Here is an 88,051-nt window from a genome sequence, read left to right as displayed (position 1 = left end):
CGAGAGGGAAACGCCCGGTCACATTCCGAACCCGGAAGCTAAGCCTCTCAGCGCCGATGGTACTGCAAGGGGGACCTTGTGGGAGAGTAGGACGCCGCCGGACTTAACGTATGAAAGATGTGGCCATCGGCCCTCCATCGAGAATTCGCAGGGGAAGCCCTCGTTCTCGGTCGGGGCCGGTGGCCATTTCTGTTTCTGCCGCCGTTCGCTCGACGCCGGCTCCGGTTCGTGATGGACTGGAAGCCGACGTCGGGCGACCGACGCGGCACCCAACACAACGACACAGCGGACGAACGCCCGAGGCACTGCACCGGGCACGCGATGAGGAGCAACGGTGGCGAACGACGACGATCAGCGGCGGAACGACGGGGACCGCGGAGATCGACCCCGACGGGACGGCGACCGGTTCCCCCGTCGCGACGGCGCTCCGCGGCGGGGCGGCCAGAGCGATGGTCGTTGGTCGTCGGGACCTCGCGAGTTCGAGCGCCGTGAAGGTGACCGTCGTGATCGTCCGCAGGGTGGAGACCGTCCGTTCCGTGACGGCACACCCCGACGGGACAGCGCGCCGCGTCGCGACGGCGATCGTCCGTTCCGATCCGGCGACCGGAACGACCGTCCGTCGTGGCAGGGCGACCGTGGGCACTCCGGTCGGCCGCCGCGCGGCGATGGTCCGCGCGGTGCCGATCGTCCGCGGCGCGATGGCGATCGTCCTCACCGTGGTGGCTCGGACCGCCCGGCTCGTGACGGTGATCGTCCGTTCCGTGGTGGTGGCTCGGACCGGCCGCGCCGTGACGGCGACCGACCGTTCCAGGGCGGATCCGACCGTCCGCGTCGTGATGGGGACCGTCCGTTCCGTGGCGGCTCCTCGGACCGTCCCGCTCGTGATGGCGACCGCCCGTACCGCGGTGGTTCGGACCGTCCCGCTCGTGATGGCGATCGTCCGTACCGTGGTGGATCGTCCGAACGTCCCGCTCGAGACGGTGATCGTCCCTACCGTGGCGGATCCTCTGACCGGCCGCGCCGTGACGGCGACCGACCCTTCCAAGGCGGCTCCGACCGTCCGCGTCGTGATGGGGACCGTCCGTTCCGTGCTGGCTCGGACCGTCCGGCTCGTGATGGCGACCGCCCGTTCCGTGGTGGCTCTGACCGTCCGGCTCGTGACGGCGACCGTCCGTTCCGTGGTGGTTCGGACCGTCCGGCTCGTGACGGCGACCGCCCGTACCGTGGTGGTTCGGACCGTCCGGCTCGTGACGGGGACCGCCCGTACCGTGGTGGTTCGGACCGTCCCGCCCGAGACGGCGACCGCCCGTACCGTGGTGGTTCCTCCGACCGTCCGTTCCGCGGCGGTTCGTCGGACCGCCCGGGTCGCGACGGCGGTGATGAACGTCGTCGTTTCGGGGACGGCAGCCGTCACTCCGGCGCCCGCTTCGGTGAGGCCGCGCGCGACGACTGGGAAGACCGCGACCCGTACGGCACGAAGTCGATCCGTCCGCGCCACGACGACCCGGAGATCCCCGAGGAGATCCAGGCGCGCGACCTCGACCCGGCGGCCCGGATGGAGCTGAAGACCCTCAGCAAGGACAACGCCGACTGGGTTGCGCGTCACCTCGTGGCAGCTGCGCTCTTCGTCGACGACGACCCCGAGACGGCCAACCAGCACGCCCTGAGCGCTGCTCGTCGTGCCGGTCGTGTCGGTGTCGTCCGCGAGACGGCGGCGATCACCGCGTACCGCCTCGGCGACTTCGCCACCGCGCTCCGGGAACTCCGCACCTACCGTCGGATCTCGGGTCGCAACGACCAGCTGCCGATGATGGTGGACTGCGAGCGTGGCCTGGGTCGTCCGGAGCGGGCACTCGAACTCGGTCGCTCGGTCGAGCGCTCGGCCCTCGAGACCCCGGTGCAGGTCGAGCTCGCGATCGCCATGTCCGGCGCTCGTCTCGACCTCGGGAATCCCACAGCGGCCCTCGGTGAGCTGGAGATTCCACAGCTGGACCCGTCCACCGCCTACACGTGGTCCCCTGCGCTCTACAGTGCTTACGCGGCCACGCTCGAGGAGCTCGGTCGACAGGACGAGGCCGACGAGTGGTGGGCCCGTGTGGACCGCGCGGCAGCGGCTCTCGCCGAAATCGCGGACGACAACGCTTGGGAGACAGTTGATGTGGTCGAGGAAACGCTCGAAGTCGAAGAACACGGAGACGCCGGAGACGACGACGCCGATGACCTCGGAGCCGACGACGTCGCGACCGACGAACTCGACGGCGACGACGAATCCGCCGACGACCTCGATGACGAACCCGCCCTCGACGACCTCGACGACGACACCTCCGCAGCCGACGAGCCCGGCGAGATCGACGACGACAACCCCCGCGACGTCGACGGCTCCGCAGCCGACTGAACACTCGGCGGCCTTGACCGACGGCGTCGACGTGGTCCTCACCGACCTCGACGGCGTCGTCTACCGCGGCCGCAACGCCATCCCGCACGCGGTCGAAGCCCTGACCCGGGCATCGCTCACGGCGCGGGTCGGCTACATCACGAACAACGCGTCGCGCCGCCCGATCGACGTCGCCGAGCACCTCGAGCGCTACGGGCTCGAGGTGTCCGAGGGCGACGTCGTCACCTCGTCGCAGGCCGGCGTCCAGCTGCTCGCGACCCTGGTGCCGGCCGGATCGACCGTCCTGGTCACCGGCGGGCTCGGCCTGTCGAGCATCGTCGAGGCAGCCGGGTTCACGGTCACCTCGAGTGCCGAGGACTCCCCGGCCGCGGTCATCCAGGGCTTCTCGCCGGACCTCGGCTGGAAGGAACTGGCCGAGGCCTCGTTCGCCCTGGCCGACCCTGACGTGCCGTGGGTGGCCACGAACATGGACTGGTCGATCCCGGTCGAGCGGGGCATCGCACCCGGCAACGGCACGCTCGTGTCCGCCGTGCACCAGGCAGTCGGCAGGATGCCCGTCGTCGCCGGCAAGCCCGAGCGGCCGATCTTCGACACGGCGGTCGAGCGCTTCGGCGGCGGTCGGACCCTGTTCATCGGGGACCGGCTGGACACCGACATCAAGGGCGCGAACGACGCCGGGATCCCGAGCGTGCTCGTGCTCACCGGCATCGACAAGGCGAAGCAGGTGCTCGCGGCCGACCAGCGCTCGCGTCCCACGTACGTGCTCGAAGACCTCCGGGGGCTGTCCCAGCCCTACCCGGAGACGGCGCGGCGCGAGGACGAGGACGGCACCCGGTACGTGACCGTCGGGACCTCGACGGTGGCGATGCGCGGGCACGTCGTCCGGGTGCTCGACGCCGGGACGGACATCGATCGGCTCCGTGCCGGCTCGACGCTCATCTGGGAGTCCGGGTTGGCCATCTACGGCCTCGACGTGGACCCGCAGCTGTACGGCGGCGAGTAGCGTGTCGGACGTGCCGAACCCCGAGCAGCCGTCCGCCGAACCCGAGCAGCAGGACGCCTTCGCCGCGCGCACAGCCGAGGCCGAGGCCCTGCCGCTCGCCGACCGTGCCGAAGCCTTCTCCGCCCTGCACGACGAGCTGCGGACGCGGCTCGAGAGCGGCGGCTCCGCGAGTGCCTGAGCCGGACGGAGCCGTGCACGACGCGTCGCCGGTCCGCCTCGACGCCCTGCTGGCCGCACGCGGGCTCGCACGGTCACGGACCGTCGCCAGCAAGCTGATCCAGGACGGCCGGGTGCTCGTGGGCGGCCGTGCCGTCCTGAAGCCGTCGACGCCGATCGCATCCGACGCGAACATCGAGGTCGACGCCGCGGACGAATGGGTCTCGCGCGCCGCCCGGAAGCTCGTCGGCGCACTCGACGCGTTCGACGTCGACCCCGCCGACCGGGTCGTGCTCGACGTGGGCGCGAGCACCGGCGGGTTCACCCAGGTGCTGCTCGCACGCGGCGCGCGCCGTGTCATCGCGCTCGACGTGGGCCACGGACAGCTGCACCCCACCATCGCGCTCGACGAACGCGTCGCCGTGGTCGAGGGGACGAACGCGCGGAACCTCACGCGCGCCGACTACCTGGCGCTCGACGGCGCCGCCGCCGAGACGAGCCTGGTGGTGGGGGACCTGTCCTTCATCTCGCTCCGACTCGTGCTGCCGGCGCTGGCCGAAGCCGTCCCCGCGGACGAGTTCGTGCTCCTGGTGAAGCCCCAGTTCGAAGTGGGCCGTGGCGGTGTGCGCGAGGGCATCGTGCACGACGCCGGGCTGCGGAACGACGCGCTCATGAACGTGCTGTGGGCGGCGTGGGACCTGGGCCTCGGCACCAGTGGGCTCGCCGCGTCCCCGATCGTCGGGACACACGGCAACCACGAGTACCTGGCCCGCTTCCAGCGCGGTGTCGGGGGCAATCCGACAGAATGGAGAGTCCGGGCGACCGAACTCACGGAAGGGTCTTCATGAGTGACGAACGGCACATCCTGCTCGTGTCCCACACGGGTCGCCGTGACTCGATCGACGCTGCGGTCGAGGTCTGTGACCTCCTGCACGCAGCCGGTCTCACGCCCGTCATGCCCTTCGACGAGTACGCCGACATCCGTCGTGCCGAAGCGTCGGTCGGCAAGGTCGACATCCTCGGCGTCGACGTCCAGCCGAACCAGCTCGAGATCGTCATCGTGCTCGGTGGTGACGGCACGATCCTCCGCGCGGCGGAACTCGTGCGGAACACCGGCGCTCCGCTGATCGGGGTGAACCTCGGGCACGTCGGGTTCCTGGCCGAGAGCGAGCGTGACGGTCTGTCCGAGACGGTCGAGCGCGCGCTGTCCGGCGAGTACAACGTCGAGGAACGCGTCACCCTGCAGGTCGACGTGGTCGTGGGCAACCAGATCGTCTACTCGAGCTGGGCGCTGAACGAAGCCACGATCGAGAAGGCCTCGCGGGAGCGGATGCTCGAGGTCGTGACCGAGGTCGACGGCCGCCCGCTGTCGTCCTTCGGCTGCGACGGCGTCGTCGTGTCGACCCCGACCGGCTCCACGGCGTACTCGTTCTCCGGCGGTGGCCCCATCGTGTGGCCGGACGTCGACGCGCTGCTCATGGTGCCGCTGAGCGCCCACGCCCTGTTCGCCCGGCCGATCGTCGTCGGGCCGGACTGCACGCTCGCGATCGAGGTCCTGCGGCGCACGAGCGGCGTCGGTGTCCTCTGGTGCGACGGCCGACGGACCCACGACCTGCCTCCGGGCGCCCGTGTCGAGGTCCGGCGTTCGCCCGATCCGGTGCGTGTCGCCCGACTCAAGGACGCTCCGTTCACCGACCGCCTGGTCGCGAAGTTCCAGCTGCCCGTCGCCGGGTGGCGCGGCCCCCAGAGCGACGAGGACGACCGTTGAGCCCGGAGGACGATCGATGAGCACGGAGGACGACCGATGATCGAGGAGATCGCGATCCGCGACCTCGGTGTCATCGGTGAGACCACGCTCGAACTCGGGCCGGGCTTCACCGTCGTCACCGGGGAGACCGGTGCGGGCAAGACCATGATCGTCACGGCGCTCGGGCTGCTGCTCGGTGCGCGGGCCGATGCCGGTTCGGTGCGCCGCGGTGCGTCGAGCGCCGTCGTCGAAGGCCGCTGGCACGTCCCGGAGCAGGACGCGGTCGCCGAACGCGTCGAGGACGCCGGCGGCACCGTGGAGGACGGCGAACTCATCCTCACCCGCACGGTCTCCGCCGAGGGGCGCAGCCGTGCCACGGTGGGCGGTCGCAGTGCGCCCGTGGCGGTGCTCGGCGAGCTCGCCGACCAGCTCGTCACCGTGCACGGGCAGTCGGACCAGATCCGCCTGACCTCGGCCACGGCACAGCGGGCCGCCCTCGACGGGTTCGGGGGAGCCTCGCTCGAGAAGGCCCTCGCCCGGTACGTCGCCGCGTACGACGCCTGGCAGCAGCACGCCGGTGAACTCGAGGTCCTGGTCCGCGACCGGGACGACCGGGTGGCCGAGGCCGAGCGGATCCGCGCGGCCTCCGACGAGATCGAGGCCGCCGACCCGCAGCCCGGCGAGGACGTCGAGCTGGCCGAGCGCGCCGAACGGCTGGGGAACCTCGAGGAACTCCGGTTGTCCGCGGCCCTGGCGCACGAGGCGTTGTCCAGCGAGTCCCTCGACGGAGTCTCCGACGTGGTCGGCCTGGTCGAGTCCGCACGCCGTGCCGTGGAGCGCGTCGTGTCGTCGGACAGTGCTCTGCAGCCGGTGCTCGAGCAGCTCACGGAGCTCGGGATCCAGGCGGCCGAGGCCTCGGCGAGCATCTCGAGCTACCTCGGTTCCCTGGAACCCGAGGCCGGGCACGACCTCGAGCTCATCAACGAACGCCGTGCCCTGCTGGCCGGCCTCACCCGCAAGTACGGCGAGACGGTGGACGACGTCATCGCCTACGGACAGCGCGCGAGCGACCGGCTGCTCGAGCTCGACGGCGACGACGACCGGATCGCGGCGTTGCAGCAGTCGGTCGAGCAGGACGAGCAGGCGCTCGAGACCGCCGCCGCCGCGCTCACCACGGCGCGCACCAAGGCCGCGGCCGACCTGGCGAAGCGCGTGACCGCTGAGCTGAAGACCCTCGCGATGGGTGGTGCGACCCTGGTGGTCGAGGTCACCGACGCCGGCGAGTACCGCCGCCACGGCCGTGACCAGGTCACGATCCTGCTCCAGCCGCACTCCGGCACCGACCCCCGGCCGATCGGCAAGGGTGCGTCCGGCGGTGAGCTGTCCCGCGTGATGCTCGCGATCGAGGTCGTCATGGCCGGCAGCACCACGGTGCCGACGTTCGTCTTCGACGAGGTCGACGCCGGTGTCGGTGGGGCGGCGGCGATCGAGATCGGCCGACGGCTGGCGAAGCTCGCCGAGCGCACGCAGGTCATCGTCGTCACGCACCTGGCCCAGGTCGCGGCCTTCGCGAACAACCACCTCAACGTCGTGAAGGACGCCAGCGGGGCCGTCACGTCGTCGAGCGTGCGCCGGCTCGAGGGCGAGGACCGGTTGCAGGAGATGGCACGGCTGCTCTCCGGACTCGGCGACAGCGCCAGTGGCATCGAGCACGCACGCGAGCTGCTCGACGTGGCCGGCCAGCGGGCCTGACGACCAGGCACGCGGGTACTGTCCCCGGGACCGGACCCGGACCCGGCCACGGCCCGAGGACCCGGCCGCCCACCCGCGCAACGCCCACGGCGAACCGAGGTCGCGCCTCCCGGCAGTTCTGACGTACGATGGAATCCCGTGGCGGACACTCTCAGCGGCGGTACCAATTCTTCGATCTCGACCCCGAAGGTGACGAAGCAGATCTTCGTGACCGGCGGGGTCGTCTCGTCTCTCGGCAAGGGCCTGACGGCGGCCAGCCTCGGCAACCTGCTCACGGCTCGCGGCCTCAAGGTCGTCATGCAGAAGCTCGACCCGTACCTCAACGTGGACCCGGGCACCATGAACCCGTTCCAGCACGGCGAGGTCTTCGTGACCGACGACGGTGCGGAGACGGACCTCGACATCGGGCACTACGAGCGCTTCCTCGACATCAACCTGTCGCAGGCCGCGAACGTCACGACCGGTCAGGTGTACTCGACCGTGATCGCCAAGGAGCGTCGCGGCGAGTACCTCGGCGACACGGTGCAGGTCATCCCGCACATCACCGACGAGATCAAGCGGCGGATGCGCGAGCAGGCGCAGAACGACCCGCAGCCCGACGTCATCATCACCGAGGTCGGTGGCACCGTCGGCGACATCGAGTCGCAGCCGTTCATCGAGTCCGCCCGACAGGTGCGGCACGAGCTCGGCCGCAACAACGTGTTCTTCGTGCACGTCTCGCTGGTGCCGTTCATGAACGCCTCGGGTGAGCAGAAGACCAAGCCGACGCAGCACTCCGTCGCCGCGCTCCGCTCGATCGGCATCCAGCCCGACGCGCTCGTGCTGCGCAGCGACCGTCCGGTGTCGGAGTCGAACAAGCGCAAGATCGCGCTGATGTGCGACGTGGACGAGGACGCCGTGGTGAACGCCGTCGACGTCCCCTCGATCTACGACCTGCCGACGCTGCTGAACAACCAGGGCCTCGACCAGGTCATCGTCGACGCGCTCAAGCTCGATGCCGGTCCAGTCGACTGGACCGCGTGGACCCCGGTGCTGAAGGCCGTGCACGAGCCGAAGAAGGCCGTCACGATCGCCCTGGTCGGCAAGTACATCGACCTGCCGGACGCCTACCTGTCGGTCACCGAGGCGCTCCGTGCGGGCGGCTTCGCGCACGACGCCAAGGTGACGCTGAAGTGGGTCGTGTCCGACGACTGCACCACGCCCGAGGGCGCGGCGAAGCAGCTCGGCGACGTCGACGGCATCTGCATCCCCGGCGGGTTCGGCGTGCGCGGCATCGAGGGCAAGCTCGGCGCGCTGAAGTTCGCGCGTGAGCAGGGCATCCCGACGCTCGGCCTGTGCCTCGGCCTGCAGTGCATGGTCATCGAGTACGCCCGCCACGAGGTCGGTCTGACCGACGCGTCGAGCACCGAGTTCGACCCGGAGACCTCGACCCCGGTCATCGCGACGATGGCGGAGCAGGTGGACATCATCGCCGGTGGCGACCTGGGCGGCACGATGCGCCTGGGCCTGTACCCGGCGTCGTTCACCGAGGGCTCGCTGGCGGCGGAGCTGTACGGTGCGCCGGAGGCCTCCGAGCGGCACCGTCACCGCTACGAGGTGAACAACAAGTACCGCGAGCAGATCGCGGACGCCGGCCTCGTCTTCTCGGGCACGTCGCCCGACGGCACGCTGGTGGAGTACGTCGAGCTCCCTCGCGACGTGCACCCGTTCTACATCGCCACGCAGGCGCACCCGGAGCTCCGCTCGCGTCCGACCGATGCGCACCCGCTGTTCGCGGGGCTCGTCGCGGCTGCGATCGAGCGCCACGAGGCGTCCAGCCTGTTCGACCCGCAGACCGAGGAGCAGGTCGCGTAAGCGCCGGTCTCATGATCGGACGGGAGGCGCGGTGCCAGCTGGCACCGCGCCTCCCGTCCGTCCCTGGGTCGCGGCCACGGAACCTGGTTCCGGACGCGGAACCACGGAACGACGCGGTGCTGTGTCCGGAACCTGGTTCCGATGGGGGCGTCAGGTGCGCGCGTGCTTGGATGGAGACGTGACAGACGCACCGATCGCTGACGAGTCCGCCTCCTTCGAGGTCACCGAATCCACCGTCGTGTACGAGGGAGCCGTCTGGGACGTGCGCCGCGACACCGTCGCCTACAACGGCGGCTCGATGGTCCGCGAGTACATCGACCACACGGGTGCCGTCGCCGTGTACGCCGAGGACGACGAGGGCCGCGTCCTGGTCATCCAGCAGTACCGGCACCCGGTGCGGCTGCGCGACTGGGAGCTGCCCGCGGGTCTGCTCGACATGGAGGGCGAGGACCACCTGACGGCCGCCAAGCGCGAGCTGGGCGAGGAGGCCGACCTCGAGGCCGACACGTGGGAGCCCCTGGTCCGCTACAACACGTCGTCGGGTGGCAGCGACGAGTTCATCCAGATCTACCGGGCGCGCGGTGTCCGGTCGACCGAGTCCGCGTTCGAGCGCGAGGCGGAAGAGGCCGACATCGTGACGCGCTGGGTCCCGCGGGCGGAGCTGCTCGAGGGGATCCTGGGCGGTCGGCTCAACAACTCGGCCCTCGTCGTCGCGACGCTCGCCGTCGAGGCCATCGAACAGCGCGGCAAGTGAGCGGGTCCGCGGCCGACGGTCTGCGCGACCTGGTCGCCACGGGTACGTGGACGCACGAGCCGGAGGCCGCCGAGTTCGACGGCGACGTGTTCCGCGTCACCGCGGTCGAGGGCAGTGACGCCTGGCGGAGCACCTCGTACGGGTTCGTGCACGACTCCGAGCACGCGCTGCTGCAGCCGACGGACGGGCCGTTCTCGGTCGAGGCGTCGTTCGTGCTCGGCTTCACCGAGCAGTTCGACCAGGCCGGGGTGTTCCTGCGCGTCGACGAACAGACCTGGATCAAGGCCGGCGTGGAGTTCTCGGACGGAGCGCCGCAGCTCGGCGCCGTGGTGACGCATGGGTTCTCGGACTGGTCGGTGTCGCCCGTGCCGGAGTGGACGGGCCGGGTGGTGACCGTCCGCGCGAGCCGCGATGGTGACGCCGTGACGATCCGGGCGTGGGCCGAGGGTGACGAGTCCCGCCTCGTCCGGGTCGCGTACCTCGACCCGGACGCCGACGTGTCCGCGGGGCTGCTGTGCGCCGGGCCGACGCGGGCCGGGCTGACCGTGACGTTCACCGGGTTCCGCGTGGGCGCACCGGACGAGGCGTTGCACTGACGGGTGGGTTGCCCCGCGCCGGTTAGCCTGCTGAGGTGATGCCCCTCGACCGTGCCGTGGAGACCTACCTGCGGCACGTCGCGATCGAGCGGGGGCTCTCGCAGCACACGTTGTCCGCGTACCGGCGGGACCTTGCCGTGTTCACCGATTGGCTCGAGTCCGCACCGGTGGTCGAATCGGACGGCGCGGACCGGGCCGGGGGCTCCTCGGTGCTGCAGGACGTCGCTCGCCTGGCACGGGCAGATGTCTCGGGGTTCGTCGAGCACCTGGCGACTCGGCCGTCGGGTCCGCTCGCACCGCGGTCGATCGCGCGGATGCTCAGTTCGGTGCGCTCGTTCACGGCCTTCGCCGCGGGGGAGGGCTGGCTTCCGCTCGACCCCGGCACCGCCGTCCGGCCGCCGAAGGCCCCGATGCGGCTGCCGAAGGCGATCCCCGTCGAGGACATGGAACGGCTGCTCGGGGCAGTGTCCGTCGACGCCGACGACCCCGTCCAGCTGCGGGACAAGGCCCTGCTCGAGCTGCTCTACGCCACCGGCGCGCGGATCTCCGAGGCGGTGGGGCTGTCGGTCGACGACGTGACGACGCTGTCGGACGCTGACGGCGAGCTCTCCGTCGTGAAGGTCACCGGCAAGGGCAACAAGCAGCGGATCGTGCCGCTCGGCAGCTTCGCCCGGGCCGCGATCGACGCCTACCTGGTGCGCGCACGGCCGGTGTTCGCTGCGCGCGGGCCCTCCACACCGGCGCTGTTCCTCGGTGCCCGTGGAGCGCGGTTGTCACGGCAGAGCGCCTGGCTCGTGATCCAGGCCGCCGCTGCTGCCGCCGACCTGGAGGCGCACGTGTCACCGCACACGTTCCGGCACTCGTTCGCGACGCACCTGCTCGAGGGTGGTGCTGATGTGCGCGTGGTGCAGGAGTTGCTCGGGCACGCGAGTGTCGCGACGACGCAGATCTACACGATGGTCACGGCGGACATGCTGCGGGACGTGTACCAGACGGCGCACCCTCGGGCGCGGCGGTAGGCGCGCTCTGCGCGCTCAGAACAGCTGGAACTGGGCCGACGCGGCGATGACCGTCGTCGTCACCGCGACGACGAGCGCGCTCGCCGAAGCGCTCCGCGCCAGGACCGCCCAGGCGCCGACGGCCCCGGGACGGACGATGCCGATGACGCCGCAGGCCACCGCGAGCAGTCCCGCCAGGCCCCAGGGGTTCGCGACGACCGAGACCACGGCGAGCAGCACCGCGAGCACCGTGAACACACCGAGCCGACGGTCGCCGGTGGTGCCCGATGCCCACGCGTCCGTCCGGATCGCCGCGGTCTGCACCGAGAACGACGGCCCCACCGGAGCGACGACGATCGGCGTGACCGGTTCCGTGGCGGCCGCAGGGACTCGCGTGGCTGCGCCCCAGGTGCGACCGTCCCACCAGCGCAGACGACGGGCGTCCTGCGGGTCCGGGAACCAGCCTGCGGCCGGCAGCGTCACGGTTGCTCCTCGAGGTGCGGGGTGGATCGACGCTCCCGAGCCTAGGAGCGCGGTCGGCCTCGCCCCAGTCCCCAGCCGGGTGTCAGCACAAGGGGGGACCGGGCCGGTGCACTACGGTCGGGGCGTGCCCTCGACGCTCGACGACTTCTGGACCGCGCGACGCCGTGAGCGTCCGAGTCTCCCGACGGCCGTGCCGGAGGCGTGGTCCTTCGGCGCGACCCCGGAGCAGGCGGACGCGCTCCTGCAGCTCGTGGTCGACGGGGTCAAGGTCGGCACGGCGTCGTCGCTCTGGGACTACGAGGCGACCGGTGACCCGCTGCCGGCAGCCGACGAGTTGGGCATCGTGACCGACGGCTCCGGTGCGCCCCGTGCCGTCATCGAGACGACGGTGGTCCGGGTGGTGCCGTTCGACCAGGTCGGCGCGGACCACGCCTGGGCCGAGGGGGAAGGGGACCGGACGCTCGAGCACTGGCGGACCGTGCACGAGGCGTTCTGGCGCGCACACTCGGAGAACCCGCGCGGGTTCGCGCCGGACATGCCGGTCGTGTGCGAGCGGTTCCGGCTGCTCTGGCCGAACGGCTGAGCCCGAGCCCGATCCCGAGCCCGATCCCGATCCGGGGTCAGGCGGGGACTGGCTCCGCGTCGACCTCGGTGAACACGTCCTGCACGGCGGCGAGCAGCCGGGCGTTGAAGTCCACGCCGAGCTGGTTCGGCACGGTGACGAGCACGGTGTCGGCAGCCCGGACGGCCTGGTCGGCCGCGAGTTCCGCGACGAGATGCTCGGGCTCACCGATGTAGGACCGGCCGAACCGGGCCAGCCCGCCGTCGAGGTGCCCGACCTGGTCCTGCCCCTCGACCTGCGCGCGCACGCCGAAGTAGTGGCGCGACTCGTCGTCGATGATCGGGATGATGCTGCGCGAGACCGAGACGCGCGGTTCGCGGTCCCAGCCCGACTCGGACCACACCCGGCGGAAGCGCTCGATCTGCTCGGCCTGCAGCTGGTCGAACGGCACACCGGTGTCCTCGGTCAGCAGGGTCGAGGACATCAGGTTCATGCCGTGCTCGGCGGTCCACTCCGCGGTGGCGCGGGTGCCGGCGCCCCACCAGATGCGGTCGCCGAGCGAGTCGGACAGCGGGGAGATCGGCAGGGACCCGACCGAGCCGGTCATCTGCGGATTGGCATGGGCCATCGGCTCGCCGGCGATCGCGCGGCGGAACACGTCGGTGTGCGCACGGGCCATGTCACCGCCGTTCTCGTCAGCGGCGTCGGGCACGTAGCCGAACTGCTGGTAGCCGGCGAGGGCGGTCTCGGGTGATCCCCGCGAGACACCGAGCTGCAGTCGCCCTCCCGAGATGAGGTCGGTGGCCGCGGCTTCTTCCGCCATGTAGAGCGGGTTCTCGTAGCGCATGTCGATGACGCCGGTGCCGATCTCGATCCGGCTGGTCTTCGCGGCGATGGCGGAGAGCAGCGGGAACGGTGCGGCCTGCTGCGGTGCGAAGTGGTGGACGCGGAAGTAGGCGCCGTCGACGCCGGCTTCCTCGGCTGCGACGGCGAGGTCGATCGCCTGTACCAGGGCCTCCCGCCCGCTGCGTACCTTCGACCCCGGCACGTCACGCCAGTGTCCGAACGACAGGAACCCGATCTTCGTCATGTCCATGCGAACGCATCCGGAGGCAGGGCCATTCCGCCGCGACTACCGTGGCCGGCATGGAGGACCCCCGCCCCGCGCTCGAGGCCGAACGCGTCCGCAACGCACGGCTGCTCGCTGCGGTCGAGCGGAGCATGCGCGACGTCAGCGACGCCCGGCAGGACGCGAACTCCGACGACGAGCACGACCCGGAGGGCGCGACCCTGGCCTGGGAACGCGGCTCGCTCGGTGCGGTCCGCGACGGCGCCCGGCTGCGGATCCGCCAGGTGGACGCAGCGCTCGCACGACTCGACGACGGCACCTACGGCCGCTGCGCGGTCGGCGGTGAGTCGATCCCGGAGGCCCGGCTTGCCGCCGTCCCGTGGGCGGCGACGTGCGTCGCGCACGCGTGAGGGGTACGCGATCGGTGCCGCCTGACGGCCGGGAGGCGCGGCCTGCCCCGGCCCCGTGCCTCCCGGCATGCGCACCCCGCGTCCACCGCCTGCGCCGCTGATTCCCAGCCGCGCGCCCTACGTTTTCGGCATGGACGGCGACCCGAACGACCGACCCGGCGACGCCCGGGCCGACGGCGCGCCGCGCCAGCGCTTTCAGTGGTTCCACCGCCTGCGCACGTGGATCCACGCGCGGCCGCACGTGCACCTGCTCTACAAGGTGCTGGTCGGCATCGTCGGCGGGATCGTCGTCATCGTCGGGTTGATCCTGGTGCCGCTGCCGGGCCCGGGGTGGCTCGTCGTGTTCATCGGTCTCACCGTGCTGGCGAGCGAGTTCCACTTCTTCCACAGGATCATCACGTGGCTCCGGGCGCAGCTGCACCGCTTCTGGGACTGGGCCAAGCGGCACGGGCCGAAGCGCCTGCGCGAGGCCGCGGACCGAGGCAAGGCCGACGTCGATGCTGCGCACACCGGTGCGGCGCGGACGGTCGGGGTGCGTGCGCGCACCAGGCGGACAGCCCGCTAGTCGGCGGATGCCACCCGGACCGAGCCCGTCGCGGTGCACTCGATGACCTCGGCGGCGTGCTCCTCGACCTCGGCGGCGTCCGTCGACGACAGCTGCAGCACGAGGGCGACGACCGCGGCGAGCACGATGAAGCCGCCGTACCCGGCGATCACCGGGACCAGACCGACCGAGGGCTCGAGCAGCCCGCCGATGACCGAGGGCACCCCGAACGCCAGGTAGCTGACGACGTAGATCGTGGAGAGCAGTCCGGCGCGGTGGGTCGGGGCGGCGGTGGCGAGCAGCATCCGCAGCGGCGCCTGGAACCCGGCGCCGAAGCCGACACCGGCGATCGCGCTGCCGACGACCATGCCCGGCAGGGAGTGTGCGAACACGAACGACACGGTGACGATCGGGCCGAGGACGAGCGCGACGAGCCCGAGCAGGACCGCGCGACGGGTGTCCATCCGCTGGATCGCCAGGCCGGTCAGGGCGCCGACGCCGGTGACCACGGCGATGAGCGCACCGGCGGCGAAGTGGTTCGTGATGCCGAACACCGTGCCGAGCGCCGAGGGGACGAGCGACAGGAACATGCCGCCGAGGGCCCAGCTGGCGACGAGCGAGCCGGCGACGCCGCGGAACAGCCGGCGTGAGGACCGCGGCACGCTGATCGTCGGGCGCAGGGACCGGAGTGCACCGGGGCGGCGCTGCACCTGCTCGGGGACGACGAACAGCGCGAGCACCAGCAGCACGAGGAGCGCGCCGAACAGCAGGTAGACGAGCTGCTCGGGCGCCGGACCCCACTGCACCAGTGCGCCGCTCGACATCGCGCCGGTGGCCAGGGCGATCGGCGGGATGACGCCGTTCAGCACGCCGGCCATGGTGGGGTGGCGTTCGAGGGAGTTGTCGATGAGGGCCGCGCCGAGAGCCCCGATGAGCAGCCCGACCGAGACGCCCTGCACGATCCGGTCGACGATGAGTGCGACGACCCCGTCCGCCATCGCGAACAGGCCGAGCGACAGCGCCACGCCCAGGCCACCGACGACCAGCACGGGCTTGCGGCCGACGTGGTCGGACAGGCGACCCGCGACGAGCAGACTCGCCAGCAGGCCGGCGACGTAGATGGCGAAGACCCCGGTGAGCATGAGCGGGGTGAGGTGCCATTCGGCTGCGTAGACCGGGTAGATGGGCGACGGAACGGCCGACGACGCGACCGAGACCAGGAGCATCGCCGCCAGGATCCAGAACCCGGCGACCGAACGAGCTGACTGGTGCATGCGCACCCCTTTCCATCTCCGTGCAGTACGACTGAATTCGTACCGCACTCGACCAGTTCGACGCAAGTCGTACAGCAAGCCGAACGGTGGTAGCGTCCCGTCCATGCCCGCGCACGTCGATGCTCCTGAACGGCTGCCGCAGCCGTCCGTGGCCGAGATGGACCTCCCGGTCGTGATGGACGCCCTGAGCGATCCGATCCGGCTCGCGATCCTGCACCGCTACCTGGTCGACGCGGCCGGGGGTGAGCGCAGCTGCGGCTGGGTCGGCATCGACCGGCCGAAGTCCACGCTGACCCACCACTTCCGGGTCCTGCGCGAGGCCGGTCTGCTCGAGCAGCACCTGGAGGGCCTGACCCGTGTCAGCCGCGTCCGCGTCGAGGACGTGCAGCAGCGGTTCCCCGGGCTCCTCGACCTGGTGCTCGACTGGCAGGTCCCCGCGGCGCTGCTGCGCGAGGGGATCGCGTCGTGAGCGCCGGCGCGGGCACCGGCGTGGACGCCGTGCACACGCTGCCGTCGATCGTCGCGGACCCTGCTGTCACCACGGCGCTCGCCGCGGACCTGACGGCGGCCGGCTTCACCGTCGAGCGGCTCGACTCGCTGTGGGGCGCCGAGGCCGCCGCATCGCTGCACCGCGGTTCGCGGGTCGCCGCGCTCCGTGCGCTCGCCGCCCGCGAGACCACGCCGCTCGGCACCCTGGCGACGCTGTTCGTGCTCGGCCTGCCGGTGGCGCGTGCCGAGGCCGCCGCGGCGTTCCCGACCGCCGGGCTCGACGCCGTCGTCGCCGCGGGTCTGCTGCGCAGCGACGGCCAAGGCGAAGGCGGCGGTGCCGACGTGCTCGTGCACCCCACCGTCGACCTACGCCCCTACGCCTTCGTCGACGACCTCGGCGCCGGCAGCTGGTGGATCGTCTCCGACCTCGGCGAGCTCGCCCTCGGGCACGCGATCAGCGAGGAGCACGTCCTCGGCATCGGCGGCGCCACCACGACGCTGAGCGGCCTGCAGGTGCCCGTCCCGGTCGAGCGGGTGCTCGACCTCGGCACCGGGTGCGGCATCCAGGCCATGCACGCGCGGCGCTTCGCCGACCAGGTGGTCGCCACCGACATCTCGCGCCGTGCCCTCGACATCGCCCGGTTCAACGCCCGACTCAACGGCATCGACGGCATCGACTTCCGGTTCGGCTCGCTGTTCGAGCCGGTCGCGGGGGAGCGCTTCGACCGGATCGTCTCGAACCCGCCCTTCGTCATCACGCCCCGTCGCGAGGGCGTCCCGTCGTACGAGTACCGCGACGGCGGCATGGTCGGCGACGCCCTGGTCGAGACGGTGCTCCGCGGCCTCGAGGCCCACCTGGAGCCCGGCGGCACCGCTCAGCTCCTGGGTAACTGGGAGTACCACTGGGGCATCGACGGCCTGGACCGTGTGCGTGGCTGGTTCGCCGACACCGACCTCGACGTGTGGGTGATCGAGCGCGAGCGGCAGGACCCGACGTCCTACGCCGAGACCTGGATCCGCGACGGCGGGACGAAGCCCGGCACGGCCGAGTTCGACACCCTGATGAGCGCCTGGCTCGACGACTTCGCGGACCGTCGCGTCACCGGCGTCGGTTTCGGCTACGTCGTGGTGCGTCGACCCCTGCCGGGAGGCCCGTCCGGCCTCCGCCGGTTCGAGCGCGTCCCCGAGACGCTCGGCTCCAACCCCGCGGGTCTCGGCGCGACGGTCGCCCGCGTCCTCGACGCGGCCGCCTGGCTCGCCGCGAACGACGATGCCGCGCTCGCTGCCGCCCACCTGTCGGTGGCCGGTGACGTCACCGAGGAGCGGTACTACTGGCCGGGCAACGACGACCCCACCGTGATGACCCTGGTGCAGGGCGGCGGGCTCGGGCGCCGGGTTGACGCGGACACCGCACTCGCGGCGTTCGTGGGTGCGTGCGACGGCGACCTGTCCGTCGCCGCGATCACCGGCGCGCTCGCGCAGATCACCGGCGTGGACGAGCAGGCGCTCGCCGCCGACCTGCTGCCGGCGGCGCGCGACCTGGTGCTCGACGGGTTGCTCGTCCCCGCCGCCTGACGATCAGGCGCGATGGTCGCGCCAGCTGTGCTCGGGCGTGTAGCCGAGGAGTTCGCGGGCCTTCTCCGACGACAGCAGCGAGCTGACGCCGTCGATGTCCGCACGGCGCTCGATGTCCGGCACGAAGCGTTCGACGAGCTCGATCGTCGGGGTGTCCATCACCGTGTCGGGGCTCGCGATGACGAACGCTTCGAACCCGGTGAGGTCGGCCTCGAGTGCCCGGCGGACGGCCTGGGCCCCGTCGCGGGAGTCGATGTACGACCACAGGTTGAACGTCTTCGCCTCGGGGGTGGCGTCCCACGGGAACGCCGGGTAGTCGGTCTCGTCCATCACGTTCGAGAAGCGCAGGCCGATCATCTTCAGTTCCGGGTCCCAGCGGGTGAAGTGGCGGGCCATCTCCTCTTCCACCGCCTTGCCGAGGGAGTACGACGACTGCGGGCGGACCGCGAACTCCTCGTCGACCGGCAGGTAGGGCGGGTGGTGCTCGCCCATCGGGATGCCGAGCAGGGTCTCGCTCGACGCCCACACGACGTTCTTGATCTTCGCGGCACGGGCGGCGTGGAAGACGTTGATCGACGAGGTCACGTTGTTCGTGATGAGGGCCACGTCGGGGACCTGCCCCGGGGCCGGCACCGCCGCGAGGTGCACGACGGCGTCGACGTGGTCGTACCGGTCGTCGATGCCGAGCAGGGCGTTCAGGACCTGGCCGTGGTCGGTCAGGTCGATCCGCACGAACGGGACACGCTCGGGCTTGTCGGGCGAGGGGACACGGTCGAGCAGGACCACGTCGTACCCGTGCGCATCGAGGTCGCGCACCACCGCTCGTCCGAGCTTGCCGCTGCCACCGGTCACCACTACACGCGTCATCGCGTCACTCCACATCGTCGTCGGAACACACCCTGGCGGGCACCGACCATCCTGCCCCGCCGCACCTGACGCGACCAGGCCCTGTCCGTACCCCGGACCTGACACAATCTGTCATTGCAAATTTCAACGCTCATATGCCAGTGTGGGCTTCGTGATTCGGCGAGGAACGATCGTTGCGGCGGTCGTGCTGTCATCGAGCCTTGCCGGCTGTTCGTCCGACCCGATGTGGGCACCGGCGGGTGAAGCCAGCGAGCGGACCATCGCGATCGTGGACGGCGGGATGACGCCATCCCTCGGGCGAACGGGTGCAGCACAAACTTGGATCGCGCCGAACCTTCCGGACGAGTCGCCTGATGGCCATGCTGACCTGCTCGCGGCGGCAGTTCTCGCCGAGTTCGGTGAGGGAACCCCATCACTTCTCGACGTACGAGTGGCGACGCCGAATCACCCCGCCACTCCGGACTCAATCGCCCAAGGCGTGGAATGGGCCGTCGGCAGTGGAGCCGACATCGTGTTGATCGCTCTGAGCAGTCGCTTCGACTCGGCCGCGCTTCGGGCTGCCTTGCGGAACGCGGATCGCAACGACGTCCTCGTGGTGAGCAGCATGCGAAACGAATTGATCGGTGCGAGGTCCTTCCCCGCTGATCACGAATCCGTGCTCTCGGTGTCCAGTGTGGATCACTCCGGGGCACGGGCGTCGACGTCGCCACGTGACGGCGACGTCAGCGCACTCGGTGTTGACGTCGACCTCGGCTCTGGCGGTGAGGTCTCCGGGACGAGCATCGCAGCCGCATCGGCCGTCGCCGCGGTGATCCGTTGTGCCGGGTGGCCTGTGTCCCGCGATGACTTGCTCCGCGATGCGCAGCGTCGTGGCGTCAAAGACGACCGCGGCGTTCCAGTGCTGCGGTGTACCGAAAGGAAGAACCAATGAAGCTCTCCAAGTGGACACCGCCCGTCGGCGTGTTGGTGACGGCGGTGATGGTGTTCAGCCTTGTCGCGCCCGCGTCTGCCGAACCCGTGGACCGTGATCCTGATGCGGCGGCCGTCGACATCTCCGTGGTGACGGAAGGGAATCCTGCTGGTGAGGCGTCCGTCTCCACCCAGATCGAGTCGGAACTCGGGATGGACGGTGAGGCTGTCGTCGCGATCGACGGCAACGTGATCGACACGGTGAGCGTTGAGACTGCCCAAGAGGGGGATGCGCTCGAGGACACGTACTCGATCAGCGACCTCGCGATCGTCGACGACGAGAACTTCTCCGCGCTCCTCACCTCGGACTCGACAGGTGAGACGCACTTCATCGACACGACAGCCACCGAAGCGCAGGTTCTGCCGCTGATCCTGGTGGTGCTTGCTCGTGTGGGTATCCAGATGGCCATCCGCCAGTTCTCGAAGGCCGCGATCCAGAGCGCCGCGAAGAAGTACGCGCTGTCCCTCACAACGTCGAAGTGGACTCATATCATGGCGCGGAAGCACAACTGGCGGTACGTGGGTGGTACGACACGTGCAAAGGTCGCAGACCTCATGAGCAGGGCTGTCGCGAACGGACGTTCAGCGAAGGCGCGTGACCACATCGACTACACGTGGCGATACAGCGGGCGGACGATCACCGTTCGGACGTCGACCGGCGGTCACATCAGCAATGGATGGGTGAAATGAGCGAGATAGCGAGCCTCGTCGACGGGGGAAGGATCGGTGATGCCGTCCGAGCCGCCCGCGGGCTCACCCCTCAGCGGGTCCGTGAACTCCTCTTTGCTTCTGGTGGGTTCATGCAGGACTCTGGCCCGTACGACGAGTTCTTCCGCCGCTGGTACGCCACGCTCGAGAGCCCGTACCTGCGGGCCGAAGCAGCGGATTGGTTCTGCCAGGCGTACCTGACCGAACTGGCCGACGTTCCTGGTGCGGAGCACTACGGAGCGGCCTTGTCGACGGATTCGAAGCGAGCGGTGCGTGACCACCTCGCGCGGGAGATGCGGGGCCGGAACATCTCAGATTGGTCGATGTCTCCGGAGGAACCCCTCTCGAAGACGCAGGTCCGCGCGTGGAGCACCGCGGCGGACGAACTCGCTGCCGTGCGCTTGCCCTGACCACTTGGCCGGCGGGAGGCTCGGTGCGGACGTGCGCTGCGCCTCCCGTCAGGCGGTGGGGGTGACCTGGGCGATCGCGAGGCGGGCGACGAGTTCGACGTGCTCGGCCATGTCGCGGGTGGGGTCGAAGAGCCACTGGATCTGCATGCCGTCGGACACCGCGAGCAGGACGCTGGTGAGCTCGTCGGGGTCGATGTCGGACCGCAGCCGTCCGTCCTGCTGCATGGTGCGGAAGTCGGCGGACAGGTCGCGGCGGCTGCGTTCGTAGCGCTCGCGGAAGTACTCGTGCGCCGGGTGCTCGGCGTCGGTGGCGGCCGCGGCGGACAGGTTGACGAACATCTGCACCAGCCCCGGGACCTCGGCGTTGTGCCGCACGATCGCGGCGAGCAGGGCTGCCGGGTCCGCGGCCTGCCAGTCGTGCGCGAGGTCGAGCTCGTCACGGCGGCGGAGGATCTCGACCCAGAGCTCGTCCTTCGAGTCGAAGTAGTGCAGCAGGCCGGCCTGGGTCAGCTCGACGGCGTCGGCGATGTCCTTGATGCTCGTCCGCCGGAAGCCCTGCGACGCCACGAGGTCCAGCGCGACCGTGAGGATCTCCTCGCGCTTCGCGATGCCCTTTGCGTACGAACCCCGTCGTGCCATGGCCAGACTGTACCGCCCACAGGAGACCCAGAAAACCAAGCAACGGTTGGTTTTGGGTGGTACGGTGCAGGAGCTGCCAGCGCGGGCGGCGAACCCGGTGGATGGTGGGTGTGGGCGACGAGGCCCCGGCTGTCCAGGCGGCGCCCCGCGGCCCTGAACGAGAGGACCGACCACCGTGACCACCGTGAACGACGCGAGCACTGCCTCCAGTCCGGCGACGCCGATGACCGAGCGCATCGATGCGCTCCTCGGCCAGCTGACCACCGACGAGAAGGTGCAGCTGCTCACCGGACGTGACTTCTGGACCACCTGGCCCATCGAGAAGATCGGGCTGCGCCGCATCCTGATGTCGGACGGTCCGTCGGGTGTGCGCGGCGAGGTGTGGGACGAGCGGGACCCGTCGCTGAACCTGCCGTCGGCGACCGCGCTGAGTGCGTCGTGGGACCGTGCGATCGCGAAGCGCTACGGCGCCGCCGCCGCGGTGGAGGCCCGCCGCAAGGGCGTCGACGTCGTGCTCGGCCCGACCATCAACCTGCACCGGTCCCCGCTCGGTGGCCGGCACTTCGAGGCGTTCAGCGAGGACCCGGTGCTCACCGGCGACCTGGCCGCGTCGTACGTCGACGGCGTGCAGGAGAACGGTGTCGCCGCGACCCCGAAGCACTACATCGCGAACGACTACGAGACCGACCGCTTCACCGCGTCGACCGAGGTGTCGGACCGTGCCCTGCGCGAGCTGTACCTGCTCGCGTTCGAGAAGGCCGTGACCGAGGCGCACGCCTGGGCGATCATGTCGTCGTACAACGCGATCAACGGCGTGACGGCGTCGGAGAGCGACCTGCTCGAGACCCCGCTCAACTCGGAGTGGGGCTTCGACGGGATCGTCGTGTCCGACTGGACCGGTGTGCGTTCGGTGGACTCGGCGAAGGCGTCGCAGGACGTCGCGATGCCCGGGCCGAACCCGTGGTGGAGCGAGGGCCCGCTGCTCGCAGCCGTGCAGTCCGGCGAGGTGCCGATGGCGGCGATCGACCGCAAGGTCCGCCGGATCCTGACCCTGGCCGCCCGCGTCGGCGCGCTCGAGGGCTTCGAGCCCGTCGCCGCGTCGCCCGTACACGTCGAGGACGGCATCGCGTTCGTGCGCGAGGCCGAGGCCGAGGGCACGGTCCTGGTCCGCAACACCGGTGTCCTGCCGCTCGACGCCCCTGCCGTGTCACGCATCGCGGTGATCGGGCACAACGCCGACCAGGCCCGCACGCAGGGCGGTGGCTCGGCCACGGTCGTGCCGTCGCAGGTCGTGTCACCGCTGGACGGCATTCGTTCAGCGTTCCCCGGCGCGAGCGTGGACTACGCGATCGGCGCCGTCGTGCAGGAGGGCATCGCAGAGTTCCCGCTGTCCACCATCACGAACCCCGGCACCGGGGAGCCCGGAGCCCGGATCGCCTTCGTCAAGGACGGCGAGGAGCTGTTCGTCGAGGACCGCCGCGCGACGGCGTTGTTCTGGTTCGGCGGCGACGCCCCGACGCGCGAAGCCGACCGGCTCGACATCACCACCACCTACACGGCGGAGTCGACCGGGACCGTGCGGTTCGGCATCGGTGCGGCCGGACGGTCACGCATGTGGATCGACGGCGAGCTGCTGCTCGACGAGGACGTGCCGTTCGAGGGTGACCAGCTCGGTGCCGCGTTCCTCAACCCGCCGGCGCGGTCGGTGCCGGTCGAGGTGACGGCGGGGCAGCAGGTCGCGATCCGCATCGAGTACGACGTCGTGCAGGACGAGACGCTCGGTGGGGTGCTGGCGTACCAGTTCGGCACCGAGCCGTCGGACGACGACCCCGCCGTGCTCATCGAGGCCGCGGTGGACGCAGCCCGTGGTGCGGACGTCGCGGTCGTCGTGGTCGGCACGAACTCGAAGGTCGAGTCCGAGGGCTACGACCGGTCCTCGCTGGCACTGCCCGGCCACCAGGACGACCTGGTGTGCGCCGTCGCCGCGGCGAACCCGAACACGGTCGTCGTCGTCAACGCCGGGTCACCGGTCGAGATGCCGTGGCGGAACGACGTCGCCGCGGTGCTGCTGACCTGGTTCGGCGGGCAGGAGTACGGCAACGCCCTGGCCGACGTGCTGACGGGGGCGCAGGAGCCCGGCGGTCGCCTGCCCACCACGTGGCCCGTCGCGATGGCCGACGTCCCGGTGCTCGACGTCACCCCCGTGGACGGCAAGGTCTCCTACGACGAGGGTGTCCACGTCGGCTACCGAGCCTGGCTGCGGGCCGGCACGGAGCCCGCGTACCCGTTCGGGCACGGCCTCGGCTACACCACGTGGTCGATCGAGGGCGTGTCCACGACCCCGACCGTGCGCGAGGGTGACGCCGTCATCGTCACGGCGACCGTCGCGAACACGGGAGACCGCGCCGGCAAGCACGTCGTGCAGGTCTACGCGTCCCGTGCGGAGTCGGGGGTCGACCGCCCGGTGCGCTGGCTGGTCGGGTTCGCCCCGGTCCGGCTCGCCGTGGGCGCCTCGACGGAGGTCTCGATCGAGGTCCCGGCGCGTGCCTTCGCCCACTGGGACGGCTCGTGGCAGTACGAGTCGGGGACCTTCACGCTGCACGTCGGCGCCTCGGTCGTCGACGACGCCGGAACCGCGTCCCTCGAACTGGAGTGACGAAGTCGTCCGGTTTCCGCGCAGCTCCCAACTCCATTCAGTAACATCGTTCTGCGCGAGTCGGCTGGTTACCGTCCGCGCACGCACCGACTACGGGGTCGCTGGGTGAGCGACTCGGTCTCCTGATCCGGCCGTTGTTGCCCTGGCCTCCCCGGTGCGTCCCAGAATGCGTCCCCGCGTCCGCGCGGGGACGCATTCGTCGTTCCGGCGCGGAACCGCCTCGGTGAACCGGTTGACGCACTTCGTCCCGCATCGGGAAAACGAGTGACACTTGGTCAACTTTCTACGTCCCGGGTGCGCGGATCGGTGTGACAAACCGCTCGGTAGGTGGAACGATGGGTGCACCATCTCGTACGGATCAGGGACGAGATGGTCATCCGGTCGGGCTCTGTGAGACTCACCAACTCGTCCAGAGCCCACCGGATGCCCTTGACTCTCGGTGGCAGGCTCGCAGTGATCAGGCCCGCGGTGCCGGTGCTCAGGCCCGCAGGGCGGGTGCGATCTCCTCGGCCACGATGCGCAGGATCCGCTCGTGCGCCGCACGGTCGCCGTTCGCCGGCAGGGTGATGACGAGTTCGTCGGTGGCGGTGACAGCCGGGTCGGTGAGCAGTGCGTCGACGATGGCGGCCGGCTCGCCGGACAGGACCTTGCTGAACCGGAACGGTGGCGTGCCCGAGAGCGGCCGGCCCTCGTCGTCCATGCCCGATGCGTAGCCGGTCAGGAACTCCTGGTGCACGGCGCGGTCGTGGTCGTCGAGGAGCGGCACGACGATCCGGCCCACGGCGACCTTGGACTCGCGCTGCGGGTGGAGCTCGGCGAAGCGGTCGCGGTAGGCGGCGATCTGGTCGGCCTGCGCCTGGGCGAACGGCGCACCGGTGTCCTCGGTGTTCAGGGTCGAGCAGTGCAGCAGGAGCCCCTTCTCGGCTGTGCGGACCGCCGTGCCCATGCTGCCGCCGCCCCACCACACGCGGTCGCGCAGGCCCGGACTGAGCGGCTGCAGGGTCAGGTCGGCCCCGGCGGGGATGCTCTCGTAGCCCTTGCCGGCACTGCCGAGGGGCTCACCCTGCAGGACCTCGAGCAGGCGTGCGGCGCGCGCCTCGGCCTCGTCGCGGAAGCTGCGGTCGACCGTGCCGAACACCGGGTCGAGGATCGGGCCGTACCCGGCGATGCCCGTGCTGATGCCGAGCTGCACCCGGCCGCCGCTCAGCAGGTCGACCGTGCTGGCGTCCTCGGCCAGGCGCACCGGGTCCTCGTAGCGCATGCCGAGCACGGCGGTGCCGAACGCGATGCTGCTGGTGCGCTGCGCTGCGGCCGCGAAGAAGGTCATCGGGCTCGTCAGGTACGGCTCGAAGTGCCGTCCGCGCACCCAGCCCGTCCCGTAGCCGAGCGACTCGGCGGTCTCGAACAGGCGCAGCCCGTCCTCGAGGGCGCCGGCGGCGCCCCCGGTGCCACCGTGGTTCGGGACGAAGGAGAGGAAGCCGAGTTCGCGCATGACGCGAGTCTATGCGCACGTATCGAAATGAGCCCGAGTCGGTGACCGGGCGGACGGGAGGCCCGTGGCGGCGCCGCACCGGGCCTCCCGTCCGGCACATGCGCACCTGGGAGGATGGGCACATGACCGACGTCACCACCGTGCCCCCGCTCGTCGCCGCGATCCCGGCGGCGGTGGACGGCGTCGTCGACCCCGACGAGGTCTACGAGGCCTTCGCGGACTGGGCCGCCGAGGGCGGCCGGCCGCTGTACCCGGCGCAGGACGAAGCGGTCATCGAGCTCGTCTCCGGCGCGAACGTCGTGCTGAGCACGCCGACCGGCACCGGGAAGTCGCTCGTCGCGGCCGGCGCGCACTTCGCGGCGCTCGCCGAGGGCAAGCGGAGCTACTACACGGCGCCGATCAAGGCGCTGGTGTCCGAGAAGTTCTTCCAGCTCGTCGAGCTGTTCGGTGCGCAGAACGTCGGCATGGTCACCGGTGACTCGAGCGTCAACGCCGACGCGCCGATCGTCTGCTGCACCGCCGAGATCCTGGCGAACCTGGCCCTGCGGCAGGGGCCGGACGCCGACGTGGACGTCGTCGTCATGGACGAGTTCCACTTCTACGGCGACCCCGACCGCGGCTGGGCGTGGCAGGTGCCGCTGCTCGTGCTCGAGCGTGCGCAGTTCCTGCTCATGTCGGCGACCCTCGGCGACGTCACCACCATCGCTGACGACCTGTCCCGACGCACCGGACGGCCCACCGCCCGCGTGACCGGTGTCTCGCGACCCGTGCCGCTCGGGTACCAGTACGTGATGACGCCCGTGCAGGAGACGGTGGAACGGCTGCTCGAGGAGGGCAAGGCGCCGATCTACATCGTGCACTTCGCCCAGGCCGCAGCCCTCGAACGGGCGCAGTCGCTGATGTCGGCGAAGGTCGCCACGCGCGAACGCCGTGACCAGATCGCGGACGCCATCGCCGGCTTCCGGTTCAGCGCCGGGTTCGGACAGACCCTGTCGCGCCTGATCCGGGCGGGCATCGGCGTGCACCACGCCGGCATGCTGCCGAAGTACCGACGGCTCGTCGAGCAGCTCGCCCAGCGCGGCCTGCTGCCCGTCATCTGCGGCACCGACACCCTGGGCGTCGGGATCAACGTGCCGATCCGATCCGTGCTGTTCACCGGGCTGACGAAGTTCGACGGCACGAAGATGCGCCAGCTGTCCGCGCGGGAGTTCCACCAGATCGCCGGTCGTGCCGGACGCGCCGGGTACGACACCGAGGGTGACGTCGTCGCCGAGGCACCCGAGCACGACATCGAGAACGCCCGCGCCGTCGCCAAGGCCGGCGACGACCCGAAGAAGAAGAACAAGATCAAGCGGAAGAAGGCGCCCGAGGGCTTCGTGTCCTGGGGGCAGGCGTCGTTCGAACGGCTGATCGCAGCCGAGCCCGAGCCGATGGTCTCGCGCATGCGGATCACGCACGCGATGGTGCTGTCCGTCGTCGCCCGTGGCGGGGACGCCTTCGCGGACGTCCGGTCGCTGGTCTACGACAACCACGAACCGCGCTCCCGGCAGCTCGCGATGGCCCGGCGGGCACTCATCATCGCCCGGACCCTCATCAACGCCCGGGTGATCGAGAAGGTCGACGGTGGCTATCGTCTGACCGTCGACATCGCGCCGAACTTCGCGCTCAACCAGCCGCTGTCACCGTTCGCGCTCGCCGCGTTCGAGTTGCTCGACCCTTCTTCTCCCACCTATGCGCTGGACATGGTGTCCGTCGTGGAGGCCACGCTCGACGACCCGCGAGCGATCCTGTCGCAGCAGCAGTTCAAGGAGCGCGGCGAGGCCGTCGCCCGGATGAAGCAGGAGGGGATCGAGTACGAGGAGCGGATGGAGCTGCTCGAGGAGGTCACCTGGCCTCGCCCGCTGTCCGAGCTGTTGGAGGCCGCGTACGAGGCCTACGCCGCAGAACAGCCCTGGGTGCTCGACTTCCAGCTGTCCCCGAAGGCCGTCGTCCGCGACATGTACGAACGCGCGATGACCTTCGGCGACTTCGTGCGCTTCTACCAGCTCACCCGCTCCGAGGGGCTCGTGCTCCGCTACCTGTCCGACGCGTACCGGACCATGCGGCAGACCATTGCCGAGGAACAGCGGACCCAGGAACTCGACGACCTGATCGAGTGGCTGGGCGAGGTCGTGCGGCAGACCGACTCCTCGCTCGTCGACGAGTGGGAGGCGCTGCTCAACGGCGACGTCCTGCTGGCCTCCGAGGAGCACGAGGAGATCGCGCCGCCGCAGCCCGCACGGCTCACCGGCAACCCGCGGGCGTTCCGGGTGCTCGTGCGCAACGCCCTGTTCCAGCGGGTGCTGCTCGCCGCCGCCGACGACATCGACGGGCTCGGGGAACTCGACGCGACCGTCGGCTTCGACCGGTCGGCCTGGGACAACGTGCTCGAGGAGTACTACGAGGAACACGACACCATCGGCACCGATGCCGACGCGCGCTCGATGCAGTACCTGGTGCTGGACGAGAGTGGTGCCACGGCGTCACCCCGGGTCTGGAAGGCACGGCAGATCTTCGCCGACCCCGAGGGCGAGAAGGACTTCGGGTTCTCGGCGACGATCGACCTGGACGCCTCGGACGAGGTCGGCGAGGCCGTCGTGCGGGTCACCGAGATCGGGCGGTTCGACGGGTGGGCCGAGGTCGACGTCGACTGAGCGGGGCGGGGCGTGTCGGCTCGGGGCTCGGGGCCGCTCCGGCGTGGGGGTCGCCGCACCACGACCACCACGCGCTCGGGCGTCGACCCGGCGTCTGGGGACCAGATCACGCAGCAGGAACGGCGCGACGGGACCTACTGACCGCCCGGAAGGGTCAGAAGAGGGTCGCGGGCGGGGTCGCGTCGGGCAGCGCGGACGGCTCCGCGACTTCGGCTCCCGGCCAGCCCGGACCGTGCGGCACGTCGGTGCCGTTCTGGAACGCGGTGGCAGCGCCGCGGGCACGGACGTCGGCAGCTTCGTTCATCTCGTGACCGACGTGGCCGCGGACCCACTCGAACGTGACCTTGCGGCCCTGCAGTTCGGCGTCGAGTTCCTTGATGATCTCGACGTTGAGGACCGGCTTGCCGTCGGCCTTCCGCCAGCCCTTGCGCTTCCAGCCGGCGAGCCACTCGGTGCAGGCCTTGATGGCGTACTGGCTGTCGCACAGGATGTGCAGCGGCTCACCGGTGTCCTTCGTGGCGCGGAGCAGCTGCAGGACGGCGGTGAGCTCGCCGATGTTGTTCGTCGCACGGGGCCAGCCGCCGGCCGCCCACCGGTCGTCGTCGACGTACCAGGCCCAGCCGGCGGGGCCGGGGTTGCCGAGGGCTGAGCCGTCTGCGGCGGCGACGATCGTCACGATGGGACCTCCTGGTGGTGCCGAGTGCTGGTCAACCGTAACGGACCGGCCCGGCCCCTCGGCTCAACGCCGAGCGGGGTCGATGTTGAGCGTGCTGCCCTCGAGCAGCCAGTCGTCGGCGCGTTGCTCCATGTAGGGGTTCATCCACTGCACCTGCGCCGGCGTGACGCCGAACCGCTCCGCGACCGTCGAGAGCTCGTCGCCGTGGGCGACCAGGTAGTTCGCCGGTCGGCCGTCGACGTCGGTGACGATGCCGTAGGCGCCCGGTCGGTCCTTGCCGACGGCGACCCGGAGGTCGGGGTAGGGGCTCGGGATCTTCCACGTGAGGTCGGCGGCGGCGAGCACGGACCCCGCCCACGGGCGCTCGGAGGAGTCCTCGTCGGCCACCGTCGCCGGCACGAGGACGACACTGCGCAGGTAGTCGGGCCGCGGGCCGGACTGCCCCATCGTGAACGAGGCCGGCGGGTGAACGGCGTCCCACTCGACGAAGTCCCGTACCAAGCCGTCCTCGCCGTCGAGCGGCTTCGCGGGCCGGTGTCGGAACTCCAGACGCATCGGCTGCGGATTGGTCGTCCGGTAGTGGGACAGCTGCGCGTCGAAGGTCCCGTTGTCGTTCGCCACGACGCGGACGTGGATGCTCGTGTCACCGCTCGGCGAGACGACGTCGGTCTCCGCCGCCACGGTGCCGGCGGGCAGGGCCTGCTCGGGCTCGTGCTCGGGCTCGGTCTTGGTCTCGACCCGATCGGTGTCGCGCGTCGGATCCGGCGCGGGCTCCGCCGTGCGTTCGGCCGCCTGTCGCGTCGGCGTCGGGATCGCGTCGTCGCCGCCGAACGCCGTGCACCCTGTGAGCAGCAGCCCCACCAGGGCGGAGCCGATCACCGCGGTCGTCGCGGTCCGTGTTCGTCCCATCGTTCCCCCTCGTCGGCAGCGTAGCGGGCGCGAGGGGCGTCATCGAGTGCGGGGAGCGGACCGAGCCGGACTCGTTACACGGGCCGAGGACTAGCGTCCGCTGCAGGAGGAAACACCATGAGCGACAGCATCCCGAACGCCCCCGGCCCCGAGCCGTCCGACGACCGAGCACGCAACGACGCGCTCCGCGACGCCGCTCACAGCGACGACGTCGACGGGGTCAGCGACCGCGAGCAGCGGGCAGCCGACACGTCGTACAGCCCGTCGAGCGAGCGTGAGATGGACGCATCCCAGACGAAGCAACGCGACGACGCCGACCTGCGTGAGGACGGCATCGACCCGTCCAGGGTCATCGCGGCCCCCGGGACCGGCGGTGCGGACGACGCCGGCGACGTGGAGCCGGAACCCGGTGACCTGCACCTGCCGTGGCAGTCCGAGGAGGACCGCCGGGGCTAGCTCGGCTACGACACCGAGTCCGGGTGGGAGCCCGTCCGCTGCCCGGACTCGAGCGTCGCGATCGCCGCGAGCTCGTCGTCGGTGAGCTCGAAGCCGTCGACGTCGAGGTTCGACCGGATCCGTGACGGCGTGACCGACTTCGGCAGCACCACGACGCCTTGCTGCACGTTCCACCGCACGAGCACCTGCGCCACGCTCACGCCGTGCGCGTCGGCGATGCCCGTCAGCACCGGCTCGTCGATCAGGCGCCCACGACCGAGCGGCGACCACGCCCCGGTGACGATGTCGTGCTGCTCGTGGAACGCGATGAGCTCGCGCTGCGGCAGCCACGGGTGGCGTTCGACCTGGTTCAGCGCCGGCACCTCGCCGGTCTCGTCGATGAGCCGCTGCAGGTGCGGCACCTGGAAGTTCGAGACACCGATGCTCCGTGCCCGCCCCGACTCACGCAGTTCCACCAGCGCACGCCAGGTCTCGACGAAGCGGTCGTTCGCGGCGGCCGGCCAGTGGATCAGGTAGAGGTCGACGGCGTCGAGCCCCAGCCGCTCGAGGCTGCCGTCGAACGCCCGCAGGGTCGTGTCGCGCCCCTGGTGGTCGTTCCACACCTTGGTCGTCACGAAGACGTCGTCACGGTCCACCCTGGAGGCGCGGATCGCGTTGCCGACGCCGGTCTCGTTGCCGTACATCTCGGCGGTGTCGACGTGCCGGTAGCCGGCGTCGAGGGCGAGACCGACCGCCGTCTCTGCTTCGGCATCGTCGACCTTGTAGACGCCGAAGCCGATCCCGGGGATCGAGCGGCCGTCGCGCAGGGGGACTGAGGTGACCATGCACCCATCCTGCCGGTGCCTGGCGGGCGCGCGCCGGGCCTCCAGGCCATCTGTGGAGAACGCGACCCGTGCGCCGGGCGCACGTTCCTTCCCATACCGACCGCGATGGCAAGTGGAAACGGGCGTACCTGGTCAGAACTTTCGACCAGGTACGCCCGTTTCGACCAGGTACGCCCGAAACAGCCCGCCGCTCAGGTCGGCAGGTGCACCGGCTCGGTGTCGGGGAGCGGGCTGGCGTCACGGCCGCGCAGGTCGGGCAGCCAGCTCCGCATCGCCAGGGGGAGCAGCACGCCCAGCCCGGCCATCACTGCGCCGACGGTGAAGCCTCCGACGGGGCCGCTGCCGTCGATCAGGAACCCGGCGATCGCCGAACCGCCTGCGGCACCGATCAGTTGGCCGGTGCCCATCCAGCCGTAGGCCTCCGCCGTGTCGGAGAACTTGACGGTGGCGGAGACCGAACCGAACATCACCGCGAGGGCCGGTGCGATGCCCACACCCGCGATGACCAGGGCGAGGCAGAGCCACCAGAAGCCCGTGCCGCCGAGCGCCAGGGTGAGGCCGACGAAGACGACCGCCATGCGCGTCCACAGGGTGTTGCGCGAGATCGGGCGGTGGCCGAACGCCAGGCCGCCGGCGAGCGAACCGACCGCGAACACCGCGAGGACGATGCCGGCGTTCGGGCTGCCCTCGCCGAAGACGCTGGTGACGCTCGCCTCGACCGCGGCGCACGCTCCGATCAGCAGCAGGCCGGTCAGGGTGGCGACGACGACCGAGGGGCGCTTCAGCACGACACCGAAGGCGCGCTTCGATCGGGGGATGCGGACGCGGCCGAGCTCGGGGGAGGCGATGAACCACGCGCCGCCGACGACCAGGAACACCATCGCGACGACGATCGCCTCGACCGTTCCGACCTGGGTGGCGACGAAGGTGGTGATGACCGGGCCGGCGACCCAGATGAGCTCCTGCGCGCTGGCGTCGAGGGAGAAGAGGGGCGTGAGCTGCGCCGACGTCACCATCTTCGGGTAGATGGTGCGCACCGCGGGCTGCACGGGCGGGACCGCCAGGCCGCCGAGGAACCCGACCACCACGTACCCCCAGAGCGGCATGTACACGAACGCGATGACCACCATGCTCACGAGCGCGACGATGCTCGTCAGGATGAGGACGGGGCGCATGCCCCAGCTGCCCATCCACCGGCTGGTCAGCGGCCCGGCGATCGCCTGCCCGATGCTCGTCGTCGCGAGCACCAGCCCGGCGGCGCCGTAGGAATCGAACACGTGCTCGACGTGCAGCAGGTACGCCAGCGACAGCATGCCGAACGGGAACCGTGCGGTGAGCTGTGCGGCGATGACACGACCCACGCCAGGGGTCTTCAGGAGGGGCCCGTACGTACTCACGAGACGAGTGTACGGACCGGCCGGAAGGGGCTGTCCCCCGTCCTGGGGAGGGGCGGTTCGCGACACGCCGATGCGCTGATTCCACACATGTGGATCGGGACTGTCCACCGGTGTGGGGAAGTGTCGGTGGTCGGCCGGAGACTGGCGGAATCTCGGGCCTCCCGGGAATCCACAGACTGTGGAGGACGTTGTGGAGAACTACATGGCTGTAACACTTCCTCTTGTGGTCGGTGCTGTGGCTAGCCACTAGATGTAGTGTGGAGGCATCGCAGCGGCCCCTCCCGGACACGACTGCGGACAGACATCAGCACCACCTCCACAGCACAGCAGAAACCAGTAGGAACCAGGGGAGAACATGGCCGTCACCGTCTACACCAAGCCGTCCTGCGTCCAGTGCACCGCGACGTACCGGGCCCTCGACAACAAGGGCATCGAGTACGAAGTGCACGACGTCTCCACGGACGAAGCAGCGCTCGAGCACGTCAAGAGCCTGGGCTACATGCAGGCCCCCGTCGTCGTCACGGACGACGACCACTGGTCGGGCTTCCGCCCCGACAAGATCGCGACCCTCAGCGCCGAACTGGCGTAGTCGTCTCCCGTCCTGCGGACGGTCACCCCGGTCCCGTTCAGGAGGCCCGGCGATCGCCCGCAGGACACCCGCCGGTCCGCCTGTTCCGCACCTTCTCGAGAGGAGCGCACCATGAGCCGATTGGTCTACTTCTCGAGCGTGTCCGGGTACACCGCGCGCTTCGTCGAGAAGCTCGGCCGCGACGCGGACCGGATCCCGCTCTACCCGAGCGAACCGTTCCTGCACGTCGACGAGCCCTACGTCCTGGTCCTGCCCACCTACGGTGGCGGCAACGGCGAGGGTGCAGTCCCCAAGCAGGTCATCAAGTTCCTCAACGACGCCCACAACCGCTCGCTCATCCGCGGCGTGGTGGTGGGTGGCAACACGAACTTCGGCGAGGCGTACGGCCTCGCAGGGGACGTCATCGCGCAGAAGTGCAACGTCCCCCTTCTGTACAGGTTTGAACTCTTCGGGACCCCTGACGACGTGTCGGCGGTCAACTCAGGATTGGATGCATTTTGGACGCAGCAGTTGCAGACGTCGATCTGACGTCGCCGCAGACGGGGATGGACTACCACTCCCTCAACGCGATGCTCAACCTCTACGACGCGGACGGGAACATCCAGTTCGACAAGGATCGTGAGGCCGCCAAGCAGTTCTTCCTGCAGCACGTCAACCAGAACACCGTCTTCTTCCACAACCTGAAGGAGCGGCTCGACTACCTGGTCGAGAACGAGTACTACGAAAAAGCCACGATCGACATGTACTCGCTGGACTTCATCCAGCGACTCAACGACCTGGCGTACTCGAAGAAGTTCCGGTTCCAGACGTTCCTCGGCGCGTTCAAGTACTACACGAGCTACACGCTCAAGACGTTCGACGGCAAGCGCTACCTCGAGCGCTTCGAGGACCGCGTCGTCATGACCGCCCTCGGCCTGGCCCAGGGCAACGAGCAGCTCGCCATCGACCTGGTCGAAGAGATCGTCGCCGGCCGCTTCCAGCCCGCGACCCCCACGTTCCTCAACACGGCGAAGGCACAGCGCGGCGAGCTCGTCTCCTGCTTCCTGCTCCGCATCGAGGACAACATGGAGTCGATCTCGCGCGGCATCAACTCCTCGCTGCAGCTCTCGAAGCGCGGCGGCGGCGTGGCCCTGCTCCTCTCCAACATCCGCGAGGCCGGCGCCCCGATCAAGCAGATCGAGAACCAGTCCTCGGGCATCATCCCCGTGATGAAGCTGCTGGAAGACTCCTTCTCCTACGCGAACCAGCTCGGTGCGCGTCAGGGTGCCGGCGCGGTCTACCTCAGCGCACACCACCCGGACATCATGAAGTTCCTCGACACCAAGCGCGAGAACGCCGACGAGAAGATCCGCATCAAGACGCTGTCCCTCGGCGTCGTCGTGCCGGACATCACGTTCGAGCTCGCGAAGAACAACGAGGACATGTACCTGTTCTCGCCGTACGACGTCGAGAAGGTCTACGGCGTCCCCTTCGGCGACGTCCCGATCTCCGAGAACTACCGCGCGATGGTCGACGACTCGCGCATCAAGAAGACGAAGATCAAGGCGCGTGACTTCTTCACGACCATCGCCGAGATCCAGTTCGAGTCGGGCTACCCCTACATCGTGTTCGAGGACACGGTGAACAAGGCCAACCCGATCAAGGGTCGGATCAACATGTCCAACCTGTGCTCGGAGATCCTGCAGGTCAACACCCCGACGACCTTCAACGAGGACCTGTCCTACAAGGAGATCGGCAAGGACATCTCCTGCAACCTCGGCTCGCTGAACATCGCGCTGACGATGGACTCGCCCGACTTCGGCAAGACCATCGAGACCGCCATCCGCGGCCTGACCTCGGTCTCGCAGATGTCGCACATCACCTCGGTGCGTTCCGTCGAGGACGGCAACGACAAGTCGCACGCCATCGGCCTCGGCCAGATGAACCTGCACGGCTACCTCGCTCGTGAGCGCGTCTACTACGGCTCCGAAGAGGGCATCGACTTCACGAACATCTACTTCTACACGGTGCTGTTCCACGCCCTTCGTGCGTCGAACAAGATCGCGATCGAGACGGGCGAGACCTTCGACGGCTTCCGCGACTCGAAGTACGCGTCGGGTGAGTTCTTCGACAAGTACACCGACCAGACGTGGACCCCCGCGACCGCTCGTGTTGCCTCGCTCTTCGACAACGCGAACATCACGATCCCCACGCAGGACGACTGGAAGGCGCTGAAGGCGTCCGTCCAGGAGCACGGCATCTACAACCAGAACCTGCAGGCCGTCCCGCCGACCGGTTCGATCTCGTACATCAACCACTCGACGTCGTCGATCCACCCGATCGCGTCGAAGATCGAGATCCGCAAGGAAGGCAAGCTCGGCCGCGTCTACTACCCGGCGCCGTTCATGACGAACGACAACCTGGACTACTACCAGGACGCGTACGAGATCGGCCCGGAGAAGATCATCGACACGTACGCCGCGGCGACGCAGCACGTGGACCAGGGCCTGTCCCTGACGCTGTTCTTCAAGGACACCGCCACCACGCGTGACATCAACAAGGCGCAGATCTACGCATGGCGCAAGGGCATCAAGACGATCTACTACATCCGTCTCCGCCAGCTCGCGCTGGAGGGCACGGAGGTCGAGGGCTGCGTCAGCTGCATGCTGTAGAGCTGCCGCTCTGCTCCCTGGAGGCGCGGTGCCAACCCGCACCGCGCCTCCAGTCCGTCACTTAGTCACCATCTCTGTAAGGAACACACGTTGGTCGAGAAGCTGAAGCTCATTGATCGGGTCCAGGCCATCAACTGGAACCGCATCCAGGACGACAAGGACGTCGAGGTCTGGAACCGTCTCGTCAACAACTTCTGGCTGCCTGAGAAGGTGCCGCTGTCGAACGACGTGCAGTCGTGGAACACGCTGACGCCGGCCGAGCAGACCCTGACCATGCGTGTGTTCACCGGTCTGACCCTGCTCGACACCATCCAGGGCACCGTCGGTGCCGTGTCGCTCATCCCCGACGCGATCACCCCGCACGAGGAAGCCGTCTACACGAACATCGCGTTCATGGAGTCGGTGCACGCCAAGTCCTACTCGTCGATCTTCTCGACCCTCGCGTCGACGCGTGAGATCGACGAGGCCTTCCGCTGGTCCGAGGAGAACCCGAACCTGCAGAAGAAGGCGTCCATCGTGATGGACTACTACCAGGGTGACAACCCCCTGAAGCGCAAGGTTGCTTCGACGCTGCTCGAGTCGTTCCTGTTCTACTCGGGCTTCTACCTCCCGATGCACTGGTCGTCGCGCGCCAAGCTCACGAACACCGCCGACCTGATCCGCCTGATCATCCGCGACGAAGCCGTCCACGGGTACTACATCGGGTACAAGTACCAGAAGGGCCTCGAGACCCTCACGCAGGCCGAGCGCGACGAGCTCAAGGACTACACGTTCTCGCTGCTGTTCGAGATGTACGAGAACGAGGTGCAGTACACGCAGGACCTCTACGACGAGGTCGGTCTGACCGAGGACGTCAAGAAGTTCCTGCACTACAACGCCAACAAGGCGCTGATGAACCTGGGCTACGAGCCGATGTTCCCGAAGAACATCACGGACGTGAACCCGGCCATCCTCTCCGCCCTGTCGCCGAACGCGGACGAGAACCACGACTTCTTCTCGGGGTCCGGCTCGTCGTACGTCATCGGCAAGGCCGTCAACACTGAGGACGAGGACTGGGACTTCTGACCCTGGTCTGACTCGTGGGGACGCCCCGCTGGCTTCGGCCTGGCGGGGCGTTTCCGTGTGCTTCGAAGCTATTAGATCGCAGCCATAGTTGGGTTTCGTCAACTTAGGTTGCATCTCGGCCCGATTTTGGCATCCAACGTTGCGTGGAGCGTGCAACGTTGGGTGCCGACTTGCTCTCTCGCCCTCGTCGATGTGTGGACGCGCGAGTAGGTGCGCGGGACGTCGCTGAGATGTACCAAACCGCCCGTGCGTGGGAACCCGTCGACGAGGACCTGGCGCAGACCGCGCAGCACATGCGCGACGAGGTGCGCGACCGATACGGCGTCGACGTCGACGGCGACACCGTGCGCGGCGGCAACGAACTCATGCGCGACGCCCTGGTCACCGCGACCGCTCGATCGGACGAGGACCGCCCCACCGCTGAGGACCCCATGTGTCGCATGCTCAGCGACCTCGAGGAAGGCCGCGCCGACGCCCGCGCCGCCGTCGACCCGGTGTACCGGTCCGAGTGGTGGGACGAAGCGAGCGTCGCTGACATCGCGGCCGCGTACGAGGCGGCGCACGCCTAGGAGGACGTCGACACCGACATTGCCGCCCACGCACAGCAGATGCGGTACGAGATCCAGAACCGCTACGGCCTCGACGTCGAAGCGATGCACGATCGCCCCGACGCACTCGCCACGGCGGTCGCGGAGGTACGACGCGAGCAGGAGCCGTCCTCGGTGCGTGACGCGATGCGCGAGTTCGACGCGCAGCGCGACGCCGTGCGCGCCGGCGTCGGCGCGACCGCCGACGCCCGCTGGTGGGACAGCGCCACCCCGGAGCAGGTCGCCGCGACCTATGAGAAGGCCTCCGCGTGGGAGACGCTGGACCCCGAGGTCGCCCGGTCGGCCGAGCGGATGCGGACCGAGCTCCGCGACCGGTACGGCGATGTTTCTACGGCGGCTGGTTGCCGTCGAGCAGCTTTCCGAGAGGGCGGTACTCAGGGGCTTGCCGCCCGCGTCGCATCCCATCGGAACAACGACTCTTCGGAGGCGGTCGAGGCGCCCCTGCGATCACTACGCGAACCATGCGAAGGACAGGCGAACCCGGCTGGGTCCAAACTTCCGGGGCTGGGCGATCGCGCTCCGGCCCGAGCGTAGGGGGCGCTCCAGGGTCGGAGCGTCGATGCTCATGCGGGCCTGCGCGCGGAAGCGCGATCGGGTGTGGCTCGCTGACACTGAGCCTACGTGTCCCCCTTAAGGCGGACAAGCGGCACCGTCACCCCCATTCGAGTTGCGACTCCCAACGCGCTGGTGCGGGGTGAGCGGCTGGGTTAGTCCGCGTCGGTGAGGTCTGAGCGGGTGTCGGCGTGGATCGGTTCGTTGTGGCCGAAGGTTTTGGCGGCAGCACGTAGTCGTGCGACGAACTTTCGGTCTTCGACTTCGAGTTCGTCCTCGTCGGCGTCCTCGATGACGATCTCGCTGGACGGGCCGATCAGGATCTTCGTGGTCGTCATCATTCCGTCTTCTGCGACCGCGGGCACGTCGACGGTGTCGGCACGGTCACCGCCGGCGAGAGCGGCGGCGTACTCGATGACAGCATCGGCGACGTCGTCGCTGGTGAGGATCATGCTGCTGTCGTAGTGGATGTGCTTCATCAGATGCTCCTTCCACTGACATGAAACCGATCCCAGCTGTATGCGGGTGCAGTGCTCCGCCGCGCAGCCAGCCTGTGGCGGGGCGGCTAAGCGGGGTGGGTGCGGGAGCGCAGCCAGCGGGCGTGGGCCTCGATCTGGCTCCGCGCAGGTTCCAAGGAGCTGTGCGTTCCCGTGACCGCGTTGTCAGCACTGTGGGCGGAGTATTGGTCCGATCGCGTGACGTCGCCGAGGAGGGTGCCGTCCGAGCGGGACGCCGACCAGAGGTCAGCCGTCACTGGGGTCCAGACAATGTCACTCGGCATGGAAAGTGGCAACAGCATGCAGGGCTCCCTGTCGGGGCGAGAACGGTGACCCCGAGATCAGGCATCGGCGTGATGCTCCGCCCGGCGGCTTGACGCGCTACAGTCCGGCCACGACCAGCTGAGTAGCGCTGCACGCCGGACGAATCCGGGTCACCAGCCGCGGGCGACCTGTTTGGTGCGGCGGGGGAGCTCGCCGAACTCGTCCCGGTACGAGCCCGCGAATCGTCCGAGGTGCGCGAACCCCGCTCCACGCGCAATCTCCGCGATGGGCAGGTCGGATTCGGATTGCAGCTGCTCCCGCGCCAGGAGGAGTCGAATGCGTCGAAGGTAGGCCGACGGTGTGATGCCGTGATGCCGGCTGAAGGCAGCTTGGAGGCCACGGACGCTCAAGCCGGCAGCATCGGCGATATCGGCAACGGTGATCTGCTCAGTCGCGTGCTCGAGCAGGAACGTCTCAGCGCGTGCGAACCGGGCACTGGCAGCGGTCTGTGGGCTGGATCGTCCGACGGGCCAGTGCGGAATCGCCGTCAGCAGGCCGCCGGCAGCGAACCGGGTCAGCTCACGTTCCCGCTCCTCTGACACCTCCTCCGGTCCGGCGAGCACTTCGGCGGCGACCGCGCGGACCATCAGCCAAAAGGCTGCCAGTGTCGGCCCCTCGGGAACGTGCCGGGGCTGGAACTCCAACGGTCCTGGCGCCCAATCTCCACGCTCGGCAGCGACCTGCTCGACGGTCGCCCGGTCGATGCGGATGACATCTTTCTGGAACGACTCGAACCGGACCGGTTGCGGCGCGTTCCGGAACAGCATGGGCCGGCCGATCGGGACGCGGTGCCCGTCAACGGTGCCCCGTCCGGACTTCAACCAGACCAGCACCATCGCACTGTCCGGCTCGATCGTGCCCCTGACCACGCCACTGCAGGCCGTCGACTCCAGCGACAACAACCGCGTTCCACGCACCCGCTCCTCGAACGCGAACGTCGCACCACCCGGGTCCACCTCAACGCCGTGCGTCACATGCGTGCGCGCGATCGCATCCGCAGCGACAGCAGGGTCAGCGGTCTGGGCCACCCGTTGGGTGCGGCGCATCGGTTCGGTCACCTTCTGATGATGCGGCCAACTCGTCTTATCCACAATACGTAGGGCTAACTTCCGAAAACGGATATTACCCTGGGTGGCGCTTCGTGGGCGGCCCTTAGTGGTTAGGGGGATCGATAACCGCGTTCCTGCCGTGCCGCTACCCTCAAACAGGGGGGGCACGGGAACCACGGGCAGTCATAGGGAGATCGGCCATGAGCACCTACACCAGCGACGACAACGTCGAAGCGGCACGCATCACCACCTTCAAGCGCGCGCGGAAGCAGTGGCGCCGCGAGGGCGTGGTCAATCTCTCCGGCAATGGCAGTGACTCCTTCCGCGATGATGCTCCGGAGCGCGTAAGCCGCTAGAAAAGCGAACGCTTCGACAGGCCCGCCGCAGCGGTCCGCGATACCGGGCCGCCCGGGGCATCAGATGAAGTGCTGATGTCGGTGCTCCGCGCCGGAGGGAGTGGTGACGGCGTAGTGCACCGTCAGGGGCTGCTGCCAGTCACCGTAGTAGTCGCCCCACTCGTATAGGACGCTGTCTGGGATCACATCGGGTTCGGCGGCGAGTGCTCGTTCCGCGAGGGCAATGAGACGCTGCCGGTCGGTGTCCATGTTGTTCCCTCGTTCGCGATGCCTTGAGCGAAGCGTGAGCAGCTGCCCCTGAGTCCCACTCATGGCAAGCGTTTCAGCACGGGACCCCCAGCCGCCTCCTGAAGTGTGACGGCGTCGTTCATCGGGGCGGCCCTGAACGCTCGGTGGGTGCCGCGCGCTCTACGGTGGCCCTAGCGAGTCGGTGACACCCGCGAGTGGTCAGTTGCTGTCGGGGTGATGAGGTCTCCATCGGCCGTGATCAAGAGTTAACGGTTAAGGATCAGTTCGGCGATGTCCGCGACCGTCTCATTCCGGGCTGCTGCGTGCCCTCGGATCAGGAGATATGCGTCTGCTGGTGCAAGGCCAACCTGAGCGAGTACAACGCCGGCGGCTTGGTGTACAGCCCGCTCACGCAGTCGCAGCGGTGCACCATCGTCGTGGCGGGTCAGGACGCGGCGCAGTACCCGCCGGCTCACAGCAGCGGCGAGCGTCATCGCAGCTGTCGCATCAGCCGCTGGTACCTGCATTGGGGTTCGCGCGTACACATCGGCTGCGCCGAGGAGGAACGGGCCGAACCGAAGTGGCACAGCGAACAACGCTCCGACGCCGTCGTCAGCGGCCGCAGCAAGAAACGCGGGCCATCGATTCGTCGGATGGTGTTGAACGTCGGGTTCGAGGACCGGTGTGTTGTGCTGCAAGGCGTCCCAGCAGGGCCCCTCCTCGAGGTCGAACTGCAGCCGGTCGATTCCGCCGGCACGGCTATCGGTGATCGAGATCGACTCGTTTCCAGCGAAGCCACCGAACGACGCCACGGAAGCGCCATCACCATGAAGGACGTCAAGGAACGTGGCGGCGAGATCTGCTTCGGGGAGGGACGCGGGGAGCGGGGTGAGGCTGCTTCGCAGCTCGTTCATGGTGTGCTTCCTGCCGGCAGCTCGCCCGGGGGCCGGGCTCTTGCCCAGCAGCACCCCACGCAGCACCAGTGACGGCCTGAACCTACGTCCGACGCACTCGTCCGCGCGCCATTGATCCCGAACCCGCACAAGCACCACGGGTGGCGCGGCCCGAGCTCTCGGCTCAGCAACCCGTCAGACCACCGCGCCCCCTGTTCCGTGAGCTGATCATCCACCGGGCCAACGAGCATGCCGGGCCCCAGACGTTGCTCCGAGACGAGTAGCAGGGACGTCAGGCGGCGTCAGCCCATAGAGAGATAGAGCCTGCCAGAGGGCTACGGCATGTCCGAACGGCAGTGAACACACCGACACCAGCCTGCAGCTCGTCCAACGGCAACGGCAACGGCAACGGCAACGGCAACGGACGGCTGGTCCGCCAGTTTCCCGGTGGACCAGCCTGAGCTCCCGGAAGAGGTGCCCGGGGCGAGGCTATCGGCTTTCGCTACAGCACATCGGTCTGCGTTGCCGGAGTCGGTGATGCGTCTCCGGCTCGACGGCAGAGCGGTGTACTCAGCCAGGCCGAAAGGACAGCTTGTTCGCACATCCTGGGCGCGTACGTTGAGAGACGTTGTCAGCTCGCGGGTCTTCTGCGAAGGCGCCTACAGGAAGCCGCATTCATGGTCCGACCGCAGCGCATCGTGTGGCAGGAGGGGCCCGGTACCGACTGGACAGCGCACGCCGACGGCGTCATCGTCGGCAGCGTCCAGCACCACGACCAGTACGAGCTCCACACGACCGACAACCAGGTCCACGGTTCGCACAGCACCCTCGGCAATGCGCAAGCACAACTCAGTGCCTGGTACTCCTGGGTCGCCGCGCAGCAGGCCTGACCAGCACGCAAGGCTCTGACGCGAGGCGAGCGTTGCCGATCACATGACCCGAACACGGACCGGCAACGCCCGTCCCGCAGCCTGATCCGCCACGGGTTCCCGTACCGTACCCAGGGTCGCGCTGGGCGGGCAGTCAGCAGAGTAGGTCCTGCGCAGACCGGACCAGCCCACCGCACGCTCACATCGCACTCACGCCGCCAGGCCGTCGATGGCGGGAGAACTTCCGGCAACGGAATACGACACCTGTCGACGATGGTTCACAATGAGGCGGGGCGGCTGGTTACCGCCCAAGCGAAAGCGTCCTGAGTCCCTGATCCTCGGACGCACGCGGCTGCCCGCTCTCACCCCAACGAGAGCGGGCAGCTCCCATCTCGTAGTTGCTGGCGCCCTCGATCATCGGGTGCTCAGACTGACGTGTGCTGTTCACGACGGCTTACGTCCCCAGCGACGACGACGATGCCGAAGTCGCTGGTGTTGCAGCGCCTGATGCTGGCGAAGGAGTTGCCCGATTCCGCGGTCGCTCCGGGGTCGCGTCCGCTGCGCCCCTGGCCCGTTATCCGCGTGACGTGGGACCGGTTGAACCGGGTCGTGGCACATCGTAAATTCCCGGCATGATCGCTGCCGAGCCGCGCGATCCGCAGGACCGGATCGCCCAGGAGCCGTACTGGCTCGACGACTTCTACGACGAATTCATCAGGTCGTTGGACCCGTCCAGATCGACTTCGACGGCCCCGGGAGACACTGGCCGGCAGTAGGCGCCCCTCAGGCTGTTTCCCTGAGGTCGGCGCCGTGGTGGACGACGTCCTCGGCTCTGGCGCGCATGCCGCCGCCGGCTGTGTGCGCTGCTCGACGTAGGACTTGGAAGGCTTCGTCGATCCGGATGCCGCGTCGGTAGGCCAAGGCCCCCTTCGCTTGCTCGACGAGTACTCGTGCTTGGATTGCGTCGTCGATCTGCTCCTCGAAGGTGCGCAACCGGCCGGCATCGCGTTGCCGCACGAGCGCGGCGGATGCCGCGTCGGCGAGCAGCTGGATCAGAACCACGTCGCGGTCGTCGTGCCCGTCGGTGTGGTCGGCGAACAGACACAGCGAACCGATGGTCCCATCGCGTAGGCGGATCGGCTCGGCGAAGGTCCCGCGAAGCCCTCTCTCGTGCATCGTCTCAGCGAACGTCGGCCACACGATCTCGTGGGTGGTGACGTCGGGCACGTCGATCGTCTTCCCGGTCCGGAAGCAGTCCAAGCACGATCCCTCGTTCGTGCCGAGCTGCGCCTCTTCCGCATCGCTCGTGCGTTCGCTCGTCGAAGCGATGACGTGCAAGGTCCCGGACGCATCGCCCAGGACGATCCCCGCTTCCGTTGCTGAGGTGAGCTCCACGCACGCCGCGATCACGCGGTCCATGGCGTCGAGGACCTCGAGGTCGGGGTTCAGAACACTGCTCAGGCCCGCGGAGAGGCGCTCGAAGCGGTTCTCACCTCGATGTGCCTCTGACCTGGTCATGGTCGGACTGTACAGCGGGACAGTTCGCGAACCTACCAGCCGTAACGCGTATGCGGGTCGGGGATGAACGGCACGAGCGTCCGCGACGTAGCGTCAGGGCATCGCTCGCGTTGCGTGGGGTGCTGCTGCGTTCCCGTCCGTTCCCCGGTGAGTTGTCGTCAGAGCGCACGTCATGAATGCACCACGATCCAAGCGCTATACGCCTTGCTTGCCCGGAAGGGGGTGGGCTACCAAACGCCGTCTCGGTCGCTCGTGGTCGTTCCGGTAGGGGATCGGCTACCGGACAGTCGTAGAACGTCCGGTAGCCGGTCGAGGGAGTCAGTCGTCGTGAGCGAGTGAAGAGGACAGTTCCTCGTGTGCGGCGACCTGCTGCAGGAGCAGGTTGGCTTTGTCGACACCGGTCTGCACGGCATCGGCGCCCGCGACCCATCGCAGCGGCGGCTCGTCGGAATCGATCAACGACACCAGGCCAGCAGCGAGCTTGGTGGGATCGCCGCCCTGCTTGCCGTTCATGCTCTTCCATGCCTCGATGGTCGTCGCGGTGCGCTCGGCGTAGTCGTCGATGGACAGCTCCGGCCAGATGGTCGATGCCCCTTCGACGAGCAGCTCGGTCCGGAAGAAGCCAGGCTCGACGATCATGGTCGAGACACCGTACGGCGCGAGGTCGTACCGGATGGACTCCATCCACCCTTCGAGGGCGAACTTCGACGCGCAGTACGCCGCGACGAACTCCTGACCGACGAGGCCGGCAGTTGAGCTGATCGTGACGATCTGCCCGCTGCGCTGACGACGCATGACGGGTAGGACCGCCCGGGTGACGTTGAGCGGGCCGAAGAAGTTCGTCTCCATCTGCTGCCGCATCTGCTCAGGACTGATCTCCTCGAAGAACCCTGCGTAGAAGAGGCCAGCGTTGTTCACGAGCACGTCGATCCGTCCGAAGCGGGAGACCGCGACGTCCGCGGCGGCCCGCGCGGCGTCCTCGTCGGTGATGTCGAGCGACACTGCCAGCAGGTCCTCCCGCTCACCGAACACCTCGGTGACCTTCGCAGCGTCACGCGCGGTAGCAACGACGCGGTGGCCGGCGGCGAGGGCGGCCCGGGTCAGGTCGATGCCCATCCCGCGTGCTGCGCCGGTGATGAACCAAACGGTGGAGTCAGTCATGGGTGTGCCTTTCGATCGGGAACACCGCAAGTGAACGACGCCGTCACGTCCGGAAACAGACTCCGTCTACACGGTCACTGACAGGGACCCCCTGCAGGCAATCCGGTGACGTACCGTCGGGGCGTGGACACTCAGGCGGAGATTCGCGATTTCCTTACATCGCGGCGGGCCAGGCTCCTGCCGGAGCAGATTGGCCTGCCGGACTTCGGCGGACGCCGCCGAGTTGCTGGTCTGCGCCGTGAGGAAGTGGCCCTGGTCGCCGGGATCAGCACCGAGTACTACACACGCCTCGAACGGGGCAACGCGACCGGCGTCTCTGACAGCGTCCTCGACGGTGTCGCTCGTGCTTTGCTCCTCGACGACGTCGAAGCGGCTCACCTGGCCGATCTCGTTCGAGCCGCCAACGCGCCCACCCACCTTCGGCCGCGGCGCTCTGCGCAACGGTCACAACCGGGCAGCGTGAGTGCGGGCGTGCAGCAGATCGTGGACAGCATGACGCATATTCCGGTGATCGTGCAGAACACCACGCTCGACGTGGTCGCGTCGAACCCGCTGGGGCGTGCGTTCTACATTGACCTGTTCGGTACTCCTGGACGGTCGGTCAACTTCGGCCGGTACATCTTCCTCGACCCTCGCTCGCGCGACTTCTACCGCGACTGGGACAGCGTCGCTGAGCAGAGCGTCGCGGTGCTCCGCACTGAGGCGGCCCGTGCCCCGGCGGACCGTGCACTCGCTGCCCTCGTCGGGGAGCTGTCACTGGCAAGCGAGGCGTTCCGCACGCTCTGGGCCAGTCACACGGTGCGGGAGCACCGTGCGGGGGAGAAGCTCGTGCACCACCCGATCGTCGGAGACCTCGACCTGACGTTCGAGTCGCTGGACGTCAGCTCTCGAAGCGGGCTCGCCCTGATCACCTACATCGCAGTTCCGGGATCACCTTCCGACGACAGCCTGCAACTCCTTGCGCACTGGGCTGCGACGAAGGACGCCGCGAGCGTGAAGGAACCCCGAACGACCGAACCATGAGTCGCCTCGTCGTGCCCATCGAAAGGACCCACCCGTGAAGTACACCCGCCTCGGCACCTCCGGACTGAAGGTCAGCAGCATCGCGCTCGGCTGCATGAGCTTCGGCGACCCCGCCAGCGGCCACCTGCAGTGGTCCCTCCCCGAGGACGACGCCTTGCCCTACTTCCGGCAGGCCCTCGACCTCGGCATCACGTTCTGGGACACCGCCAACGTCTACTCCTACGGCGACTCCGAACGCATCGTCGGCGAAGCGCTCCGCCAGTTCACCAACCGCGACGAAATCGTCCTCGCGACCAAGGCGCACTTCTCCGACAAGCCCGGCGCCGGCCCTGGCCTGCACGTCGCCGGCCTGTCCCGGAAGGCGATCATGCAGCAGATCGACGCATCCCTCACCCGGCTCGGCACCGACTACGTCGACCTGTACCAGATCCACCGCTTCGACCCCGAAACGCCAATCGAAGAGACGATGGAAGCGCTCCACGACGTCGTCAAGGCCGGCAAGGCCCGCTACATCGGCGCCTCCGCGATGTGGACGTGGCAGTTCGCCAACATGCAGCACGCCGCGGACCTGCATGGCTGGACCCGGTTCGTGTCCATGCAGGACCAGTACTCGCTGCTCTACCGGGAAGAAGAGCGCGAGATGTTCGGTCTCCTCGCCGACCAGGGCGTCGGCAGCATCCCCTACAGCCCCCTCGCCAAGGGCCGCGTCGCCCGCCCCGCCGGTGAGCAGACCAAGCGCTCCTCCGACGACCCGGTCGGTAACAGCTTCTTCGCCGACACCGAGCGTGACCGGCCCGTCATCGACGCCGTGCAGCAGATCGCCGAGGCGCGGAACGTGCCGATGGCGCAGATCGCGATGGCTTGGGTCCTCAACAACCCGGTCGTGAGCGCTCCGATCATCGGCGCGACGAAGCCGCACCATCTCGACGACGCTGCCGCCGCGGTCGACATCGACCTCACTGGGGACGAGGTCACCGCACTCGAGGAGCACTACCTGGTGCGCCCCGCCGGCGGCTTCTGAGCGCCTGCTGCCGCCACCACAACGAAGCGGCCCTACTGCGCGAGCGGCGCGGTAGGGCCGCTTCGCGTGTTCCCACGCGTCTCGATAGCCGATCGGCTACCGGTGCACCCATTGCCGTGCTGTGACACAAGGTCAGGCGCTTCGTGATGTGCTGTCCGGATGCGCGTCAGATCAGCGGCCGTCGTCGTCCAGGACGAGAGCCTGCTCGTCATCGATCGATTGAAAGACGGTCGGAGATACTGTGTCCTCCCTGGTGGCGGGGTGGAGGAAGGCGAGAGCCTCCGCGAAGCGTGTCAGCGCGAATTGCGTGAGGAGACGGGCCTCGAAGCAACCATCGGTGACCTACTCGACGTTCCAGTAGACAGTGCCGTTCCAGCGGCCTACTTCGCTGCCCAAGTGCGCCCTGGTCCGTTGGTGCTGGGTGGCCCAGAGATCGAACGAGCATCAGAACTGAACCAGTACGAGCCGAGGTGGGTGGAACTGAGTTCGCTCGCGCAGATACCGCTGGTGCCGGAAGCGGCCAGGCAAGCGGTGCAGCTGGTCCTCGACGCGCACCGGTAGAGGATCGGCTACCGGGCGCTGGCACGAGTTAGGTTGACCCAATGGACGTCTTGAGCGCGAAGGTTCTGGGTACAATCGCGCTCGCCTTCGGCCTGGTGTTCACCGCGACTTCGATCATTCGCCTCACCCGGCCCGACCTCGACGTGCTCCTGGTGATCTTGAACATCGCGCTCGGCCTCTTCTGGCTCGGCGCTGGCGCCGGGCTGTGGCGCTTCGCACTTCGGAAGGCGAAGCGCGGCCGGTAGAGGATCGGCTACCGAGATGCCGTTCGCGGCTCCTACGCTTACGGCATGTCAAGGTGCATCCGCTTCGCTCAGGAGAGGGACTCGCACGCGATCGAGCGGATTGAGAACGACGCGGACCAGCTGCTGATTGATTACCTTCACCCCAAGGTATGGTCCGCAGCTCCCACCGGGACTACGCGACTTTCTGAGCCTGGCTTCCTGCTGATCATCGACGTTGACGGGGATGTCGCCGGCTTCGTTCACGTCCTAGAGACGGGGGACATCTCTCATCTGGAACAGCTGTCGGTAGACCCGCTGCAGTCGCGGCAGGGTCTGGGTCGAGCGCTTGTCGAAGCTGCGAAGGACCTTGCTCGGGAACGTGGGTACAGGCGCATCTCTCTTCGCACGTACGCGGATGTGCCGTGGAATGCCCCGTTCTACGTAACGGCCGGCTTCGTGGAGGAAGAACCAGCCACACCGTTTCATCAGTCACTGCTCGTGGTCGAGGCCGAGCACGGCCTCGACCGATACGGGCGACGGGTGCAGATGAGTGCGCGGCTTCCGCAGCCGCGTCCGTAGGACGATCGGCTACCGGTGGGCGCGTTCATCGACGCTGGCAGCATCTTCGCGCGCCGCGATTTACCCTGTCGGCATGGCATCTCGGGACGAGTCGGCAATGAGTTGTCCGCGTCGAGCTGCGCTTCCTGCTGTAGTCGTCCTCGCTGGAGCGGTCTTCGCGGTCGGGATGTTCAGCCTCGGGAAGATCAGGTACAGCTACGTGAGCTGGGAATCGGTGGCTGTCGCCTCGGAGGTCGCGATTCCGTTGGGAGTCGTGGTGGCCGCTGCCGTCGCGCGTGTCGGAGTGGTCGTGAGGAACCGCGCGGAAGACGATCTCGTGGAGCATCCGGTCCGCCGTGCATCGACCGTTGTGGGAGTGCTGGCGTTCGTCGCTGCCGTTGTTGGCGGTCTGCTGTTGACGGTGGGCGGTTGGCAACTTGTCCTGCCGGCGGCTGCCGTCTGCGGTTGCCTTGCCGCGGGATGCGCAGGTCTTGTTCTCCGACGGCCGAGAGCAGACGCGCGAGACGACGAGTCAGACCACCACGGGGCAGCGCACGCCCGGTAGGGGGATGCTCCACCGGATAACTCTGGGATCTACAGCCCCTTGCGCTTGTTGGTCTCCCAGTAGCCGAGCACAACGTCGTCTCCATCCGGCAGCTCTCGTTCGACGAGAACCAACAGACGACGTCCTTGGCGTTCGTGGGAGCGGGCAGCCGCATCAGTCGGCCAGCCGCTTTCAACGCCGTAGTTCTCGGTGAAGTCGCGGGCCCACTCAAGGATCTCGCGCTCAAGCCGTGACGAGAACGACGGCGTGCCCGCAGCGCAGAGGCCGTCGTCGTCCCACAGCGGCCAGTCGACGCTGTACTCATTCATCAGCCGATAGCGCACACCCGAAGGATCGCACAAGGGTCGAGGCTGTGTCCGATAGCCGGTGGGCTACCGAACGCCGTCTCGGTCGCTCGTGGTCGTTCCGGTAGGGGATCGTCATACGAGACTCGATCGCGGCACGACACGGACCCCTGCTGCTTACTCAGTCGTCGCATCGGATCTCGTCTCGCAACCAACCTCTGGTACGCGACGGTCGCCTGACACTTGCAAGGCATGATTGCGAGACTGCCCGAGCCCCGGAGTCGCACCGCGAAGGTCGCATCGACGAGACGTCTCGCAACCGTAGGGATATGAGAAGCACCCCGCCGGTCCCGGCGGGGTGCTTCTCATATCATGCGATGTAGGGGTTGTACCAGCGTTACGCGAACTTCACTTAGCCGGTGGCGGTGTCATCGATCCCGGCCCGCGAGGGTGAATGGATTGAATGGGAGTCCATTTCCGTCGCCGCCGTAGGTGACGAGGTCGGGACCCTCGATCACACTCGTTGGTCGCTGCCCCCGACTGACGTTGCCCTCTTTCGGAGCGCGAGAATCACACATACGGCGCTGAAGATCACCGCTATCCCCCCTATGAGCACTGACCACCAATGGTGTTCCGAAGAAAACGAGAACACCATGGCAATCGCGACCAATAGGCCAACGACGGCCGCTGCCCAGTAGAGCAATTTAGACATGTGATTCTTCACTTTCTTAATAGCAGGTATCGACGGTGCTAGCTGTTGCTAGTGCGTACCCCCCGAGCGCAACAGCCACTCCGACTGGACCGGCTGTGACTGCACCGATGAGCACACCTGTGGCCAGGAGTTGCGCAGGAAGGGCAATGAAATCGCAGGACTGGGTTTTCGTAAGGTTCCCGGTCGGATCAAATCCGTTAATCGGGTCGCTCGCAGCGTAGGCGTATCGGTTGCCGTTGGCGGGGTCGAGGGGGCTGTCGAGGGTGTCTTGCTGGGTCCAGGCTCCGATGTAGGGGTCGTACCAGCGTTGCCCGAACTTCACGAGCCCGGTGGCGTCGTCGCCGATGCCGGCCTTGAACGTAAACGGGTTGGACGGGAGTCCGTCACCGCCGCCGTCGTAGCTGACGGTCTCGGTGCCGTACGGGTCGTAGGTGCGCACGAAGGCGGCGGGGTCGTTGACCAGGAGGGCGAACGGGTTCCCGGTGCCGTCGTAGGCGTACATGCCGATTGCTGAGGACGGTGTGGCCAGGGCGATGGGCTGCCCGGTCTTGGCGTCGTTGACGATGTTCGCCCGGTTGCCGTTGCGGGTCACGTTGACCAGGGTCGGGTTGCCGTTCTGGTCCGCCCGTCCGTACGTATACGTCCGTGTGTCCCCGCCTGCGGTAGAGAGGGAGAGCAGCGACTTCTGGTCGGCACCGGCGTACGTGTACGTCGTTGTCTGGGATCCGTTGTGCACGGCGGACGTCATCTGCTCGGCGGCGTTGTAGGTGAATGCGTACTCGGGTGCTGCGGTGACGTTCCCGGCCCCGTCGTACGTGTACCCGGTGGTGGTGATCTGGTTCGCCGCGTTGTACGTCAACGTCTGATTGGTGGTGACGGTGCCGCCGGTGGTGGTGAACTTCGCTGAGGTGCGATTCCCGCGCACGTCGTATCCGAACTCCCACGTCCCCGCGGTCGCGGAGCCGCCGCCGGTGGTGACGGTCTTCGTGACCCGGCCGCGGCTGTCGTACGTGTACGCGGTGCTCTGCCCGGTGACGTTGTCGATCGCCCACTGCACCTTGGACCGGTCGTTCGTGGCGGTGGTGGTGCAGGTGGGGGCGGTGCTGCCAGCGTTGTAGCAGTAGTACAGGTCGTAGATTCGCTGGTTATCGCTCGAGGACGGACCGACCCACCCCTGGGCCTCCTGGACCCGGCCGTTGGTGTCGTAGTCGGTGTGAGTGTGGCTGGCGAACGTGCTGTTGTCGCTGTTGGCGTCGAGGTATGTGTCGGTGCGGCGGCCGTTGTCGTCGGTGATGAAGTGGATGTCTTCCGTGCCGCTGCTCGACGTCGACGGGGTCGTCATCTTGGTCAGCACACCCGAGTCGTCATACCCGGAGGTGACGGTGCCATCGACGTCGGTGTACGAGGTTTCGTTGCCGACCTTGTCGTAGGTGTAGCTGACAGAGCCGTTCGCGGTGTTGCCGGTGGTGAGCAGGTGTCCGAGCTGGTCGTACGTGTTCGTGATCGTCCCGCCGGCGGAGGCCTGGGTGAGCAGGTGCCCGGCATTGTCGTACGTGTTCGTCACCGTCGGGGTGCCGTCCGAGAAGCTCTTCGTGAGGACCCGGTCATCGCCGTCGTAGCTGTAGTTCGTCGTCCGACCAGCGCCGTCGGAGGCCGACGCGATCCGGCCGAAGGCGTCGTACGTGTACGCACGTGCGGCGAGGCTGGTACCGGTGACGGGCGTGACGGTCTTGGGCTGCTTGTTCTCGTACGTGTAGTTGGTCTTGTTGGTGCCGTTACCCGGCGCCGTCGCGGTCGCAACCTGCCCGGCCGTGTAGGTCAGCGTCGCCGTCGCGGCGGTGGCACCGGATCCGGTGCTGCTGGTCAGCTGGTTACCGACACCGTCATAGGTGAGGTTTGACGTGTTGCCGGCGTCGTCGGTGGTCGATGCGGGCGAGTATGCCGTGGCCGCCGGGGATGCGTTGTAACCGATCGACTGCGAGGCGCCGCCGGTGGAGGCGACCTTGGTCAGGGACTGGCTGCTGTTCGCCCCGTACGTGGCGGTCGTCGTCGACGCGGTCGAACCGGACCCGATGGTCGACGTTGACGGCTGCAGGTTCGCCCCGTTGTAGGTCTTCGACCGGACCCGGCCGGCCGCGTCCGTGACGGTGTTCACGAGCTTCTGCGACGAGTTGATCGCGTACGTGGTGTGTGGCACCGCCGCCACCGCGGTCGCGGTGTCCGTGTTCGGGCTCGCGACCAGCGTCGACGTTGCCGAGGCGTAGTTGAGCCGTGTCGTCGACGCTCCGGCTGCGCCGGCGGTGCTGTTGGACTGCACGACCTGGGACACCTTGTGGGCGGTCCCGGAGTAGCTGATCGTCGTCGTCGCGCCCGTCGGGCTCGTGATGCTGGTGAGGTCGTTGCCGGAGTAGGCGAACGTCGTCGTCTTCCCGGCGCCGTCGACGTAGGAGGTGAGGTTGCCGTTGGTGTCCTTCACCCACTTCACCGACCGCGCAGCAGACCCGGAGCCCTGCGTCACCGTGTACGCGCGCGTGGTCGCGTCGTAGGCGCCGATGGCGGTCTTTGCTGCGTCAGTGCCTGCGGTGCTGATGATCTTCACCGGCACGCTCGCCGTGTTCGTCTCCATCGTCGTGTTGCCGTTGCGGTCAGCAACCGACACCGGGAACCCATTGACGTTCGAGGTGATGACCTGCCCCGTCGCCGGGTCCGTCATCGTGTACGTCGGGTTCGTCGTCCCAGAGGCGACAAGCTTGCGGAGGAACCCGGCCGGCGCGGTGAACGTCGTGGACGTCGCGGACGGGAAGTTCCACGTCGCGCCGTCGGGCGCCGTGTACACGACCGAACCGGACGCGCCAGCCGAAAACGAGCCCGCACCGGCGATCCCAGTCGTCCAGCGGACCGCCTGGTGTGTGTTCGCGTTCGCGGCCTGCCACCCCAACGAGTTGTACGTCTGAGTGATCGCGTTCGTTCCGCTCGCACCGGGCAGCGACAGTCCGGCGGTCGTGACCTCGAGGTTGCCTGTCGCAACGTCGACGGCGACGCCGACCTGGTCCGACACTGCGAACGGCAACGTCGTCGCCGACGGCCGAGACCCGGTCAACCCGGTTGTGGTCGGCCCTGTCGGGATCGCCGCGTGGGCGACTTGGGAGACACCACCCACGAGGGCGACGCTGACCGCGCCGACGAGCGCGACCTTCCAACCGAACGATGAATGGACAGCCTTGCGGCGTGGAGCAAGAAGCACGGGTTCCCCTAGCGGAAGAGCACGATGACACGGGTGATGGTGCGTGGCCAAAACACCCCAGGCCACTCGAACGGCGTAAAACGCCCGCACCACCCGTCGACAGCGATGTCAGCTCAGATGAGGGTTGTTCGAAACCTAGCGGCATCCAAGAACCCACCGCGCCCCCCGAACAGGGGCATACGGCAAACCGCATACCTTCCAGCACGCCACTCCGATCCCGACCGGCGCAACGACTCACGGCCTGCCTTGTCATTCCAGCGGCAACCCAGGGAAGAGCAGCGACAGTCCTAGATCTCGAGGTACCGGAAGCCGCCCTGATTGACACGCACGTCGAAGTACATGCTGACGTTCCCTCCAGCCTCCTGCGTCACGATGAGGCCTTCAAACACGGATTGCGGCACGTCGAAGTAGAGGCGCACGGTACCGCCAATGAGCTCTACCTCGAGCGCGCTCTCCGTCTCGTCGAAGCCCACCGAGACAAGCTCGCCGCCCTGCACTGGTACACGCCTCATCGCTTCACCACCGGCACACTCGCGATACAGCCACAACCAGTGACCGCTTGCCCCGCTGGGACGTCATTGACCATCACATCGCGAGCCTAACGACCTGCGACTCCCCAACAGGGGTCGAAGCCCGGCGTTAAGCCTGAGCACGAACCACCCATCGGCGCGTTGAATGCGCTGGCCTCACCGTAGAACGCGGCGACCCGAGGTCGACGCCGCCCAGGTCGTTGATCTGCACCCCGCGCGCCCCATTGACCAACCCCGGCCACAGCACGACGGTGAGCGCCGCGAAAACGACGACACCAAGCGAAGCTGCTCACATACGGGACTCAAGAGACCAGTAACTCACTGGTGCTGCTCGCCACGGCAAGGACCGCTCACGGTGTCCCGGTAGCCGGTGGTTCACCGCTACACGACAGTGGTCGCCCTCGACGGGCTCCGTCGCCTACTGCCGCCTGACCGGGGGTATTGCCGTATGCCTGTCCCGCAAGAATGCCCGGTGAAGGGGCGCCGAACGCTACACAGCGGCGACGTCGCTGGCAGCCCCATCTGTGGTGGCGGGGGAGAGGGGTGTCGCGAGCATCCGGTAGAGGGTGGTGCGGTCGATACCGAGCCCGCGGGCGACGGTGGTCTTGGGGACGCCGGTGCTGATGAGTCGGCGTGCTTCGGCGATCTGTTCGTCGGTGAGCTTCCGGTTGCGGCCCTTGTACTTACCGGCGGCTTTGGCAATGCGGATGCCCTCACGTTGACGTTCGCGGATGAGGGTGCGTTCGAACTCGGCGAAGGCGCCGAGGAGGTTGAGCATGAGCCGACCGATGGCGTCGTCGGTGTCGCGACTGTAGGTCTGCTGTTCCTTCACGAACTCGACCGAGGCGCCCTTGGCGGTGATCTCGTCGACGATGTCGCGCAAGTCGCCAAGGGAGCGGGCGAGCCGGTCCATGGATGCGACCCGGACGACGTCGCCGTCGCGGACGTATCCGATGCAGTCGGCCAGGGCCAAGCGGTCGGTGCGTGCCCCGCCGGAAATCTTCTCCTCGAACACCCGGTCGACGTCGCCGATGGCCTCGAGCTGCCGGTCGAGGTTCTGATCGACCGAGCTCACCCGAACGTAGGCGACGATCTGCGTTTTGTGTTGCACCACTCCAAGACCCTCGCACACTCCTGTCGCAGAAGTGCGAAAAGGCACCCTAGAACCACGCGATTCGACTACTCTCGGCGATGTTGCGCTGGGGTATACCCCTGCGCAACGCTGACGGAGCTCGACGGCAAGAGGCGAACCACATGGCATCCCACGAAGGTTAGGCTTGCTCACATGTCTTCGAAGCCCACCACTGTTGCTGAGCTGCTCAACGCGATTGAATTAGGTTCCCCTGTCGCAGAATTCGACGCAGCTCTAAGTCGCTACTTTGTCGAAACCTCTACGTTTCAGAAATTGGTCGACGATGGTGGTGACATCGTCTCGGGCGACAAGGGTGCAGGCAAAACCGCTCTGTTTCGAATTCTGAAGGACAACTTCGGCACGTACGACGCTCTGGGGGACGTCGAAGTTATCTCTGCGTTTAACCCCCAGGGCACGCCAGCCTTTCAGCAGCTGACTGAACAGGAGGTTCTATCCGAGGGCTCATACATATCTGTATGGAAGTCCTACCTGTTTATGCTGGCTGGAAACTGGCTACTCGATCTTTACGGGTCCGCTCGTCCAGGCTCACTTGTTCGACTCGATGATCTCTTGCAGAACTCAGGCCTCCGTGCTGGAAGCGCGAAGCCAGCCAGCGCATTTCAGCGCGTGATCTCATTTATTCGACCCAAGCAGGCTGAAGTTACTGGTACTGTCACGCCAGACGGTATTCCGATCTTCACGACAAAAATTTCTCTTGCGGACAACGCACCCCCAAAGGAGGTGCCAGTTGACGTCGTTCGGTACGACGAAGCACTGTCTCTTCTCGACGACTGCTTAGATGAAACTGGGGTTACCCTTTGGTTGGTTTTCGATCGGTTAGACGAGGCTTTTCAGGCCTCGCCTGAGGTAGAGAAGCCAGCTCTACGAGCACTTCTTCGATCGTACCTGGACATTCAATCGCTTGCGCACCTTCAAATAAAGTTGTTTCTGCGGAACGATCTGTTCGCTCGTATCAGCGAGGGCGGCTTCGTTAACCTGACCCACATAAACGCGCGAAAGATACCCATCACGTGGGAAGACGACGATCTGTACACACTGCTGTACCGCCGTCTGCGTGAATCGAAGCAGCTGCTCGAGGGGCTGGGGCTCCCGCAGGACGCGGGTGCGCAGGAGCTGTTCGACGCCGTCTTCCCGTCGAAGGTAGATGAAGGGTCAAAGCGCCCCACCACCTGGAATTGGATTCTGACGCGAATCCGGGACGGGAATGATGTTAAGTCGCCTCGAAATCTCGTTGATCTGGTAATAAAAGCTATCGATGCCCAAAAACGCAGGGAGGCTCAGGATCCCCGATCATGGGTCGAAGGTGACCCGCTTCTCACTGGCGATTCTTTGAAAAGAGCGCTGACTGAACTGAGTCGAGAGCGAGTTACGGATACGCTTCTTGCGGAGGCAGGCGACGCTGCTGCCCACGTGAAACGTTTCGAAGGCGGAAAGGCCGAGCAGAACGCCGCTTCACTCCAGAGCCTTTTCGGTAAAGAATCGACCGAAGTGACCAAGCGACTCGTAACGTTGGGTTTCCTGGAAAAGACCGGTCAATCCTACAAGGTGCCTATGCTGTATCGTCAAGGTTTGGATATAACGCAAGGTAAAGCCTGGGCGATTGGCGAAGCTGCTGCTGATGACGACGAGTCTTAGGAGTATGTGATGACCAAAATTGAAGCTCCGTCTGTCTTCATTGGGTCGTCTTCAGAGGGATTGGAGATTGCCCGACATCTTCAAGCGGACCTTGAGCAGTCGGGGGTCTGTTCGGTAGTGCGTTGGGATCAAGGCATTTTTCAGGCATCTTCATATGCAATTCCGCAACTTGAGAGTGCGGCGCGCAGCGTCGATTTCGCGGTCTTGATCGCGACCGCTGACGATGTCGTGCAGTCGCGTGGCTTAGAACGAGCGGCAGCAAGGGACAATATCTACTTTGAGCTCGGTTTGTTCATCGGAGCGCTAGGACTAGAGCGGACCTACGTAGTGTCCGCGTCGCGTAGCTTGCAGCTTCCAACCGACTTGAGTGGCTTAACATGGTTGCCATATAGGGAACGTGCGGATGGAAACATCCGCGCGGGTTTGAATGATGCAACTCTTGGAATTACTAATAGGGCGCGCGAGCTTGGACGTCGCGCAGGCCGCAAGGTTCGAGCAGATAGCCACGCTAGCGGTGGGCATAGGCAGGCCCTTGCAGAGGAGATCGCTCAAATCTGCGCTGACGCTGAGGCTCAAGGCTGGGTTGTTCGCACGAATAGCAGCACCGTGCTACGAGTCCGCAGTCCAAAAGGGCGTTCGTTCGCGTTCACGTTTGGCGAACCCGCGTCTTCGCGCCAGGAGATTCGTGGCTTCGCGTCGCAGCTGAGGGCGAACGGATTACGTGTCAGTCGGAGCGTGCGACGCCCGGTCGACGAATCACCGATCCCGCTTTGAGCCGGTCCGCCCCGCTTCGCCGTATCGGCTCGCGGGGCGGACAGCGCTCCAACTCGGTCGCACCGAGAACCCCTTGCGGGTCGCCGCGCATTGGCCAGCTGCCCACCACCTCTTACCTCGGCGAGTACGTCGCTGCATCACGCTAACGATGTCAACGGGGCCTGCCCGCTGTTGAAACGCTGAGGTTTGATGTGACAAGTCGCCGACACAGGCAGCCTATCGGATCCTGGCGTGCTGCTCGAGGACGCCTAGCTCAACGCCGTGCAAGTTTCAGAGGGTGATGAGATGGACAATCAATCTGGATCGTCCATCTCCCTCGTCGCCGAGGAAAGACGTCGCAGTGATGTCGACGCGGCATCGATCAGTCTGTCGCTCTCGTGTCGCTGACATAAGAGCGCCGTATCGGCGTACACGTGAACAGTCGGCCACCCGAGGGGTGGCCGGCTGTTTGTGTCGGGGGGGGTGTCAGTGCGCGGCGTCGTACGCGTCGCGGACGGCCTGGCTGATGCGGCCGCGGGAGGAGACCTCGTGGCCGTTCGCGTTGGCCCACTCGCGGATCTTTGCGAGCTCTTCCGAGTTCCCACGCTTCGGCGCGCTGCCGGAACTGGCGCGGCCGGAGCGGCCGGTGACCTTGCGGGCGGCAGCGACGTAGTCGGAGAACGCTTCGTGAAGCGCGTCTGCGTTGTCGTCGGTGAGGTCGATTTCGTAGTGGCCGCCGTCGAAGGAGAAGGACACAGTGCGGCCCTTGCCGTCTTCGATGGTGTCGCCGGTGAGGTCGTCGACGAGGTGCGTGGTGACTTTCTGCGCCATGTAGGTACTCCAATCAGGGGACGGACTCTTAGCCTGACAGAGAGGGTCGCGGTTTCCTGCATCGAAACGGGAGCGTGCTACACCTCGTTATCGCGAACGAACGCTGCGAAGCCAGGGATGGTGAACTCGAGCATTCCGCGGTCGGCCGGCTGGATGAGGCCCTTATCGATCAGGCGCGCCCGCGGTGTCGAGAGCTGATTGCTGCCGGTATTCAGCGCTTCCGCGATCGCGGAGCGCGAAGCGGGGCCGTCGCCGAGATTCGCGATTGCAGCGAGCATGCGTCGTTCGGCTGGCGAGCAGGCGGACCAGCGGGCTCGGAACAGGGCGTCGAGATCGGCCTGCATCGCCATGTGGCCTTGGTCCACGGCGCCGACGTCGATGACGCCGCCTGGGTCCGGTCGTCCTGCGGCAGCCCACGCGGCGTCCGCGATGAGCTGCACGGAGTACGGGTATCCCTGGGCAATCTGCAGAGCCCGGTCGACCGCGGGCGGAGTCCAGTGCACCCCGAGCGCCCGCGCAGGTCCGATGAGCGCGATCTCTTCCGCGTCGCGGTGGAGTGGTCCGAGTGGCCGGTAGGCGAGGCGTTCACTGAACGTGACGATCCCCGCGATGGTCTCTGGAGCGTTCGGAAGGCCGGCCGCGAACACCGCTGCAGGAACATCGGTGCCTTCGGCTTGCAGGTGTTGCCAGGCGTAGACCAGCGTCCGAAGCCCCTCCGGATCGGCGGATTGGATCTCGTCGATGAGGATGACCAGGGGGGAGTCGTTGGCCGCTGCTTCGATCACGGCCTCGAGGGCGCGTGCCCCCGACAGCTCGAGGTCTTGGTTGTTGTTCGCCGGCTGGAAGGTGCCGGTAGCGGTTGCGATGCCGGGCACCCCGACGGAGAGCTGCAGCGTCTCGATCCTGCTCCGAAGCGCTGCCCGAGTCTTCTCGCCGAACCCGTCGGTGGCGCGCCGGAGCTCCGCGGCGATCTGCGCCACGAGCCCCTGCTCTTCGCCTGCGGTCACCCACACCGTCACCGCACCGCGTGCCGCAGCACGACGCTGGTACTCGCGGAGGAGCGAGGTCTTCCCGAAGCCGCGAGCTGCATGATCGACCCGGATGCGGCCCACCAGTCGGCCGAGGTCAATCAGTGTGGACAGGCGCTCGTCGACCTCCGCGATCTGCTGAGCGCGCCCGGGCACGGTTCGAGCGATCTCGCCAGGGGTATAGGGACTTGGCTGCATCGAATCACCGATCATCTGTTATGAAGCAGAGGTTTCATAACAGAGTATCGAGGGTGAGCGTCTGGCGCACATCGCCGGGATAGGAGCTGTCCAACGGCCTGTTGGACGAGGGCAGCCAGGCCCGGAGCATCTCGTTCAGCGCCCCGTCCCCGGGCACTTGCCCGGGCGGGGCGATGCGACACCAAGGTCCGCGTCGGCGAGCGGATAGTGCGGTCACCGGCACTCTGCCGCGATGTGCACGGTGGGCGATCGGCTACTGAGACACGTTCGTGGACAGTCTGACGTTCGAACTGGAAGTAAGCAGACTCTATGATCTGAGAATGGCTCGACCCGATCCGCTACAAGCTGCCGCTGGGTACTACACCGTAGAGCGGTGGGAAGACTCGCACTGGCGACAGTTTGGCCGTGAGACCGGTACGTCAGACATCCTCTCGTCGCACCCGCGTCTGTACCGGTCGCTTTCGTTCGGCGATGACGACTATCCGGACGCTGCTCTCGAGGCCCTTGGTCGTGTCCTTGATGAGGGGGTTGAGGACCGTGGCAATGAGGCCGAGCGCATGGACCTACTTGCAGATGCCATGCCCGATCTTCCCTCCTGGGTGAACGAGCATGCCCCCAGCCGAACCAAGCGCCTCTTCCAGGACTACCTGGACGCACGCGATCCCTCAGAGATTCCAAGCCAGTGGTCTGGCGGTGGGGTAGCGGAGCCGGCGGCGGACCCGCCGATACCCAAGCCATTTGATGCCTGGTCGACGCCTCCGAACGACCCGTGGGACGTCCCGAGCCCGCCGTCGATATTTGACGAGGCGACGGACGCAGTACCCGCCGATGCCTCACCGACGATCGAGCCCGAGCCCGCCGGGGCGCTTGCCGTACCAGTCGAGCGCAGCATCTTCATCGTTCATGGACACGATGAGTCGGCGCTGAATTCGATCCGCGTGTACGTAACGCGGGAAACAAAGATCCTGCCAATCTCGCTTGCTGAGGAAGCGAGTGAGGGGCAAACCATCATCGAGAAGTTCGAGGCGTACGGCGCACGAAGCTCGTACGTCATCGTGCTGCTCACCCCCGACGACGTTGGGCAGACGATTGCTGAGCATGATGCCGGTGACCAGCCGAGGCCACGGGCTCGTCAGAACGTCGTGCTCGAGCTGGGTTACTTTATCGGCAAGATCGGTCGAAAGAACATCGTCGTGGTGAACGCAGACGTTGAGCGTCCGTCTGACTTGGGTGGTCTGGGGTATGTGCAGTACCCAGGATCGAACTGGAAGGACGATCTCCGGACGGAGCTGAAAGCCGCTGGACTCACTGTGTAGTGACCAAAGGAAGTCACTCTGTCGGTGGCTTTCAGGGGCCCCGACCGCGATCGGCTATTGAGGATCGGTGACGTCGGCTCGGCGCAGCCGTCGTTTGACGATCTTCCTGCCGGTGCTGCGGACGAGTGTTGTGTCGCCGAGCTGCCTCCATGCTGCGTGCAGACGCTCTCCGTGTCGTGTGCCTTCGCACGAGCACGTGCAGTCGTCCCCCTGGGCATTCTGGCACCGATAGTCGCAGCGCTCGGTGCCGCTGTAGTGCATCTCGATGTCGACGAAGCGGTCACGAAGTGCGATCACCTCGGCGACCATGGTCGGCGCCGGGACCCAGTCCGGTCTGATGGGTCCGCCAGCCGCATCCTTGCGACGGCGCGGGCTCTCGCGGTGCTCTGGTCGTCTGCGTGTCCGTCAGCGGTGATGGTGTTCGTGGAGCGGATCGTGTCGCGGACGGTGGTCATGGATCCATCCTCGCAGCGGGATCGACACCTGCGGTGTCGGCGGCCGCGGTCATCATCGGTGGCATGCCCGAGCACCGGTGGGCGCCGCCCATCCGCCCCGATCCGCCCGAGGACCAGCCGCTCGGATCGAGGCCCCGCCGGCGCCGGACAGGGTGTCCGGTTACCCGGCGGTGTGCGGGTCGAGTTCACCCGCTCTGGGCTGCAGACGTGCCCTGGGTTCGTTGAGCAGGCGGATGGCGATGTCGTCTACGTGCAGCTGGTGCACATGGGCTTAGTACACCACGTGTGGCTGCCCATGGACCGGATCAAGAAGCGCTCCCTGAAGCCGCAGGGGCGCCGCTGATGGGCGTGCGCCGGCATGGGCGGTGGGTGCCCGAGGAAGCCGTTTCGTTGCCTGCAGGCGCCCATGGCGGCCCCGCGGCCGACGTTGTGCCGGCGGCGCCCGTGCACGCGTGGATCCCCACCTACCGCGGTGTCGATCGCCGCGTGGAAGCGAAGGCGATCGCTGCGACCGGTGACGCGGTGCTGATCGAGTGGGGGAGCGGGCAGGCCGCAACGGCTGCGTGGGTGTGGCGGGCCGCGGTGAAGCACCGCGTGGAGCTTTCAGCGAGGTCATAGCTGGCTGGGATGTCGGCATCGGGGGTCGTGCGTACCGTGAGGGTCTGCGTCCGGACCATTCCCCTCAGTGGCTTCGGGCGCCCGCGGCTCGAGCAGCCCCCCCAAGGGGTTGAAGCGAAAACGGCGGATATCGAACCTGCAGCCGCCAAACTGACATAAGATATGTTATCGGTTTGCTGGAGATCTTTGGTCGCCGACTGCGTCCGCGAGCATCGTCTCTCTGGGCCGGTATCTCACGACTAGGGCGTCGTCGCCGGTGAGATTTAGGGTCACTGGCGGCCTCCTGGCCCTCGCGGGCGTGCCGCCCAAGCAGCCCTTCGTCGAAGATCGAGCAGCGGCCATGTGTCCGGCCGCACCTAGGTACCGCCCTCGACCCGCGCGATACTGTTGTCCGAATGACGCGGTTTCTCTTTGGCAAGTGAGCGCTAACTTGCTCGTTTTTCAGGCGAGAACGCGATTTTCGCGCCGTTGCGCCGACGCCGCTGATCAGCGATGATCGCGATCGCTCGGCAAGGCCTCGCAGGCCACGACGTTCGCGCCCCCATTCTGAACCGGTCTCTCTGATCGGAGGCGTCATGCCTCTCCCCAAGGGCGAACTTGCCCTGTCCTCCCGTCGCACGTCGACGGTAGTTACCTGGGTCGACGAGTTCGGCCGGATCCAGCGGCGGCGAGCAACGCCGTCACTGCTCACAGAACGCATCTACCTTGCCCGGAAGAGTCGCGAGAAGACCTGGAAGCGTCAGAACGAGCCCACGCACCAGGGGTACTACTGGTTCGCCCAGCTCGAGCGTCACGTCTGGTACGAGACGATGACCGAGTACCTCGGGCTGATGTTTCTAGATCAGAGCAGGACAGTCCGCGCGATCAGCGCTCAACCGATGCTCATCAGCTTCGGGAACGGACACTCGCACTACCCGGACTACCTCGTCCTCGGCGACCGAGCGGACCAGACGATGTTCGACGTGCACCGAGCGGACAAGGTCGAGGAGGACCCGTCGCAGTTCGAGGCAGCGTTTGAGCTGTGTCGACGTGTCGGCTGGAGCTTCGAGCTCTTCACCGGACTCGGCGACGTACAGCGGGCGAACCTGGAGTGGTTATCGGCTTACCGGCACCCCGACTATCGGCCATCCGAAGAGCAGGCTGTAACGCTCCGGCACCTGGCGGAGGTGGGTCCGACGTTCGGAGAACTCCTCGATCGGTTCCCCATTCGGGAATCGCGAACGGTGCTGCACGTCTACAACATGATTTGGTGCCGAGAACTGGCGTTCGATTTTGATCGTCCTCTAGCGGAGCATTCGACTGTCCGGCCAGTCCGATGACCAGCGTGCATGTCGGCGACGTCATTCAGACCGCGAACGGTGAGCGACGGATCGTCGGCTACTCGGGGAGCGCGATCAAGCTGTTCGATGAGACGAATCATGAGTACGCGGTCATCGACGTCGCGTCGCTGCCGACGGTCATGACCGAGCCGCCCGCAGTGCTCGAAGTCTCGCCTCGACTCATCGACACCGAGCCGAAGCTCATCCGCGACGAGGCCCTCCTGAAGGCGGCGCACGTCTTGGAAGTTCTTGATGGGGTTCCGCTTCCTGGACGCGACCCTCATCCGCGATACGACCCCGCCACGACCAACCTCAGCGATCGCAAGCTGCGCAAGGCGCGAGAGTTGAACGTGAGTGTGTCGACGATCGAGAACTGGATCACGCGGTACCGCCGCGGCGGCGCGTCGGCTCTGATCGACTTCCGGCACCTGCGTGACAGCGGCGGCATTCACGGAAGCCCCGAGTACGTCGAAGCCCTTCAACACGTTATCAAAGAGCAGACGAACGAGCCCACTCGTACGTTCGGCGCGTTCTACGACCAACTGCACGCGGAGTGTGTGCGCAGGGGCATGTCTGAAGAGTTCAAATCGGAAAGCACCGTCGCTCGTCAGGTCGCGGTCCTCACGAACGGCACCTTCACGTTCGGGTCGGCGCGAGCCCGCCGAAACCAGGCGAACGTGCCGAAGCGAGCCTTCCAGCCGCGACCGGCCTACTCACCCGGAGCGGAGGTACAGATCGACTCGTCCCCCGGCGACTTCGAGACGCTGGACTATATGGGGCACCGAACACGCCTGCGCCTTACCGCGATGATGTGCAAGGCAACCCGTTCGGTCCCTGCCGTCGGAGCGTCGATGATCAGCGCGAAAGGTGTCGATCACGCCATGCTCCTCGCCCGGTCGCTCGTGCCACAGCAGAACCGCCCGCATCCCGAGCTGGCCGCCGTCGCCCTCGACCGGATCGACGCGCCCTGGCTCGAGCACCTCACTGCCGAAGAAGTCGAGCGCTGCTACCGCATGCGCCCGTACATTCGGGTGCAGCGCATCATCTTCGACAACGGCAAGGACTACCGCAGCGACGTCTTCCGCGCTGCATGCGAGAAGTTCGGCGTCAGCTGCACCGAATCTGCTCCGTACAGCCCAGACGACAAGCCGCTCATCGAGCGATTCTGGTCGACCGTCCGCACCGGCTTCAGCCAGTATATCCCGGGTTACATCGGGAACTCCGTCGAGAACCGCGGCAAGCCGGAACCCGACAGTGATCTCCTACGGATCGATGAACTGATTCAGTTGTTCGATCTGTGGATCACCGTCGTGTACCAAAACCGCGTCCATGCTGGCCTGAAGGACCCCCTCGACCCGGCAGCCCCGCAAACCCCGAATTCAATATTCATGGCCTACCAGCAGGTTGGCGACGCGATACCGATGGCACTCACGCGCGACGACTTCATCGACATTCTGCCGGTCGAGTATCGAACTATTCAGACCGACGGCATTGAGCTCGGCTACGGCAAGTATGACTCGCCGCAGCTTACCGACCTGCGTCGGATGCCCTCACTCGACGGTAGGCATCGCAATCAGTGGGCGGTGTCCTGGGACCCCTACGACGAGCGTTTCGTCTGGCTCCGTGATCCCGAGTCACATGAGTGGATCGAATGCGCCCTCCGCAACGGCGCCCGAGCCGAACAAGCGTTTTCGGTCCGGATACGTCGCGAGTCGAAACGCATCGCCAAGGAGCAAGGGTTCTTCACGGACCGTGAGGCACGGCGCCTCACGCAGAACATCGTCGCGGAAACAAACCAATCTCGACGCGTTCGACGTGATGACGAACAGCGCCGCGCATTCGCACTCCAAGAACGTGCTGCCTCTGGCATCCCACCACTCGCCGAACCAGAGCTGCCGCCTTCACCGGCTGCGAAGCGTGCGCGCAAGGTTCGAGCACTTCAACCTGGGGAGCACCTCCTTTTCGATCCGGACTCCGACTGATGTTCGACCTCTTTGATACCCGCGACGACAGCTGGATGAACGACGCCAGCAAGCTCTGCCGCAATCTCGCTCGTCCCGTCATCGTCCCGTCGATGACAGCGCAGGACTACGACAAGAGCGACGGAAAGTCCCGTAACAACTACGACCAGCAGCGGTTCGAATACATGAGCCAGACAGTCGTCGCCACCGATTCCATTCACGACCTACGGAACCGGCTGCTTCGAACGATGCTGATCAACCGGAACGCGGTGGCCGGACGCGCGGGTTTGCTGATCTCCGGACCGGCAGGTCTTGGCAAGACGACGGCGGTGCGTGCTCTCGCCAGTTGGACGGTGCGGCGCTACCAGCGGCAGCTTCCCGATGCAACGAGAAACGGCGACGTGCCCGCGGTCTACGTCTCTGTTCCACCGCCCGCAACACCGAAGTCCATGATCGCCAGACTCGCCACCAGCATCCACATACCCGTGCGCGCTCGAGACAGCGCCGAATCGCTCCGCCGAGAAGTCGCTCCCCAGCTGCGGGCGCTGCACACCCAGCTGCTCATCGTCGACGAGATCCACCGACTCGCTCGTGACTCCAACGAGAACGCCGAGACAACCAACGTTCTGAAGGACCTGTCCGACCTTGTCCCCTGCACCTTCGTGTTCGCCGGCGTCGCGGTCGAGCAAAGCGGCCTGCTCGCAGGGGAGCGCGGAGCGCAAATCGCTGGCCGGTTCTCCCTCGCCCGAATGGTTCCCTACAGCGCGAACCGCCTCGACGATTGGACCGACGTCGTCGCCGGCTTCGTTCAACGAAGTTGCCTCTTCGGCCCCATCGAGGTGGACCCCGAATATCTACTCGAGCGAACGCAGGGGTCAATCGGGATGCTGCACGCAATGTTCGTCCAAGTCATCGGACTCAAGCTCAGCGAGCCACATGAGTCGAACGACGAACGGGTGACGCAAGAGGACTTCGAGCAGGCGATGCTGCCAATGCAAGCGGAGGAAGAACCTGCCACAGCGCTCGTCGCCGGGCAGCTAGCGAGGAAACGCCCGAAATGAGTGGTGACTGTCCGAAAGCACCACTAGGGCTGCAACCGCTTCTCGTGCCCGTTCGCCCGCTCCGCCACGAAAGCGACCGAAGTTGGTTGCAGCGACTCCTGATCGCGAACAACATCAGCGACTACACCGCGCGATCGATGTTGGAAGAAGCGAGGGAAGTGGCCGGCGCGGCCGAAGGGACGGCCTTGCTACTTCACGAGCTTGCTCAACCGCGGCCGGTGCGTTCGCCTCGAATCGCACGCAGCGGGGCAGCGACACATTCGACCTGCGGGAGGTGCCTCGTGGGCATGTCCGGGCAGTTCCTCTGCAGGTTGTGCGCGGCTGGCGAGGACATCGAGCAGGAGCCACACGGAGACGGCTACGTATGCGAACGGCACCACCTGTGGGTGGGGCCGGACACGCCCCCGAGCGTGCAATGGACTGTGTCCGACACGGTGGTCGCGGTCCATCGGCGATGGAGGCGCATGCGGCGGCGAGGCCGCATATCGGTCTCCACGACGAACGAAGTGATGGCACTCGTACTTCGGGCGCGATCGCAGATTAGCGAAACTTCCACTCCAGACCGCTGTTTCCGCGACGCCGCCCGCATCTGGGGAGCCCTTGTCGCGGACGGGACCCTCGAACGGATCTCCCGACCGAACGTAGCCTTTCCCGCGGCTTACGGCGTCATGACTCAGGTCGTGACGAACGTCGTCGGGTTCGGCGCTCCCTCCCTCGTGGACGGGCTGTGGTGCCTGCTTCGCCCCATGTTCTTCTTCCGGCGAGAGCAGGCCTGGGGGAGTCCCAACGACGACGACTGGGACGTTCACCTCGGCCCGATGCCCAACACCATTCTTCGTATCGAAGGCCCCGTGCAGCCATTCGACCGCTTCAACCAGCAGCTGCGTACGTGCTGCGCCAACCGGTGGACGCAGTTCGTCTGGACCACGTGGTCACCACACGACGAACCCTGGCTCAGAAGCGAGGTGCGCAGCGGGCGGAACTCCGCCCTGTCCTTCATCTGTCAGGCAGGCCACCGGTTCCGCACCCCCGCAAATGCCCTCAACCTCTCACACCGGAATCGGTTTCAGGGTTGCGGGTTCTGCGCTCGACATCGAGTGGCCCCAGGGCTGACCTCTCTCGACGTTACGCATCCCCTCGTTGCAGCTCGATGGCACCCCTCCCTGAACGACGCCATCCTTCCGGCGCAGATCTTGGCAGGAAGCCCCGAGAAGCATTGGTGGCTCTGTGGCAAGGGGCACGAGTACGTGGCTACCGTCGGCAGCCAAACCGGGCTGCATCCGCGAGGCTGTCCCTACTGCGCTGGCACCCGCGTCGATCCGGGAGTGACAGGCATCGACCCCGCTCGTCCCGACATGCTCGCGATTTGGGACCACAAGAGAAACCCCGAATTGCCGAAAAACGTGAGCCCTGGCGTAGCCAAACAATTCTGGTGGACCTGTCCGAGAGGCCACAGCTACCAGGCGACAGCGATCAACGTCTCACACGGGCGGCGGTGCGGAATTTGCGCTGGCAAACAAGTCGTGGCGGGCGTAAACGACTTCGCGTCACGGCGACCCGACCTGCTTGCAGAGTGGAACGCTGTGCGCAACAGCGTGCAGCCGAACGAGGTTCCGGAGTTCTCCAATCAGCGTGTCTGGTGGCGATGCGAGCGCGGCCACGAATGGCAAGCGCCGATCGTGGCGCGAAGCTCCGACCGCCGCGGCTGCCCGGTGTGCTCCGGTCGTCGCCTCCGAGCAGGTACCAATACCTTCGCCGACCTCTACCCGCACCTTGCTTCGCAATGGGATCCACTCCTCAATGGAGGCGTGCTGCCCACAGATGTCGGACGCAGCAGCAGATTATCCGTGTGGTGGCGCTGCGACGCCGGTCATGCCTTCCGTCGAACCGTAGCCGAGCGCATTCTTAAACCGAACTGCGGATATTGCACCTGTAAGTGGGTGCTTCCGGGTGTGAACGATGTACTCACCCGCTACCCAGTGATCGCGGCGGACTGGGAAGTGGAACGAAATAGACCCGCGATCGCTTGCTTGCCTGGAACTGCTCGCCGGTACTGGCTGTGCGTGAACGGTCACCGCCAACACGAAACAGTCCCGAACCGGGTGAAGACGGACGGCTGTCCGCGCTGTCCGAAGGAGGAACGGGCCGCTTACTACCAGACTCATTCCGCTTCGGGCAGTGCACCGTTCTTGCGGATCATAGAAGCGTTACAGAGCATCGAAGATCGGCAGCGCGGAGGCACAGAGCGAGGGGGCACCCGCACCGGCTACCCTGAACCCATGAGTCGACTTCCGCGAGCAACTCCCGCGGAACTTGCGCCAGAACCTTGGCCCGAAGCGCCATCGGACGACCCGGTCGCCGAAGCAGTACGTCGCTTCGTTGTCCGCCTTCAACGCGAGATCGGAGACCGAAGCGTCCGATCGGTCGCATCGATAGCAAACGTCGACCACGGTGCGCTTCTTCGCGTCCTTGCGGGCAAGACCTGGCCCGACCTTGCCACGCTCGCCCGCCTAGAAATCGCCCTTCGCGCCGACCTCTGGGGGCGGGCGAACGACTGACCGAGAGTCACTTCGGCTCGAGGGGTGGAAGCCAGCGAGCTCCTGTACTGCGCGCGAGGAGCCGCAACGGGGAAGGATCACCTTCGAGGTGAAGCCGCCCGGTCCATGGCACCCGCAGACGTTGCTCCATCAGGAGCAGAGCGAGGTCGACAAGAGGCGACTCTTCGGGTCCAAGGAGAACACGCTCGCTCGTGCGGAGGTCGCCGATGACTGTCACTTCTTGGTGTCGGCTCGTGAGCACGATGTCCGTTCGCCAACCGAGGTCGACGCACTCCACCGTGACGCCAGAGGGGATGACGACCGACGTCACCCACGCGAGGTCGACCGCCTCGCCGTTGCGCGCGACTACCCGGAAGCTCGCTGCGCCAACCTCGGTCATGGGGTTTAGAATACCCAGTACGTCTGACAACGGGGTCGGGGCGCGTCAGGGCTCCGTCCGTTTGCTGCTGCAACCGCTCGGGAGCGGTAGATGCTGCCAAAGAGTGGCTGCCCACCTGCAGGCGCATATGCGAACGGCCGATGCCGCTGACAGGTCCTCCCGATACTTGTTCCTCTTGGAGGGCTGCAGTCTGAAGGAGGCCGCATGGTCACTCGGCTCCAGGTTGCTCGAGCCCGAGCATGTGTCGCGCTGTGCGCTCTTGTCGGTAGGACGACTACTCGGGAGGTCGCTGAGGTGGCGGCACTCAGACTTCGGACGGCAACCGGTTCGAGTTCCAACTCGTCGCAGGAACGTTTGTGTGCGACGGGTGTGGATCAGGGGCTTAGCGAGGAGGTGCGCATGTTCGGCATCCTCGCCGGCGTTCACGCGCACGGTCGCAACTTCGATCCTGCCCACCAATCACGGCAAGCCGGCGCTCAACGGCAACTCTCGCGTGACGAAGAAGACGCCCTGATCGACGGGCGGACGATCACCCGCGCATCGTTGGAGCGAGCGAAAGCTGCGGTCCGCCGCGGAGACCTCGACGCGCTGCAGCGTCGCTCCAGGCAAGCGGGACTCGTGGCGACGATGTCGAGCCTCGAAGTTGAGGACTGGCTCGGCATCGGGAGCGCCAAGCGCGTCTGGATGTTGAGCGTGGGGGAGTTGTTCGCATTCGTCGCCGACGACGAACTCCGGTACCCCACCTGGCAGTTCATCGACGATCAAGGGCAGCCGATCCTGCCGCACCTGTCCCGCCTAGTACCCGCATTCGACGGTGGTATGCACCCGGCGAGCATCCTCAGGTTCATGACCACGCCCCGCGCCCGGCTGAGCCTCGAGGGTGAGCCCGCGTCCCCCGTCGACTGGTTGCTGCGCGGCGGCGACGTGCAGACGCTCATCGAGATCCTCGAAACCCAGCTCATGTCCTAGGTGTCGAACAGAGGAAAGCCATGGCAGACGATTCGCGATCCATGCTCCAAGCCCTAGTTGCCGACCTGGGCGATGAGGATCTTCCGATACTTGAGCTGTTGTCTCGTGGCGAGACCGAGGACGGCATAGCCGCCGCATTGCGCGCGACTGGTGAGGACGCTGAGCGTCGCGTACACCGCGTGAACTTCGCCGTCCTTGCTCTCGTGTCGGCGACGACCTCGCAGCCAGACATGTGCGGCGCGAAAGGCGCGCCAGAGCGGACGGTCCGAGCGTTGCTCCAAGTAGTTCGGAGCGACTACGAAACCCTGATGGCGGTTTACGGCGAGGCGCCCGGCTGCTCGGGGGCCGCGGGGCCGTTGGAGGAGCCATGACCGCGGAATAGGCGAGGTTCTTGGTTGAGTCTGGATCGATGACGGCCGAGGAGCTTGCTGAGAACGAGGCGGGGGTTGCTCGCGGCGAGCTCGAGATTTCCGAGTACCGAACCGCGCTCGAGCCAATCGTCGCTTCCTTCGGCCCTCGAGCAGTTGCTGAGCTGCTGAAGATTGACGGTGCAGATGTGGTGCAACTCGCGGTCAAGGGGCAGCTCTACGGCTTCAGTTCGGGTTCCTCGCTGCAGTTCCCGACATGGCAGTTCGTCAAAGGGGACCGTGCGGATCAGCGGACAGTGCCCGGGTTGGCCGATCTGGTGGCGGCGATCCCGCGATCGATGCACCCTGCCAGCGTGCTCGGCTTCATGCACACGCCGCAGGGCAGCCTACGTGTCCATGGCGACCGAATCACGCCACTGCGATGGTTGAAGGACGGCGGCGACGTACAGGACGTCCTCGACATCCTCACCGAGCGCGATCGCTCGTAGGCGAGCGATCCCATGCTGGCAGCTCCAGGATCGACGCGACGAGCCTCGTGCACCCGCGTTGAGCTGCGCACACAAATCCGCCTCCGCCTTGCTCGGCCCGTTCCACCTGAAACGGACGTCCGGCTGACGTGGCCTTGCAGGAGGTAATCCGGATGGACGCGAAGGACGACCGGCCGGCATTGCCGTGGGACGTATTCGTCGCTGCACCCGACGTCTGGTGCGAGCGCGTGTCCCAAGGCGCCTCCTTCACACTGACGCTGCTGGGTCGCCCGATCGCCCTGCTGCTTCCGCCGTTTGCACACGATTCCGCAACGCCCGAAGAGAGGGGCAGCTCCTCCTTGAACGGAGGAGGCTGACGCCAGACGGCTTTGCAGAGGGCAGCGACGGCGCGAAGCTCGTCCTGGTCGATCAGTACAACTGAGGCGCGTTTCCAGGGCGCCCGTCAGACGATCCGTCAGCGGGACCGGAGAACGGTGGCGCTGTGACAAACCAGCTGTTGGTCCGGTTTGGCCGCTCAAGCCTCTTTCGGTGCATGAAAAGCTGGCACCGGCCGCTGTCCCGGTATGGAACGTGCGCAGGCGGAAGCGCACGCGCCGACAGATGTGCGAGTGCTGCAGAGATGATCGTCGCGGTTCGGATCTGAGGTGCGCTCTCGCGAATATCCCGTTGCCGATCGGCCTCGGCGGGGCCCTTCCGCTCCGAGGGCTAGCTCGGGTAGATTCTTCGAGTGCCTTATCTTGCAACGATCGCCCTTGACTATACGGGGGAGGACCGCAATGCTTACGCCAAATTGATCACCGCTCTACTGCAGTCCGGGTGGGAGTAAGCAGAGACTTCCACGGTCTACATCGAGGCGGAGGATCTCGATGGCATTCGGCGCGGTCTCGCTGTCCTAGCGCACGGACTGAACAGCCCAGGTGAACTATCGAACCTAAGCCTGACAGTGCAGTTTGTTGGGCCGGGTGGTGCGCCGTCCTACGCGAGAAATCATCCCTATGCACTCGAGCAGATTCTCGGGTATGACCTACCGCTGGAATAGCGTAACAGAGCCCCGCGCGACGGGCTCACGAGTTCGCACAAGTAGCCGACCATAACCTATTTGCGAAACGGTAGTAGGCCACTGACGAAGTTGCTGAGGTGGACAGCTCGTCCAACTCGTGGTTCGGCGAACCAGCCTCCTGGCTCCCGCCACGCTTTTGAGCGCGCAGCCACCAGAGCCGAGGTTGGGCACAGGAGCCAAATCCGTCTCTGCGCGCCCCGCAGCTGAACCTGGTCGACCAATCTCACCGAGGGTTGGGCTGCGAGACTGATGCCGTCGTCGCGGTTCGCGAGCCACAGTAGACGGGCGATGCGGGACTCGGAAACACCGGATTCCTTCGCGACCCGCCGCATCGACGACTGACCCTTCCGGGCGACCGCGATCAAATCACGGCGGAGTTCTTCCGGATCCTTCCCCGAGGTGTATATCGTTTCAGCAGTAGCCGACGCCCCTACCTGCCACGAGTCAACCGAACCGGCAGCAGTGCCGCCCATGCCCAGACGAGACGTGGGAGTGGTTTCCCGACGAGTCGTTCGAGGAGGCTGCGCTGCATTGTCTCCGTCTGTGGGTGACACTAGACGGGACCCCGAGTGGTGGTATCCGGTAGCGGATCGGCCGTTCGGACTCACGGCTGCGGTCCAGACCTGAAGCGAGCTTGCCGCGATGGAGAGGGCAAGGAGAGCGACAGGCAAGGTCGCGATCAGCGCGGCAGCCTGTACGGTCGCGACTTCGGCGCCGGCCGCCGTCGTCAAAGCCGATGATTTGCTCTTGACTCAGCTCACCAGCGCTTCAATTCCGCGGTCGCAGCCCCCTGTCGAATCATGCGGCGAAGCACCCCATCGATGGTACGGGCAGCATCTGCGGGCACGCGGAAGCAATCCGTGCCACGGCGTGCCAACACGCCGGGACAGAAGAGACGTGCGGCTCCGCGTCAAGCGTCATCGGACTCGCCGCGCTTGGACGGACGAAGCCAGGTCGGAGGTGCAGCCATCGGCGGCGCCGGCGTCATCGGCATTCCGAAGAACGCCGCAGCGAGTTCGTTCAGCACGAGTGCAACGTCGTCGTCTGACCGAGCGTCGACGAACATGGCTTGTCCGAGCATGGGAGGCACGGCCTCGTTCGCCGTGCCGCCGCGAAGCACGGGAACAACGCGTTGGGCGGGGCGCAGATTGGGTAGGAGCTGCCTGATCAACACCGCCTCCTCGCCGACGCCCCCCGTCCCCGCCTCAGCGCGTCGGGCGTAGTTGGGGGTGCAGATGACCGCAATGTGATCAGCTCTTTGGATGGAAGATCGCATGAATCGGGTGACATTGGCCCCGGGGAGAAGTTCGTGCGCGTCCATCACTGCGTCAACTCCGCGGCGTCGAAGCCCAGCCACAAACACCTCTCGAACCCACAACTGGTGTTCCGGTGAGTCCCACGAGTACGACACAAATACTCTTGGCGCACCAGGGGTGTCGCTGCGTACCTCGGAGGTGCTGAGTGCGGCTTCGAGATCGCTGCGTGCGAGCCGAGTCTGCTGCCTCCAGTCAAATGTAATCGGCGTTCCCGCAGGTCCGAAAATCGCCCCCAACTGGCCATCAACCAGGTACTTAGATGGGTACAGAATGCCATCAAACCCTTCGGTGTACGCCCAGTCGGCGACCAATACCGATTCGCTAACATCTCTGCGACTTGCGACTCCGGGACGCGTGCCGCTGCGCGCTTCGATCTCTGGCGTCAGAGTGACGAGCTTGAGCGCAGGCAGTCGGTACTCGAAGAGCACCCTTCCGTCTATGACTCCAAGCGGTATTGGTGCTCGCGCTCCAGGCGCCATCGACTCTAAAACCGAGAACGGGGAGAAGGTTTCAGCGAGCGCGGTTCTCGCTGAGTCGGTGAACATGGCCACCCCAACGTTTTCGTCGCTCGGTACGAACAAGCCGACGTTTCTCGAGAATCGGTCCGTTCGTCCCGTTGGTCGCCCAATGCGCCAGACCTGCCTGAAGGCCTCGTCAACTGAGTTCGGCTCGGGTGACACGTTATTCAATCCGTTCAATCGCAGACTTCCGACGTGAGCAAATGCAGTCCTGGCGATTCTCGTATGGGGGTAATTTACGAACGACTAGGAACTGCCCACGATATAGGTCACGAGAGCTCCACCGGCCAGAAGGAAAGGCGAGTAGAACGGGGCAATCGCCCAGGACTTCCAGTCCTGTAGGTCGGGCCAGTAGTTGACTCTCGAGTTGTCGGTAGGTCCGGCGACAGTCGGATTCATCGAGAACGGTGGTATCGGCCCGCCGCCGGCGACATGGTCGTACAGGGCGCGGAAGGAACGTTCCTGTTTGAGGTAATTTGCGTCGAGCAAAGCAAACACCGCGACGGCGGCGATCCCTAGCGCCGCGATCGGCCAGCTGTGCTCTACGAAGGCAAATCCGTAAGCTGCGGTCACTATGGGGAGTAGCCACGTTTTTGCCGATGCGGACGCAGATGCCATCCTCGAAATAACGCCCTGAATGAAGCCCAGATGTTGACGCCGGTCCTCTGGAGAGTTGACCGGGAGTGATGCCGCGGAGCTTCGACCCTCCAGCTTGACCCGGATGGCGGCGGCGGTGATGCGCTGCTGTTCCGGTGATTCTGCGGCTTTCTTCGGCCAGCGCAGCACCATCCGGTCTCGCCTCCACCGAGGCACCAGATGCACGTGCACGTGCTCGATTGTCTGCGTAGCTGCCGCCCCATTGGACTGAATCACGTTGAGCCCCTCCGGTTGGAGCGCTCGTTGGAGCGAGTCCGCGACCGCGAGGACCGTTCTCATCACCGTGGCCGCATCCTCGCCCCCCAAATCCCACAAGCGGGAGGCATGCGTCTTCGGTATGACCAGCGTGTGGCCTCGCGTCGCTGGTTGGAGGGGAACGAACGCGACCGTCTCTTCGTCCTCGTAGACGATGATGGCATCCGGGTCCTCACCCAGCGCGATCATGCAGAATGTGCACTGACGCATACCAGTCAGGCCGTCGTGCCTTGACCGGACCAAGCCTCGATGTTCTCGGCGAGGTAGTTGTAGGTAGCCTTCGAGTCGATGTTCCCTACCCAGTCGCGCCGGGTGGGGTCGACGACGGGGATCGAGGCGCTCGGTACGTCGGCGATGTCGAACGGACTAGCTCCCGGCGAATCGACGGCACCCATTGAGGAGATGCCGTGGATGCGGATACCCAGCAGCGGGCGCTTCTCGGCCCAGGCCTTTTCGATCTCGTACCGCACCCAGGGTCGCTGGGAGGTGTAGCGGCCGATCAGTACAACCACGGCCCGCTTGTACTTCATCTGACCGTCGATCCACTCTTGAATAGCGGTCTCACCTCGCGCCTGGATGCTCTCCCAAGCCTGCGAGTTCAGGATCGGCTGCCCTTCGAGAGCACCCATCTTCTCCACCAGCTGCACCCTATGCACATCTTGCTTGTAGTGAAAGCTGTAGAACACCGTCCGGGCCATAATTTCTCCTTGACTCAATGTGTGGTTCCGATTCTACGGTCAGCATCCGACCACGGGAGGTCTGTCGGTGCTGAACATGACCGGATATCGCGAAGCACCGATCGTGAACTGACAGCCCGCGCACCAATGCCCGCTTGAGCTGCGCTCTGCAGTCCTCGCAGCGTTCGGTAGCCGGTCGGCTACCGAACGCCGCCTCGGTCACTCGTAGATGTTCCGATACCCGATCCACTAGCGGACCCGTGATCGTTTCGCGTTCGCTCCTCGTTAGACGGCGGTGGACATGCTGGGCTGTGTCGCGTGAAGGTCCTTCGAGCTCATCAACGGCTGGACCGGCAGGGCTGGTCTGCAGCGCCGCTTTGTCACATGTTCCGACGAAACTCATCCATGGCGCCGACCCATCCGCCGCGCCGAGGTTCACCTCGCCAGCGGCCCTCTGAACGCGGTCACCTCTCCGACCAGCTCGACTATCACCGACGCGCGCAGCGGACCGATGTTTCCGCTGTGCTGCAGCCGTCGCGACCAGTCGTACGCTGCAGCATGACCCCCCGCGACACACCGGAGCGCAGCGCCCTAACGATTGGGGCACTCGTCCTCGAGGCGCTCCAAACCGACCACGGATCCTTTGCCCCTGCATCATCGCCGCGCTGGCGCGTTTCAGCCTCACGTCAGTTCGACCGCCGATCTCGCCGAGGACACCCCCGAAGCATGGGGAGATCTTGCGTTGATCACGAGGACGTGCCGGTCGAACGATCGCGAGGATACGAACCTGCGCGCTGGTCCGAGCGCGGTCACACCGGCCTTACAACAATGGTCGCTCGGCCTGCAGGAGTCACCGCGAATACCGCCCACGTTATTGCAGATCTGAGTGCCGCTGGTACCCCGCGGATGCAGGACCTCCTTGAGCGGTGCAACCTGAGTTTCGGTGCCCCGGGTAATGCGCCATCGTACGTTTCGTTGGAATATACGACGGACAGCAACTGGTGGCGATGGTTGGGTCACGGCAGCGAGCGAAGGCCGGTTGGCCGCTGCTCTGCCGTTCTACCTGCGTGCTCGAGTGCTGATCGGCACCGACGAGTTCACTCAGAGTGCCCGAGCCGGGGCCGACGCAACGACTGCCCGCCCCATGGTGCAGGTGGCGTAGTTGAATGCGCACACGACGAGGGCCGCCGACGGCGTCGTCGGCCCTCGTGCACGCGGCTCAAATCACTTCCGGGGAGCTAGTCGACGTAGAACTCCTTCGTCAGTTCTTCGCCGCCTTGCTGCCATTTGATGCGGAGGATGCTTTCACCACCACCCATGGTGTAGAAAGTGTTCACTCGCCGTGTCTGGCCAGCGTGGATGACGGTGGGGCCGTCTGGAGCTACGACGTGCATCGAGGTGGGATTACCGGCAGATTCGAAAGTCACCCCATGGGCGTCAACGCCACCGGTATTGGTGACCTCGACCCAGTGACGGGTCGTGTACTTCGTCTTCCCCTTGTTGTCGACGTTCATCTCGCGTTCTTGCTGCGGCTGGACCTGGAAGTTCACCCCCTTGTGAAGCTGCGGGGGTGCTCCCTCGAGGGAGAGTTCGGCCAAGTCGTGCTCAATGGCTTTCCACACCTCGTACTCGAGTTGCGTGACGTTTTTGTACTCACCGAGGAGCCCTTTTTTCTCCATGTCGGCTCGGAAGGCGCGCACTGCGGCGAGCTGCTCGGTGTCAATATCGGACGGGAGGTCGGCCGTGGAGAAGTACAGATGAACGGGCTTCCCCAGTTCGAGCGCGCGATCGATCTCCTCGGCCGTTCCCGAGATCGCGTCTGGGGTGGCGGAGCCGAGTCGACCCGCGAACATGGCGAAGACCACGTCGGACTCGTCGACGCCCTGTGCGTTAATGAGTCGTTGCGGGTGGTCGCCGAGCTTGGGGACAGCGGAAGTTTCCCAACGCCATGGTTGCAGGATCACCCCCTTGTTTTGTGCGTTGGCGTGGTTCCAACTGTGGATTGCTTTCTCGACGGCATCTCGGGCGTCTTGCACGTCTGAAGGGGACGCGATCATCACCCGAAGAACGTTGGCTGCATAGCTCATGGCGGGACCATACTCAGGACCACCGACACGAAGCCGTGAAAGTTGCTCGCGATACCACCAAGTGCCGCGAACTGTTACGTGCCGGGCAAGCCGTCGACCGGCGTCGCTCGTGCAGGCGGTTTCGGTAGAGCAAGTAGTGCCTTCGTTCACTCTCGAACCGCACCCGCTCCAGTGCAAGGTCCGCTTCGACGCCGCGCGGCACCTGCCAACCTACTGATACTTTGCAACCTTCGGTGAGCCGACCGCGAGTGCGGCGCTGCTGCCAACCGCGTTGGGACGGGGGCAAAGTACCCTGGAGTCCACACGGTGCGCTGCTATCCGACAGAAGCCGAGGCCCCTGGACGACGCCTGCAACGCAACAAGAGGATGTTGCTTGGGTTGCTGATCGTGCCGGCAGCGTTTACCAAACAGCCTCAACCGAGCGGCCGGCATCGCCGAGAGCTGTGCGTCGGGCTCAGGCGGATCTGGGGGTCTCGCCAACCGAGTTTGGGATCCCTATGGGACTCCCGGACGAGTGACAGCTCGGCGGAGACCTGGCGCCGCGAAGTGGCGTATGCATACAGCGCCACCCGCCTTCCGCGCGGCGTGATAGGTCTGAAGTGGGGCCTAGTCCCTGCTTCCCTGACGTCATCCTCGGTCTTCCGGTCTTGCCACTGGTTGAACTCGGTCCGTTTGTCGAGCCGGTCAGATGCTCGGTGTCCAGGAAAGACTGCGCGAGCCAGCGAAGTCGCCGCTAGCGTTCGAGCGCACGGCGCACAACACACGACCACGCTTGGCGACCGCAGCGAAGACCGTCGTGAAGTCCGCTGACTGTTGCCGATCACTCCGCTCGGCGAAGAGCACCTCGCGACCGCGGACGGTCCCTGGAACTGAGCGTCGTCAAGCACCGGGGTGACGCCGCCGCGACGTGACCGGTGGGGCGGGCCGCGGCCCTGCCTCCAGTCCGGGTCTGGAGGCACGCCTCCAGCGGGCGCGACGGCGCGGGCCGACAACCGCTCACGCTGGCGGCGTCGTTCCCGCGCCCTCGGTGTCGTCTGCGCCCGCCGGGCCGGTGTCGGCCTGGTCGAGGTTTTCGCGCGGGTCGCCCATGTCACCGGTCGCCTTGCCCGCGGGGGACAACCCGAAGTGCTTGCGGACGGCGTTCGCCTCGGTGACGGACAAGGTGTTCCCGGCTCCGGCGGACGGCGCACCCTTGACCGCGCTCTTCGTGTACCCGACGTGCAGGTCCGTGCCGTCGAAGGTGGCGTCCTCGACCGGGACGAGCGTGGTGTGACCCCCGCGGAGTCCGGTCGTGACGCTGACGAACGCGGCGCTGCCGTGCTCGTCGGAGGGGAACACCTGCGCGACCTTGCCTACCGACGCGCCGTCGCGGTCTCGGACGGTCGCGTGCTCCACTTCGTGGATCTGGTCCTTCGTGATCATGTGTGCAGTCAACGCCCTCGGCCTGACGCCGGTGAGTCAGTCTGCGCGTCCTCGTGACCGGTCTGATCCTCGAGCGCCGCTCGGCGTACCGCGAGGTGGGCAGCAGGAACGGAGAGGGCTGCGCCGCCCACGAAGATGACCGACGCGACGATCACCGGGGCGGGGGTGCGGAGCGCGGGCACGAGGATGCACACCGCGCACCAGAGGACGGTGATCACGCCCGAGATCAGCGTCGGAGGCAGCGCCGCTCGGTGCCCGGTCCGCCAGGCGTCGTCGCTGGACATCGTGGCGCGTCCGGACGCCGGCGAGGTCGTTCCGGCCGAGCTGCCCGGTCGCAGCTCGCCACGTCAACCACATCACGAGGACCGATCCGCCGATCTCGAGGGCGAGTGCGGACACCATGGCTCCGGGCATGGTGACGACGCTAACGCCCTGGAGCATGAACGGCAACATTCCGGACGCTCGGTGGCGAGCGAGCGTCCCGACGCTGATGGCTGGGGACCGGCCGCGAGCCGACTCGACTGAACGTCGAGAGATGGCTGCCCGAGAGGGGAAGCATCACGAAGGGGCTCACCGGACGACGGCTGCGCTCTCGCTGGAACTGGATCGGCCGGTCGTACGCTCCCTCCCGGGCGGGTCCGATCCTCAGACGACCGTCGCTGAACTGGCCCATCGCACCTCCGGATTGCCGCGAGGTCCGACGAGGATCCGCGATGCCCGTCGACCGCCTGGTTGCGCAGGGTCATCGGCCGTCCAGTAGTGTCGTAGAACAGATTGCGGTCCACACGGGGGTGTGCGTGACGATTGTGTTCGATGACGGGGCAGCCGATGCCCTCATCGCTGCTGCGGAGGGGGCTTCCGGGGACCTGCGGTCGCAGGCTATGGCGGATCGGGTGCGAGTCGAGGCGGCGGTTCGGGACTTCCGCGGCAGCTACGCGACGCTCTTCACGACCGACAGCACGATCCGGTCGGAGGACACGCAGCGTCTCGCCGGTGTCTTCGCTGACCTCAAGACATCGATCGATCGGGCGAAACGCGAGGCTGAATCCGAGCGGCGCTCTCGCTGAGTCCGGAGACGACACGCCCGGGTCACTTCTGAAGTTGCATATCTGATGTATTGGTGAGTTGACTGTCGGCAACGCCGCCGACGACGAGACCCGGCGTTGGGGCCGGAGAGTGAGGGGAAGTTTCATGAAGCAGTCGACCTACGGGCGGATCGTCTCGATCGGCGCAGTGTGCGCCGTCGTCGCCACCTCCATCATTGGTGCCGCGCCAGCCAACGCCGCGGCCGCACCGCCCGCCGCCGGTGACGTTGCCGCTCCGCGAACGCCGTCTGCAGTGTTGTCGGCTATCCGCGCCGACCTCGTTGCTTCCGGAGCCTCGTCTGACGTCGCGGCCTTCGACCACCTCAACGCTGAACAGCGACACGAGCTCGCCTCGTACTTCTTGGATCCGGCTGTTGCGTCTGCCGCAACTGCCGCCTCCGACGAGAGAGTGCTTGGCCCGGCGACCGTTCGCACGAGCGGGGACTTTGAGTGGGGTGAGGTGGAATCGTCGGGGGCCGAGCGAAGCGAGGATGGCGTCGGGGTGGGGACCAGGGCGGCATCGCGGTCGTCCTGGGGCACACAGTGGTTCGCCTTCGCTGGAATCAGGCTCACCGAGACGAAGGTTTCGATGTCGTACGAGTACAGCGGTACTACGGCGAGGAAGATGCTCGGATACTCGTGCACGGTCGTCAGGAACGTGCAGCCGTTCACTCAGGTGACGACCTCCAAGAGCAGCGGCTACATCAGTGGCGGACAGGCCACCGCGAAGTGCAAGGTCGTCGTGAAGCGTGGCGTGCCGACCCCATGGGGAACGATTGCGTGGAGCACGTACTCCGCGGTCCAGCGGCTCAGCGCCAAGGGCAACGGCGCGATCACCTACAACCGCTGGGAGTGAACGAATTGACGTCTTGGACGGAGGAATAGACCATGAACCCGCTCGTTCCGACAGCGCTCGACGGAGTGCTGATGACCGTGTCACTCGTCGCTCTGTTCCTCGCACTCGCAGCGTTCATCTCGCTGATGCGATCCGGGTCGACCTCCGGCCGTCGCTTGATCGCATGGACCCTCGTCGTCCTCTTCATCCCGATCATCGGGCCGGCAACGTGGTTCGTAGCACGGCGCCGCGAGCGGTCGACCGAAGTCAACGGTGATGGGTTCGGCTCGTAGTGGTCGGAGCCGTCGCGCGAGATTCACGGACGCCATCTGGACACTGGCGCGCGAGTCGTCGCGCGGCTGACGGCTGGCGAACGGTCCGTGAGTCCCGAGGGCCGTACGACACCGCCTCGATGCTCGAGTGGGGGAGCATCACGAAGGGACTCGTGGGCACGACGGCCTGGGTCACACTCGAGGTCGAGCGGCCGGTCGTGCACTACCTCCCCGGTGTGCCCGATGCCGAGATGACCGTTGCTGACCTCGTCCACCACACCTCCGGTCTGCCCCGGCTTCCGGCCATGATGCGCGACCGCCTCTTCGGCGACCCGTACCGAGTGTCTGTCGGGGTTCCTCTGGATTTGACGGCTGCGATACCGGCCACGCCCCGAGGCCAGTTCGTGTACTCGAACCTGGGGTACGCCCTCCTCGGTGCGGTACTCGACGAGGTACACGGCGACTGGTTCGCCGCTGTACGCCAGCACGTCCTCGAGCCGGCGGGGATCAGCTCGGCGGTCCTCGTGCCAGCTCCAGCAGACCGGGTGGTGCCGAAGCTCTTCGGTCGCGCGATCAAGCCGTGGGCGCTCGGAGAATCGTCGTTCGCGGCGGCAGGCGGCGTCTGGTCGACGTTCGACGATCTCTGTCGCTACGCCGATTGGGCGCTCGAACCCGGAGCAGGGCACTCCCGCGCGGTGAGCTGGCAGCGGGAAGGAGCATCGATCTGGATCAACGGAGAAGTGCGAGTGGGAGGAGCGGTCATCGCCAACGCGGCAGGGATCACCGCGGTGGTGCACACGCTCGCGAAGGCCCCACGCGCGGCCGACGCGATCGCCACGGCGCTCATCGAGCGGGAAGCGCGGGAGACATGCAACGGCTGATGAACGAACCGATGGCCAACGCCCGCGGCCGACGCAGGCGAGCGGGGATCTTCGCTGCCGTCGCTGCCGCGTTCCCCGTCGTCGTCGAGGTTGCGCTCACCAGCGCCTGGTGGGATCGACTACCCGAACGGATCGCCACGACGTTCGGCCCCGACGGCAGCCCGAGCGGGTACGGAACACCGTTGGGAACCGCGATCCTGCTCGCGGCGATACAGGCGCTGTGCCTCGTGGCGGCGGTCGGCTCCGCTTTTGCTCGAGATCGGCGCAGAGGTCGCATCTCGTGCGCGGTCACCGCAGGGTTCGTCGCGGCTCTCGCGATGAGCTGGCTGATCATCGTGGGATTGGCGTCTTCGACGTTGAGTCCTACTGCTTGGTGGCTTCTCGCGGCGGCGCCCGCATGGGCCGTTGTTCCGTACTGGCTGCTTCCCCGACGAGGGACTGAAAGCGGATCGCTGAGGCAGTCACCGGGGTCGAGGGGCGGTAAAGGGCGAGGGCGTTACAAACGCAACCTCGCAGCCGGACGGCAGCCGTGCCTCCAGGCCGGGTCGAGAGCCGCGCACGCGGCGGACGCAACACGAACGGCGGCTCTCTTCCGATCGGAAGAGAGCCGCCGTGGTGTTTCGCGGCGATCAGCGGGCCGACGGCACCGCCACGCGAGCGAGCTCGGCCCGCACGATGTCCGCACCAGCGGACAGCGCGCCGAGCTTGTTCAGCGCCGCACCCCGCGCCAGGGGCGCCATCCCGCAGTTGGAGCTCGGGATGAGCTTGTCGGCATCGACGAACTCGAGCGCCCGACGCAGCACCTCCGCGACCTCCTCCGGCGTCTCCACGGTCTCGGTCGCGACGTCGATCGCCCCGAGCATGACCTTCTTGCCGCGGATCAGCTCGACGAGTTCGAGGGGGACGTGGGAGTGGATGCACTCGAGCGAGACGATGTCGATGGACGACTGCTGCAGGAGCGGGAAGGACTGCTCGTACTGCCGCCACTCCGCCCCGAGCGTCTCCTTCCACTTGTTGTTCGCCTCGATGCCGTAGCCGTAACAGATGTGCACGGCGGTCTCGGCGCGCAGGCCCTCGGCTGCGCGTTCGAGCGCGGCCACGCCCCAGTCCTGCACCTCGTCGTGGAAGACCGTGAAGGCGGGCTCGTCGAACTGGATGATGTCGACGCCGGCGTCTTCGAGCTCCCGCGCCTCTTGGTTGAGGATCGTGGCGAACTCCCACGCCAGCTTCTCGCGGCTCTTGTAGTGCTGGTCCGAGAGGGTGTCGATCATGGTCATCGGGCCGGGGAGTGCCCACTTGATCGGCCGGTCGGTCTGGGCTCGCAGGAACGCAGCGTCCTCGACGAAGACGGGCGCCCGGCGGCTGACGGCACCGACGACGGTCGGGACGGCCGCGTCGTACCGGTCGCGGATGCGGACGGTCTCCTTGCGGTCGAGGTCGACGCCGTCCAGGTGCTCGATGAACGTCGTGACGAAGTGCTGGCGGGTCTGCTCGCCGTCGCTGACGATGTCGATGCCGCGGTGCTCCTGCTCGTGGACCGCGGACCGGAGTGCGTCCTGCTTGCCCTCGGTCAGGGCGGCACCCTCGAGCAGCCAGGGGGACCAGAGCCGCTCGGGCTCGGCGAGCCAGGACGGCTTCGGCAGGCTGCCGACGATCGAGGTGGGGAGGAGAGAGCGCATGGGAGTGACGATCCAGTCAGTCGAAGGGCAGAGGAATTCAGCGCGCGAGGGCGGGGTCAGCCCACCGGGCGAGGAGTGCGTGGTGCGGCCGCACCAGGTGCTCCTCGGTCCACCGGCCCTGCGTGATCCCGAGGCGGCTGCGCTCCTCGCGGTCGTAGGTCACCGGGGTGGGCGTGAAGTCGGTGTGGTCGAGGGTGGGGCGGTAGGTGCTGCCGGCCGGGGTGTTCGAGGCGTAGACCTCCGGGCGGTAGATCTTCTGGAAGGTCTCCATGGTGGCGATCGTGCCGATGAGCTGGAGGTCCGTGTAGTCGCCGGTCAGGTCGCCGCGCGTGTAGAACGCGAGCGGGGCAGCCGCTCCGGCGGGCTGGAAGTACCGGACCCGCATGCCCATCCGGCCGAAGTAGTCGTCGGTGAGCGAGGAGTGCTCGTGCTCGTACTCGGCGCCGAGCACCGGGTGGACGTAGCCGTTCCGGCGGTAGGTCTGGCTCGTCGAGACGCTGATGCACACGACGGGCTCGGCATCGAACTGCGAACGGAAGGCGTCGGACTCCAGGAAGCGCTGGAAGAGCGCCCCGTGCAGCTGTCCGAAGTCGGACGGGATGCCGGACGACGCCGAGGGCAGCAGGACGGAGAAGTCGTAGTCGCGCAGGTACGACGAGAAATTGTTGCCGAGGATCCCCTGGTGGCGCTCGCCGGTGTGCTGGTCGAGGATCGTGACGTCGAGCATCTCGAGCAGCGGGAACTCCGCGTCCGACCCGCTGTCTGAGAACTCCAGCGCCACCGAGACGATGTCGAGCTGCAGACGGTAGCGGTCGTGCGCCGCGGCCAGCTCGTTCGCGCGCCCGTCGATCATCGTCAGCGCAGCACGGAGGTTCTCCTGACGGTGCTCGCCGCGTGCCAGGTTGGCGAAGTTCGTGGTCAGCCGGGAGCTGTCGGCGGGGGAGTAGTCCTCGTCGAAGCGGGTCCGGGTGATGCTGAAGGTGAGGTCGTTCGCCATGGTCGGCAATCTGTTCGTCGAGCGCCCGTGGGTGCTGGGGAAGGGGTGCCTCGATCATGGCGGGATACCCGGGCCATCAGGTAATACCGAGACGCTATGCACCGGTATAGCCTCGGCCTATGGCCCGGGTCTCGAACGACATCACCCTGCAGCAGCTCCGGTACTTCATCGAGGTCGCGACGGAGGGCTCGATCAGCGCTGCGGCCGACCTGCTCTACGTGTCGCAGCCGACGATGTCCGCGGCGATGAAGGACCTGGAGACGCGGATCGGGCGCCCGCTGTTCACTCGCTCGGCCCGAGGCGTCGTACTCACCGTCGATGGCGTCGAGTTCCTCGGGTACGCCCGACAGGTCGTCGAGCAGGTCTCCCTGCTCGAGCAGCGGTACGTCGGCGGCCAGCGGTCGCGTCGGCTGCTCGGGGTGTCCGCCCAGCACTACTCGTTCGCGGTGGAGGCCTTCGTCCGGATGGTCAAGGCCGCGGCTGCGGACGAGTACGAGTTCTCGCTGCGCGAGACGCGCACCTGGGACATCATCGAGGACGTCCGCACCCTGCGCAGTGAGGTGGGCATCCTCTACCGCAACGACTTCAACAAGCAGGTGCTCGGCAAGTTGCTGCGCGACGCCGGTGTCGTGTTCACACCGCTGTTCGTCGCACAGCCGCACATCTTCGTGGCCAAGCGGAACCCGCTCGCGTCGCGGGAGCGTGCGACCCTCGAGGACCTCGCCGACCTGCCTCGGCTCACCTTCGACCAGGGTGCGAACAACTCCTTCTACCTGGCGGAGGAGATCCTGTCGACGATGTCGAGCAAGCGGGAGATCCGTGTCTCGGACCGGGCGACGATCTTCAACCTCATGATCGGCCTGGGTGGCTACACGATCTCGACCGGGCTGATCAGCGACGACCTCGACCCCGAGATCGTCGCCATCCCCCTCGACGTCGACGAGCGCATCGAGATCGGCTGGATCGCGCACGCTTCGGTTCCCCTCACCGTGCAGGCACAGACCTACCTGGACGAGTTGCGTGCGGTGGTCACCAGCTACGGCGTCGAGCCGCTCGGGTAGGCAGGCTCCGGTTTCCGGCGGTGGCCAGCCTGGAGGCCCGACACGCGTCCGTCAGGAGGCTGCGGTCTCGATCATCGCCGTCACGTGCGGCGCGCTCCACCGCAGGAGCGCGTCAGCAGGTGGATCCTCTAGGTCCTCACCCCAGATCGCGACGGCGGCGCCCGACATCGGAGCCGCGAGAAGCGAACCGGAGTCGCTGTCCCACGTCCCGAGCGACCAGTTCTCGCGGAGATCGGCGACGGTGTACTCGCTGTCGGCCGGGTCGAGGTCCCTCGGCACCTCGTAGAGGTAGTACGAGTCGTAGTTGAGCAGGTCGATCCCGGCCTGCTGCAGGTCGACCGCACTCGCCCGCCGCGCTCGGCGTTCGCGCCGCTCCGCTGCGTCCTCGGTGTCGCCGTCGAAGCTCCAGTACGTGACGTGGATGCGCGGATCGAGTCGCCCGACCGCAACCCGATCGATCCCGTCGTTCCAGGCCCGGACTTCGCGGTTGCCGAGCGTGACCGCCATCGCGTTCATCCAGGCGACGCGTTGGGCGGCGGTGACGTCGTCGCCCCATTCATCACCGCCGATGTGCACGGTGCGGCTGGAGGGGAAGGTCCGCTGCACCTCTGATCCCGTTCTGGGTCAGTTCTCCAACCGCAGCTTGTCCGGCATGCCGTCGGAGCACTTCGAAGTGGCAGAGATCTGATAATTGCCGGGATAGGCGTTGAAGCTCGCGGAAGTCACCGGACCGCCTCGACCACGAACTCCGGGCACCGGATCGGCGCCTCCGCTCTGGTACTCCTCGACATTGATGCCAAGGTCCTGCCAGTGCTTGCTCACCAGCTGTATGTCGCTGTCCGCATCGGCCCCCGCGGTGTCCGCGCGCTTGATGACGTACACGAAGGCCGTCCCTGTCGCGCCACCCTGCTGCTCACACTCTCGAACGCCTGGACCGCTCACGTGCTCCCAAGTCCCGCCTGCTGCCGTGGAGGAATCTTCGACGAAGTCGACCACGGATTGCTTCGCTTCTGATGGTTGCATGCCGGGTTCTCCAGGATCATTGCTGCAGCTGGACAGGAAAAGCACGGAGCACCCAAGGGTCATCGCGATAGCGATCGACCTGTTGCGCTGGGAGCGCCTCGTCGTCACGGTTGCCCCTGCATCTGCTCGAGCACGCTCTTCTCGTACCACGTCATTCCTTTGGGCTCGTGACGGGTCATTGCCTCGGGATGCCCCGTGGTGGCCTGACCAATGTTGTACAGCGATTCCGTGTCGGTATCGAGGTAGCCGCGGTGATCGTCCGTGAGGACATTGTGATCATCCACGGAGTGCTTCTTGCCATCTCCCGGAACGCCGTCGGTGCCGAACGCGGTCGCGCCGAATGCAGGAGCGTTGGGATCTTGACCGTGCGTCGGACTCAGTCTGCCGGTCTGTGCCCAGCGGTCGCCGCGGCCGGGCTCGATGGCCCAGATGTTCTGGGCTTGACCCGTGGCCCGCGAGTCGGCCTGTGCCCCGGATCTGACGGCTCGGGGCGTGCGGACGACAGTGGTGGAGTCACTTGGGTGTACGTGAAGCAGCGCGAGGGCGCGGCCGACCCGAGGGACGATCTCCGGAAAGTCGAGGCGCTGTGGAAGAGCCTCGGCATGACGACCGAGCGGTATCGGAGCGGCGGCGACGATCCTGATCTCAGGGGTCCGGGGCCGCGGTGGTCCGATCGAGACGATCGACTTCCTCGCTTCCACAGTGGGTGGCTACAGCATCGACGCTGAATCGCAATGTGCCGACGGCCATTACGGAGAGATGACCGGGAGCGGCTCGACCAGCTGATCAGGGGCTCATCAACGGACCTCCGCTCGACCACAGCTCGTGCGTAATCCTCCGGCTGCTGCATGTCCGAGATGACCGTGTCCTGCGCGAAGGGCACGCTATCCGTGTGGTCAGTCGGAAGAAGCGGGCGGCAGGTCGATGGCAGGCTCCCTCGGCCGCAACCCGAGCTCGGCAGCAGCCGTGAGGTACGCGCAGTACACCTCGCCGTACCGAGCGGTCGCGCGATCCGCACGAGCGACGTCCGTCGGGCGCTCGACGTTCGTCTCGTACCCGATCGTCCGGCGCTCCGCTGCCTCGTCACCGACCGCTACGGACCACCGCCAGATGTCGGAACTCGACGCAGTCGGCGGCGCATGCTGCAGCACCTCGTCCGGTACTGGGATCACTCGACGGTCGGGGGCGGCGCTGCGGAAGAAGGCGAAGAGCATCGCGGGAACGGCGACGACGCCTCCACCGAGGACCACGCCGGTGAGTCGGGCAATGATTGGCTCGTCTCCGGGCAGCAGCGGCGGCGCGACCACGAAGCCGAACGCGCCGCCTGCCATGTACCCAATCGCGAAGGCCGCCAAGGCGGACGCTGTTGCGAGCCGGGCCTGACGGCGCACGCCAGCGGGGTCGTGGAGTCGGCGCCACCGAGACGCGGTGTCGGCAGCGGGGCCGTCGCGGTTGACGTGCACGCGGCCGTCGGGGGCCCGGAAGAAGGGTGAGTCTGCACACTCCGGATCGATCACGGGATTCCGTCAGCCCTGGTCATCGCCCCTGTGGTCAGCATCCGAAGTCCGGGCCCTGGTGAGTCTGCCCCTTGGCCAAGGAGCATCCGGCCAACGACCCGCGCAAGCGTGGCTCCGAACACGCAGACGAGCGCCGGCGTCCACCTCGTGATGCGTCGAGCGCGATGCTTCTGCGAGTTC

The 88,051-nt window shown here is 67.0% G+C and carries 89 protein-coding genes and 1 rRNA gene; 54 read left to right on the top strand and 36 right to left on the bottom strand.

Annotated features, from left to right (window positions below):
- From rrf to DEJ35_RS05695, 12 genes are all read left to right on the top strand, one after another.
- Nucleotides 1-103 (top strand): 5S ribosomal RNA (gene rrf / locus DEJ35_RS05745); the annotation flags it as partial.
- Nucleotides 104-119: 16 nt separating this feature from the next.
- Complete coding sequence (locus tag DEJ35_RS17245) at nucleotides 120-1,565, top strand: hypothetical protein (protein ID WP_181435524.1); 1,446 nt, start codon at nucleotides 120-122, stop codon at nucleotides 1,563-1,565.
- A complete protein-coding gene (locus tag DEJ35_RS17240) occupies nucleotides 1,556-2,395 on the top strand; it encodes a hypothetical protein (protein ID WP_111091014.1) in 840 nt (279 codons plus the stop codon). The genes DEJ35_RS17245 and DEJ35_RS17240 overlap by 10 nt, the downstream gene beginning before the upstream one ends.
- 13 nt (nucleotides 2,396-2,408) lie before the next feature.
- Nucleotides 2,409-3,398, top strand: a complete 990-nt coding sequence (locus tag DEJ35_RS05730; RefSeq protein ID WP_111091013.1) for an HAD-IIA family hydrolase — start codon at nucleotides 2,409-2,411, stop codon at nucleotides 3,396-3,398.
- Nucleotides 3,399-3,408: 10 nt separating this feature from the next.
- Nucleotides 3,409-3,576 carry a hypothetical protein gene (locus tag DEJ35_RS17235; protein WP_181420091.1) on the top strand — a complete coding sequence of 56 codons (168 nt, stop codon included), beginning with the start codon at nucleotides 3,409-3,411 and terminating at the stop codon, nucleotides 3,574-3,576.
- Entirely contained in the window at nucleotides 3,569-4,402 is an 834-nt protein-coding gene (locus tag DEJ35_RS05725; protein ID WP_111192245.1) for a TlyA family RNA methyltransferase, read from the top strand. Before DEJ35_RS17235 ends, DEJ35_RS05725 begins: the two co-directional genes overlap by 8 nt.
- Complete coding sequence (locus tag DEJ35_RS05720) at nucleotides 4,399-5,322, top strand: NAD kinase (protein WP_071245131.1); 924 nt, start codon at nucleotides 4,399-4,401, stop codon at nucleotides 5,320-5,322. Before DEJ35_RS05725 ends, DEJ35_RS05720 begins: the two co-directional genes overlap by 4 nt.
- Nucleotides 5,323-5,358: 36 nt before the next feature.
- Nucleotides 5,359-7,053, top strand: coding sequence for a DNA repair protein RecN (gene recN, locus DEJ35_RS05715; protein ID WP_111122823.1), 1,695 nt, complete (start codon nucleotides 5,359-5,361; stop codon nucleotides 7,051-7,053).
- 138 nt (nucleotides 7,054-7,191) lie between these two features.
- Nucleotides 7,192-8,907, top strand: a complete 1,716-nt coding sequence (locus DEJ35_RS05710; RefSeq protein ID WP_258369896.1) for a CTP synthase — start codon at nucleotides 7,192-7,194, stop codon at nucleotides 8,905-8,907.
- A 178-nt stretch (nucleotides 8,908-9,085) separates the two neighbouring features.
- The gene (locus DEJ35_RS05705) at nucleotides 9,086-9,661 is read left to right on the top strand and encodes an NUDIX hydrolase (RefSeq protein WP_111091011.1); all 576 of its coding nucleotides are present in this window, start codon (nucleotides 9,086-9,088) and stop codon (nucleotides 9,659-9,661) included.
- Nucleotides 9,658-10,257: a DUF1349 domain-containing protein gene (locus DEJ35_RS05700; protein WP_111192244.1), complete on the top strand. Its 600-nt coding sequence runs from the start codon at nucleotides 9,658-9,660 to the stop codon at nucleotides 10,255-10,257. The genes DEJ35_RS05705 and DEJ35_RS05700 overlap by 4 nt, the downstream gene beginning before the upstream one ends.
- A gap of 38 nt (nucleotides 10,258-10,295) precedes the next feature.
- Complete coding sequence (locus tag DEJ35_RS05695) at nucleotides 10,296-11,276, top strand: site-specific tyrosine recombinase XerD (protein ID WP_111091009.1); 981 nt, start codon at nucleotides 10,296-10,298, stop codon at nucleotides 11,274-11,276.
- Nucleotides 11,277-11,291: 15 nt separating this feature from the next.
- On the opposite strand, the gene DEJ35_RS05690 is transcribed toward DEJ35_RS05695, so the two are convergent.
- Nucleotides 11,292-11,738, bottom strand: a complete 447-nt coding sequence (locus DEJ35_RS05690; RefSeq protein ID WP_181435523.1) for a DUF2510 domain-containing protein — start codon at nucleotides 11,736-11,738, stop codon at nucleotides 11,292-11,294.
- A gap of 124 nt (nucleotides 11,739-11,862) precedes the next feature.
- Between DEJ35_RS05690 and DEJ35_RS05685 the strand changes: the two genes are divergently transcribed.
- Nucleotides 11,863-12,321, top strand: a complete 459-nt coding sequence (locus tag DEJ35_RS05685; RefSeq protein ID WP_220032950.1) for an ASCH domain-containing protein — start codon at nucleotides 11,863-11,865, stop codon at nucleotides 12,319-12,321.
- A gap of 37 nt (nucleotides 12,322-12,358) precedes the next feature.
- On the opposite strand, the gene DEJ35_RS05680 is transcribed toward DEJ35_RS05685, so the two are convergent.
- A complete protein-coding gene (locus DEJ35_RS05680; RefSeq protein WP_111192242.1) occupies nucleotides 12,359-13,396 on the bottom strand; it encodes an LLM class flavin-dependent oxidoreductase in 1,038 nt (345 codons plus the stop codon).
- Between the two features lie 50 nt (nucleotides 13,397-13,446).
- Between DEJ35_RS05680 and DEJ35_RS05675 the strand changes: the two genes are divergently transcribed.
- Both DEJ35_RS05675 and DEJ35_RS05670 read left to right on the top strand, forming a co-directional pair.
- Nucleotides 13,447-13,779 carry a TraR/DksA C4-type zinc finger protein gene (locus DEJ35_RS05675; RefSeq protein WP_110861078.1) on the top strand — a complete coding sequence of 111 codons (333 nt, stop codon included), beginning with the start codon at nucleotides 13,447-13,449 and terminating at the stop codon, nucleotides 13,777-13,779.
- A 130-nt stretch (nucleotides 13,780-13,909) separates the two neighbouring features.
- Entirely contained in the window at nucleotides 13,910-14,344 is a 435-nt protein-coding gene (locus DEJ35_RS05670; protein ID WP_111192241.1) for a TIGR02611 family protein, read from the top strand.
- Here DEJ35_RS05670 and DEJ35_RS05665 read toward each other — a convergent pair.
- A complete protein-coding gene (locus DEJ35_RS05665) occupies nucleotides 14,341-15,597 on the bottom strand; it encodes an MFS transporter (protein ID WP_111192240.1) in 1,257 nt (418 codons plus the stop codon). The two genes, DEJ35_RS05670 and DEJ35_RS05665, sit on opposite strands and share 4 nt — an antisense overlap.
- Nucleotides 15,598-15,700: 103 nt before the next feature.
- Here DEJ35_RS05665 and DEJ35_RS05660 point away from each other — a divergent pair, with 103 nt between their 5' ends.
- Nucleotides 15,701-16,066, top strand: a complete 366-nt coding sequence (locus tag DEJ35_RS05660) for a helix-turn-helix transcriptional regulator (RefSeq protein ID WP_071245119.1) — start codon at nucleotides 15,701-15,703, stop codon at nucleotides 16,064-16,066.
- Nucleotides 16,063-17,661 carry a methyltransferase gene (locus tag DEJ35_RS05655; protein WP_258378438.1) on the top strand — a complete coding sequence of 533 codons (1,599 nt, stop codon included), beginning with the start codon at nucleotides 16,063-16,065 and terminating at the stop codon, nucleotides 17,659-17,661. Before DEJ35_RS05660 ends, DEJ35_RS05655 begins: the two co-directional genes overlap by 4 nt.
- A gap of 3 nt (nucleotides 17,662-17,664) precedes the next feature.
- Here the strand turns inward: DEJ35_RS05655 and DEJ35_RS05650 are convergent, their stop codons facing one another.
- A complete protein-coding gene (locus DEJ35_RS05650) occupies nucleotides 17,665-18,528 on the bottom strand; it encodes an NAD(P)-dependent oxidoreductase (protein WP_071245140.1) in 864 nt (287 codons plus the stop codon).
- 142 nt (nucleotides 18,529-18,670) lie between these two features.
- Here DEJ35_RS05650 and DEJ35_RS16980 point away from each other — a divergent pair, with 142 nt between their 5' ends.
- From DEJ35_RS16980 to DEJ35_RS05640, 3 genes are read left to right on the top strand one after another with little or no spacing between them, the layout of a single operon-like run.
- Nucleotides 18,671-19,459 (top strand): S8 family serine peptidase, encoded by a 789-nt coding sequence (locus DEJ35_RS16980; protein ID WP_146244758.1) that lies wholly within the window; start codon nucleotides 18,671-18,673, stop codon nucleotides 19,457-19,459.
- Nucleotides 19,456-20,187, top strand: coding sequence for an SAR2788 family putative toxin (locus tag DEJ35_RS05645; RefSeq protein WP_111192239.1), 732 nt, complete (start codon nucleotides 19,456-19,458; stop codon nucleotides 20,185-20,187). The genes DEJ35_RS16980 and DEJ35_RS05645 overlap by 4 nt, the downstream gene beginning before the upstream one ends.
- Nucleotides 20,184-20,615 (top strand): hypothetical protein, encoded by a 432-nt coding sequence (locus tag DEJ35_RS05640; protein ID WP_110861070.1) that lies wholly within the window; start codon nucleotides 20,184-20,186, stop codon nucleotides 20,613-20,615. Before DEJ35_RS05645 ends, DEJ35_RS05640 begins: the two co-directional genes overlap by 4 nt.
- 48 nt (nucleotides 20,616-20,663) lie before the next feature.
- Here the strand turns inward: DEJ35_RS05640 and DEJ35_RS05635 are convergent, their stop codons facing one another.
- Nucleotides 20,664-21,254 carry a TetR/AcrR family transcriptional regulator gene (locus DEJ35_RS05635; protein ID WP_110861068.1) on the bottom strand — a complete coding sequence of 197 codons (591 nt, stop codon included), beginning with the start codon at nucleotides 21,252-21,254 and terminating at the stop codon, nucleotides 20,664-20,666.
- Nucleotides 21,255-21,477: 223 nt separating this feature from the next.
- Between DEJ35_RS05635 and DEJ35_RS05630 the strand changes: the two genes are divergently transcribed.
- The gene (locus tag DEJ35_RS05630; protein WP_181435526.1) at nucleotides 21,478-23,910 is read left to right on the top strand and encodes a glycoside hydrolase family 3 C-terminal domain-containing protein; all 2,433 of its coding nucleotides are present in this window, start codon (nucleotides 21,478-21,480) and stop codon (nucleotides 23,908-23,910) included.
- A 478-nt stretch (nucleotides 23,911-24,388) separates the two neighbouring features.
- Here DEJ35_RS05630 and DEJ35_RS05625 read toward each other — a convergent pair whose 3' ends face one another.
- The gene (locus DEJ35_RS05625; protein WP_110861064.1) at nucleotides 24,389-25,402 is read right to left on the bottom strand and encodes an LLM class flavin-dependent oxidoreductase; all 1,014 of its coding nucleotides are present in this window, start codon (nucleotides 25,400-25,402) and stop codon (nucleotides 24,389-24,391) included.
- Nucleotides 25,403-25,524: 122 nt separating this feature from the next.
- Here DEJ35_RS05625 and DEJ35_RS05620 point away from each other — a divergent pair, with 122 nt between their 5' ends.
- Nucleotides 25,525-28,095, top strand: a complete 2,571-nt coding sequence (locus tag DEJ35_RS05620; RefSeq protein ID WP_111192237.1) for an RNA helicase — start codon at nucleotides 25,525-25,527, stop codon at nucleotides 28,093-28,095.
- 154 nt (nucleotides 28,096-28,249) lie between these two features.
- On the opposite strand, the gene DEJ35_RS05615 is transcribed toward DEJ35_RS05620, so the two are convergent.
- Together DEJ35_RS05615 and DEJ35_RS05610 are read right to left on the bottom strand one after the other, a co-directional pair.
- Nucleotides 28,250-28,771 carry a ribonuclease H gene (locus DEJ35_RS05615; protein WP_110861060.1) on the bottom strand — a complete coding sequence of 174 codons (522 nt, stop codon included), beginning with the start codon at nucleotides 28,769-28,771 and terminating at the stop codon, nucleotides 28,250-28,252.
- 63 nt (nucleotides 28,772-28,834) lie between these two features.
- Nucleotides 28,835-29,680 (bottom strand): LysM peptidoglycan-binding domain-containing protein, encoded by an 846-nt coding sequence (locus tag DEJ35_RS05610; protein WP_146244757.1) that lies wholly within the window; start codon nucleotides 29,678-29,680, stop codon nucleotides 28,835-28,837.
- A 117-nt stretch (nucleotides 29,681-29,797) separates the two neighbouring features.
- On the opposite strand from DEJ35_RS05610, the gene DEJ35_RS05605 reads away from it, so the two are divergent.
- Nucleotides 29,798-30,136, top strand: coding sequence for a hypothetical protein (locus tag DEJ35_RS05605; RefSeq protein ID WP_110861056.1), 339 nt, complete (start codon nucleotides 29,798-29,800; stop codon nucleotides 30,134-30,136).
- Nucleotides 30,137-30,141: 5 nt separating this feature from the next.
- On the opposite strand, the gene DEJ35_RS05600 is transcribed toward DEJ35_RS05605, so the two are convergent.
- The gene (locus tag DEJ35_RS05600; RefSeq protein ID WP_110861054.1) at nucleotides 30,142-30,960 is read right to left on the bottom strand and encodes an aldo/keto reductase; all 819 of its coding nucleotides are present in this window, start codon (nucleotides 30,958-30,960) and stop codon (nucleotides 30,142-30,144) included.
- A 191-nt stretch (nucleotides 30,961-31,151) separates the two neighbouring features.
- Nucleotides 31,152-32,357, bottom strand: a complete 1,206-nt coding sequence (locus DEJ35_RS05595) for an MFS transporter (protein ID WP_110861052.1) — start codon at nucleotides 32,355-32,357, stop codon at nucleotides 31,152-31,154.
- 355 nt (nucleotides 32,358-32,712) lie between these two features.
- Between DEJ35_RS05595 and nrdH the strand changes: the two genes are divergently transcribed.
- From nrdH to DEJ35_RS05565, 6 genes are all read left to right on the top strand, one after another.
- Complete coding sequence (gene nrdH, locus DEJ35_RS05590) at nucleotides 32,713-32,946, top strand: glutaredoxin-like protein NrdH (RefSeq protein ID WP_017886897.1); 234 nt, start codon at nucleotides 32,713-32,715, stop codon at nucleotides 32,944-32,946.
- Between the two features lie 111 nt (nucleotides 32,947-33,057).
- Nucleotides 33,058-33,474: a class Ib ribonucleoside-diphosphate reductase assembly flavoprotein NrdI gene (gene nrdI, locus DEJ35_RS05585; RefSeq protein WP_027465945.1), complete on the top strand. Its 417-nt coding sequence runs from the start codon at nucleotides 33,058-33,060 to the stop codon at nucleotides 33,472-33,474.
- 17 nt (nucleotides 33,475-33,491) lie between these two features.
- On the top strand, nucleotides 33,492-35,597 hold the full coding sequence (gene nrdE, locus DEJ35_RS05580) for a class 1b ribonucleoside-diphosphate reductase subunit alpha (RefSeq protein WP_110861050.1): 2,106 nt from the start codon (nucleotides 33,492-33,494) through the stop codon (nucleotides 35,595-35,597).
- Nucleotides 35,598-35,687: 90 nt separating this feature from the next.
- Nucleotides 35,688-36,662 (top strand): class 1b ribonucleoside-diphosphate reductase subunit beta, encoded by a 975-nt coding sequence (gene nrdF / locus DEJ35_RS05575; protein WP_017886894.1) that lies wholly within the window; start codon nucleotides 35,688-35,690, stop codon nucleotides 36,660-36,662.
- 230 nt (nucleotides 36,663-36,892) lie between these two features.
- Entirely contained in the window at nucleotides 36,893-37,231 is a 339-nt protein-coding gene (locus tag DEJ35_RS05570; RefSeq protein WP_111192235.1) for a hypothetical protein, read from the top strand.
- Between the two features lie 39 nt (nucleotides 37,232-37,270).
- Complete coding sequence (locus tag DEJ35_RS05565) at nucleotides 37,271-37,804, top strand: hypothetical protein (protein ID WP_111192234.1); 534 nt, start codon at nucleotides 37,271-37,273, stop codon at nucleotides 37,802-37,804.
- A gap of 173 nt (nucleotides 37,805-37,977) precedes the next feature.
- On the opposite strand, the gene DEJ35_RS05560 is transcribed toward DEJ35_RS05565, so the two are convergent.
- Both DEJ35_RS05560 and DEJ35_RS05550 read right to left on the bottom strand, forming a co-directional pair.
- A complete protein-coding gene (locus tag DEJ35_RS05560; protein WP_111192233.1) occupies nucleotides 37,978-38,301 on the bottom strand; it encodes a hypothetical protein in 324 nt (107 codons plus the stop codon).
- A 452-nt stretch (nucleotides 38,302-38,753) separates the two neighbouring features.
- A complete protein-coding gene (locus tag DEJ35_RS05550; RefSeq protein WP_146244756.1) occupies nucleotides 38,754-39,701 on the bottom strand; it encodes an AraC family transcriptional regulator in 948 nt (315 codons plus the stop codon).
- A 191-nt stretch (nucleotides 39,702-39,892) separates the two neighbouring features.
- Here DEJ35_RS05550 and DEJ35_RS17230 point away from each other — a divergent pair, with 191 nt between their 5' ends.
- Nucleotides 39,893-40,048, top strand: coding sequence for a hypothetical protein (locus tag DEJ35_RS17230; RefSeq protein WP_181435522.1), 156 nt, complete (start codon nucleotides 39,893-39,895; stop codon nucleotides 40,046-40,048).
- 60 nt (nucleotides 40,049-40,108) lie between these two features.
- Here DEJ35_RS17230 and DEJ35_RS05545 read toward each other — a convergent pair whose 3' ends face one another.
- Nucleotides 40,109-40,297 (bottom strand): hypothetical protein, encoded by a 189-nt coding sequence (locus tag DEJ35_RS05545; protein WP_110860361.1) that lies wholly within the window; start codon nucleotides 40,295-40,297, stop codon nucleotides 40,109-40,111.
- A gap of 245 nt (nucleotides 40,298-40,542) precedes the next feature.
- The gene (locus DEJ35_RS16975) at nucleotides 40,543-41,190 is read right to left on the bottom strand and encodes an ANTAR domain-containing protein (protein ID WP_146244755.1); all 648 of its coding nucleotides are present in this window, start codon (nucleotides 41,188-41,190) and stop codon (nucleotides 40,543-40,545) included.
- Between the two features lie 656 nt (nucleotides 41,191-41,846).
- Between DEJ35_RS16975 and DEJ35_RS05535 the strand changes: the two genes are divergently transcribed.
- A complete protein-coding gene (locus DEJ35_RS05535) occupies nucleotides 41,847-42,059 on the top strand; it encodes a hypothetical protein (protein ID WP_110860368.1) in 213 nt (70 codons plus the stop codon).
- A 611-nt stretch (nucleotides 42,060-42,670) separates the two neighbouring features.
- Entirely contained in the window at nucleotides 42,671-42,814 is a 144-nt protein-coding gene (locus DEJ35_RS17225; protein ID WP_181435521.1) for a hypothetical protein, read from the top strand.
- Between the two features lie 7 nt (nucleotides 42,815-42,821).
- On the opposite strand, the gene DEJ35_RS05530 is transcribed toward DEJ35_RS17225, so the two are convergent.
- Nucleotides 42,822-43,556 (bottom strand): GAF and ANTAR domain-containing protein, encoded by a 735-nt coding sequence (locus DEJ35_RS05530; RefSeq protein ID WP_111192229.1) that lies wholly within the window; start codon nucleotides 43,554-43,556, stop codon nucleotides 42,822-42,824.
- Nucleotides 43,557-43,874: 318 nt separating this feature from the next.
- Nucleotides 43,875-44,717, bottom strand: coding sequence for an SDR family oxidoreductase (locus DEJ35_RS05525; RefSeq protein WP_111096079.1), 843 nt, complete (start codon nucleotides 44,715-44,717; stop codon nucleotides 43,875-43,877).
- Nucleotides 44,718-44,840: 123 nt separating this feature from the next.
- Here DEJ35_RS05525 and DEJ35_RS05520 point away from each other — a divergent pair, with 123 nt between their 5' ends.
- The 6 genes from DEJ35_RS05520 (at nucleotide 44,841) to DEJ35_RS16970 (ending at nucleotide 48,669) form a co-directional block, all read left to right on the top strand.
- Nucleotides 44,841-45,740, top strand: a complete 900-nt coding sequence (locus tag DEJ35_RS05520) for a helix-turn-helix domain-containing protein (protein WP_111192228.1) — start codon at nucleotides 44,841-44,843, stop codon at nucleotides 45,738-45,740.
- 34 nt (nucleotides 45,741-45,774) lie between these two features.
- Entirely contained in the window at nucleotides 45,775-46,761 is a 987-nt protein-coding gene (locus tag DEJ35_RS05515) for an aldo/keto reductase (protein WP_111192227.1), read from the top strand.
- A gap of 159 nt (nucleotides 46,762-46,920) precedes the next feature.
- Nucleotides 46,921-47,322, top strand: coding sequence for an NUDIX domain-containing protein (locus tag DEJ35_RS05510; protein ID WP_111192226.1), 402 nt, complete (start codon nucleotides 46,921-46,923; stop codon nucleotides 47,320-47,322).
- A gap of 41 nt (nucleotides 47,323-47,363) precedes the next feature.
- A complete protein-coding gene (locus tag DEJ35_RS05505; protein WP_111192225.1) occupies nucleotides 47,364-47,567 on the top strand; it encodes a hypothetical protein in 204 nt (67 codons plus the stop codon).
- Nucleotides 47,568-47,612: 45 nt separating this feature from the next.
- Nucleotides 47,613-48,125, top strand: a complete 513-nt coding sequence (locus DEJ35_RS05500; protein ID WP_111192224.1) for a GNAT family N-acetyltransferase — start codon at nucleotides 47,613-47,615, stop codon at nucleotides 48,123-48,125.
- 73 nt (nucleotides 48,126-48,198) lie between these two features.
- Nucleotides 48,199-48,669, top strand: a complete 471-nt coding sequence (locus tag DEJ35_RS16970) for a hypothetical protein (RefSeq protein WP_146244754.1) — start codon at nucleotides 48,199-48,201, stop codon at nucleotides 48,667-48,669.
- Between the two features lie 29 nt (nucleotides 48,670-48,698).
- Here DEJ35_RS16970 and DEJ35_RS05495 read toward each other — a convergent pair whose 3' ends face one another.
- Together DEJ35_RS05495 and DEJ35_RS05490 are read right to left on the bottom strand one after the other, a co-directional pair.
- Nucleotides 48,699-48,992, bottom strand: a complete 294-nt coding sequence (locus tag DEJ35_RS05495) for a hypothetical protein (protein WP_111192223.1) — start codon at nucleotides 48,990-48,992, stop codon at nucleotides 48,699-48,701.
- A gap of 689 nt (nucleotides 48,993-49,681) precedes the next feature.
- Nucleotides 49,682-52,264, bottom strand: a complete 2,583-nt coding sequence (locus tag DEJ35_RS05490; protein ID WP_181435520.1) for an RHS repeat domain-containing protein — start codon at nucleotides 52,262-52,264, stop codon at nucleotides 49,682-49,684.
- Here DEJ35_RS05490 and DEJ35_RS17220 point away from each other — a divergent pair.
- Nucleotides 52,248-52,619, top strand: coding sequence for a hypothetical protein (locus DEJ35_RS17220; RefSeq protein WP_181435519.1), 372 nt, complete (start codon nucleotides 52,248-52,250; stop codon nucleotides 52,617-52,619). The genes DEJ35_RS05490 and DEJ35_RS17220 overlap by 17 nt on opposite strands.
- 577 nt (nucleotides 52,620-53,196) lie before the next feature.
- Here DEJ35_RS17220 and DEJ35_RS05485 read toward each other — a convergent pair.
- Nucleotides 53,197-53,406 (bottom strand): KTSC domain-containing protein, encoded by a 210-nt coding sequence (locus DEJ35_RS05485; RefSeq protein ID WP_181435518.1) that lies wholly within the window; start codon nucleotides 53,404-53,406, stop codon nucleotides 53,197-53,199.
- 523 nt (nucleotides 53,407-53,929) lie between these two features.
- Nucleotides 53,930-54,553 carry a recombinase family protein gene (locus DEJ35_RS05480; RefSeq protein ID WP_258378437.1) on the bottom strand — a complete coding sequence of 208 codons (624 nt, stop codon included), beginning with the start codon at nucleotides 54,551-54,553 and terminating at the stop codon, nucleotides 53,930-53,932.
- Nucleotides 54,554-54,724: 171 nt separating this feature from the next.
- Between DEJ35_RS05480 and DEJ35_RS16965 the strand changes: the two genes are divergently transcribed.
- Together DEJ35_RS16965 and DEJ35_RS17700 are read left to right on the top strand one after the other, a co-directional pair.
- Nucleotides 54,725-56,227, top strand: a complete 1,503-nt coding sequence (locus DEJ35_RS16965; RefSeq protein WP_146244752.1) for a P-loop ATPase, Sll1717 family — start codon at nucleotides 54,725-54,727, stop codon at nucleotides 56,225-56,227.
- Nucleotides 56,228-56,236: 9 nt separating this feature from the next.
- The gene (locus tag DEJ35_RS17700) at nucleotides 56,237-57,001 is read left to right on the top strand and encodes a nucleotide-binding protein (RefSeq protein ID WP_111192219.1); all 765 of its coding nucleotides are present in this window, start codon (nucleotides 56,237-56,239) and stop codon (nucleotides 56,999-57,001) included.
- 465 nt (nucleotides 57,002-57,466) lie between these two features.
- On the opposite strand, the gene DEJ35_RS05470 is transcribed toward DEJ35_RS17700, so the two are convergent.
- Both DEJ35_RS05470 and DEJ35_RS05465 read right to left on the bottom strand, forming a co-directional pair.
- Nucleotides 57,467-57,811 (bottom strand): Lsr2 family protein, encoded by a 345-nt coding sequence (locus DEJ35_RS05470; protein WP_111192218.1) that lies wholly within the window; start codon nucleotides 57,809-57,811, stop codon nucleotides 57,467-57,469.
- A gap of 77 nt (nucleotides 57,812-57,888) precedes the next feature.
- On the bottom strand, nucleotides 57,889-59,052 hold the full coding sequence (locus DEJ35_RS05465; protein ID WP_220036876.1) for an ATP-binding protein: 1,164 nt from the start codon (nucleotides 59,050-59,052) through the stop codon (nucleotides 57,889-57,891).
- Between the two features lie 254 nt (nucleotides 59,053-59,306).
- Between DEJ35_RS05465 and DEJ35_RS05460 the strand changes: the two genes are divergently transcribed.
- Nucleotides 59,307-60,353 carry a TIR domain-containing protein gene (locus DEJ35_RS05460; protein WP_111192217.1) on the top strand — a complete coding sequence of 349 codons (1,047 nt, stop codon included), beginning with the start codon at nucleotides 59,307-59,309 and terminating at the stop codon, nucleotides 60,351-60,353.
- A gap of 54 nt (nucleotides 60,354-60,407) precedes the next feature.
- Here the strand turns inward: DEJ35_RS05460 and DEJ35_RS16960 are convergent, their stop codons facing one another.
- Nucleotides 60,408-60,662 carry a hypothetical protein gene (locus DEJ35_RS16960; RefSeq protein WP_146244751.1) on the bottom strand — a complete coding sequence of 85 codons (255 nt, stop codon included), beginning with the start codon at nucleotides 60,660-60,662 and terminating at the stop codon, nucleotides 60,408-60,410.
- Nucleotides 60,663-62,001: 1,339 nt separating this feature from the next.
- Between DEJ35_RS16960 and DEJ35_RS05455 the strand changes: the two genes are divergently transcribed.
- From DEJ35_RS05455 to DEJ35_RS05440, 4 genes are all read left to right on the top strand, one after another.
- Nucleotides 62,002-62,745, top strand: a complete 744-nt coding sequence (locus tag DEJ35_RS05455) for a TnsA-like heteromeric transposase endonuclease subunit (RefSeq protein ID WP_111192216.1) — start codon at nucleotides 62,002-62,004, stop codon at nucleotides 62,743-62,745.
- On the top strand, nucleotides 62,742-64,727 hold the full coding sequence (locus DEJ35_RS05450) for a DDE-type integrase/transposase/recombinase (protein ID WP_111192215.1): 1,986 nt from the start codon (nucleotides 62,742-62,744) through the stop codon (nucleotides 64,725-64,727). Before DEJ35_RS05455 ends, DEJ35_RS05450 begins: the two co-directional genes overlap by 4 nt.
- Nucleotides 64,727-65,767 (top strand): TniB family NTP-binding protein, encoded by a 1,041-nt coding sequence (locus DEJ35_RS05445; protein ID WP_111192214.1) that lies wholly within the window; start codon nucleotides 64,727-64,729, stop codon nucleotides 65,765-65,767. Before DEJ35_RS05450 ends, DEJ35_RS05445 begins: the two co-directional genes overlap by 1 nt.
- A gap of 680 nt (nucleotides 65,768-66,447) precedes the next feature.
- Complete coding sequence (locus DEJ35_RS05440; protein ID WP_181435517.1) at nucleotides 66,448-68,325, top strand: zinc-ribbon domain-containing protein; 1,878 nt, start codon at nucleotides 66,448-66,450, stop codon at nucleotides 68,323-68,325.
- A 7-nt stretch (nucleotides 68,326-68,332) separates the two neighbouring features.
- Here the strand turns inward: DEJ35_RS05440 and DEJ35_RS05435 are convergent, their stop codons facing one another.
- On the bottom strand, nucleotides 68,333-68,704 hold the full coding sequence (locus DEJ35_RS05435; RefSeq protein ID WP_111192212.1) for a hypothetical protein: 372 nt from the start codon (nucleotides 68,702-68,704) through the stop codon (nucleotides 68,333-68,335).
- 399 nt (nucleotides 68,705-69,103) lie between these two features.
- Between DEJ35_RS05435 and DEJ35_RS05430 the strand changes: the two genes are divergently transcribed.
- From DEJ35_RS05430 to DEJ35_RS05420, 3 genes are read left to right on the top strand one after another with little or no spacing between them, the layout of a single operon-like run.
- Nucleotides 69,104-69,673 carry a hypothetical protein gene (locus DEJ35_RS05430; protein WP_146244750.1) on the top strand — a complete coding sequence of 190 codons (570 nt, stop codon included), beginning with the start codon at nucleotides 69,104-69,106 and terminating at the stop codon, nucleotides 69,671-69,673.
- A gap of 20 nt (nucleotides 69,674-69,693) precedes the next feature.
- A complete protein-coding gene (locus DEJ35_RS05425; protein WP_146244749.1) occupies nucleotides 69,694-70,044 on the top strand; it encodes a hypothetical protein in 351 nt (116 codons plus the stop codon).
- A 38-nt stretch (nucleotides 70,045-70,082) separates the two neighbouring features.
- The gene (locus DEJ35_RS05420) at nucleotides 70,083-70,529 is read left to right on the top strand and encodes a hypothetical protein (protein WP_111192209.1); all 447 of its coding nucleotides are present in this window, start codon (nucleotides 70,083-70,085) and stop codon (nucleotides 70,527-70,529) included.
- A gap of 1,970 nt (nucleotides 70,530-72,499) precedes the next feature.
- Here the strand turns inward: DEJ35_RS05420 and DEJ35_RS05410 are convergent.
- The 6 genes from DEJ35_RS05410 to DEJ35_RS05385 all read right to left on the bottom strand — a co-directional run bounded on the left by DEJ35_RS05410 (nucleotide 72,500) and on the right by DEJ35_RS05385 (nucleotide 78,739).
- Nucleotides 72,500-73,456 carry a toll/interleukin-1 receptor domain-containing protein gene (locus DEJ35_RS05410; protein WP_111192207.1) on the bottom strand — a complete coding sequence of 319 codons (957 nt, stop codon included), beginning with the start codon at nucleotides 73,454-73,456 and terminating at the stop codon, nucleotides 72,500-72,502.
- Between the two features lie 213 nt (nucleotides 73,457-73,669).
- The gene (locus DEJ35_RS05405; protein WP_181435525.1) at nucleotides 73,670-74,545 is read right to left on the bottom strand and encodes an HIT family protein; all 876 of its coding nucleotides are present in this window, start codon (nucleotides 74,543-74,545) and stop codon (nucleotides 73,670-73,672) included.
- A 5-nt stretch (nucleotides 74,546-74,550) separates the two neighbouring features.
- Entirely contained in the window at nucleotides 74,551-75,033 is a 483-nt protein-coding gene (locus DEJ35_RS05400; protein WP_181435516.1) for a TIR domain-containing protein, read from the bottom strand.
- Between the two features lie 1,217 nt (nucleotides 75,034-76,250).
- Entirely contained in the window at nucleotides 76,251-77,099 is an 849-nt protein-coding gene (locus tag DEJ35_RS05395; RefSeq protein WP_111192206.1) for a DUF4062 domain-containing protein, read from the bottom strand.
- 996 nt (nucleotides 77,100-78,095) lie between these two features.
- A complete protein-coding gene (locus DEJ35_RS05390; protein WP_110861048.1) occupies nucleotides 78,096-78,521 on the bottom strand; it encodes a hypothetical protein in 426 nt (141 codons plus the stop codon).
- 8 nt (nucleotides 78,522-78,529) lie between these two features.
- Nucleotides 78,530-78,739 carry a hypothetical protein gene (locus tag DEJ35_RS05385; RefSeq protein ID WP_146238553.1) on the bottom strand — a complete coding sequence of 70 codons (210 nt, stop codon included), beginning with the start codon at nucleotides 78,737-78,739 and terminating at the stop codon, nucleotides 78,530-78,532.
- Nucleotides 78,740-79,234: 495 nt separating this feature from the next.
- On the opposite strand from DEJ35_RS05385, the gene DEJ35_RS05380 reads away from it, so the two are divergent.
- The 4 genes from DEJ35_RS05380 (at nucleotide 79,235) to DEJ35_RS05365 (ending at nucleotide 81,594) form a co-directional block, all read left to right on the top strand.
- Nucleotides 79,235-79,588, top strand: a complete 354-nt coding sequence (locus DEJ35_RS05380) for a hypothetical protein (protein ID WP_111192205.1) — start codon at nucleotides 79,235-79,237, stop codon at nucleotides 79,586-79,588.
- A gap of 124 nt (nucleotides 79,589-79,712) precedes the next feature.
- Complete coding sequence (locus DEJ35_RS05375) at nucleotides 79,713-80,462, top strand: hypothetical protein (protein WP_111090978.1); 750 nt, start codon at nucleotides 79,713-79,715, stop codon at nucleotides 80,460-80,462.
- 32 nt (nucleotides 80,463-80,494) lie between these two features.
- A complete protein-coding gene (locus DEJ35_RS05370) occupies nucleotides 80,495-80,734 on the top strand; it encodes a PLD nuclease N-terminal domain-containing protein (RefSeq protein ID WP_110861024.1) in 240 nt (79 codons plus the stop codon).
- Nucleotides 80,734-81,594, top strand: coding sequence for a serine hydrolase (locus DEJ35_RS05365; RefSeq protein WP_258378436.1), 861 nt, complete (start codon nucleotides 80,734-80,736; stop codon nucleotides 81,592-81,594). The genes DEJ35_RS05370 and DEJ35_RS05365 overlap by 1 nt, the downstream gene beginning before the upstream one ends.
- A 629-nt stretch (nucleotides 81,595-82,223) precedes the next feature.
- Here the strand turns inward: DEJ35_RS05365 and DEJ35_RS05360 are convergent.
- Both DEJ35_RS05360 and DEJ35_RS05355 read right to left on the bottom strand, forming a co-directional pair.
- Nucleotides 82,224-83,273: a methionine synthase gene (locus DEJ35_RS05360; protein ID WP_111192203.1), complete on the bottom strand. Its 1,050-nt coding sequence runs from the start codon at nucleotides 83,271-83,273 to the stop codon at nucleotides 82,224-82,226.
- Nucleotides 83,274-83,310: 37 nt separating this feature from the next.
- On the bottom strand, nucleotides 83,311-84,270 hold the full coding sequence (locus DEJ35_RS05355; protein ID WP_111192202.1) for a putative oxygenase MesX: 960 nt from the start codon (nucleotides 84,268-84,270) through the stop codon (nucleotides 83,311-83,313).
- Between the two features lie 119 nt (nucleotides 84,271-84,389).
- Here DEJ35_RS05355 and DEJ35_RS05350 point away from each other — a divergent pair, with 119 nt between their 5' ends.
- Entirely contained in the window at nucleotides 84,390-85,331 is a 942-nt protein-coding gene (locus tag DEJ35_RS05350; RefSeq protein WP_111192201.1) for a LysR family transcriptional regulator, read from the top strand.
- A 51-nt stretch (nucleotides 85,332-85,382) separates the two neighbouring features.
- Here DEJ35_RS05350 and DEJ35_RS05345 read toward each other — a convergent pair whose 3' ends face one another.
- From DEJ35_RS05345 to DEJ35_RS05330, 4 genes are all read right to left on the bottom strand, one after another.
- Nucleotides 85,383-85,937 (bottom strand): hypothetical protein, encoded by a 555-nt coding sequence (locus tag DEJ35_RS05345; protein WP_111192200.1) that lies wholly within the window; start codon nucleotides 85,935-85,937, stop codon nucleotides 85,383-85,385.
- A gap of 18 nt (nucleotides 85,938-85,955) precedes the next feature.
- Nucleotides 85,956-86,327, bottom strand: coding sequence for a hypothetical protein (locus DEJ35_RS05340; protein WP_111090976.1), 372 nt, complete (start codon nucleotides 86,325-86,327; stop codon nucleotides 85,956-85,958).
- A 131-nt stretch (nucleotides 86,328-86,458) separates the two neighbouring features.
- On the bottom strand, nucleotides 86,459-87,055 hold the full coding sequence (locus DEJ35_RS16955) for a hypothetical protein (protein ID WP_146238551.1): 597 nt from the start codon (nucleotides 87,053-87,055) through the stop codon (nucleotides 86,459-86,461).
- Nucleotides 87,056-87,250: 195 nt separating this feature from the next.
- Nucleotides 87,251-87,685 (bottom strand): hypothetical protein, encoded by a 435-nt coding sequence (locus DEJ35_RS05330; protein ID WP_146244748.1) that lies wholly within the window; start codon nucleotides 87,683-87,685, stop codon nucleotides 87,251-87,253.
- Nucleotides 87,686-88,051 lie beyond the last annotated feature (366 nt).

It is taken from the genome of Curtobacterium sp. MCPF17_051, assembly GCF_003234595.1.
Classification (GTDB): domain Bacteria; phylum Actinomycetota; class Actinomycetes; order Actinomycetales; family Microbacteriaceae; genus Curtobacterium; species Curtobacterium flaccumfaciens.
Note: the sequence above shows the minus strand (reverse complement) of the source record. Positions and strands in the feature narration are given on the sequence as shown.

What these genes read in the sequence shown, in the direction of transcription:
- DEJ35_RS05545 (WP_110860361.1), bottom strand. Translation starts at nt 40,297, where the DNA reads ATGGACACCGACCGGCAGCGTCTCATTGCCCTCGCGGAACGAGCACTC.
- DEJ35_RS05525 (WP_111096079.1), bottom strand. Translation starts at nt 44,717, where the DNA reads ATGACTGACTCCACCGTTTGGTTCATCACCGGCGCAGCACGCGGGATG.
- DEJ35_RS05375 (WP_111090978.1), top strand. Translation starts at nt 79,713, where the DNA reads ATGAAGCAGTCGACCTACGGGCGGATCGTCTCGATCGGCGCAGTGTGC.
- DEJ35_RS05600 (WP_110861054.1), bottom strand. Translation starts at nt 30,960, where the DNA reads ATGGTCACCTCAGTCCCCCTGCGCGACGGCCGCTCGATCCCCGGGATC.
- DEJ35_RS05650 (WP_071245140.1), bottom strand. Translation starts at nt 18,528, where the DNA reads ATGACGCGTGTAGTGGTGACCGGTGGCAGCGGCAAGCTCGGACGAGCG.
- DEJ35_RS17240 (WP_111091014.1), top strand. Translation starts at nt 1,556, where the DNA reads ATGGAGCTGAAGACCCTCAGCAAGGACAACGCCGACTGGGTTGCGCGT.
- DEJ35_RS05455 (WP_111192216.1), top strand. Translation starts at nt 62,002, where the DNA reads ATGCCTCTCCCCAAGGGCGAACTTGCCCTGTCCTCCCGTCGCACGTCG.
- DEJ35_RS17225 (WP_181435521.1), top strand. Translation starts at nt 42,671, where the DNA reads ATGATCGCTGCCGAGCCGCGCGATCCGCAGGACCGGATCGCCCAGGAG.
- DEJ35_RS05465 (WP_220036876.1), bottom strand. Translation starts at nt 59,052, where the DNA reads ATGATCGGTGATTCGATGCAGCCAAGTCCCTATACCCCTGGCGAGATC.
- DEJ35_RS16960 (WP_146244751.1), bottom strand. Translation starts at nt 60,662, where the DNA reads ATGGTCGCCGAGGTGATCGCACTTCGTGACCGCTTCGTCGACATCGAG.
- DEJ35_RS05535 (WP_110860368.1), top strand. Translation starts at nt 41,847, where the DNA reads ATGGTCCGACCGCAGCGCATCGTGTGGCAGGAGGGGCCCGGTACCGAC.
- DEJ35_RS16970 (WP_146244754.1), top strand. Translation starts at nt 48,199, where the DNA reads ATGGCATCTCGGGACGAGTCGGCAATGAGTTGTCCGCGTCGAGCTGCG.
- DEJ35_RS05445 (WP_111192214.1), top strand. Translation starts at nt 64,727, where the DNA reads ATGTTCGACCTCTTTGATACCCGCGACGACAGCTGGATGAACGACGCC.
- DEJ35_RS05510 (WP_111192226.1), top strand. Translation starts at nt 46,921, where the DNA reads ATGCGCGTCAGATCAGCGGCCGTCGTCGTCCAGGACGAGAGCCTGCTC.
- DEJ35_RS05390 (WP_110861048.1), bottom strand. Translation starts at nt 78,521, where the DNA reads ATGATCACGAAGGACCAGATCCACGAAGTGGAGCACGCGACCGTCCGA.
- DEJ35_RS05670 (WP_111192241.1), top strand. Translation starts at nt 13,910, where the DNA reads ATGGACGGCGACCCGAACGACCGACCCGGCGACGCCCGGGCCGACGGC.
- DEJ35_RS05675 (WP_110861078.1), top strand. Translation starts at nt 13,447, where the DNA reads ATGGAGGACCCCCGCCCCGCGCTCGAGGCCGAACGCGTCCGCAACGCA.
- DEJ35_RS05420 (WP_111192209.1), top strand. Translation starts at nt 70,083, where the DNA reads ATGACGGCCGAGGAGCTTGCTGAGAACGAGGCGGGGGTTGCTCGCGGC.
- DEJ35_RS05425 (WP_146244749.1), top strand. Translation starts at nt 69,694, where the DNA reads ATGGCAGACGATTCGCGATCCATGCTCCAAGCCCTAGTTGCCGACCTG.
- nrdH (WP_017886897.1), top strand. Translation starts at nt 32,713, where the DNA reads ATGGCCGTCACCGTCTACACCAAGCCGTCCTGCGTCCAGTGCACCGCG.
- DEJ35_RS05660 (WP_071245119.1), top strand. Translation starts at nt 15,701, where the DNA reads ATGCCCGCGCACGTCGATGCTCCTGAACGGCTGCCGCAGCCGTCCGTG.
- DEJ35_RS05530 (WP_111192229.1), bottom strand. Translation starts at nt 43,556, where the DNA reads ATGACCAGGTCAGAGGCACATCGAGGTGAGAACCGCTTCGAGCGCCTC.
- DEJ35_RS05605 (WP_110861056.1), top strand. Translation starts at nt 29,798, where the DNA reads ATGAGCGACAGCATCCCGAACGCCCCCGGCCCCGAGCCGTCCGACGAC.
- DEJ35_RS05430 (WP_146244750.1), top strand. Translation starts at nt 69,104, where the DNA reads ATGTTCGGCATCCTCGCCGGCGTTCACGCGCACGGTCGCAACTTCGAT.
- nrdI (WP_027465945.1), top strand. Translation starts at nt 33,058, where the DNA reads ATGAGCCGATTGGTCTACTTCTCGAGCGTGTCCGGGTACACCGCGCGC.
- DEJ35_RS05635 (WP_110861068.1), bottom strand. Translation starts at nt 21,254, where the DNA reads ATGGCACGACGGGGTTCGTACGCAAAGGGCATCGCGAAGCGCGAGGAG.
- nrdE (WP_110861050.1), top strand. Translation starts at nt 33,492, where the DNA reads ATGGACTACCACTCCCTCAACGCGATGCTCAACCTCTACGACGCGGAC.
- DEJ35_RS05450 (WP_111192215.1), top strand. Translation starts at nt 62,742, where the DNA reads ATGACCAGCGTGCATGTCGGCGACGTCATTCAGACCGCGAACGGTGAG.
- DEJ35_RS17230 (WP_181435522.1), top strand. Translation starts at nt 39,893, where the DNA reads ATGAGCACCTACACCAGCGACGACAACGTCGAAGCGGCACGCATCACC.
- DEJ35_RS05630 (WP_181435526.1), top strand. Translation starts at nt 21,478, where the DNA reads ATGACCGAGCGCATCGATGCGCTCCTCGGCCAGCTGACCACCGACGAG.
- recN (WP_111122823.1), top strand. Translation starts at nt 5,359, where the DNA reads ATGATCGAGGAGATCGCGATCCGCGACCTCGGTGTCATCGGTGAGACC.
- DEJ35_RS05330 (WP_146244748.1), bottom strand. Translation starts at nt 87,685, where the DNA reads ATGGCAGGCGGCGCGTTCGGCTTCGTGGTCGCGCCGCCGCTGCTGCCC.
- DEJ35_RS05470 (WP_111192218.1), bottom strand. Translation starts at nt 57,811, where the DNA reads ATGGCGCAGAAAGTCACCACGCACCTCGTCGACGACCTCACCGGCGAC.
- DEJ35_RS05665 (WP_111192240.1), bottom strand. Translation starts at nt 15,597, where the DNA reads ATGCACCAGTCAGCTCGTTCGGTCGCCGGGTTCTGGATCCTGGCGGCG.
- DEJ35_RS05500 (WP_111192224.1), top strand. Translation starts at nt 47,613, where the DNA reads ATGTCAAGGTGCATCCGCTTCGCTCAGGAGAGGGACTCGCACGCGATC.
- DEJ35_RS05360 (WP_111192203.1), bottom strand. Translation starts at nt 83,273, where the DNA reads ATGCGCTCTCTCCTCCCCACCTCGATCGTCGGCAGCCTGCCGAAGCCG.
- DEJ35_RS05610 (WP_146244757.1), bottom strand. Translation starts at nt 29,680, where the DNA reads ATGGGACGAACACGGACCGCGACGACCGCGGTGATCGGCTCCGCCCTG.
- DEJ35_RS05380 (WP_111192205.1), top strand. Translation starts at nt 79,235, where the DNA reads ATGCCCGTCGACCGCCTGGTTGCGCAGGGTCATCGGCCGTCCAGTAGT.
- DEJ35_RS05350 (WP_111192201.1), top strand. Translation starts at nt 84,390, where the DNA reads ATGGCCCGGGTCTCGAACGACATCACCCTGCAGCAGCTCCGGTACTTC.
- DEJ35_RS05400 (WP_181435516.1), bottom strand. Translation starts at nt 75,033, where the DNA reads ATGGCCCGGACGGTGTTCTACAGCTTTCACTACAAGCAAGATGTGCAT.
- DEJ35_RS05570 (WP_111192235.1), top strand. Translation starts at nt 36,893, where the DNA reads ATGTACCAAACCGCCCGTGCGTGGGAACCCGTCGACGAGGACCTGGCG.
- DEJ35_RS16965 (WP_146244752.1), top strand. Translation starts at nt 54,725, where the DNA reads ATGTCTTCGAAGCCCACCACTGTTGCTGAGCTGCTCAACGCGATTGAA.
- DEJ35_RS05505 (WP_111192225.1), top strand. Translation starts at nt 47,364, where the DNA reads ATGGACGTCTTGAGCGCGAAGGTTCTGGGTACAATCGCGCTCGCCTTC.
- DEJ35_RS05625 (WP_110861064.1), bottom strand. Translation starts at nt 25,402, where the DNA reads ATGCGCGAACTCGGCTTCCTCTCCTTCGTCCCGAACCACGGTGGCACC.
- DEJ35_RS05645 (WP_111192239.1), top strand. Translation starts at nt 19,456, where the DNA reads ATGAAGCTCTCCAAGTGGACACCGCCCGTCGGCGTGTTGGTGACGGCG.
- DEJ35_RS05395 (WP_111192206.1), bottom strand. Translation starts at nt 77,099, where the DNA reads ATGAGCTATGCAGCCAACGTTCTTCGGGTGATGATCGCGTCCCCTTCA.
- DEJ35_RS05680 (WP_111192242.1), bottom strand. Translation starts at nt 13,396, where the DNA reads ATGGACATGACGAAGATCGGGTTCCTGTCGTTCGGACACTGGCGTGAC.
- DEJ35_RS17700 (WP_111192219.1), top strand. Translation starts at nt 56,237, where the DNA reads ATGACCAAAATTGAAGCTCCGTCTGTCTTCATTGGGTCGTCTTCAGAG.
- DEJ35_RS05720 (WP_071245131.1), top strand. Translation starts at nt 4,399, where the DNA reads ATGAGTGACGAACGGCACATCCTGCTCGTGTCCCACACGGGTCGCCGT.
- DEJ35_RS05405 (WP_181435525.1), bottom strand. Translation starts at nt 74,545, where the DNA reads ATGCGTCAGTGCACATTCTGCATGATCGCGCTGGGTGAGGACCCGGAT.
- DEJ35_RS05370 (WP_110861024.1), top strand. Translation starts at nt 80,495, where the DNA reads ATGAACCCGCTCGTTCCGACAGCGCTCGACGGAGTGCTGATGACCGTG.
- DEJ35_RS05695 (WP_111091009.1), top strand. Translation starts at nt 10,296, where the DNA reads ATGCCCCTCGACCGTGCCGTGGAGACCTACCTGCGGCACGTCGCGATC.
- DEJ35_RS05565 (WP_111192234.1), top strand. Translation starts at nt 37,271, where the DNA reads ATGCGGTACGAGATCCAGAACCGCTACGGCCTCGACGTCGAAGCGATG.
- DEJ35_RS05560 (WP_111192233.1), bottom strand. Translation starts at nt 38,301, where the DNA reads ATGAAGCACATCCACTACGACAGCAGCATGATCCTCACCAGCGACGAC.
- DEJ35_RS05640 (WP_110861070.1), top strand. Translation starts at nt 20,184, where the DNA reads ATGAGCGAGATAGCGAGCCTCGTCGACGGGGGAAGGATCGGTGATGCC.
- DEJ35_RS05355 (WP_111192202.1), bottom strand. Translation starts at nt 84,270, where the DNA reads ATGGCGAACGACCTCACCTTCAGCATCACCCGGACCCGCTTCGACGAG.
- DEJ35_RS05620 (WP_111192237.1), top strand. Translation starts at nt 25,525, where the DNA reads ATGACCGACGTCACCACCGTGCCCCCGCTCGTCGCCGCGATCCCGGCG.
- DEJ35_RS16975 (WP_146244755.1), bottom strand. Translation starts at nt 41,190, where the DNA reads ATGAACGAGCTGCGAAGCAGCCTCACCCCGCTCCCCGCGTCCCTCCCC.
- DEJ35_RS05435 (WP_111192212.1), bottom strand. Translation starts at nt 68,704, where the DNA reads ATGACCGAGGTTGGCGCAGCGAGCTTCCGGGTAGTCGCGCGCAACGGC.